Source organism: Streptomyces sp. NBC_01166 (assembly GCF_045039765.1).
Classification (GTDB): Bacteria; Actinomycetota; Actinomycetes; order Streptomycetales; family Streptomycetaceae; genus Streptomyces.
Genome location: NZ_CP108613.1, coordinates 4,330,282 through 4,443,229 on the forward strand (window position 1 = coordinate 4,330,282; position 112,948 = coordinate 4,443,229).

Consider the following 112,948-nt stretch of genomic DNA (forward strand, 5'->3'; position numbering starts at 1 on the left):
GTCTCTCTTACGAGATCAAGAAGAAGCCTGAGGGCATCTACTCGGTCATCGACCTGCAGGCCGAGCCTGCGGTCGTCAAGGAGCTCGACCGACAGATGAACCTGAACGAGTCGGTCCTCCGGACCAAGGTCCTCCGTCCCGAGACCCACTGAGCATCTAGCTCAGCGGTCATCGGGTTCGAGTAGCAAGCAGCCAGAAGCAATCCCCGCCGAGAGGTTCACCCATGGCAGGCGAGACCGTCATCACGGTCGTCGGCAATCTCGTCGACGACCCCGAGCTGCGCTTCACCCCGTCCGGTGCGGCGGTCGCGAAGTTCCGTGTCGCGTCCACTCCCCGCATCTTCGACCGTCAGACCAATGAGTGGAAGGACGGCGAAGGCCTGTTCCTCACCTGCTCGGTCTGGCGTCAGGCGGCGGAGAACGTCGCGGAGTCGCTTACGCGAGGCATGCGCGTCGTCGTGCAGGGCCGGCTGAAGCAGCGGTCCTACGAGGACCGTGAGGGCGTCAAGCGCACGGTCTACGAGCTGGACGTCGAGGAAGTCGGCCCCAGCCTGAAGAACGCCACGGCCAAGGTCACCAAGACCACTGGTCGCGGTGGCCAGGGCGGCGGCCAGGGTGGATACGGCGGCGGCCAGCAGGGTGGCGGCAACTGGGGCGGCGGTCCCGGTGGCGGTGGCCAGCAGGGCGGCGGCGGTGCTCCCGCCGACGACCCGTGGGCCACCAACGCACCGGCCGGCGGCCAGCAGGGCGGGGGCCAGCAGGGCGGCGGGGGCGGCTGGGGCGGAAGCTCCGGCGGCTCCGGCGGTTCCGGCGGCGGCTACTCGGACGAGCCGCCCTTCTAGGGCTGCTCGTACCCCACTTCTTGATCACACAGGAGAAACACAATGGCGAAGCCGCCTGTGCGCAAGCCTAAGAAGAAGGTCTGCGCGTTCTGCAAGGACAAGACCCAGTACGTGGACTACAAGGACACGAACATGCTGCGGAAGTTCATTTCCGACCGCGGCAAGATCCGTGCCCGCCGCGTCACCGGCAACTGCACGCAGCACCAGCGTGACGTCGCCACGGCAGTCAAGAACAGCCGTGAGATGGCGCTGCTGCCCTACACGTCCACCGCGCGATAAGGGAAGGGTGACCGAATCATGAAGATCATCCTCACCCACGAGGTCACTGGCCTCGGTGCTGCCGGCGACGTCGTGGACGTCAAGGACGGGTACGCCCGTAACTACCTGGTTCCGCGTGGCTTTGCCATTCGCTGGACCAAGGGTGGCGAGAAGGACGTGGCGCAGATCCGCCGCGCCCGCAAGATCCACGAGATCGCGACGATCGAGCAGGCCAACGAGATCAAGGCCAAGCTCGAGGCCGTGAAGGTCCGTCTGGCTGTTCGCTCCGGCGACGCCGGCCGCCTCTTCGGTTCCGTCACCCCGGCTGACATCGCCTCGGCGATCAAGTCCGCCGGTGGTCCGGACGTCGACAAGCGTCGCGTCGAGCTCGGCTCGCCGATCAAGACGCTCGGCGGACACCAGGTGTCCGTCCGTCTGCACCCCGAGGTTGCCGCGAAGCTCGGTATCGAGGTCGTTGCTGCCTAAGGGCAAGGCTCATCAGAGCTAGGTGAAGGGCCGCACCCCTGGGTGCGGCCCTTCGTCGTTTCACGTGAAACCGGGCTGGGGGGTCACGTGAAGGAGCGGTTTCACGTGAAACGGCACCACCCGGCTCCTGCTCAGGTGGACGCGGTTCAGCGCGTGGCTCCGGTCACGATCCAGCGGCCGGAACGCATACGCATCCACAGGGTCACCAGCCGGACGGCCATCATCAGCGTCATCGCCCCCCAGAGAGCGGTGAGGCCTCCTCCGAAGGTGGGGACGAGGAGTGCGGCAGGGGCGAAGACGGCCAGGGTCAGGACCATGGCCCAGGCGAGATAGCGGCCGTCCCCTGCTCCCATGAGTACGCCGTCGAGAACGAAGACCACCCCGGAGATCGGCTGGGAGAGAGCCACGACCAGCAGCGCCGGCAGCAGGGTGTCCTGTACGGATGTGTCGCCCGTGAACAGTGGGACGAAGAGCGGCCGGGCGAGCACGATGACCACCCCGAGGATGACCCCCGAGCCGATCCCCCACTGGACCATCCGGCGGCAGGCCTCGCGGGCGCCCTTGGCGTCGTCCGCCCCCAGATAGCGGCCGATGATGGCTTGCCCGGCGATGGCGATGGCGTCGAGCGCGAAGGCGGCAAGGCTCCAGAGAGACAGGATGATCTGGTGGGCAGCGGTATCCGTGTCACCGAGACGGGCGGCGACGGCGGTCGCGATCATCAGGACCGCCCTCAGCGAAAGCGTACGGATCAGAAGAGGTACGCCTGCCTGGGCGCTCGCTCGGATGCCCGCCGCGTCGGGCCGCAGCGATGCCCCGTGCCGACGCGCTCCACGGACCACGACGATCAGGTAGACGAGCGCCATGCCCACCTGGGCGATGACGGTGCCCCATGCGGATCCTGCGATGCCCAGCCCGGCCCCGTAGACGAGCCCGGCATTGAGAGCTCCATTGGCCGCGAATCCGCCGATGGCGACGTAGAGCGGTGTCCTGGTGTCCTGCAATCCGCGTAGGACACCTGTCGCCGCGAGCACCACGAGCATGGCGGGGATGCCGAGGCTGGAGATCCGCAGATAGGTGGTGGCGTACGGGGTCGCGGTGTCGGAGGCCCCGAAGATGTCGACCAGCCACGGAGCCAGTGGGAGGGTGACTGCAACGACAGCGGCACCGATCAGCAGGGCGAGCCAGATGCCGTCCATGCCCTGACGGATGGCGGAGGCCAGATCTCCCGCGCCGACCTGGCGGGCGACCGCGGCTGTGGTGGCGTAGGCGAGGAAGACGAAGACGCTCACCGCGGTCGTGAGAAGGGCAGCGGCGACCGCCAGGCCGGCCAGTTGAGGAGTGCCGAGATGGCCGACGATGGCGCTGTCGACCATGACGAAGAGGGGCTCGGCAACGAGCGCGCCGAAGGCCGGGACGGCGAGTGCGATGATCTCGCGGTCGTGCCGGCGGCGGGAGGGCGGCTGTGCCGTGTGCGCCTGGGTCATGGGGGTAAATCTAATCTTCCACAGGTAAGAGATGCAATGCAGCTGAGGCCCTTACTTTGGCCGGGTTTCCGGGTTCGCTGGAGGACCGTTTCCCGTGATCTTGAGCTGAGGGCCGAAGTTTTTCTCCCCCACAGCCGGTGGATTGAGAAATGGCAGGTCAGGGGCCTCTTTGGAGGGCGGGTATGAGTTTGTCCACAGTGCTGTCCCCTGGTCCGTGCACAGGATCGGACGGGTTCTCCACAGCATCTGGTGCGTCATCCACATGCCCTGTGGATAACCAGATTGGCTGACGGTGCGGACCGGCCTACCGTGGTGCGGCGCCCGCACTCCGTTCCGGCATGGAAATCCGCAGAACTTGACGCGCCGGAACCGGAGTCGGGCGTCTTGTTTGTCGGTGCTGTGCCGTAAGAAAGAGTGGCACGGCTAGGTCCGCGAAGCGGACGGGAGGAGGTGGCCCGGTGAGCATTCCCGAGCCTTTGGACGATCCCTGGGCCGATGTCGGTCCGAGTGACCGTCTGCCCGTTTCCCGTCAGCGCCGCGGAGAGGGCAAGGGGCGCGACGAGCAGCACGAGCGGGGCCGGGAGAGCGGCTGGGACGGCGGCTCGTCCGGCTTCGAGCGGGTGCCTCCGCAGGATCTCGACGCCGAGCAGTCCGTCCTCGGCGGCATGCTGCTCTCCAAGGACGCCATCGCGGACGTCGTGGAGATCATCAAGGGCCACGACTTCTACCGTCCTGCCCACGAGACCGTCTATACGGCGATCCTCGACCTCTATGCCAAGGGGGAGCCGGCCGACCCGATCACGGTGGCGGCCGAGCTGGTCAAGCGCGGCGAGATCACCAAGGTCGGCGGAGCCCCGTATCTGCACACGCTGGTCCAGTCCGTACCGACCGCGGCCAACGCGTCGTATTACGCGGAGATCGTCCACGAGCGGGCTGTGCTCCGGCGTCTCGTCGAGGCCGGCACCAAGATCACCCAGATGGGATACGCGGCCGACGGCGACGTCGACGAGATCGTCAACTCCGCGCAGGCCGAGATCTACGCCGTCACGGAGCAGCGCACCAGCGAGGACTACCTGCCGCTCGGCGACATCATGGAAGGTGCCCTCGACGAGATCGAGGCCATCGGTTCCCGCAGCGGCGAGATGACAGGTGTTCCGACCGGGTTCACCGATCTCGACTCCCTGACCAACGGCCTGCACCCCGGCCAGATGATCGTCATCGCCGCCCGCCCCGCCATGGGTAAGTCCACCCTCGCCCTGGACTTCGCCCGGGCCTGCTCGATCAAGAGCAACCTGCCGAGCGTGATCTTCTCCCTGGAGATGGGTCGCAACGAGATCGCGATGCGTCTGCTGTCCGCCGAGGCCCGGGTGGCGCTCCACCACATGCGCTCCGGGACGATGACCGACGAGGACTGGACGCGGCTCGCCCGTCGAATGCCGGACGTGTCGGCCGCGCCGCTCTACATCGACGATTCGCCGAACCTGTCGATGATGGAGATCCGTGCGAAGTGCCGTCGCCTCAAGCAGCGCAACGACCTCAAGCTCGTGGTCATCGACTACCTGCAGCTGATGCAGTCCGGTGGTGCCAAACGGGCGGAGAGCCGTCAGCAGGAGGTCTCGGACATGTCCCGAAACCTCAAGCTCCTCGCCAAGGAGCTGGAGCTTCCCGTCATCGCGCTGTCCCAGCTGAACCGTGGCCCCGAACAGCGCACGGACAAGAAGCCGATGGTCTCCGACCTGCGTGAATCCGGCTCCATCGAGCAGGACGCCGACATGGTGATCCTGCTGCACCGCGAGGACGCGTACGAGAAGGAGTCACCGCGCGCGGGCGAGGCGGACCTGATCGTGGCGAAGCACCGTAACGGCCCGACGGCGACGATCACCGTGGCCTTCCAGGGCCACTACTCCCGCTTCGTGGACATGGCCCAGACCTGACATTCCAGCTCACTCCGCAACGGGCAGGCACTCGGCGAGCAGGCCGACGATGTCGCGCCAGGCTCGCTGCGCGTGCTGCGGGTGGTATCCGACGCCGGGGAGCACGGTCTGGTCCACCGGCGGGTGGTGGAAGGCGTGCAGGGCGCCTCCGTAGACCACGAGCCGCCAGTCGACGCCCGCGGCCTGCATCTCGGCGGTGAAGGCGTCCCGTGGCGCAGGGGGCATGATCGGGTCCTCCGATCCGACCCCCGCCCACACGGGGCAACGGATGCGCGCCGCTTCGCCCGGGCGTCCAGTGGTCAGTGCGTTGACAGTCCCGATCGCGCGCAGGCCGACGCCGTCACGCCCGAGTTCCAGCGCGATGGCGCCCCCGGTGCCGTAGCCGACCGCGGCGATCCGGTCGGGGTCGGTCCGTGGCTCGGCGCGCAGCACATCGAGTGCCGCGTGGCCGATGCCCCGCATCCGGTCGGGATCGGCGAGCAGGGGAGTCACACGCGCCAGCATCTCCTGCGGGTCGGTGAACCAGCGCCCGCCGTGGAGGTCGAAGGCCAGCGCCACATAACCCAGTTCGGCGAGGGCGTCCGCCCGGCGGCGCTGGAAGTCGTTCAGGCCCGGACCCTCCGGACCGATCAGGACCGCGGGCCGACGGCCGGTACCGGCGGGGAGCGCGAGGTGCCCGATCATCGTCAGGCCGTCGGCGGGGTAGTGGACCGTGCGCGTGGTGACCGTCGTCATGAGACGGGACTGTAGTGACGGCCGAGCCCGGCCGGGCCGGGCTCAACCCCGGGCAGAACGGTGCGGGCCGGCCTTGGCCCCGGGCAGATCGGTGCCCGGGCCCGCACCCGGGAGAACGTCATGGGATGTCGAGCAGGACCTTCCCGACCACGCCCTGTTCGAGCGCTGCGTGGGCGTCGGCGGCGCGCTCCAGTGTGAAGCGGTGCAACGGCAGACCGGCCTCATCGCCCACGCGCAGCGCGCCCGCTGCCACGGCTGCCGCGACGTCGGTGAGCCCCTGCTGCTTCGCCGCTGCCGGCACGGTGTACACGAAGACGCTCTGCCAGCGCAGGTTCGCCGACAGCGAGGAGAGCACCGGTACGGACAGCCGCTCGTCCTCGCCGCCCGCGTAATAGGCCACCACGGCCCCCTGGGCGGCCACCGCGACATCGAGAGCGGAGTTGGTGCCCGGTGCGACCTCCACGACGATGTCGACGCCCTCGGGGGCGAAGGCCAGAATCTCCGCCGCCGCGTCCTGTGCGCGGTAGTCGACGACCAGGTGGGCACCGGCCGCGCGCGCCAGGGCGGCCTTGGCCGGACCACTCACCGTGGTGATCACACGCGCTCCGGCCCAGCGGGCGAGCTGGACGGCGGCGTTCCCGACAGCGCCGGCGCCTCCTGCCACCAGTACGGTCGTGTCCCGCAGGCTGCCGGGCGCGAGACTCCCCGGTCCGCCGTCGTGAACGGTCAGCGCACGGTGGGCGGTCAGCGCCGGGATACCCAGGGCCGCACCGAGCTCGAACGGGGCGTGGTCAGGCAGGGTGACAGCTTGCCGGTCGGGGACGAGCGTGTACTGCTGTGCCGTTCCCCAGGGCCGCCCCCACGCGGCCTCCCAGATCCACACCCGCTGCCCGACCCGCGACGGGTCGACCTGCGGGCCGACGGCGTCGATCACCCCGGCGCCGTCCTGGTGGGGCACCTGCTCCCTCATGCCCGGCGGCAGCTCGCGTCTGCGGCTGCGCCAGTCGGTGGGGTTGACACCCGAGACGTGCACACGGACGCGTACCTCGCCCGGGCCCGGTTCGGGAACCGGACGCTCGACGACTTGGAGGACCTCGGGCCCACCGGCAGCCGTCCGGATGACGGACTTCATCTCTCACCCATCCCTCGTTCGCCCCTCGGACGGCGACGCCCGGGAGAGCGTCGCTGCGCAGGCGATAACCCGCTGAACCTCCTCACGGAGCCGACTATTCCGGGCACTGCGTCGCGGTACTGGGCAGATGAAGCCTGCGCCGAGCGCTTACGGACGCTCGCGCCGTACCTGCACGAAAGGGCTCGGCACTGCGGGAAAGGCGCTTGCGCAGCCACCGTGCCTGAAGCACTCTCGGTGCCGTAGTCGTGCCCCGGACCGGGGGCCGTGGCCTTCCCACCACCAACCCGCCTGCGCGGAGAACGTGCGTGTCTTCGACAACGGGGTGCTCGTCAGGACGTACAGCCGCACACGCTGATCAGACGGTTCGCCCGTGGCGCCGCGGGACGGTCCCGGCGTCGGCCCGTCGGGCCAAATGGGTTCGTCAAGCTGATGAGGCGCGGGTCATGCTTGGGCATGACCTCTTCCGAAGCCCTGCTTCCCAGCACCCGGCGTGCCCTGCTGCACCGTGTCGCCACCGCACAGTCCGAAGGCCGGACCCCTTCCCTCGTCGCCGCGGTGCAGAAGGAGGGGGAGATCGCCTGGAGCGGCGCCCGTAGCTGTGTGGACGGCCACGAGCCCGATGGTGAAACGCAGTTCAGGATCGGTTCCATCACCAAGACGTTCACCGCTGTGCTGGTCATGCGCCTGCGCGACGAGGGGCTGCTGGATCTGGACGATCCCCTGGAGAAGCACCTGCCGGGCACGGACGTCGGGCACCTGACCGTCTTCCAACTGCTGGGCCACAGTGGGGGTCTGGCTGCAGAGACGCCGGCCCCGTGGTGGGAGAGGACCCCGGGCTCCACGCGGCCTGAGCTGGCGGATGTGCTCGGCGAGAGGCCGGTGATCCACCCGTCCGGCCACGGGCACCACTACTCCAACCCGGGTTACACGCTGCTCGGCTCGCTCGTGGAGAGGCTGCGCGGGGAGTCCTGGGCTGAGGCGCTGCACCGCGAGATTCTGGAACCGCTGGGGATGGACCGTACGACCCCGGAGGCGCATGCCCCGCATGCGGGCGGCTGGGCCGTCCACCCATGGGCCGATGTCATGATGCCCGAGCCGTCCGAGGACCTCGGACTGATGGCACCGGCCGGTCAGCTCTGGTCGACCACCACCGACCTGCTCCGCTTCGCGGCCTTCCTGGCTCAGGGTGACGACCGGGTGCTCCGTGCGTCCTCGGTCGCGGAGATGCGCGCTCCCGCCGCTCCGGCCGAAGCGGGTGACTGGGCCGGTACGTACGGTCTCGGTCTTCAGGCCGTACGGCGCGGGAACCGCACACTCCTCGGCCATTCGGGATCGCTCCCCGGCTTCCTGGCCACGCTGTGGTTCAGCGTCGAGGACGACGTGGCTGCCGTGGTGCTCTCGAACGCCACCTCGGGCCCCCTGACCGGTACGGTGGCCGCGGATCTCGTGCAGATCGTCGCGGACGCGGAGCCGAGGATCCCCGAGCCCTGGCGCCCGCTGCCCGAGGTCGACGAAGAGCTGCTGTCGCTGACGGGGCCCTGGTACTGGGGCACCCAGGTCCATGCCCTGAAGCTGCTCGCGGACCGGGGCCTGGAGTTTCAGCCGCTGCGGGGCGCCGGTCGCGCGGCCCGGTTCCGGGCACGCCCCGACGGGACCTGGACGGGCCTCAACGGCTACTACGCGGGGGAGACGCTCAGGGTCGTACGCGCCGATGACGGCTCGGTGGACCATCTCGACCTGGGGTCGTTCGTCTTCACCCGGGAACCGTACGAGCGGAGCGCGGAGATCCCCGGTGGGGTGGACGAGGGTGGCTGGCGAGGGCTCGTCCTCTGAGGGGCACGGGCCGGTGTTTCACGTGAAACACCCTTGGTGGCACGGAATCAGGCCGTCAGTTCGCGTTCCAGAGGTGTCCGGAAGCGCGGGGTGACCCGGGCGTCGCCCGCCCACGCCGACAGCCGGCCCGCCTCTGCCTCGATGAGCTGTGAAGCCTCCCGTCCCACGTCGGACAGCAGGCGCCACACCGGCTCGCCGTCCGCGCGCTGGGCCCAGCCGCCCACGATCCCGCCGTTCCACCACACCGTGGGGCCGATGTTGCCGGCACGGTCGAAGAGGACGGCTCGATGACCGGTGGGGAGGTGGAAGCCGCGGTCGGCCCAGCCCATGGCGCTCGGGTCCAGGCCGGGCAGCAGGGCCGCCCAGGGCTCAGGAGAAGGTTCGGTGGCGAGATCCCCGGGAGCGACCCAGCCGACTGCCCCGTTGTCGAGCTGGACCTCCTCGGCGCCGACGGCAGCCAGGGCCGCGCGCGTCTCACGGACGCCCCAGCCGGTCCACCACTTCAGATCGCCTTCGGTCGCGGGACCGTAGGAGAGGAGCCAGCGCCTGGCCACTTCCGCCCGGGCCTCGGCGGGATCCGAGGCGGGCCATGGCTCGGCCGCCGTCCAGCGGAATTGGCTGGAAGTCCACGAACCGCGCGGCCGGTCCCGCCGGATGCGCCCGTCGGCGGCCAGCACCCGGATCACCCGGGTGGCTATTCCCTGCACCGCCTCCTGCCTCGTCCCGGGGAAGAGGGTGATCTTCGTGCGCAGAGCCGGAACGGCCGCCGACAGCTCGCTCCCCGTGGCGTGGCCCCGAGCGGTCAGCGCGGCGAGCGTCTGGAGCTCGGTATCGGCAAGCCAACGCTCGTCCAGCCCCTGGCCGTCCTCGTGCAGGTGCTTGAGAAGCCGCCGTCGTTCCTTGACGGCCACGGCGCGTGCGCTCGACGCGTCGATGGCGGGTGCGGCCTCCGCGGACACGGTGAACAACGTGTTGCGCATGGAGAGCAGCCGCACCAGTGAGACGTCCTCGTAGAGCGCCCGCTCCACCGCCCCGACCCCGGGGTCGGTCAGCCGCGCGCAGATGGAGAGGAAGACCGTGGCGGCGTCGGTCGCATGCAGGGCGACGACGGCGTCCGCCACAGCGACGGCGGACGTGGCCCGCGCGGACGGGGCCAGCAGATGCCGCCGGCCGAGCCTGATCCTGCGCTGCTCGTCATCGATGCGGTGCACGTGATCTCCCTGCCGGCGGAGCTGTCCGGGACTCTGCGGTTCAGAGGGTGAGTTTGAAGCCCACGTGGCTCGCGGTGAAGCCGAGCCGCTCGTAGAAACGGTGGGCGTCCGTACGGGTGGCGTCCGAGGTCAGCTGCACCAACTGGCAGTCCTGACGCCTGGATTCATCGACGGCCCACTGGATCAACTGCGTGCCGAGGCCACTGCCGCGCTCGTCCGCGTGGACGCGGACGCCCTCGATGACGGAGCGGGTCGCACCACGCCGGGACAGCCCGGGGACGATCGTGAGCTGGAGGGTGCCCACGACGCGGCCCTGGCGCACGGCCACGGTCAGATGCTGGTTCGGGTCGTCGGCGAGCCGCCGGAACGCGGCGTGGTAGGGCGTGAGGTCGTCCGGCGACTCGCGCTGCGCACCCAGTGGGTCGTCGGCGAGCATGGCCACGATGGCGGGGATGTCCGCGAGTGCCGCGGGACGTATGTCGAGATCGCTCATGATCGGCAGACTACGCAAACCGGCCCGATCAGGCGGGGACCTTCAGTGCCTCGACCGTCCGGACCAGCGGGGCGAGCTCCGGGTTCTCGGCAGCCTCGTCGAGAGCGGCGCGGAGGGCGGTGTCGTTGGTCGGCCTCGCCTCGCTCAGCAGCGTGAGGCCCGCTTCGGTGACGTCCGTGTAGATGCCCCGCCGGTCTGTGTCGCAGAGGTAGCGGGTGAGGAGCCCCCGGTCCTCGAGACGGGTGACCAGCCGCGTGGTGGCGCTCTGGCTCAGCACCACGGCGTCCGCCACCTGCTTCATCTGCAGGTGTCCGCCGGTGCCGCTGTGCTGGCGGCTCAGTACGTCGAGCAGCGAGAACTCACGCGCGCTGAGGCTGTGGCGGGTCTGCAGCGCCCGTTCGATGCGGGCCTCGATCTTCCCGTGGAGCAGGGAGAGGGCGCACCAGCTCTGCGCGAGGGCCGTCAGTGCGGGATCTGTCGCTGTCATGGTCTCTCCTCCGTACGGGAGCTGCTTCCCTCAGCTGCTCCCCCCAGGATAGGGCACACACGCAATAGCCCGCGCTTGCAATTAAAGAGCGTCTGCAATTATTGTGGACGCTCGTAAGGCGCAGACGCAATCTTTCAGGAAGGTTCCACCCATGCCGCTCGCGCTCCTCGCCCTCGCCATCGGGGCATTCGGAATCGGCACCACCGAGTTCGTGATCATGGGGTTGCTTCCCGATGTCGCGGCGGACTTCCACGTCTCGATCCCGACCGCAGGCTTCCTGGTCACGGGCTACGCATTGGGCGTGGTCCTCGGGGCTCCGCTGATGACCGCTCTGGGCACCCGGGTGACCAGAAAGCGGATGCTGATGCTCCTGATGGGGCTCTTCGTCGTGGGGAACGTGGTGTCCGCACTCGCCCCGACCTTCGGTGCGATGCTCACCGGACGAGTGATCGCCTCACTCGCCCATGGCGCCTTCTTCGGTATCGGATCGGTCGTCGCGGCGGATCTGGTCGCCCCGGAGAAGAAGGCCGGTGCCATCGCCATGATGTTCACCGGGCTCACGGTCGCCAACGTCGTAGGCGTCCCGCTGGGGACCTTCATCGGTCAGACCCTCGACTGGCGCGTCACGTTCTTCGTCGTCGCGGGGCTCGGTGTCCTGGGCCTCCTCGGCGTGGCGAAGCTCGTTCCTGAGCAGCCGAAGCCCCAGGGGGTGCGGATCCGCCACGAACTGGCCGCGTTCCGCAATGTCCAGGTGCTGCTCGCCATGGCGATGACGGTCCTGGGCTTCGGCGGCGTCTTCGCGGCGATCACGTACATCACCCCGATGATGACGGAGACCGCCGGCTTCGCGACATCCTCCGTCACCTGGCTGCTCGTCCTCTTCGGGCTCGGCATGGTCGGCGGGAATCTGCTCGGCGGGAAGTTCGCCGACCGCCATCTGATGCCGATGCTGTACGTGTCGCTCGGTGCGCTGGCCGCGGTCCTGGCCCTGTTCACGCTGACCGCGCACAACAAGATCGCTGCCGCGGTGACGATCGTCCTCATCGGGGCTCTCGGCTTCGCCACCGTTCCGCCGCTCCAGAAGCGCGTTCTCGACCAGGCGGCCGGTGCGCCCACCCTGGCCTCCGCCGTCAACATCGGAGCCTTCAACCTCGGGAACGCGCTTTCGGCGTGGCTGGGCGGCATCGTGATCGCGGCCGGGTTCGGTTACACCGCGCCCAACTGGGTCGGCGCCGCCCTCGCAGCGGCCGCGCTGCTTCTGGCGGTGCTCTCCGGTGTGCTCGACCGGCGCCCGGTCACCCCCGGCCGGCAGGTTGCCGCGCATCCTGCTGAGCCTGCCGCAGCCGACGGCCCCGGCGAGTCGGTCCCCACGGCTTCAGTACCGATATCGCGGTGATGAAGAGGTACGTGGCCGTGGCCACCGAGGGTGCGATCACCAGATCGATGTCTGTTGCACCCCGGGCCGCGGCCTCGTTGATGCCCGGTCGGAGCGAGAACACCGACAACCCCGCGGTGATCAGAGTCAGCCAGAACTTCGTCCAGACCCAACGGTGCCTGGCCAGGCCCCACGGGGTGCCGAGCGCCAGCAGCAGACCACTGAAAAGGGACAGCAGGGCGACCGGCACGACGAGCCAGTCACCGAAGACCTTCATGGCGCGGGTGGCCGCCTGAGCCATCGCGGCGTCGTTGGTGAGGAACGCGGTGAGGCCGAGAGTCAGCAGCCCCACGGTGAGGCCCAGCCAGCTCACGGACACCGCTACGTGGGCGACGAGGATGCTGCGGCGCGCAGGACGCTTGAGTGGTTTCACGTGAAACACGGTGCCAAGCGCGGAGTGAACGGTCATCTGACAGCGGGAGTATCCCCGGCTACTGGCCTCGGCGTAGGCGGGAGTGTTCCGCCTACGCCGCACTTCCTCCCCACCCGGCTCAGCCCAGGTCGGGTGCGTGCATCGCCCGTACGCCTTCGATGTTGCCGTCCAGGTAGTGCCGCAGTGACAGGGGCACGAGGTGTACGGCCGCGATGCCGACGCGGCTGAAGGGCACCCGGACGATCTCGTACTCCCCGCATGGTTCGTCGATTTCCGGTCCATGGCGACGCGACGGGTCCATCGAGGCGAGTCGGCAGACGAAGAAGTGCTGCACCTTCACGCCTTTGACGCCGCCGCCGGCGATATGTTCGACGGTGTCCACGAAGCAGGGCACGACATCGAGGATCTTGGCGCCGAGCTCCTCGTCGACCTCGCGGTGCAGTGCGTCGACGACGGTGGCGTCCTCCGGCTCGACTCCGCCACCCGGCGTGAGCCAGTACGGATCGACACCGGGCTTGGTGCGCTTGATCAGGATGAGGTCATCGCCGTCGAGAAGGACGGCGCGTGCTGTGCGCTTGACCACCGGACGTTCGGTCATGGCAAGAGAGTGGCCCAGGAAACCCGATCTGAAACTCCTGTCAGCCGACCGGTCACCAGTCCACGGCAGCACGCACCAGCCACTCGTGCGCCCGTGCGATGTGCGGGAGGCCGAGTGTGCCGGTCCTCGCTATGAGGAAGTACGTGCGCAGCGGTGGAACCGGAGGGTCCAGCAGCGCCACGACCTCCCCCCGCTCCAGCGCGTCCTCGCACAGATAGCGCGGCAGTACGGCGAGGCCGGCGCCCGCTGCCGCGCACTCCAGGACCGCACGGAGGTCCGGCGCGATCACGGCGGCGGACGCTGCGGGGCGGCTGTCGAAGACCGTCGCCCAGTATCGGGAGACCAGGGGGAGGCTCTCGTGCACCTCGACCACCGGCAACTGCTCCAGAAGTACGGAGCCCTTGTGACGCAACGCGCCGGGGCCCAGGCGCCCTGCCCAGCGCGGCGCGGCGACCAGGACGTGCTCCTCGTCGCAGAGGGTGGTCGACGTCAGCAGTCCACCGCGCGGACGGGCGGTGGTGATGGCCAGATCATGGTGTCCGGCCGCCAGCCCTTCGAGGGCGTCCTCGGGGTTCGCGACGAAGGTGCTGCGCAGCGCGAGCCCCTGGGAGATCAGAGGGGTGAGGGCGGGCAGGGCCCGTACGGAGGTGAACTCCGGGGGGCCCGCCAGGTGCAGTGTGCGCGCCCCCGCCTCCGCGTCGAGCTCCACCTCGACGATGTCGACCAGGGCGTCCAGGTGAGGGGCGGCCCGGTGGGCCAGCTCGTCGCCGACGGTGGTCGGGGTCACCCCGCGGGCCCTGCGCAGGAAGAGCGGGCGGCCCAGCTGACGTTCCAGCGCGCGTATCTGCGAGGTGACGGCCGGCTGGGACAGGCCGAGCAGGGCGGCGGCCCGGGTGAACGAACCCGCCCGGTGCACCGTGACGAATGTGCGCAGCAGGGCCAGGTCCATGGTCCGCCCCTCCAGCCTCGCGCATACTGTGCCGTCCCTCACGACGGCCCCAACTATAAATATGTCGATAGGTTGCTGTCGCTACTGTGATTGGACACTGACGCACAGTCAACTAGCCTTGTCCAAGCGGTTCTCGGCGCAGGAACCGGGGTGGTCCGAGTCACGAGGGGGGAGGCTCGGACCACCCGTCCGGAGCAGGACCGGTCCGGTTGACGGGGACGCCCGACCCGGACCGGTCCTGCTGGGACCGAAGGGAAAGGTCAGCGCACGGAGGCGTCCAGCGCGCGTTCCACGTCCGCCAGCAGATCCTCGGGATCCTCGGCGCCGACCGAGAACCGGATGAAGCCTTCCGGAACCGTGTCCCCGCCCCAGCGGGCCCGGCGCTCGGCCGTGGAGCGTAGGCCGCCGAAGCTCGTCGCGTCGTCGACCAGGCGGAGCCCGGCCAGGAAGCGCTCCGCGGTGCCCTTGTCCGCCAGCACGAACGAGACCACGGAGCCGAAGCGCCGCATCTGCCGGACGGCGGTCGGGTACGAGGGGTCCCCGGGCAGCCCCGGGTACCGGAGCCCCGCCACGTCCGCCCGCTCGGACAGGGCCTCGGCCAGTGTCAGGGCGGTCGCGCACTGGCGGTCGGTCCGCAGCTGCAGCGTGGCCAGCGAACGGTGCGCGAGCCAGGCCTCCATGGGGCCGGGGATGGCGCCGACCACCTTGCGCCAGCGCCGCACGCCGGCCGCGAGTTCCGGGTCCAGGCAGCTCACATGGCCGAGCAGGATGTCCCCGTGCCCGGTCATGCCCTTGGTGTCACTGGCCACCGAGAAGTCCGCCCCGAGTTCGAGGGGACGCTGGCCGAGAGGGGTGGCCAGCGTGTTGTCGACCGCCACCAGAACACCCGCGGCGTGCGCGGCCTCCACCAGCCTGCGCACGTCACAGACGTCGAGGCCGGGGTTGGAGGGGGTCTCGATCCACAGCAGCTTCGCTCCGTCGAGCAGTTCCAGCTGGGCGTCGCCGCCGGTCGGTGCGGTCCGCACCTCGATGCCGTACGCCTCCAGCTGCTCCCGCACCAGGGGGAGCGCCTGATAGCCGTCGTTCGGCAGGACCACGACGTCCCCCGTACGCGCCTGGGACAGCAGCACGGACGAGATGGCGGCCATCCCGGAGGCGAAGACCGTGGTCTCGACCTGCTCCCCCGGCGCCTCCAGCTCGCCGATGGCGCGCTCCAGGTGGGTCCAGGTCGGATTCGTCTCCCGGCCGTAGGTGTAGGGGCCGACCGGCTCACCGGACAGATGGAAGTGCGCGGCGAAGACCGGACCGGGAAGCGTGGGCTCGTACTGCTCCGGTTCCGGCAGGCCGGCTCGTACGGCCCGCGTCCCGTCGCCCGTGGTGCTCATGTCACTACCTCATCTCTCCCCGGCGTCCACCGGTCCGTCCTGCACTGTGTCATCAAGGGGTGGATCAGTCCTCGTCGGGGAGCACCACGTTGAGCGCCCAGGACACGACCGAGATGATGAGCCCGCCCAGGACCGCGGTCCAGAAGCCTTCGACATGGAAGCTCACGTCGATGACGCCGGCCAGCCACGAGGTCAGCATCAGCATGAGGGCGTTGACCACCAGTGTGATCAGCCCGAGCGTCAGGATGAACAGGGGCAGGGTGAGCAGCTTCACCACCGGCTTGACGATGAAGTTCACCAGACCGAAGAGCAAGGCCACCACGATCAGGGTGAGCACCTTGCGCGCGGTGTTGTCCCCGGTCAGCGTGATGTCCTGGAGCAACCAGATGGCCACGGCCAGGGCACCCGCGTTGGCGATCGTCTTGACTACGAAATTCTTCATGTGTCTGATCGTGGCAGACATGATCTGTGGCGGGCACCGCCGGGACAGACCAGCACGGGTGCGAGGGGCGGACGGACGATGAAGGCATTCAGACTGGACGAGCTGGAGGCGGAACGTGCTGCCAACGACGGCGCTTATCTGCAGTTCATCCGGGAACGCAACATGTCCGTGGGCCTGTACGCCCTGGACGCCGGCGCCCTCGACCCCCAGCAGCCGCACAAACAGGACGAGGTCTACCTCGTCGTGAGCGGCCGCGCCGCGATCACGGTCGGTACGGAGACCACGCAGGTGGCGCGGGGGAGCGTCGTGTACGTACCTGCGGGCGCCGCTCACAAGTTCCACCACATCACCGAGGACCTCAGGGTGATGGTGATCTTCTCCCCGCCCGAGGGCTGACCCGGTTCTCCCGGGGCCCGGGCCCCTCACGTCCCGATGTTCCCTAGGGGATCACTCAGGGGACTTCAAGGGCTCCCGGGCGCCCGCCGGCCACCCTCGCGCCTCTAGCATCGAAGCAGGAACTCACAGAGACGAGGTAGCGGCGATGGCGGTGCGGGAGATTTTCGCGGGGATGCCCTGGTGGGTGAAGTGGGTCGCGGTGCCTCTCATCGCGATCGTCGTGTTCGGCGGGCTGATCGCCAGTGTGGTCGGGTTCGTCATCGGGCTGCTGTTCAAGGCGCTGGTATTCGTCGTCCTCGTGGGCGGCCTGATCTTCGTCGTGCGGAAGTTCATGTCCTCGTCCGAGCGCAGCGACTGGTAGAGCCGCGGCCGGGCGCCCGGTCACGCGGTGTTCCGGAGACCACGTGGCGGCAACGGAATCCGGCGATTAGCCCAGCTGAGCTAAGTCACGGTCGAAACCTCACTCGTGACTGAACGTACGGATACAGTGGCGTACCGCTGCCGCCAGCTGGGAAATGACGGTCCGTCACCATCCTGCCCAGTGGTTTGTGCGACGGTCCGGTCTCCGGACCCCAGGCTCGCGGCGGGCCCGTGGGGGCGGCCCCCGCGGGTGGGCTGAGAGCCCGTCACCATGCCTGGGGGTGACCTGTGACCACGGCATCGAGTACCGCTGTCCCGACGTTGATCGGTTCGGTTCAGCGGGCGTTGAGACTTATGGAGGCTGTGGGCACCCATCGGGACGGGGCGCCGGCCAAGCAGCTCGCCCGGGAGGCCGGGCTTCCCCTTCCCACCGCCTACCACCTGCTGCGGACCCTGACCCATGAGGGGTATCTCCGCAGGGAGAACGGTGTCTTCCTGTTCGGAGCCGCTGCCGCGCGTCTGGGCGGAGGCCCCGCGACGCCGCGTCCCGGCGTGATCGTCGAATCGCTCGCCCACTGGGCGGACGTCATCGGTGCCCCTGTGTACTGCGCCCTGTACAAGGATGGCGAGATCGAGATGGTCGCCGTGGCGGAGACGCCGGCCGTCCCCGCGGTGCACGAGTGGGCCTCGTTCCGCGAGACGGGCCATGCCCACGCCCTCGGACAGTGCATTCTCGGGCAGCTCGACGAGCGTGCGCGCGAGGATCATCTGGACCGGCACCCGGTCCGGCCGCTGACGCGTTACTCCGTAAGGGACCGTCAGGCGTTGCTGAACCGGCTGAGATCGATGAAACGTACGGAACCTGTCGTCGAACGGCAGGAGTACGCCGAGGGAACCGTCTGTGCGGCCATTCCGATCACTGTCGGTTCCGCCGTGGCGGCCATGGCTGTTTCTCTCCCCCTGCACCAAGAGGAACGGTTGCTCCCCGCAGTCGAACAACTACGCTGCGAAGTGACCACTCTCTTGCGCTCGTTCGTGTTCTCTATCAGTATCTGAAAAATCACTCCTTGTGATCTGCTATCGCGTGCACCACGATGGCGTCAATAGGGCCATGGGGGATCATTCCTGGCCAGTTTCATCTACTGCGGGGTTGAACGATGCGCGAGTCGGTTCAAGCAGAGGTCATGATGAGCTTCCTCGTCTCCGAGGAGCTCTCCTTCCGTATTCCGGTGGAGCTCCGGTACGAGGTCAGTGATCCGTATGCGATCCGGATGACCTTCCACCTGCCAGGTGACGCCCCCGTCACCTGGGCATTCGGCCGTGAGCTGCTGCTCGACGGCCTCAACAGCCCCAGTGGTGACGGCGATGTGCACATCGGCCCGACCGAGCCCGAAGGGCTGTCGGATGTACACATCCGCCTTCAGGTCGGCGCGGACCGTGCGCTCTTCAGAGCCGGCACGGCACCTCTTGTGGCATTTCTCGACCGGACGGACAAGCTGGTGCCGTTGGGGCAGGAGCACACGCTGGGTGACTTCGACGGCAATCTGGAAGAGGCGCTGGGCCGCATCCTCGCCAAGGAACAGAACGCCGGCTGAAGAAGGAAGATCCGGCTGATCACCGAGCACCGGTGGCCCGGGTCCATGCGTCCCGTGTCCCGGCTCACGCCTTGCGGCGTCGTCCCCTCCCGGTCCGTGCGGGTGCAGGAGCTCCGGCTTCCGCGCCGAGCCCCGTGCGGTCCGCGGAGACCACCAGGGCCGCGAGCACCGTCGTCACCGGCACCGAGGCGACCAGGCCGATCGATCCGATCAGCGTGCGGACGATCTCCTCGGCGACGAGCTCACTGTTGGCCACCGTGCCCACGCTGCTCTGTGCGATCGAGAACAGCAGCAGCAGGGGAAGCGCCGCGCCCGCGTATGCGAGTACGAGCGTGTTGACGACCGAGGCGATGTGGTCGCGCCCGATCCGGATACCCGCCCGGTAGAGCCGGCGCACGCCCATCGTCGGGTCCGCCTGGTGCAGCTCCCAGACCGCCGACGTCTGGGTCACAGTCACGTCGTCGAGCACACCGAGCGAGCCGATGATCACACCGGCGAGCAGCAGGCCGCTCATGTCGATGCCCGGGTACAGCCCATGGATCAGGCCGGTGTTGTCATCCGTGTTCCCGGACAGGCTGGCCCAGCCGATGAAGAGCGAGCCGAGCAGCCCGATCAGCAGCAGCGAGATGAGTGTTCCGATGACGGCCACGGAGGTGCGGGCCGTCAGTCCGTGGCAGGTGTAGAGGGCGATCAGCATGATGGCGCTGGCCCCGATCACCGCGACGACCAGGGGGTTCGATCCCTGCAGGATCGCCGGAAGGATGAACAGGGTCAGCACGGCGAAGGAGACCGCGAGAGCGACCAGGGCCATCAGACCGCGCAGCCTGCCCACCGCGACCACCACGAGGGCGAAGATCCCCGCGAGCAGCGCCATCGGGAACGAGCGGTCCACGTCGGTCACCGAGTACTGCAGGTCCCGGGGCGCGTCGGGTGCGTACGCGACGACCACGCCCTGGCCCTCGCGCAGTTGCCGGGGTGCGTCGGGCTGGACGACCTCGACGAACGTACGGCCCTCGTCCTTGCCGGTGGTCACCTCGACCGTGGCCTTCTTGCACTCCCCCGACTGCTCGTTGACGGCTTCGCGTCCCGACGCGGTGGAGGTGTCTCCGGTCGGCGGTACCTGTGAGGCGTTGACGTCCGCGCAGTCGACCGACACGACCTGGGTGACCTTCCCGTCCTGGGTCTGGCGGTCGAAGCCGACTCCCGTGCGCTCATGGGCGGGTGCTCCGCCGGGCCAGAAGGCAACGAGGCCGACCAGGACCGCAGTGGCGAAGGGGATCAGCACGGCCGCGATGACCTTGCGCAGATGCTTGGACACAGGTGCGGCGGGCCCGTGGCTGTGGGTGTGGCCGTGCGCATGATTCTGTGTGCTGCCTGATGCGGGGCCGTGGGGTTCGGGGGCGCTTCCGGGGGACGTCACCCGGCGATCATCCCAAGAACCGGGGAGGCCCTCTGGCCAGCACGCCAGAACGGAGGTTAGCGTGGAGGCACATTTGTACACGCGGGAGCTCGGAGCACCGGGCTGAGAGGGCGCTGACCTCCGTATATCCGTACGGGACACGCTGCGCCGACCGCCGAACCTGTTACCGGGTAATGCCGGCGTAGGGAGTAGGTCTCATGACCACAGCGGACGCACGCACGCCTGCCTCGAAGCAGAACGCCCAGAACGGTGAGGGCGACGAGGCCAGGAAGTCCATCGGCTGGCACAAGGGTTACGTCCAGGGCTCACGCCCGGATCTCCGGGTGCCGGTCCGTCAGGTGCACCTCACCAACGGCAAGGACGTGACGCTGTACGACACGTCCGGGCCGTACACCGACCCCACCACCGACACCGACGTACGCCGGGGGCTGGCCCCTCTCCGGGAGAACTGGATCATCGCCCGGGGAGACACCGAGGAGTATGCGGGACGGCCCGCGCGTCCCGAGGACGACGGACTGAAGCACACCGCGCCGAGGGGCGGTCTGCGCAACCTGGACGCGGTCTTCCCGGGCCGCCCGCGCCAGCCCCGCCGCAGCCGCGACGGCCGGCCCGTCACGCAGCTCGCGTACGCCCGCCGGGGCGAGATCACCCCGGAGATGGAGTACGTCGCGATCCGGGAGAACGTCGGACCCGAGGTGGTGCGCGAGGAGATCGCGGCGGGCCGGGCGGTCCTGCCGGCCAACGTCAACCACCCGGAGATCGAACCGATGATCATCGGCAAGCGCTTCCTGGTGAAGGTCAACGCCAACATCGGCAACTCCGCGGTCACCTCCTCGATCGAGGAGGAGGTGGACAAGATGACCTGGGCCACCAAGTGGGGCGCCGACACGGTCATGGACCTCTCCACCGGCCGCAACATCCACACCACCCGCGAGTGGGTCCTGCGCAACTCCCCCGTGCCGATCGGCACCGTCCCCCTCTATCAGGCACTCGAGAAGGTCGACGGCCGGGCCGAGGAGCTGACGTGGGAGATCTACAAGGACACCGTCATCGAGCAGGCTGAGCAGGGCGTCGACTACATGACGGTGCACGCCGGGGTGCGGCTGCCGTACGTTCCGTTGACGGCCCGCCGCAAGACCGGGATCGTCTCGCGCGGCGGTTCCATCATGGCCGCATGGTGCCTGGCACACCACAAGGAGTCGTTCCTGTACGAGCACTTCGAGGAGCTCTGCGAGATCCTCGCGGCGTACGACGTGACGTACTCGCTCGGTGACGGACTGCGTCCCGGCTCCATCGCCGACGCCAATGACGAGGCCCAGTTCGCCGAACTCCGGACGCTCGGCGAGCTCAACACCGTCGCCAAGCGGTTCGGCGTACAGACCATGATCGAGGGCCCGGGGCACGTCCCCATGCACAAGATCAAGGAGAACATCGACCTCCAGCAGGAGATCTGCGAGGAGGCGCCCTTCTACACGCTGGGCCCCCTCACCACGGACGTCGCACCGGCGTACGACCACATCACCTCGGGCATCGGCGCGGCGATGATCGCCTGGTGGGGGACGGCGATGCTCTGTTACGTCACGCCCAAGGAGCACCTGGGGCTGCCGAACCGTGACGACGTGAAGACCGGTGTCATCACGTACAAGATCGCCGCTCATGCGGCGGACCTGGCCAAGGGGCACCCCGGGGCGCAGGAGTGGGACGACGCCCTGTCGGACGCCCGGTTCGAGTTCCGCTGGGAGGACCAGTTCAACCTGGCGCTCGACCCCGACACCGCGCGGGAGTTCCACGACGAGACGCTGCCGGCCGAGCCCGCGAAGACGGCCCACTTCTGCTCGATGTGCGGGCCCAAGTTCTGCTCGATGAAGATCTCCCACGACATCCGGCGGGAGCACGGCGACGAACAGGCCGCGATCGAGGCGGGGATGGCGGAGAAGTCCAGGGAGTTCGCAGCGAGCGGCAACCGCGTGTACCTGCCGCTGGCGGACTGACCCGCTGACCGTGGCGGGGGCCCGACGAGCCCCTGCCACGGTCCGGTGGCGCACAGCCGCTGCCGGCCGTCCGGTTCTCACACCGTGGGCGGCTTCCTCCACACGGAGACGTGCGACCTGCTGGACGCCGTGAACGGCGCCTCGGTCCAGTCGGCCCACCGCTCGGACGGCTCCAGGCCCGCGAGCTCCGCCATCAGATCGAGTTCGGCGGGCCAGACGTAGCGGTGGGGCGAGAGGAACGTGGAGACCCGGCCGTCGGCGATCGAGTAGTGGTGCGAGACCACCTGCTGCTTCACCAGGTCGTACGTGTCGAAGCCGACGTGCCGCTCGCCGACGTGAATCGGGCGGGCGGTCTCGCCCGGTGGCAGACGCTGCAGTTCGGGGATGAACACCTCGGCCACGAAGCGGCCGCCCGGCTCCAGATGCTCGGCGGCGTTGCGGAAGCACGCGACCTGCTCGCTCTGGGAGAGCAGGCAGGTGAGGGCGTTGTAGACGACGTAGACCAGGCTGAAAGTGCCCGGAGCCCGGGCGGTGGTCATGTCTCCGGCGGTCACGGCGATGTCGCTGCCACCGCGCTTCCTGCCGAGCTCCCGTGCCATCGGTCCGGACTTCTCGATTCCCGCCACGCCGACACCCCGAGCACTCAGCGGAAGTGCGACCCGTCCGGTTCCCACGGCGAACTCCAGCGCGGCGCTGCGGCCCGCACGGCGTTCGAGGAAGTCGACCGTGGGGCCCAGGACTTCGGGCGTGTACATGTGGGCGGAGGACTCGTCGTAGCTCTGCGCTACCTGGGTGTTCCAGATGTCCGCATCCATGACCCCGAAGGCTGTCACGTGGCCCAGCCGACGGGCCATCGGATTTTCCCGGACCGGATCGATGGGCGGCGTAGGGCCGGACAAGAGGGGGCGTTCGTCTGATCGTCAGATTGCGGCGATAGAGCATGAAGAGTGCCCACAATGGCTGGTTCAGGCCGTTCGGCACCGTCCTGTCGCACCCCCGAGGAACTTTCGGCGTCAGTATGGACACAGCCGTGCTGCAGGTCGATGTAAGTTTCCGCGGCAGCCCGAACGGTGTTGACCGTTTCCTTATCTGTGCTTTACCTTCCGCTGTGCTTGGCCGAAATTGGTGTGCGCCCCGAACGGGGGCGCCAGGGGAGGGAAGCACAGTGAACTGGTACCTGGCTGTACTCAAGAACTACGCGGGCTTCGGCGGGCGTGCGCGCCGCAAGGAGTACTGGATGTTCGTACTCTTCAACTTCATCATCGCGGTCGTCCTGAGCCTGCTCGGCCTGGCCATCGACTCGCAGATTCCTTACATCATCTACCTGCTGGCCGTGATCATCCCGACGATAGCCGTCGTCGTGCGCCGCCTGCACGACACCGGCCGCTCCGGCTGGTGGATCCTGATCTCGTTCGTCCCGCTCGTCGGCGGCATCATCCTGCTCGTCTTCATGTGCCTCGAGGGTGTGCGCGAGGTGAACGAGTACGGCCCGAACCCGAAGCTCGCCCCGCAGGGGATCTGAGCTCCTCACCGGGTGTGATGCCTGCAGAGGCCGGAACGGCAGCACGCCGTTCCGGCCTCTGCCGTGCCGGGTCCCGCCGGATCACTCCGGCTGGTGCTCCGGGCCGCCGTAGTCGGGGCTGGTGAAGTCGGGGCTGGTGAAGGTGGGGCGCGGACCGGCCGAGGGGCCGTCCTCCGGTCCGGAGAAGTCCGGCCTGCTGTAGCCGATCTTCGGGATCCGGTTGGCCGAGCGGTGCGGTGTGCGCGAGGCGGGCCCCGCGGTCGGATCGGCCAGCGCGTCCCGGAGGAAGGGGAGGATTCCGCGTTCCAGCAGTGCGTGGCGCCATGCCTCCCGGGCACGCGCCACGTCCTCGGGCAGTTCCTCCTCCTCGTCCACGGCCGGCAGCGCGGTGGCGCCGTTGCGCAGGGCGGTGACGAGGAGACCCACCGCGGCGACGAGGATGGCCGCGGCTGCGACGGCGGCGAAGAACCACCCGGCGGCGACCATGGTTCCGGCGAAGGCCGGGGCGGGACTGAGCGCCTTCAGCGGGTAGCCGACGGCCAGGAATATGAGCGCGGCCGCACCCGCGAGGACCGGTGCCAGCACGGCGATCACCGCGAGGGTGCCGGCGCCCGTGGGGTCGGCCTCTTCCGTGGCGGGGCTGAGGACGGACGCCTGGGCGTCCGGGTCCCCGGGCCCGCGCAGCTCGCCGCGGACCTTCACGTAGTGGTCGTACTCGGTGGCCGCCGCCGCGGTGATCAGGGGCGTGGCGTTGAGCGCCATCGTCCGCAGCTGTTCCGGGTTGAGACGGTCGCCGATTCCGTCCAGATCCGGCCGTTCGTGAGCATGACGCAGCGCGTCGGCAAGGATCCGCTCGTACTCGGGGCGGTCCTCGGCCAGCAGGTGCGGAGCGCTTTTCATGTGCATCCCCCGATGCTCCGTAGGGCCTGACCGACCGTAAGGGCCGGGCGATCGGGCGGAAACGGAGGAGAGCCTGCGACTGGTACGCCGATGGTAGAGCGCCTACGGCACGGGGTGACAGGGTGTTTCCGGAAATTGGCCCAGTGGCTGACGGTGTCGGGTCGTCATGCGTCTTCCCCGACGACCGTCAGTCATGCAGGGGAAGTTGGACGACCAACAGCTTTCCGGCCATGGTCACCCCGCCGTCCATGGCGATGGCGAGCCCTTCCGCGTAGACGTGCGGGCCGTTCACCACGGGCCGTGCCACTTCCTCGCCCTCCTCCGTTCCGACCTCTCCGAGGAGATACGGAATGGGGCTGTGGCCATGGACGACGCGCTGCCCGCCGTACGTCGACATCAGTTCGCGAACGGCCTGGGCGCCGCCCTCGTCGCGGAAGGCGAACCGCTTGGTGAGTTTGCGGAAGAGGTCCCAGCACTCATCGGCGTCGTTCCGCGTGAGAATGGCGTGCACCGTGTCGTTGACGTCCTCGATGGTGGATCCGTAGTCGAGGTAGGCGGTCGTGTCGGAGTGCATCAGCAGATGCCCGTCCTCCTCGACCACCGCGTCGAGCCGGGACATCCACTGGAGGTGGACGTCCTGGAGCCGTTCCATGTCCGTCTTCTGGCCGCCGTTGAGCAGCCAGGCGGCCTGGAAGGTCGCCGTTCCGGCTCCGGAGTTCACCGGGGTGTCGCCGAACCTCTTCGCACCGAGCAGCAGCAGTTCGTGGTTGCCCATGAGCGCCTTGCAGTACCCGCCGGCGGCCGCGGCCTCCGCGGAGAGGCGCATGACGAGATCGATGACGCCGATGCCGTCCGGACCGCGGTCGGTGAAGTCGCCGAGGAACCAGAGCCTGGCGTGGCCCGCCGCCCACCGGCCGTCGGCGTCGACGAGGCCCTGCTCACGCAGGGCGGCCAAAAGCTCGTCCAGGTAGCCATGGACGTCCCCGACCACGTACAGCGGACCGCGGCCGGAGTCGGCGGCGGGCCGGGCCTCCGGCACGGTCTCCACCTGGACGGTGTCGCCACGGTTGATCACGGGAAGATCGCGCTCGGTGGGGGTGTACCCCTCCGGCGGTTCGTCGCCCACCATTGCGTTGCCGGGGTGCGGCAAGGGCGCGGGCATGGGCACCTGCGCATACGGCGGTACGCGGAAGTCACGCAACGTCGCTGTCCGCACCACGGGTTCCTGACCGGCCCCCTGAGTCATCGACCCCTCCACCACCGTCGCGCCTCCGTACACCTGACGGGCCCTGCCTGGTAGAGGTGGTCCGCGGTGTCGTGCGCCCATCATAGGAATGCGGATCGTGCTCTGTGACGCACCAGGGGTGTTGAATCCGTGCGAGCATCCGGTTCATCGGCCGTTTGGTCCGGATTAATCCGTTCAGTCCCCGGCAGGTGATCGCGGAGGGCTGACGGTGGTGCGCGGCGGACGTCGTTGCGAGGACGTCCGGACGATGAGCTCCGTCGGTATCACCTGCTCCACCGGGCCGTCGTGCTCGACCCCTTCGATGGCGTCGATGAGGAGCTGGACGACGGCCGTGCCGATCCTGCGGGGCTTCAGCGAGAGCGTGGTGATGGGGGGCTCGGTGGACGCGTACACCGTGGATTCGCTGCAGCAGACCAGCAGGAGGTCCTCAGGGACCCGCAGGCCGTAGCGGCGCGCGGCGGCCAGCAGATCGGTGCCGTTGGGGTCGAAGAGCCCGTAGACGGCGTCGGGGCGGTCGGGGCGGGCGAGGAGGCGGTCCGCGGCGACGGCGCCGGCGCAGGGGTCGTGGGCCGGGTAGGACTCGTAGACCGGATCCTGGCCGACCCGCTCGCACCAGTGCAGATAGGCAGTGGTGGAGAGCCGGGTGTACGTGTCGGTGGTGGTGCCGGTCAGCAGTCCGATGCGGCGGGCTCCCGCGGCCGCGAGGTGGTCCAGGAGGTCGAGGACGGCCGCCCGGTGGTCGTTGTCGACCCAGGCGGTGACCGGGAGCGTGCCTGCCGGGCGGCCGTCGGAGACGACGGGAAGCCCTTGGCGCACGAGTTCGGTGACCACCGGGTCCTGGTCGGAGGGGTCGATGACGACCGTGCCGTCGAGCGCGACGTTCGACCACACGTCGTGTCGGGAGGTGGCGGGGAGGATCACGAGGGCGTAGCCACGGGCGAGCGCGGCCGATGTGGCGGCTCTCGCCATCTCCGCGAAGTACGCGAATTCGGTGAAGGTGAAAGGTTCATCCCCGTACGTGGTCACGGTCAGGCCGATGAGCCCCGACTTGCCGGTACGGAGGGTTCGGGCAGCCGCTGACGGGCGGTAGCCCAGCCGTTCGGCGACCTCGCGGACATGGCGGCGGGTGGCATCCGGGAGCCTGCCCTTGCCGTTGAGAGCGTCGGACACGGTCGTGATGGAGACGCCGGCCGCCGCGGCTACATCCCGGATCCCCGCCCGTCCTTGCCGGCCGCTGCGCCGGGGCGTCTCTGTCCGGCTCACCTGGTGCTTCCCTGCTGCTGTCATGGCGAGCCGATAGTAGGGCTCCGGAGCCCGGTCAGGCCGGTCGCATATGCCCACGTTGACAGGCACGTTACTGCATGATCATTAAGGCGTAAATGCCTTGCAAAGCAAGGGCGTTGGCGCCTTCCGTATCGATGTGTCATGCATCGGTGCGCAGGAACCTGCTGAATGGTCCATGTCTCGAAGAGGTCTCAACTCACCTGTTCGAGGGATGCGCGCCACGGAGTGAGCGACCGGCGCGCGGCGTAATGTGCGGCGCTCCCCCCTCCCGGCGCCGGCCGGAGCGGCGCAAGGCAGGCGATTCCCGTCCGGGAGGGCGATTTCGGAGCCTGGCCGTTCGCACAGGTGCCCAATCCTCATAAGGTGAGCAGTATTGATGTGTACGGACGGTCGAGGAGGACCTGCGGTGAGCGAGACGAGCCCGAAGCTGCGCGCCGAGCTGGACGGCGTCCCTGCGTATGTACCGGGCAAGCCGGCGTCCGCGGAGGGGCCGGTTGCCTTCAAGCTGTCCTCCAACGAGAACCCGTACCCCCCGTTGCCCGGTGTGATGGAGTCGGTGCTCGCCGCGGCCGCGGACTTCAACAGGTATCCGGACATGGCCTGCACCGGCCTGATGAACGAGCTGGCCGACAGATTCGGTGTGCCGGTCTCCCACCTGGCCACCGGCACGGGCTCGGTCGGTGTCGCTCAGCAGCTGCTCCAGGCCACTTCGGGGCCGGGGGACGAGGTCATCTACGCCTGGCGCTCGTTCGAGGCCTACCCGATCATCACGCAGGTCAGCGGCGCGACGTCGGTCAAGGTGCCGCTGACCGACGGTGAGGTGCACGATCTCGACGCGATGGCCGACGCGGTCACCGACCGGACGCGGATGATCTTCGTCTGCAATCCGAACAACCCGACCGGCACGGTGGTGCGCCGGGCGGAGCTGGAGCGGTTCCTCGACCGTGTCCCGGACGATGTCCTGGTCGTGCTCGACGAGGCGTACAAGGAGTTCATCCGGGACGCCGATGTGCCGGACGGGATCGAGATCTACCGGGACCGGCCCAACGTCGCGGTGCTCCGCACCTTCTCCAAGGCGTACGGCCTCGCCGGTCTGCGGGTCGGTTTCGCGGTGGCGCACGAGCCCGTGGCGGCGGCCCTGCGCAAGACGGCCGTCCCGTTCGGTGTCAGCCAGGTCGCCCAGGACGCGGCGGTCGCCTCGCTGCGCGCCGAGGACGAGCTGCTGGGCAGGGTCGGATCGCTGGTCGGCGAGCGTGCCCGGGTGTACGAGGGGCTGGTGCGGCAGGGCTGGACCGTTCCGGAGTCGCAGGCCAACTTCGTCTGGCTGCGGCTCGGGGAGCGCACGCTCGAGTTCGCCGGGGTCTGCGAGCGGGCCGGTGTGGTCGTGCGGCCCTTCGCCGGTGAGGGAGTGCGGGTCACGATCGGCGAGGCCGAGGCCAATGACGTGTTCCTGAAGGTGGCGGAGTCCTTCGGCCGGGAGCTGTAGCGGCGCGGCTGCCGCCCGCCCCCCGGTGGCCCCGGACCTCGATCACCGAGGTCCGGGGCCACCTTTCTTCTGCAGGTCTAAGGCCCCCGGTGCACGGTCCGGGGGCCTGTCCGGTTCGGGCGGCTCGCGCCGGTCGGCCGGAAACCACCCCCCACCGGACGGCTTCGAATACAAGTGCGCCATAATTGCTTGTGAATGTGAACGCGTTCACAAGCGCATCCCGTTTCCTCCCGTGATCGGGTGGTTCGACGGGCAGCCTGGGGGCGTGATCGCGGCGACGTAAGGAGAAGAGTCGTGGACCTGGCTCTGGCACCAGAGACCCTGGCGCGCTGGCAGTTCGGCATCACCACCGTCTACCACTTCCTGTTCGTCCCCCTGACGATCTCTCTCGCCGCGCTCACCGCCGGCCTGCAGACCGCCTGGGTGCGCACGGACAACGAGAAGTACCTCAGGGCGACCAAGTTCTGGGGCAAGCTTTTCCTGATCAACATCGCCATGGGTGTGGTCACCGGCATCGTCCAGGAGTTCCAGTTCGGCATGAACTGGTCGGACTACTCGCGGTTCGTCGGCGACGTCTTCGGGGCTCCCCTCGCCTTCGAGGCGCTGATCGCGTTCTTCTTCGAGTCCACCTTCATCGGCCTGTGGATCTTCGGCTGGGACAAGCTGCCGAAGAAGATCCATCTCGCCTGTATATGGATGGTGTCCATCGGCACGATCCTCTCGACGTTCTTCATCCTGGCCGCCAACTCCTGGATGCAGCACCCGGTCGGTTACCGGATCAACGAGGAACGCGGGCGCGCGGAACTCACGGACTTCTGGCACGTGCTGACCCAGAACACGGCGCTCGCCCAGTTCTTCCACACGATCACCGCCGCGTTCCTGGTGGGCGGCGCCTTCATGGTCGGCATCGCCGCCTTCCACCTGGCGCGCAAGAAGCACATCCGGGTGATGCGGACGTCGCTGCGGCTCGGACTGGTCACCGTGGTGATCGCCGGCCTGCTGACCGCGGTCAGCGGTGACCTCCTCGGCAAGGTGATGTTCAAGCAGCAGCCCATGAAGATGGCAGCGGCCGAGGCGCTGTGGGAGGGCGAGGACGGGGCGCCCTTCTCGCTCTTCGCGGTCGGAGATGTCGCCGAGGGACACAACACCGTCGAGATCTCGATCCCGGGCGTGCTGTCCTTCCTCGCGGACGACACCTTCACCTCGTACATCCCCGGCATCAACGACATCAACAAGGCGGAGCAGGAGAAGTACGGCCCGGGCGACTACCGGCCCAACATCCCGGTCGCGTTCTGGAGCTTCCGCTGGATGATCGGCTTCGGCATGGCCTCCTTCAGCCTCGGGATCCTGGGGCTCTGGCTGACGCGGAAGAAGTTCATGCTGCCGGAGGCGCTGCGGACCGGTGAGGACGACGTACCGAATCTGGTCCTCTTCAGGAACAAGGTGCTGAGCCCGAAGCTCGCCAAGCTGTACTGGATCACAGCTCTCTGGACCATGCTCTTCCCCTTGATCGCCAATTCCTGGGGCTGGATCTTCACGGAGATGGGACGCCAGCCGTGGGTGGTGTACGGGGTGTTCCAGACCCGTGACGCGGTCTCCCCGGGCGTCTCGCAGGGGGAGATCCTCACCTCCATGATCGGCTTCACGGCGCTCTACGCGGTGCTCGCCGTCATCGAGGTCAAGCTCCTCCTGAAGTACGTCAAGGCCGGACCGCCCGAGCTCACCGAGGCCGACCTCAACCCGCCCACCCGGATCGGCGGCCACGACCAGGACGCCGACCGGCCGATGGCCTTCTCCTACTGAGATAAAGCGGAGCTGAGAGATGGAACTCCACGACGTCTGGTTCGTGCTCATCGCCGTCCTGTGGACCGGCTACTTCTTCCTGGAGGGATTCGACTTCGGTATCGGCGTCCTCACCAAGCTGCTGGCCAGGGACCGCAAGGAGCGTCGGGTCCTGATCAACACGATCGGGCCGGTCTGGGACGGGAACGAGGTGTGGCTGCTCAGCGCGGGCGGCGCGACCTTCGCGGCCTTCCCGGAGTGGTACGCCACCCTGTTCTCCGGTTTCTACCTCCCCCTGCTCCTCATCCTGCTCTGCCTGATCGTGCGCGGGGTGGCCTTCGAGTACCGGGCGAAGCGGCCCGAGGAGCGGTGGCAGACCAACTGGGAGCACGCGATCTTCTGGACCTCGCTGATCCCGGCCGTTCTCTGGGGCGTGGCTTTCGGGAACATCGTGCGCGGCGTGAAGATCGATGCCGACATGGAGTACGTCGGCAACCTCTGGGACCTGCTCAATCCGTACGCCATTCTCGGCGGGCTGGTCACGCTGTTCCTCTTCACCTTCCACGGCGCGGTGTTCGCGGCGCTCAAGACCGTCGGGGACATCAGGGAGCGGGCGCGCGGGCTCGCCCTCAAGCTGGGCCTGGCCACCGCGCTGCTCGCGCTGGGTTTCCTCGTGTGGACGCAGGCGGACAACGGCAACGGCTGGAGCCTGGCCGCGATGATCACCGCCGTGGTGTCGCTGGTCGTGGCCATCGGTGCCATCGCGGCGGGGCGCGAGGGCTGGTCCTTCGCCTTCTCCGGGGTGACCATCACGGCGGCGGTCGCCATGCTCTTCCTGACGCTCTTCCCGAACGTGATGCCGTCCTCGCTGAACGACGCCTGGAACCTGACGGTCACCAACGCCTCCTCCAGCCCGTACACCCTCAAGATCATGACCTGGTGCGCCGGTATCGCCACTCCGGTGGTGCTGCTGTACCAGGGCTGGACGTACTGGGTGTTCCGCAAGCGCATCGGTACGCACCACATCGCCGACGCGCACTGAACGAGCGAACGACATGAGCTCACTGGGGAGCTGTTTCACGTGAAACCGATCGACCCGCGTCTGCTCCGGTACGCCCGGGCCACCCGGTTCTTCCTGGCCGCCGTGGTGGCACTGGGCCTGGTCGGAGCCGCCCTGGTCATCGCCCAGGCGATGCTCGTCGCCGAAGTGGTGGTGGGCGGGTTCGAGGACGGGCTGACCGTCTCCGGGCTCCGCACGCCACTGCTCCTGCTCGCCGCTGTCGCGCTGGGGCGGGCGTTCGTGGCCTGGCTGACCGAACTGGCCGCTTACCGGGCGAGTTCGGCGGTCAAGTCCGAGCTGCGCGGCCGGCTCATGGAGCGCGCCTCCGGTCTGGGGCCGGAGTGGTTGAGCGGGCAGCGCACCGGGTCGCTGATCGCTCTGGCCACCCGGGGCGTCGACGCCCTGGACGACTACTTCTCGCGCTATCTTCCGCAGCTCGGCCTCGCGGTCGTCGTCCCGGTGGCCGTGCTGGCCCGGATCGTCACCGAGGACTGGGTCTCGGCGGCGATCATCGTGGTGACGCTGCCACTGATCCCGCTCTTCATGGTGCTGATCGGATGGGCCACCCAGTCCCGGATGGACCGCCAGTGGAGACTGCTGTCACGGCTCTCCGGTCACTTCCTCGATGTGGTTGCCGGGCTGCCCACGCTGAAGGTCTTCGGCCGGGCCAAGGCGCAGGCCGAATCGATCCGCAGCATCACCTCGCAGTACCGCCGGGCCACGCTGAAGACGCTCCGGATCGCGTTTCTCTCCTCCTTCGCCCTGGAGCTGCTGGCGACTCTCTCCGTGGCGCTGGTCGCGGTGACGATCGGGATGCGGCTGGTCCACGGAGAACTCGACCTCTACACGGGGCTGGTGGTTCTCATCCTGGCGCCGGAGGCCTATCTGCCGATCCGCCAGGTCGGTGCCCAGTACCACGCGGCCGCGGAAGGACTCTCGGCCGCGGAGGAGATCTTCGCCGTGCTGGAGACCGAGCCCGTGGCCGGCGGCAGCCAGGATGTACCTCCGTCCCTGCGGCTGGAGCTGGAGGGGGTGACCGTCCGGCACCAGGGCCGCGCCGAGCCCTCTCTGGATGCTGCTTCCCTCGTGGTCGAGCAGGGGGAGACCGTCGCGCTGGTCGGCCCCAGCGGGGTCGGCAAGTCCACACTCCTCAGCGTGGTGCTGGGATTCACGGCTCCCGACGAGGGGCGGGTCCGGGTCGGCGGAACCGATCTTTCGGCCCTCTCCCCCGAACGCTGGCGCGAGCAGATCGCCTGGGTGCCCCAGCACCCGCACCTCTTCGCCGGGACGATCGCGGAGAACGTACGCCTCGCCCGGCCGGACGCTGACGACGCGGCGGTCATGGCCGCGCTGCGGGCCGCAGGCGCGTATGAGTTCGTGGACGCGCTGCCGGCCGGTGCGGAGACGCCCCTCGGTGAGGACGGCTCCGGACTCTCCGCGGGGCAGCGCCAGCGGCTCGCGCTGGCGCGGGCCTTCCTCGCCGACCGGCCTCTGCTGCTGCTCGACGAGCCGACGGCGAGTCTGGACGGCGAGACGGAGGCGGGCATCGTCGACGCGGTGCGGAGGTTGGCGGTGGGACGAACGGTGCTGCTGGTCGTGCACCGGCCGGCTCTGCTCACGGTCGCCGACCGGGTGGTGACGCTGGAACCGGGGGAGTCCGGGGTGGAGCCGCAGGCTTCCGGCGTGCTCGCCGCCTCGGGCGGGCACGACGACGTCCAGCGCACTCCGGGCGGGCCGGACGGCGTCGAGCGGCTGGGCGCGGGGGAGCCGGCGCTGCTCAGGGACACCGCCCCCCGGACCGGGGGCCGCGTGCTGGCGCGGGTGCGGGAGGCCGCGGGTTCCCAGCACGGGAAGCTGGGGCTGGCACTGCTGCTGGGCAGCCTCGCCGTGGGGTCGTCGGTCGGCCTCATGGCAGTCTCGGGATGGCTGATCTCACGCGCCTCCGAGCAGCCCCCGGTGCTGTATCTGATGGTCGCGGTGACCGCTACCCGGGCCTTCGGCATGGGCCGGGCCGTCTTCCGGTACGCGGAGCGGCTGGTGTCGCACGACGCCGTGCTCAGGATGCTCGCCGAGCTCAGGGTGGCGGTGTACCGCGGGCTCGAACGCATCGCGCCCGCCGGTCTCCGGGCCACGCGGCGGGGTGACCTGCTGTCCCGGCTGGTCTCCGACGTGGACGCGTTGCAGGACTACTGGCTGCGCTGGCTGCTGCCCGCGGCGACCGCGCTGCTGGTCGGTACGGGGGCTGTCGCCTTCACCGGCTGGCTGCTGCCGGAGGCCGGGGCCGTGCTGGCCGCCGGGCTGCTCCTCGCGGGCGTGGGCGTCCCGTGGCTGAGCGGCGCGTGTGCTCGACGGGCCGAGCGCCAACTCGCGCCCGCCCGCGCCAAGCTGGCCGTCCGGGTCGCCGATCTCCTCGGCGGCACAGCCGAACTGGCCGTCGCGGGTGCGCTGCCCGCCCGCAGGGAGCAGGTGCGGGCGGCGGACGGCGTCCTGACGCGGATCGCCTCACGGGCGGCGGCCGCGACAGCGCTGGGCGGGGGGCTCTCCGCCCTGATCTGCGGGCTCACCGTGGTGGGCGCGGCGATTGTCGCGCTGCCCGCCGTGTGGGACGGCCGTCTGGCCGGGGTGGAACTGGCCGTCGTCGTCCTCACGCCCCTGGCGGCGTTCGAGGCCGTGACGGGACTTCCGCTCGCGGTGCAGTACCGCCAACGGGTCGAGCGGAGTGCGGAGCGGGTCTACGAGGTACTGGACGCTCCCGTCCCGGTCGAGGAGCCGGCGGACCCCGCCGAGGTGCCCGCCTCGCCCTTCCCGCTCGATGTACGAGGGCTGTCGGCCCGGTACGAGGGCGCGGAGCGCGATGCGCTGCACTCCGTCGACCTGACGCTCCACCCCGGCAAGCGGGTCGCCGTCGTGGGGCCGTCCGGTTCGGGAAAGACCACGCTCGCCCAGGTCCTGCTCCGCTTCCTGGACGCCCGGGAGGGGACGTATCGCCTCGGTGGCGTCGAGGCGTCCGCGCTGGACGGTGACACGGTCCGGACCTTCGTCGGACTGTGCGCCCAGGATGCCCACGTATTCGACAGCTCCATTCGCGAGAACCTGCGGCTCGCCCGCACGGACGCGACGGACGACCGGCTGCGGGAGGCTCTCGCAGCGGCTCGGCTGCTGGACTGGGCCGGGTCGCTGCCCGGCGGCCTCGACACGCTGGTCGGTGAACACGGGGCCCGGCTCTCGGGCGGCCAGCGTCAGCGGCTGGCGCTGGCCCGTGCGCTCCTCGCCGACTTCCCCGTACTCGTGCTCGACGAGCCCGCCGAGCATCTGGACCTGGCGACGGCGGATGCCCTGACCGCGGATCTGCTGGCTGCCACCGAAGGGCGTACGACCGTGCTGATCACCCATCGGCTGGCCGGGCTCGACGCGGTGGACGAGATCCTGGTGCTGGACGGGGGGCGGGTGGTTCAGCAGGGGACGTACGCCGTTCTGGCCGCGCAGGACGGCCCGCTGCGCCGGATGCTCGAACGCGAACAGGATTCGGTGCGCACGGAGCCGGAACGGCCGCGACCGCTTCCGGTACGGGTCTGAGGGCGGCGAGCGGGCTTCGGCACGGGTCTGAGGGCGGCGAGCGAGCTCCGGTACGGGGCGGAGGACGGCCGGCCGGCTCGGCTCCGACTTTCCGGACCAATCGGTGCTTACTAGGCTCAGGTCATGGCCGAGCAGGATCCGAATGACCCGCCGGGAGCCGCGTCGCAGACCACCGGCAGCCTGCGAGGGCTCTCCGCGGAGCTGACCGCTCGTGTGCCGCAGCTGCTGGAGGCGACGAGGTCCGTCGGCACGGGCCTCGAGCTCCACTCCACGCTGGAGCGCATCTGTGAGACCGCGGCCGAACTGGCCCATGCCCGCTACGCCGCCATCGGCGTCGTCGAAGGGCCGGGTGAAAGCCTCTGCGACTTCATCACCCACGGGGTGCCGGAGGAGGTCGCCCGGGCGATCGGCCGGCCGCCCGACGGGCATACCGGTCTGCTGGGCGCACTGATCGAGGAGGGCGTGCCGATTCGGCTGGAGGATCTGGAGAGGGACCCCCGCTTCGCCGGCTTCCCGGCCGCCCACCCGAAGATGCGCACGTTCCTCGGGGTCCCGATCCGGCTCCAGGGCAAGATCTTCGGCAACCTCTACGTGATGGAGAAGCGCGGCGGGGAGGCGTTCGGCGACGACGAACTGCACATGCTGCGCGTGCTGGCCACGGAGGCGGGCATCGCCATCGGCCACGCGCGGACGTACGACGCCGCCCGACAGCGCGAACAGTGGATCGACGGCTCGGTGGCCGTCACCACCGCCCTGCTCTCGGCCGGGGACGCCGACGAGGCACTCGCTGTCGTCGCCGAACAGGCGCGTCGCCTCGCCGATGCCGCGGCCGGCATCGTGCTGCTTCCGGCCGCGCAGGGAGGGCTGGAGATCGTCGCCGTCGCCGGGGACAAGCCGTCCGCCTCCCTCGGGGTGATCATCCCGCCGCAGAGCCCCGTGGTGGCGGCGCTCCTGCGGGGCGAGGAGGTGTTCCTGGACGATTCGGTGACCGACCCCCGCATGATGACCAGACTGGCCGACCGGTTCGGCCCGCACATGTTGCTCCCCCTGCGCAGCGGTGGGCGGGTGCTGGGGGCGCTCTCCATCCCACGGGTCCGGGGCGGCCGGCCCTTCACCCGTGCGGAGCGGACGCTGGCCACTCACTTCGCCGCGCAGGCCGCACTGGCCCTGAAGCTGTCCGAAGCCCAGCGGGACCGGGAGAGGCTGGCCGTCTACGAGAACCGGGACAGGATCGCCCGGGACCTCCATGACCTGGTGATCCAGCGCCTGTTCGCCACCGGGATCATGCTGGAGGGCGCTCAGCGGCGCTCGCCGGTCCCCGCGGTGCAGGCCGGCATCGGGCGGGCCGTGGACGAACTGGATGTGACCATCCAGGAGATCCGTACCGCTATCTTCGCGCTGCAGCAGGAACCCGCCGAGGCGCCGTCGGGCCTGCGGACCCGAGTGCTGCGGGAGATCAACATGGCCGCTGTGCCCCTGGGTTTCATGCCCTCGCACCGTTTTCTGGGCCCCGTCGACTCGCTGGTGGGGGAGCTCGCCGGCAAGAACCTCATCGCGGCTCTGCGGGAGGCGCTGTCCAACACCTTCCGCCATGCGCGGGCGTCGCGCGTCGAGGTGAGGGTGGACGCGACGGCGGTGCTGCCGGACGGGCGGGACGCGGTGCGGCTGACGGTCGCCGACGACGGGGTGGGGATCCCGGAAGGCGGCCGCCGCAGCGGTCTGCGCAATCTCGCGCGGCGCGCCGAGTCGCTGGGCGGCGCGAGCTGGTTCGGCCCGGGGACCGGGGAGGGCGACAGCGGCACGACGGTCACCTGGCAGGTCCCGCTCTGACAGCTGTCCCGGTCGCCCCGGTCGCCCCGGTCGCCCCGGTCGGCCTCGGTCGTCCCAGTCGTCCAGTTGTCCCTGCCGTCCCGGCCGACGGGCTCAGCGAGCGGCGAGGATCCGCTCGATGACGACCGCGACACCGTCCTCGTCGTTCGTGAGCGTCATACCGGACGCGGCGGCCACGGCGGCCGGGTGGGCGTTGCCCATGGCGAACGAGGCGCCGGCCCAGCTCAGCATCTCCACATCGTTCGGCATGTCCCCGAACGCGACCACCTCGGCCGGGGCGATACCGCGTTCGGCACAGCATGCGGCGAGCGTGGCGGCCTTGGAGACCCCCAGGCCGCTGATCTCCAGCAGCGCGGTAGGGCTGGACCGGGTGAACGACGCCCGCTCCCCCGCGAGTTCACGGGCCAGCGCGAGGAAGGCGTCCGGGGCCATCTCGGGGTGGTGGGCGAGGATCTTCAGGACCGGCGCACCGGTGCCCGGAACCTCCTCGTGGAGCAGCTTCTCCGCGATCGCGACCGTGGCACCCGGGTCCATGTGGAACGGGGGGTAGGCGGGCTCGTAGTGGATTCCGGTGGCCAGTTCGACGGCGAACGAGACCCCGGGGGCCGCCTCACGCAGGATGTCGACCACGGTCAGGGCGATCTCGCGGTCCAGCGGGTAGACCTTGATCAGCTTCCCCTCGTGGAGATCGGCGACTGCGGCCCCGTTTCCGCAGATGGCCATGCCGTGGCCCTGCACGTGCGGGCTGACGACGTCCATCCAGCGAGCCGGCCTTCCGGTGACGAAGAAGACCTCGATCCCCGCCTCTTCGGCGGCTGCCAGGGCGGCGGTCGTACGGTCCGACAAGGTCTTGTCGTCGCGTAGGAGAGTGCCGTCCAGATCGGTGGCGATCAGCCGGGTCACGGCAGGCAGAGGCGAGTCGGTAGCTGAGGTCACCCGCCTATTCTCCCGTACGGAGTCGCACGGGCGTGCAGAGGGGCGCACATCTGAGTGCGCGAGTCCTGGAACTGCGGAACATGACACAGGTATATGCCGACGGCTCACCGTGGGAACTCGCGCAGAGGGGGGACGGGAAGCCTCCCGCCTCTCCAGGGAGGCACTCGTGGGCAGAAGTAGGGTCGGGGCATGAGCCTGCGCCTGAGCACCGTGATCCTGCCCGTCGACCGCTGGCACGAGGGAGGCCGCGCCAAGTGGCAGAAGGCCGAGGAGCTCGGCTTCCACGCTGCCTACACCTACGACCACCTGTCCTGGCGCACCTTCCGCGACGGCCCGTGGTTCGGAGCTCTACCCACCCTCACCGCCGCCGCCACCGCGACCGGGCGGCTTCGCCTGGGCACCCTCGTCACATCGCCGAATTTCAGGCATCCGGTCACGCTCGCCAAGGAGCTGATCTCGCTCGACGACATCTCGGGCGGCCGGATCACGCTCGGCATCGGAGCAGGCGGCAACGGCTTCGACGCGACCGCCCTGGGGCAGGAGCCGTGGACGCCGAAGGAGCGGGCGGACCGGTTCGGGGAGTTCGTGCCACTGCTCGACCGGCTGCTCACCGAGGACGCCGTGAGCGAGCAGGGCACGCACTACTCCGCCGACGAGGCCCGCAACATCCCGGGCTGCGTCCAGCGCCCCCGGCTCCCTTTCGCCGTCGCCGCAACCGGCCCGCGCGGCCTGAAGCTTGCCGCGCGGCACGGGCAGGCGTGGGTGACCACGGGTGACCCGAAGCTGTATGAGGAGGGCACTCCGGAGCAGTCGGTGGAAGCCGTCCGCGGCCAGCTCGACAAGCTCGGCACGGCATGCGCCGGCATCGGCAGGGACGTGGCCGAGCTGGACAAGGTGCTGCTCACCGGGTTCACCCCGGACCGCAGCCGACCGCTGGAGTCTCTCGACGCCTTCGTCGACTTCGCCGGCCGCTACCAGGAGCTGGGCTTCACCGAGATCGTGCTCCACTGGCCGATCCCGGACTCGGACTTCGCCGCGGACATCGACGTCTTCGAGACGATCGCCACCGAGGGGCTGGGGCAATTGGCCTGATCGGCTCCGGAGCTGGATGGTGCGCGGGAGGCACGCTTGCCACGGGCGGGTGGCAGTGGTTGCCGGTCCCCGGGGCGGGGGCGACGCTGGAAGGAACCCGCAGTCGGCTTTGCCCGCGCGTATGCACGGCACCGGGTGCGGTTCGCCGGAAGGAATGAGTCGTCATGAGGATGCTGCTCACCGCGCAGATGGACACCGAGACCGCGAACCGCCCGTCTGAACCTCGGCGATCTGCGTGCGGGCCTCGGCGGCACGGAGCGCTGACCCGCGGACGCGTCATTCACGCAGGCGCAGGTAGGCAGGCGGTACGGAGTCGGTGAGCCAGACCCCGTTGGCGCTGACGTGGAAGAGATGGCCGGCGCGGTGCATGACGCCGGCGTCCACAGTGAGGACGACCGGGGTGCCGCGCCGGGCGCCGACACGGACCGCCGTCTCGCGGTCGGGCGAGAGATGGACATGGTGGCGGTTCATGGGCCGGAGTCCGTCGGTACGGATGGCGTCGAGCACCCGTGCCACGGTGCCGTGATAGAGGTACGCGGGTGGTTCTGCCGGGGGCAGGCCGAGGTCCACAGTGACGGAGTGGCCCTGGTTCGCGCGGATGCGATCGCCCTCCACGGTGAACCGCTGCTTGTCGTTGACCGCGACGACGTGGTCGAGGTCATCCCGGGTGATGGTGACACCGTGCTCGGCGCAGGCCCGCAGCAGCTCGTCCACGGCCACCCAGCCGTTCGGATCGAGGCTGATCCCGATCCGGTCCGGCTCATGCCGCAGATGCTTCGACAGGTACTTGGACACCTTGACGGTGCGTCGTTCGTCCATCCCGACAGAGTGCCCGCGCCACTTCTTCCGGCGCACCTCGATTTCACCCGGCGTTCGCAGCACTTATGGACGTGAACAGGTTTGATCCACAGCCAACTCGCGTTATCCACAGGGGTTTTGGCGATTCTGCGGACAAGTGACGCCCTATATAGGGTGTTTGGCCAACTTCGCTATGTGTTAGGTGTTTTGGTGGTGATCGTATGCTGATTGTCCGGTAACTGGCTCCCGTGGAAGGCCCTATGGCCAAGTGCCCAGGCCAGCACGGTTATTGGTGTTCGGCGGCAATGGCCCAGGCGTAACCGTGAGACTGTGACCGGGCGTTACGGCGCCCGATCCCCCAACAGACCGCCAGCATCACAAGGGTGGCTTCATCCGGGCAAGCCCTCGCAGCAGGCGAGGGCTGAACCGTGACAGCAGCCGTGCGCCGCGTGCCTCGGGCGTCACCGGCACCACGGCCCGGTTGTGCACCACGGCCCCGAGAATCGCCTGAGCCACCTTCTCCGCAGGGTAGTTGCGGATCGAGTACAGCCGGGCCGTCCGCTTCCGGAGCCGCGCCTCCTCGGCCTCGTCGGCTCCCACGAAGCGCGCGGTTCCGGTGATCCCGGTGTCCACGATTCCCGGACAGATGGCGCTGACCCCGATCGACCGCTCGGCCAGTTCGGCGCGCAGGCATTCGCTGAGCATCAGCACCGCAGCTTTGGACGTGCTGTACGCGGGCAGCGCGCGTGACGGCTGATAGGCCGCCGCCGAGGCGACGTTGACGATGTGGCCGCCCTGTCCTCGGTCGGCCATCTGCCTGCCGAAGATGCGGCAGCCGTGGATGACCCCCCACAGATTGACATCGAGGACCTTCCTCCAGTCCTCGCTCGTCGTGTCGAGGAAAGAACCCGACAGCCCGATGCCCGCGTTGTTCACCAGGACGTCCACGACGCCGAGTTCAGCCGCGACCTTCTCCGCGAGTTTCTCCATCGCCCGCTCGTCCCCGACATCCACCACCTCGGCCCAGGCGGCGGCTGCCCCGATCAGCAGGGCCCTCTCCGCCGTCCGTGCGACGCCTTCCGCGTCCCGGTCCACGGCCACCACCCGCGCCCCCGCCTCGGCGAAGGACAGCGCTGTGGCGCGCCCGATCCCCGAGGCGGCGCCCGTCACCAGGACCAACTGCCCGCCGAAGCGGTCGGCATGGGCGCCCGTCGCTGTCGGCCTCGGAGCGCCGAACCCGGCGGGAGCGTCCTGGCCGCCGGGCTCCCCGCCGGACTCCGCGCCGACGAAATCGCTGATCCAGGAGGCCAGCTGATCCGGCCTGGTGCGCGGCACCCAGTGCTTCGCCGGCAGGGTGCGCCGCACCAACCGGGGCACCCATGCGTCCAGTTCGTCGTAGAGCGACGGCGAGAGGAAGGCGTCCCCGGTCGGCGTGATCAGCTGCACCGGCACATGCGCGTACGCGTCCGGTCGTGGCCGGCGCAGGCGGGCCCGGATGTTGTCACGGTAGAGCCAGGCACCGTGCGCCGCGTCCCGGGGGAGCGACGCCGTCGGATAACCGTCCGCGGGCACCTTCTCCATCCGCTGCAGTATCCGCGGCCACTGCCTGCCCAGCGTCCCGCGCCAGGCCATCTCGGGCAGGACCGGTGTGTGCAGTGCGTACACGTACCAGGACTTGGCGCCCTGGCCGAGCAACTGCGCCACACCGCGAGGGCCGGGGTGGGACATCCGCCGCTTGATCCAGTGACCGAAGTGGTCGAGGGAGGGGCCGGACATCGACGTGAACGAGGCGATACGGCCCTTGGTCCGCTCCACCGTGGCGAATTCCCAGGACTGGACCGAACCCCAGTCGTGGCCGACGACATGGACCGGCAGGTCAGGGCTGACGGCATCCACGACAGCCAGGAAGTCGTCGGTCAGCTTCTCCAGCGTGAAGCCGCCGCGCAGCGGTTCGGGCGCCGTCGACCGGCCGTGGCCCCGCACGTCGTAGAGCACCACGTGCCATCGCTCCGCCAGGCGCCCCGCGACCTCGGACCAGACCTCCTTGCTGTCCGGATAGCCGTGCACCAGCACGATCGTCGGCAGCGCGGGATCGCCCAGCTCGGCCACACACAGCTCGATCCCGCCCGTACGCACCCAGCGCTCACGCGCGCCTCGCAGATCCACGCCGCCTCCTCGTCCAGTGCCGGCGTTGCGGTACGCGCCCGTAACGTGACACCGCTGAATGTGGCAACCGACGGACGGCCGCGTCAAGGGAAGCCCCGAACCTGTGGACAACACCGTGGGGACGACCCGGCCCGGGGGTCCTCGCGTACGGTGCCCCTACGGGTCCGTACGCCTCGAGTCTGACGCGGATCCAGCCGCCTGGTCTGACGACTCCTGTGGCGGGCGCCACTACGGTCGATGACGTGACTGTGATCGCAACCGAAAGCCTGAGCAAGCGGTTCCCGAGGGTGACCGCGCTTGACCGGCTCTCCTTGGACATCGGACCGGGTGTAACCGGCCTGGTGGGTTCCAACGGAGCCGGCAAGTCCACACTGATCAAGATCCTGCTGGGTCTGTCCCCCGCCACCGAAGGCCGGGCCGCGGTGCTCGGGCTCGACGTCGCCACCGAGGGCGCCGCCATCCGGGAGCGGGTCGGATACATGCCCGAGCACGACTGCCTGCCCCCCGACGTCTCGGCGACCGAGTTCGTCGTCCACATGGCGCGGATGTCCGGGTTGCCGCCCACCGCGGCACGCGAACGCACCGCGGACACCCTGCGCCACGTGGGGCTGTACGAGGAGCGCTACCGCCCCATCGGCGGCTACTCGACCGGTATGAAGCAGCGGGTGAAGCTGGCCCAAGCGCTGGTCCACGACCCGAAGCTGGTCCTCCTCGACGAGCCGACCAACGGCCTTGACCCCGTCGGCCGGGACGAGATGCTCGGTCTGATCCGCCGTGTCCACACCGACTTCGGCATCTCGGTGCTGGTGACCTCGCACCTCCTCGGAGAGCTCGAGAGGACCTGCGACCACGTCGTCGTCATCGACGGCGGCGCGCTGCTGCGCTCCAGCTCCACCAGCGACTTCACCCAGACGACCACGACCCTGGCCGTCGAGGTCACCGACAGCGACACCCACCCGGACGGTACGGACGCGCTGCGCCGCGCCCTCACCGGGGCCGGGATCAAGCTCGTCGGACACGACGGCCTCGACGCCGAAGGACTGCCGGGCGCAGGACACATCCTCCTGGTGGAGGCGACGGGCGAGGAGACGTACGACGTGGTCCGGGACAGCGTCGCCGGACTCGGGCTGGGTCTCATCCGGATGGAACAGCGGCGCCACCACATCGCCGAGGTCTTCCGCACCGAAGAGGCACCGCGGGCGGCCGTGGCCGCGACAGCGGGTGCCGGACAGCAGAAGGGGAGCGGTCGCGATGAGCACTGAGACCGGGACCGCGGCCGGGAGCGACACCTCCCGGATCCACAACATCGGATACCGCTCCTACGACGGCGCCCGGCTCGGCCGGGGCTATGCCCGACGTTCGCTGTACTCGCAGTCCCTGCGGGGCTCGTTCGGACTGGGCAGGTCCGCCAAGTCCAAGGTGCTGCCGATGCTTCTGTGCGGGGTGATGTGCCTGGTGGCTCTGATCCTTGTCGCGGTCGCCATCGCCACGCCCGGCATGACGAAACTCCCGATCAGGTACACGGACTTCGCCATCTACCTGCAGGCCGTGATCGGACTCTTCATCGCGTCCCAGGCGCCGCAGTCGGTGTCCAGGGACCTCCGCTTCAAGAGCGTGCCGCTGTACTTCTCACGGCCGATCGAACGCGTCGACTACGTGGTCGCCAAGTTCGCGGCCATGACGTCGGCCCTGCTGATCCTCACCGGTCTGCCCCTCGTCATCCTTTTCGTGGGCTCGCTGCTGGCCAAGTTCGACTTCGCCGACCAGGCCAAGGGATTCGGTCAGGGGATGGTCTCGGTGGCACTGCTCTCCGTGCTGTTCGCCGGGCTCGGACTCGTGGTCGCCGCGCTGACGCCGCGCAGGGGCTTCGGAGTCGCCGCCGTGATCGCCGTACTGACCATCACCTACGGTGCGGTCTCCACGGTCCAGGCGATCGCCTGGGAGACGGGTTCGGCCGGTGCCATCACCTGGCTCGGGCTGTTCTCGCCCATCACGCTGATCGGCGGGGTGCAGACCGCTTTCCTCGGGGCCTCCTCCGCCTTCCCCGGCGGCGAAGGGCCCGGAGCCGCCGCCGGTGTGGTCTACCTGATCGTTGTTCTCGCGCTCGTCGCCGGCTCGTACGCCGTACTGATGCGCCGCTACCGGAGGGTCGGCCTGTGACCACCATCGAGATCGACCACACCTCCCGCTGGTTCGGCAACGTGGTCGCCGTCAACGACGTGAGCATGACCGTGGGCCCCGGAGTCACCGGGCTGCTCGGGCCCAACGGAGCAGGAAAGTCCACGCTGATCAACATGATGGCCGGGTTCCTCGCGCCGTCGACCGGCACGGTCACGCTCGACGGCACACAGATCTGGCGCAACGAGGCGGTCTACAAGGCGATCGGGATCGTGCCGGAGCGGGAGGGCATGTACGACTTCCTGACCGGCCGCGAGTTCGTCGTCGCCAACGCCGAGCTGCACGGACTGGGCGACGCGGCCGCGCACAAGGCGCTGGCCACGGTCGAGATGGAGTACGCGCAGGACCGCAAGATCTCGACGTACAGCAAGGGCATGCGGCAGCGCGTGAAGATGGCGTCCGCGCTGGTCCACGACCCCTCGGTGCTGCTCCTCGACGAGCCGTTCAACGGCATGGACCCGCGCCAGCGGATGCAGCTCATGGAGCTGCTGCGCCGGATGGGGGCGGAGGGCCGCACGGTGCTCTTCTCCTCCCACATCCTCGAGGAGGTCGAGCAGCTCGCCTCGCACATCGAGGTGATCGTGGCCGGCCGCCACGCGGCGTCGGGCGACTTCCGGAAGATCCGCCGGCTGATGACGGACCGGCCGCACCGCTATCTCGTCCGGTCCAGTGACGACCGGGCACTCGCCGCCGCACTCATCGCGGACCCGTCGACGGCGGGGATCGAGGTCGACGTCACGGAGAAGGCCCTGCGCATCCAGGCGGTCGACTTCGGGCGGTTCACGACTCTGCTGCCGAAGGTCGCGCGCGAACACGGCATCCGGCTGCTCACCGTCTCCCCGTCCGACGAGTCCCTCGAATCGGTCTTTTCCTATCTCGTAGCGGCCTGAGTAGTGGCCTGAAAGGAGCTGTGAAGCGTCATGTACGACCCCACAGTCGCCCGGCTCACCTACCGGGCCCTGCTCGGCCGGCGCCGGGCCGCCATCCTGTTCGTCCTGCCGGTCCTGCTGGTGGCCATCGCCGTGGCGGTACGGGCGTTCGCCGGTGCCGATGACGGTGTGGCCTCCGGGGTGCTGGGCGGTTTCGCCATCGCCACGATGGTCCCCCTCATCGGTGTCATCGCGGGCACCGGTGCCATCGGGCCGGAGATCGACGACGGCTCGATCGTCTATCTGCTCGCCAAGCCGGTGAAGCGGCCCACGATCATCTTCACCAAACTCATCGTCGCCGTCGCCGTGACGATGCTGTTCTCGGCGCTGCCCACCTTCGTCGCGGGCCTGATCCTCAACGGCAACGGGGGGCAGATCGCCGTGGCCTACACGATCGCGGCGCTGGTCGCCTCGATCGCGTACAGCGCGCTCTTCCTGCTGCTCGGCACGGTCAGCCAGCACGCGGTCGTCTTCGGCCTGGTGTACGCGCTGGTGTGGGAGGCGCTCTTCGGCAGCCTCGTTCCGGGAGCCAGGACGCTCAGTGTGCAGCAGTGGTCCCTCTCGGTCGCCGAGAAGGTCGCAGGGGAGGGCGCGGTCACCTCGGACGTCGGCCTGCCGCTCGCGACCGTCCTGCTGGTCGGCGTGACGGTCGTGGCCACGTGGTACGCGGGTCAGAAGCTGCGGGCGCTGAAGCTCGCCGGCGAGGAGTGAGACCGGCTCCGCCGCGCACCCTCTGCAACCCCCGCCCACCGGGCGGGGGTTGTTCCGTGTGCGGGGCGGCCGGGTCGCGTGACTGTACGGTTTTCGGCTCGTTGTACAGAGTGCGTGGAGGCAACTGGAATCTGTGGCGTCGAGCTTTCGTGAATTCGGGGAATGCCGGCAGCGGTGAGGCAGCGCCCACCCGGCCGGTCATCGAGTGAGTGGCAACCGTGAGCGACCTCCGCCCTCACAGCCCGGGACAGGGCTCTCCTTGTCGTTCCCACGCACGAGAGGCACACCCATGCCCACGGAAGTAGCCTTGCTCGAATCCCAAGCCCTCCGGATCGAGCAGATGGGGCGCGTCGAAGTCCTCGACAAGGTCAAGAGCCTTGTCATGCTCCCGGATGGAATTCACCTTCGCACAGAGGAGGTGGCCCGGTACTTCGAAGTATCCACAACCTCGGTCAGGAGGCTGACCGACCGGCATCAGAAAGAGTTGGTCAGCAACGGCATGAAGGTGTTGCGGGGCGCTGAGCTGCACTCCTTCCATAGCGACATCGTGTCGCTATGGAAGGAGGAGGGTTCGGGAAGTTATCCACAGGCAGCGACCCAGCTCCGGCTCTACACCCGCAGGACCGTGCTCAACGTCGCCATGCTTCTTCGCGACAGCGACATCGCGCGCAGCGTCCGCACCCACCTGCTCGACGCGGAGGAGGACCTCAGGGCCTCCTACGTCTCGCTCGACCGGCGCGTCACCCGCATCGAGGGCTGCCTCGCCGGCGTGGGAAGCGCGCTCCAGGAGCTCGGTCCCGTGCTCGGCCGGATGTCGCAGCGGCTCGACTCCCTCGACCGGAAGCTCGATGTCACGCACCAGGTCGTCGGTGCGATCAGCCTCCGGCTCACCGATGTCTCGCAGGACGTCATCCGGCTCGATGCCCGCATGGACGAACTCACGCACCGGCTGAGGGATCTGGGCCGCCGCACGAGCGGCTGACGTACGTCCGGGGGCCACCGGAAAATGGTTGGCCCCCGGACACCGGTCTCCGGCACAGTGAGGGGGACGGCGCGGGAAGGCGCCGTTCATGAGGACCGGGAGAGGAGCGCGGCGATGACCAGGAGTCCGAGTCCGTCGTGTTCCCGACAGGGCGGTCCGCAGCCGGCACCGCGGTAGCTTCATCAGCTGCCCGGCGTCGCCCGCAGCAGGGCCCCCGGGTGGCCCCCGCTGCGCGTCGCGCGCGCGGCCACCCCCCGGAGGATTGGCCGAGTGGTAAGGCAGCGGCTTGCTAAGCCGTCGTCGGGGGCGTGACCCCCGCGCGCGTTCGATCCGCGCATCCTCCGCCGGAGACCGAAGACGAAGACCGGGGCCCGGAGCCCGAAGCCCGAAGAACAGCCCCGCCTACGCGCGCGTGGTCGTCCGGAGCAGCTCCTCCAGCACCACCGCGATGCCGTCGTGCTCGTTCGACGCGGTGATCTCGTGCGCCACGGCCTTCAGCTCGTCGTGCGCGTTGGCCATGGCCACGCCGTGCTGCGCCCAGCCGAACATGGGGATGTCGTTCGGCATGTCACCGAAAGCCACGGTGTCCGCCGCCTTGAGTCCCAGACGGCGGGCGGCGAGCGAGAGCCCGGTCGCCTTGCTCAGCCCCAGGGGCAGGATCTCCACGACCCCCGGGCCTGCCATGACGACGTTCACCAGGCTGCCGACGGCCTGCCGGGCGGCCTGCGCCAGCGCGTCGTCGTCGAGCTCGGGGTGCTGTATGTAGACCTTGTTCAGCGGAGCGGTCCACATCTCGGCGGGGTCGGTCATGAAGACGGCGGGCAGCGGCCCCTCCTGCACCTGATAGCCGGGCCCGACCAGCACCTCGCCCTCGAGTCCGTCACGGCTCGCCGCCAGCGCGAGCGGGCCGACCTCCGCCTCGATCTTGGACAGCGCGAGTCCGGCGAGCTGCCGGTCGAGGGTGAGGGAGGTCAGCAGCTTGTGCTCGCCCGCGTGGTAGACCTGCGCGCCCTGGCCGCACACCGCCAGGCCCTTGTAGCCCAGGTCGTCCAGGATGTGCCGGGTCCACGGCACCGCGCGTCCGGTGACGACGATGTGCGCGGCGCCGGCCGCGGTCACCGCGGCCAGCGCCTCCCGGGTGCGGTCGGAGACCGTGTGGTCGTCGCGCAGCAGGGTGCCGTCGAGATCGGTCGCTACGAGCTTGTACGCGAAGGTCACTTGGAGACCGGCTCCAGCAGCTCGCGCCCGCCCAGGTACGGACGGAGGACCTCCGGAACCCGCACCGAACCGTCGGGCAGCTGGTGGTTCTCCAGGAGCGCCACGATCGTGCGCGGTACGGCGCAGAGCGTGCCGTTCAGCGTGGCCAGCGGCTGGACCTTCTTCCCGTCGCGCATGCGGACGGAGAGCCGGCGTGCCTGGAAGCCGTCGCAGTTCGACGCGGACGTCAGCTCGCGGTACTTGCCCTGGGTCGGGATCCACGCCTCGCAGTCGAACTTCCGCGAGGCCGAGGACCCGAGGTCGCCGGTCGCGACGTCGATCACCTGGAACGGCAGCTCAAGACCGGTGAGCCACTGCTTCTCCCAGTCCAGGAGCCTGCGGTGCTCGGCCTCGGCGTCCGCCGGGTCGACGTACGAGAACATCTCGACCTTGTCGAACTGGTGGACGCGGAAGATGCCCCGGGTGTCCTTGCCGTACGTGCCCGCCTCACGGCGGAAGCAGGGCGAGAAGCCCGCGTACCGCAGCGGCAGCTTGTCGGCGTCGAGGATCTCGTCCATGTGGTACGCCGCGAGGGGGACCTCCGAAGTGCCGACCAGGTAGAAGTCGTCCTTCTCCAGGTGGTACACGTTCTCCGCGGCCTGGCCGAGGAAGCCCGTGCCCTCCATGGCCCGGGGGCGGACCAGCGCAGGGGTCAGCATGGGGACGAAGCCGGCCTCGGTGGCCTGGGCGATCGCCGCGTTGACCAGGGCCAGCTCGAGAAGCGCGCCGATGCCGGTCAGGTAGTAGAAGCGCGATCCGGACACCTTGGCGCCGCGCTCCATGTCGATGGCGCCCAGCGCCTCGCCGAGCTCCAGATGGTCCTTGGGCTCGAAGCCCTCCGCGCCGAAGTCACGGATCGTGCCGTGCGTCTCCAGGACGACGAAGTCCTCCTCGCCGCCGACCGGCACGTCCTCGTGGACGATGTTGCCGAGCTGCAGGAGCAGGCGCTTGGCCTCGGCGTCGGCCTCGTCCTGTGCGGCGTCGGCCGCCTTCACCTCGGACTTCAGCTGATCGGCCTTCTTGAGGAGCTCGGCACGCTCCTCAGGGGTGGCCTTGGGGATCAGCTTTCCGAGCGACTTCTGCTCGGAGCGGAGTTCGTCGAAGCGGATGCCGGACGACCTGCGCAGCTCGTCGGCGGAGAGCAGGGCGTCGACGAGCGCGACGTCCTCTCCACGGGCGCGCTGGGAGGCGCGAACACGGTCGGGGTCCTCACGGAGCAGGCGAAGGTCAATCACCCCTCAAGGCTACCGGTGCGGGGATCCACCGCTCGAACCGATATCGACGAGCGTGGCGCTTTGCCCGAATTGCCGGAATCGATAATCCTGGGGGAACCTCGGGTCGACAGCTGGGTGAAGATCGTCAGTAAAAGGGTCGCATTGCCACGAAAAGGGAACAAGGCGTCCTGTCGCTTGACGTATCACCGGTGCCCGGCTGGGGAGTTGAGGGCTCTGGATGGAGCGCGTTGTCCACAGGGCCCCGTCGATCCGATTAGTTATCCACAGGCTGTGAAGAAGATCTGTGGATGCCGGAAGGGATCGTTCCGAAAGCGGCATGACGGGACAGGGATCCGCAACTCAAACCTCACCTGCGCACTCATTCGGGTGGGTATTCCTCGTTCCAATGAGTTGATCAACGGAATTGGAGGGACACGGGGGGAGCTGTGACCTCATGGGGGATCCAGGGCACTGGGGCGATTTGTCGACCATGTCGTGCTGCGGTGTCGACTTGTCCCCAGGTCGAAGGTGTGGCCTGTGGATAACTTTGTGCGTGGAATGAAAATCTGCAGGTAGGACCGGCAGTGTTCGGGCCGGCCCCTTCCCACAGGCTTCAGACGCGGCCGTCCTGGCTGCGGGCCAGCCAGTCGGAGGCTTCGGTGAAGTCGGTGTCCGACGTCCCGATCCGCAAGGGACTGACCTCTTCGGGCGTCACCCCCGCGCGCGGATACGAACCCAGGAACCGGACCTTCGGGCAGATCCGCTTCAGCCCCATCAGTGCCTCGCCGACGCGCCGGTCCGCGATGTGCCCTTCGGCGTCCACGGCGAAGCAGTAGTTCCCGATGCCTTCCCCGGTGGGCCGGGACTGGATCAGCATCAGGTTGACGCCACGGACGGTGAACTCCTGGAGCAGTTCCAGGAGGGCGCCCGGACGGTCGTCGCCGAGCCAGATGACCACGGAGGTCTTGTCGGCCCCCGTGGGTGCGGAGGGCCTGGCGGGCCGCCCCACCAGGACGAAGCGGGTCTGGGCGTTCTCCGCGTCGTGGATCTCCGTGACCAGTGTTTCCAGCCCGTAGGTCGCCGCGGCGAACTCGCCGGCGAAGGCGGCGTCGTAGCGCCCCTCCTGGACCAGCCGCGCACCGTCGGCGTTCGAGGCCGCAGACTCCCACACCGCGTTCGGCAGATGGGCCGCCATCCAGTTGCGCACCTGCGGCTGTGCGGCCGGGTGGGCGCTGACGGTCTTGATGTCCGACAGCTTCGTCCCGGGGCGCACCAGCAGGGCGAACGTGATGGAGAGCAGCACTTCGCGGTAGATCATCAGCGGTTCGCCCGTGGTCAGCTGGTCGAGCGTCGTGGTGATGCCGCCCTCCACGGAGTTCTCGATGGGGACGAGTGCCGCCGCCGCCTCCCCGTTCCGCACAGCGTCCAGTGCCGCCGGCACCGAGACCATCGGGACGAGTTCGCGGGTGGCGGCTTCGGGGAGCGTACGGAGGGCCACCTCGGTGAAGGTGCCTTCGGGGCCGAGGTAGGCGTAGCGCGTGGCTGACATACGGTCACCCTAATGGGCCGCCGGACGGCGCCGTGCGCCTCGCGCCGGCGGGTGTACGGGGCCGTGGGCCCGGCCCCGGTGGACGGGCGTGAGGCCGTGCGGCCTCACGCCTCCAGCAGCCGCTGCCCCACGTACTCCCCCGACGCGGCGCCCCCGGGTACGGCGAAGAGGCCGCTCGCCTCGTGCCGGATGAACGGGGAGAGCGCGTCTCCCCGGTCGAGCTTGCGCTGGACCGGAATGAACCCCTTGAACGGATCGGCCTGCCAGCAGACGAAGAGCAGACCGGCGTCCGGGGTGCCGTCGTCGGAGATGCCGTCGTGGTACGAGAACGGGCGGCGCAGCATCGCGGCTCCCCCGTTCTTCTCGGGGGAGGAGATCCGGGCGTGTGCGTTGTCGGGAATCAGCAGCTTGCCGTCCGGCCCCGCCTTGTCCAGGTCCATCTCGGTCTCCTCCGAGCCGCCGCTGAGTGGGGCACCGTCCGCCTTGCGCCGCCCGATGACCTGTTCCTGCCGCTTGACCGTGAGCTCCTCCCAGTCGTCCAGGAGCATCCTGATCCGCCGGACGACGGCGTACGAACCGCCTGCCATCCAGGCGTACGCCGATGAGTCACCGGACGGCACGAAGATCCGCTTCTCGAAGTCGCTCTCGGCCGGTTTCGGGTTGTTGGTGCCGTCGACCTGGCCCATCAGATTGCGCGTGGTCATCGGGCGGTCCGTGGCGCCCGGGGTGCGGTTGAAGCCGTTCATCTGCCAGCGCACCCGGGCCGTCGGGCCGGCCTCCTTCTGAAGGGCGCGCAGCGCGTGGAAGGCGACGAGCCCGTCGTCGGCGCCGATCTGCACCCAGAGGTCGCCCTCCGACCGCTTGGCGTCGAGGTGGTCGGAGGAGAAGGCCGGCAGCGGATCCAGTGCGGCGGGCCGACGGTCGGTCAGGCCGGTGCGGGTGAAGAAGGTCCGCCCGAAACCGAAGGTGACGGTCAGGGAGGACGGCCCGGCATCCAGGGACACCCCGGTGTCGTGGACCCGGCCGTTGTCCGCCGGCTCTCCGGCCATCAGGCGTTGCGCCACCGCCGACCAGCGACGCATCAGGGCGGCTGCCTCCTTGCGCCCCGCGCCGGGTGTCAGATCGAAGGCGACCAGGTGCCCGCGGGCCTGAAGCGGAGTGGTGATCCCCGCTTGATGTTTCCCGTGAAACATCGCCTGGGTCGAGCCGACCGTGGTCAGCGGTGTCGGCGCATCCCCTCGCGTCGCCGCGTAGCCGCCCGCACCGCCCGCCGCACCCAGGACGAGGCCCGCCGCGCCGGCCGCGCCCGCGCCGCCGATCAGCCGGCGCCGCGAGACGACGCCCGTGCCACCGGAGCCGGATCCGTCGCGGCCCGTGCCACCGGAGCCGGATCCGTCGCGGCGGGCGGCGGGTGTGCCGTTCTCCGTGGGGTTGTCCTTCTTCTTGCTCACCCTGCTCAGCCGATCTTCACGTTCTTGTCGATGGTGGTCTGGTCGATGTCCGAGGTGCGCACCGTCACGGCGACCTTCCAGTCGCCCGCCATCGGGATCTGAACCCCGCTCGCGGTCCAGTGCCCCTCGGTGAGCCGGTCGGGGACGACCGGCAGCGGGCCGATGTCCTTGGACTCCAGGGTGAGGGCGAGCTTCACCTCGGGGACGTCCAGCGGGCGCCCGTCGGGCGCGTCGACCCAGAGGTGCACGCTGTTCGCACCGGTCCCGCCGGGCGAGATGTCCAGGCGGACCGTCCCCTTGCCGTTCCGGCCGCCGGTGTCGAAGGGCAGGCTCAGGTTCAGCTGCCCACCGGCGACCGGCGCCGGAGCCGTCGTGGTGTTGCCTCGCGCGGCCTCCTCCTCGGTGCGGCCGGGCTCGGTGGACGTGAGGATCGTCGTGACGACGAGCAGCACCACGGCGATGCCCGTCTCCACCATCACGGAACGCCGCAGCCCGGAGCGGTCCGGATCGGCGTCGCGGGCGCGCCTCTCCTTCGTCGCCGTCAGGGCGGCCCGCTGCCGGGAGAGCTGGGCGGCGCGCTCCGGATCGACCTCCTCGTCGGACGCGGCGACCGGTTCCGGGGATTCCGACGGAGCGGCCGCAGCGGTGTCGTCGGTGGCGGACACGGATCCGGTGCGCTCGGTCAGCCGCCCCGTCCAACGCCGCGATATCCATGCGACTCCGAGGAGCACGGCGACGAGGGCCACCTTCACGAGCAGCAGTTGCCCGTAGCGGGTGCCGGTCAGCGCGGACCACGATCCGACCTGGCGCCAGGACTGGTAGAGCCCCGTAGCGGCGAGCACGATCACGCTGCCGAACGCCACGCGCGAGAACCGGCGTACGGCGCTGCTCGTGATGTCCGGCGTCCGGTACAGGGCGACCAGCAGCGCGGTGAGTCCGCCCAGCCAGGCGGCGACGGCGAGGAGGTGCAGCACGTCGACCGGCATGGCGATGCCCGGCTGGATCCCCGTCGAGGCGTGCTCGGCCAGGGCCCACGTTCCGGCGATCCCGATGGCGATGACCGCGCCGCCCGTCGCGAGTCCGAAGGTGAGGTCCTGCTTCTCCTTCTCGTCCTCGCGCTTGGCGTACGCCCCGAAGAGGACGGCGATGAAGAGCGCGGAGGCGCCCAGGAGCAGCAGGCGGGAGACCAGCGCGGCCCCCGGCTTGGTGTCGAGGACGGCCTGGAGGCCGTCGAGGTCGAAGGCGTCCGAGAGCTTGCCGGAGCCGGTGTACGGACTGCGCAGGAGCAGCATGGCCAGGGTGGCCGCGGTGAGCGTGACCCAGCCGCGTACGACGAGCCGCTGCAGCGGACGCGCGCCCGCCCCGCGCTGCCAACAGGCGAGCACGAAGGCCGATCCGCCGGCGAGCAGGATGAATCCGGCGTACGCGGCGTAGCGTGCGATGCCGTAGAGCGCGCCCACGAGGCCGCCGCCGGCTCCGCTCGAGGGCAGCGCCACGGTGGTCTCCGAGGGGGCGCCGACGGAGAAGGTGAAGGCTCCCGAGACCGGATGGCTGTCCGCGGAGACGGCCTGCCAGGCCACGGTGTACGTGCCGTCGGGCAGACCGCTGTGGAGCTGGACGGCGTACCGCACGGCGCCGCCGCTCGTCAGATCACGGGGCGCGCCCTCGTCGGCGCGCTCACCGCTCGGGTCGAGGACCCGGATCGAGTCGTCGTCCATGGCGATCTGCTCGGAGAACGTGAGCGTGACCTCCTCGGGCGCGGTGGCGACCACCGCCCCGTCCTGCGGGTCGCTCCCCGTGAGAGCGGCGTGCGCGGACGCGGGGCTCGCGCCGGCCAGCACCAGGCCGAACAGCAGGCTGATCAGCATGGCGAGGAGCGCGGCCGCGGCGAGCGGCCGTCGTATCGGGGAGGGCCCGAGGCGCGGGGCGGTAGCCGTCATGGGGTGTCAGTACCTCACTGCTTCTTCGGGTTGTAGGTGGTCTCCCGCACGGGAATGTCGACCTTGATGGGATCGGCCTTCTCGAAGTGCAGTTCCACGGAGACCGTCTCTCCCCGCTTGGGCTGCTGCTTCAGCTCCGTGAACATGATGTGGTTCCCGCCGCGTTCGAGATCGAGCTCCCCGCCGGCGGGCACCTCGAACGACGTGACCATCCGCATCGTCCGGTTCTTCGTCTCGTGGATGGAGACGTGGTCCGAGAGGGAGCTCGTCACCGAGGTGAGCCGGTCGGTGGCGTCGCCGCTGTTCTTCACGAGGAGGAAACCGGCCGCCATGTCGCTGACGGGCTGTGGCATGAAGGCCCCGGTCACCTCCAGCCGCGGCACGCTGTCGGAGGAACACGCCGTCAGCGCGAGCCCGGTGGTGAGGGCCAGTGCGCCGGCGACGGCCGTGCGGCGGTTCACGGGGTCTCCCCCTTGACGAGCTCCGGGAGGTCCTCGGTGTAGTCCTCGGCCGTGGTGTCCTCGCTGTAGAGCACGTACCCCTTGTCGGTCTTCGGGGAGAACGCGATGACCTGGGCGCCGTGCATCGAGACGACCGTGCCGTCCTTCTCCTTCTTCGGCGGATCGATGCCGATGCCGATCTGCCGCGCTCCCGCCTGGATGGTCGGGAAGTCGCCGGTGAGACCGGTGAAGTCGGGGTCCTGAGCCTTGAGCCAGCTGCCCAGGGACGCCGGGGTGTCACGCTCGGGGTCCGTCGTGACGAAGACGACCTGGAGCTTGTCCTGTTCGGCCTTGGGCAGGGCCCGCTTGGCGATGGCGATGTTGCTCATGGTCAGCGGGCACACGTCGGGGCAGTTGGTGTAGCCGAAGTAGATGAGAGTCGGCTTGCCCTTGGTCTTCTCGCGCAGGTCGTACTTCTTGCCATGGGTGTCGGTGAGTACGAGGTCGGGCTTGGTGAACGGCTGGTCGAGCACGGTCGCGGGCTTGGACCCGGCCGAGGAGGAGACGTCGGCGACGGAGTTGTCCGCCGAGTCCCCTCCGCTGCCGCAGGCCGACAGGGTCAGTGCGGCCGCGGCGGCGAACGCCGCGGCCAGCACCGTCTTCTTGCTGTGCATGGAGAGCTGGTTCCTGATCTGTGAATACGGGTGGTGGGGCAGACGGGATCAGGCGCTGCGGCGGCGGCCGGCGAGGACGCCGAAGGCGACACCCGCGACGCCGACGACGATGCCGACGATGCCCAGGACGCGGGCGGTGCTGTCGGTGCCCGACGAGGACGCGTCGTCCGACGACGCGGTCGTCTCCTTCGCCTCCTCGGTCTCGCCGCTCTTGTCATCGGCGGCGGTGGCGCCGTGGGCGTCGGCCGCCGGGGCGGTCAGCGCGAGGACGGGAGCAGGGCTCTCGGGCTCTTCGCCGCCCTCGGTGGGCTCCTCGATCCAGCGGACGACTTCCTTGTTGCTGTACGTCTGGAGCGCCTTGAAGACGAGCTGGTCGGCGTCCTCGGGCAGCTGCCCGAGCGAGAGCGGGAACTGCTGGAAGTAGCCGGCCTCGATACCGCTGCCGTCCGCGGTCCAGGTGACCTTGGAGACCGCCTCGTTGATCTTCTTGCCGTGCACCTCGAGCGGCTTGGCCAGCTTGCTCTTGGTGACGTCGATCTTCCAGCCGGGCACCGGCTGCGGGCTGACGGAGGCCAGCGGGTGGTCCGTCGGGAAGTTGACCTCGAGCTTGACGGTGGAGGCGTCGTCGCGCTCGTTGGGGACCTTGAAGTTGACGGTGGCGTAGCCGCCCTTGGCAGCCTCGCCCTGGGGCTGCACGCTGACGTGGGCGGAGGCGGTGCCGGCGAGCAGCAGGACGGTGGACGCGGCGACGCCGCCGGCGAGGGCGATGCGGGAAACGTTCATGGCAGGGATCACTCCACAGGTCATGAGGAAAAGGTGGTCCGGCGCGCGGAGGCGCGACGGCATCACGACCACCTCTTCACCGGAGTTTCGGCCGAGGGGTCGCGTCAGGCTGCGTGTACGTATACGGGCGGCGGCCCGCGCCTGATCACCATGTGCTGCAGGGGGTCCCCGGTGGCCGGCGCGGGAGCGTCGACGGCGCTGCGGAGAGGGCGCGGCCCGGTCGTGGGCCGGCCCGGGAGTCCCGCACGCAGTGCGCGTACGAGTGCCATCGCCGCCCGCAGCGCGCGCAGCCTGGCCGCGGCCGCGAGCTGACGGCCGCCGTGCGCCGACAGCCTGGCCAGCCGGAAGAGAGCGATCTCGCCGCGGCGCAGCAGCCAGCCGGTGGCGAGTGCGGCGAGCAGGTGCCCCAGGAGCATGGGGAGGCTGGGCAGGCCGGACATCAGGGTGTCCAGGAGCGTCGGAGCGGCATCCGGCGCGGCTGCCGCTCCGGACGCCAGGTGTGTGTGCCCCTGGGCCACGGTCGCGGGGTCCAGCCCCGCGGTGGTCACGATGCGGTGGGCCTCACCGGCGCTCAGCTGAGCCGGCCCGGCGCCGCACACCAGCCCCGCGGCGAAGCGGATCAGCGAGTCGTCCCCGGACCCCGCCGCGGTGGCCGGCGCGTGCCGCCCGAGCCCGAAGACGATGTGCAGGGCGATCTGCCCGGCCGCGAGGGCGGCGGTGATCGAGAGAAGGGTCCGCTCACGTCCGGCGAGCGCCGTCGCGACGGCGAAGACTCCGGCGAAGCCTGCCAGCAGACTCCAGCCGGGCACGCCCACGCCTGCGGCGAAGCCGTGTCCGGCGGCTGCGAGCACGACGCAGACCGCGGTGAACACCGCGGTCCTCAAAAGCCGCATACCGGCTCCGACGCGTGCGACAGGCATAGACATGGCCGGGTCATCATCCCACTGAGCCCCCCGTCTCCGTACGGCAGGTCCGGAAGGTCGGCATCCGTCCCCATCAGGGAGTGATCAGGGGGTGTTGCACCTGTTCATGGGTGGTTCGAGGCCGCTCCGAGGCGGTGGTCCGGGCCGGGCATACACCGGGGGACGGAATTTCCGCATCCGCCGAATGAGCGCCGTGGTGGCCGATCCGTGCTTACGAAGCACCGATCGCGGCAATACGTATCGGTATGTCGAGCCGCAGCCAGGAGGCTGGAGCATGAGCATGTGGTGGTCACTCCATTTGCGGCGCGAAGCTGCGAGCGTTCCGCTCGCCCGTCGTTTCCTGCTCGGCACCATGGAGACCGCGGGGGTGGATCCCGACATCTCCTACGACCTCTCCGTCGCGCTCAGCGAAGCCTGTGCCAACGCCGTCGAGCACGGCGGCGGTCTACGGGACGCGGGTGAGGCCACGGACGCCGACCCGGCCTCCCTCGGTGGCGGGCAGCCCGGACGCGCCTGCGGGCAGTACCGGGTCACCGCGTATCTGGACGGCGAGAAGTGCCGTATCGAAGTCGCCGACTCGGGGCCCGGTTTCCCCTCACGGCGCACGCTTCGCACTGCCGCACAGCCGTCCGCCTCCCGGCCGGCAATGGACCCCTCGCACACGCGCACCGCGGTGCATCCTCCGGTCACGGCCGAGAGCGGGCGCGGGCTCTGCCTGATCGAGGAGCTCGCCGATCACGTCCACTTCGGCAACCGGCCGGGTCACGGCGCGGTGGTGAGCTTCGACAAGGTCCTGAAATGGCGGGAGGGCGCGCTGCTCATGGTGTCCTGAGCAGCGCGCCCTCCGTCGCACGGGACGCGGACCTCCGCGCCGGCCGGGTCAGCCCTTGAGCCGGGCCATCCACGCCTCGACCTCGTCGGACCGGCGCGGCAGCGTGGCGGACAGGTTCCGGTTGCCGTCCTCGGTCACGAGGATGTCGTCCTCGATCCGGACGCCGATCCCCCGGTACTCCTCGGGCACGGTCAGGTCGTCGGCCTGGAAGTACAGTCCGGGCTCGACCGTGAGGCAGACCCCGGGCTCCAGGGTGCCGTCGACGTACGCCTCCGTGCGCGCGACGGCGCAGTCGTGGACGTCCATGCCGAGCATGTGGCCCGTGCCGTGCAGCGTCCAGCGGCGCTGGAGGCCCAGCTCCAGGACCTTCTCCACGGACAGGTCGCCCAGCAGGCCCCACTCGACCAGCTTCTGTGCGAGGACCCGCTGAGCGGCGTCGTGGAAGTCGCGGAAGGAAGCGCCGGGCTTCACGGCCGCGATGCCCGCCTCCTGGGCCTCGTACACCGCGTCGTAGATCTTCCGCTGCAGCGGCGAGAACGTGCCGTTGATGGGCAGCGTGCGGGTCACGTCGGCGGTGTAGAGCTCGTCGGTCTCCACGCCCGCGTCGAGCAGCAGGAGCTCGCCGGAGCGGACCGCGCCGTCGTTGCGGACCCAGTGCAGCGTGGTGGCGTGGGGGCCTGCCGCGCAGATCGAGCCGTAACCGATGTCGTTGCCGTCGACGCGGGCGCGCAGGAAGAAGGTGCCCTCGATGTAGCGCTCGCTCGTCGCCTCGGCCTTGTCGAGGACCTTGACGACGTCCTCGAAGCCGCGCGCCGTGGCGTCGCAGGCCTTCTGCAGCTCGGCGATCTCGAAGGCGTCCTTGACCAGGCGGGCCTCGGAGAGGAAGACGCGGAGTTCTTCGTCGCGCTCCGCGGTGACCTTGTCGGTGAGGGCGGCTTCGATGCCCGCGTCGTGCCCGCGGACGTTGCGCACCGGGCCGGTGGCCTCCGCCAGCGCGGCCGGGAGCTCGCGGACGTCCTTCGCCGGGATGCCGAGCAGCTGCTCGGCCTCGGTGAGGGAGTTGCGGCGGCCGACCCAGAGCTCACCCTGGCCGTCGAGCCAGAACTCACCGTTCTCACGGTCGGAGCGGGGCAGCAGGTAGACCGTCGCCTCGTGCCCGCCCTCGGACGGTTCGAGTACCAGGACGCCGTCCTGGGTCAGGTCACCGGTGAGGTACGCGTACTCGGTGGAGGCGCGGAAGGCGTACTCGGTGTCGTTGGAGCGGGTCTTCAGGTTGCCCGCGGGAATGACGAGCCGCTCACCGGGGAAGCGCGCGGAGAGCGCGGCGCGGCGGACGGCGGTGTACGAGGCCTGGGCGATCGGCTCCAGGCCTTGCAGCTCCGTGTCGGCCCAGCCGGACTTCATGTTCTCGGCGAGCTCATCGGAAATGCCCGGGTACAGGCCGTTCTTCCGCTGCTTGATCGGCTCTGCTTCTGCTGTTTCCGGGGTCTCCGGGGCGAGCTCCTCAGACACGTTTTGTCCTCCTTGTACGACACTGGGCCCTCTCCATCGTACGGGCGTACGGAAGGGGGCCCAGTGCCGGAAGACCTCTTACACGTCCGGAGCTGCCCCCGGCGGTCCTCGGGGGTCCGGCGGCCGTGGTCTCAGTCGAAGCGCGCGGCCAGCAGGGCGACGTCCTCGGCGCCGTCGCTCCGGTCCGTGCCGCCGGGCAGGAGGGTCCGCAGGATGTGGTCCGCGACGGCTCCTGGATCCTGGCGCAGGACCTTCGGCACTCCGGCCGCCGCCGAGTGCAGCCGCGCGAACGCCCGGTCCCGGGTGTCGCCGGTGCGGCGCAGCAGCGCGTCGGTGTAGAACAGCACCGTTTCGCCGGCCCGGGGCGTGAATTCCACGCTGGGCGCCTCCCAGCAGGACAGCATGCCGAGAGGCGCGGAGAGGGTCGTCTCGACGAATTCGGTGCGCCGCTCACCGGTCACCAGCGGCGGGGTGTGCCCCGCGCCGGCGAACACGATCGCGCGCCGGTCGGGTTCGCAGTAGGCGTAGAGGGCGGTCGCCGCGGAGGCCGGTTCGGTCAGCCGCAGCAGCAGTTCGAGGTCGGAGAGCACGGCGACGGGGTCCTCGCCCTCCATCACGGCGTAGGCCCGCAGGCCGGCGCGGAGCCGGCCCATGGCGGCCAGGGAGGCAGGCCCGGAGCCACCGACCGAGCCGACGGCCAGGCCGAGGGCGTTGTCCGGGAGGGGCAGTGCGTCGTACCAGTCGCCGCCGCCCGCGGGTCCGGCCCGGCGGCGGGCGGCCAGCCGTACCCCGGGGACCCGGGGCAGCCTGCTGGGGAGGAGCTCCTCGGCGACGACCGCGGCATCCGCCCTGGTGCGTTCGAGTTCGAGGAGGCGGGCGAGGTGTTCCGCGGCGTAGCGGGCGTACACCCCGACGAGATGGCACTGGCGTTCCAGCGGTTCCGCCGGTTCGTCGTACAGCCAGACGGCCGCACCGAGCCGGCCGGCGGTCTCGGTGGAGAGGGGCTGTGCGTAGCTGGCGGCGTAGCCGAGCCGTGCGGCGACCTCGCGGCAGCGGGGGTCGAGGCCGGTGTCGCCGAGGATGTCGGGACTGGCCAGAGGGGCGTCGGTATCCGGGAGGCCGTCGAGGAAGCGGCCGTACGCGGTGGCGCTGCGGGGCACCGTCTCGATGTGTCCCAGGTCGGCGTGGGCGAGGCCGAGCCCGATCGTGCGGGACGGCCCGCGGCCGTCGGCGGGTTCGAGGACGAGGAGCCCCCGGCCTGCGCCGACGAGTGCCGCCCCGGCGGCCAGGAGCTCAGGGAGAGCGCTGTCCAGGGTGCTGGTCCCGGCCAGCCGTTCGGTGAGTTCGTGCAGCGTGGTGAGGTCGGAGACCCAGCCGGCGAGCCGGTCCTGGATGAAGGCTCCCGGCGCGGCGGGTACGTCTTCCATGGGCGCGGCAGTGTGCGTTGAAACGGGAACCATGGGATCGATTCCAGCCACTTTCGGAAGGTGGGGGGCGCTCATGGCAATCGGCTTTCCGACTGGTGCGTCTTGTCGAATAGCATCGCAAACCCCCATGTCGTTCTGCGCCGCTATCGGTGCAACCACATGTACACGCACCCACATCTACACGCACAACTGAGGTGATGTCCAGTATTGTCCTTACGGTATTTATGGTGTCCGTGAGGCAACCAACTTGGCCGAAAAATGCACCCCCGGGCGGTTTTTTGCGATCGACTGGGCGTGCTCGACAGGGAGAGCCCTCGGGGTGAAATGCCGGAGGGAGCGTCATCCCGGTCATGCGGGGTACGTAGTCGTGGGTGGCCGGGGGCAGTTGTGACCGCCCCGGAACCCGACAGCGAGCCCGGGCGTCCTTACAGGTGACGGCCGCCCGCCCACCGCCCCGAGCGGCGGGGTTGCACAAGGGACGGCACGCGCGATGCGCACGCCGACCGCGCGATGTTTTGACTGGACTCAGCTCGGTTCAACTCGGTTCGACTCGGCTCAGCTCCATTCTGTTCGGTTCCACTCTGCTCGGCTCAGCTCACGCTCGGCACCGACTGACCGTCCGTACCGCAGACCCGATGAGCAAGCACGCACAGCGAAGAGACGCACACGTGGTGTAACGAACACGTGGTGTGATGTGGACCTCGGCGTTCAACGGAAAGGAACGAGCGCTCATGCGCGAGATCCTCGGAAGGCGACGCAGGCACCGGCCCCGGCGCAAGGGAAGTTCCGCCCAGCTCGACGCGGCGCTGGCCTGTGCCACCGTCCGGAAGTGGCCCGTGCTCCCCGGCGCAGGGCTGGCGACGGGAGCCGTACGCGGTGAACGCGGCCGCGGCTGCGCCTGTCCCGATCCCGAGTGCGCCGTACCAGGCGCACACCCCTTCGACCCCGGCCTGCTCGCGGCGACCACCGACGCGCGCATGGTGCGCTGGTGGTGGACCAACCGGCCCACCGCGCCCGTCGTGCTGGCCACCGGTGGCCAGGCGCCCTGCGCGCTGAGCCTCCCGGCCGTCGCCGGCGCCCGGGCCCTGACCGCGCTCGACGGCATGGGGCTGCGACTCGGCCCCGTGGTGGCGACACCCACCAGGTGGTCGCTGCTGGTCGAGCCCTACACCCTGGAACGGCTCGGCGAACTGCTGCACGCCAAGGACCGGGTGCCCAGTTCCCTGCGGTTCCACGGGGAGGGCGGCTATCTCATCCTGCCCCCGTCCGAGGTGGGCACGGGGCAGGTGCGCTGGGAACGCGCACCGGAGGCGGGGGACACCGCGCCGTGGCTCCCGGATGTGGAATCCGTCCTGGACGCGCTCGTCGAGGCGAGCAACAGCGCTCCGGACGGCGGGAGCCGGCTCGCGTACTGAGCGGGCTGCGGTTGACCGACTGACGCGGGAACAGCGGGCGGCTCACTCGTTCAGGGAGTGGGGCCGCCCGGTTTCCATGGGGCCCGAGGGCCGGGCCGCACCAGGAAGATGTAATTGCATCCGGGTAAAAGCCGGTGCCCACAGGCTTTCTGGCGGTCTTTTCGCGGATTGCGGAAACGGTGCGCACGGTGGTGCCGGGGTGAAAGTTTCCCAGGAGCTGTGGGCTCTTTCCCGGTGCCCGGCGGCATCGTGGATTTTCTGTCCGAAAGCGAACGCCCGGTGTGCCAGGGGCCCTGGGGCGCGCGCCGCTCCGGCGCTGCGCCGGTCCCGGCCCCGTGCACGGGAGTTGACGGGCGCGGGCCTGTGGAGGGGCGGAGTCGCAGGGGGCGGGGTGCGGGTGGGGCCAGGCAGTCGCCGCAGGCTGCCGACGAGCCCGAGTGCTCCGGCGTGCGCCCCGGCCGTCCGGGCCTGGAAACGAAGACGCCCGGCCGCTGGCGACGGGGGATGCACCAGCGACCGGACTTCCAGAACCGTAACAAGAGATCTGCCGTTAGCAAATTCGATCTCGCCTATTCGGACACCGATTTACCGACGGGTACGGGGGAGTTGTGACGGGAGTCACCGTCACGCCCCCGCTCTCGTCACTGTCAGCTGAGCGTCACTTGGCGGTTCGTGAGCCCCCCGCGTGCGCGGCGCTCGTCGGCCGTCAGCGGAGCGTCCGAGGCGAGCGCCCCGGCGAGCCGCTCCGCGAACTGTGCCGCGGGCTTCTCGCACTCCTCGGCCCCCATCGCGCTCGGCAGGTCCCAGACCGGGACCATGAGCCCGTGCGCACGGAACGAGCCCACCAGACGGGTCTCTTCGCCGAGCGAGGAGGTGCCCGCCGCGTGCAGCCGGGCGAGGGCGTCGAGGAGCTGCTCCTCGGGGTGCGGCATGACCCAGCGCAGGTGGTTCTTGTCCGGCGTCTCGCACCAGTAGGCCGCGTCCACGCCGGAGAGCCGGGTGGTGGGGATGGCGGCCGCGTTGGCACGCTCCAGCGATGCCGACACCTCCGGCGTGGCGTTCTCGGCGTCCGGGACCCAGAATTCGAAGCCGGAGTGCACGACCGGCTCGAACGCGGCGTCGGGGTCGAGGACGTCCTGCAGGCGCGGGCCGTCGGCAGGCACCCGGCGGGCGGTGACCGGCGAACCGGGCTCGGCCTCCAGCGCACGCTGCAGAGTGTCCGCGAGATCGCGGCTGAGGTCGCCGGACGAGGTGTCGTTCTGCAGGGCGAGGAGGACGGAGCCGTCGTCGCGGCGCAGCGCCGGCCAGGCCATCGGCAGCACGGTCGCGAGCGACACGGACGGCACGCCCTCGGGGAGCCCGCCCTTCAGCGTCAGCTCGACGGTGGCGGCGGGGACCAGCTCGCGCAGAGCGATCCAGTCGCACTCGCCGGAGATTCCCTCGAAGGGGCGCTGGACCAGCTCGGTCACGGCGTGGGCGGCGGCGCGTCCGTGACACGCCTTGTAACGGCGGCCCGAACCGCACGGGCAGGGCTCACGAGCCCCTACGACCGGGATTTCACCGTCCTTGAGCTGCGGCTTCCCGGCCTTGGACTGAGGGCGCTTCTTGGCCATGGTGGGCGTTCTCCCGATTGCGACAGTGCGGTCTCGGGCGCGAGCCTAGCCGTCCCTGTGACGGCCGGGGCACACCCGCCGTGGCACCCTCGCGGCCTGTCCCACCGTGCCGCGCGCCGAACCGCTCTCAGCCTGCGTCGTCGAAGGCTTTGAGAGCGTCGGCGAGTTCCAGTCCGTCCAGCGAGCCGAATCCACTCATCGCGCTCAGTCCGTCCAGTCCGTTCGGACCGGACCGTTCGCGGCGTGCGGACCTCCCGGGGCCCGGAGCCGCCGTCGTGAAGCCGCTCGTGCCGGGGCCCGCGGAGACGAGGGCCCAGACGGTGACCTCGCCGACCGTGTCGTCCCGTACGCCCCACTCCTGGGCGAGGGCGCTGATGATGTTGAGCCCGCGCCCACCGCGCGCGGTGACCGACGGTGTCGCCGGGACCGGCCTGGTCGGCCCGCCGCCGTCCGTGACCTCGACGGTCAGGTCGCCCGTCCTCTCCACGCGCCACGCGGCGCGGATGTCGCCGTCACCCACCTCCGAGTGCTGCCCCAGCGGCCTGCCGTGCCGGCAGGCGTTGCTGAGGAGTTCGGAAAGGATCAGTACGGCGTCGTCGACCACGGTGTCCGAGACCCCGTTGCTGCGCAGCTGCTCGCGCATACAGCGCCTCGCCTGCCCCACGCCCGCAGGGCCATGGGGTACGGCCATGCTCGACGACGCGGGCACTTCCTGTGCCACCACAAACGCCACCCCCGAGACCTCCTTTGCCCCCACGCCACGGATTGGATGCCCCCCTGGCATGCGCCGGAAACCGGCCAAAGCCCTGTCAGTGATGCACTCGTAACGATCGATTGCGGAGCGAATGCGCCGGTGCACCCCCGGTAACTGATGTTAAGAGCGGCCAAGTTGCGAAAGAACCTGTTTCGGGCGGTTCGTGATGATTGCCTCCACCCCCAGGCGTACGCAGAGCTCGACGTCCTCCGGCTCGTTCACGGTCCACACGTGCACCTGGTGCCCCGCCCTGTGCAGCCGTTCGATGTACCCGGGGTGATTGCGTACGATCCGCATCCCCGGGCCGGCGATCCGGGCTCCGGCGGGGAGCCGCCCGTCGCGCAGCCTCGGTGAGACGAACTGCATCAGGAAGACGGTGGGCAGCGTGGGGGCCGCGGCCCGGATGCGGTACAGGGACCGCGCGGAGAAGCTCATGACGCGTACCGGGGACGGCCCGTCGGCCGGCGGAGCGTCCAGACCGAACCGCTTCAGCAGGTGGAGCAGCCGCTCCTCGACCTGTCCGGCCCAGCGCGTGGGGTGTTTGGTCTCGATGGCCAGCTGGAGCGGACGGCCGCCCGCGCGGACGTCGTGGGCCAGCTCGAGGAGGCGTTCCAGGGTGAGTACGGACGTGAGCTCACCCGGCACCGGGTCCCAGTCCGGGGATTCCTCGTGGTCCTTCCAGGAGCCGAAGTCGAGGGCGGCGAGATCGGCCAGTTCCAGGGCGGAGACGGCACCCCGACCGTTCGACGTGCGGTTCACCCTGCGGTCGTGCACACAGACGAGCTGCCCGTCCGCGGTGAGACGGACATCGCACTCCAGGGCGTCCGCACCGTCCTCGACGGCCTTCCGGTACGCGGCCAGGGTGTGCTCAGGGGCGTCGTCCGAGGCGCCGCGGTGCGCGATGACCTGGATGGGAGGCTGTGGTGAGGGTAGGCGTGCGTGGGTCACCGCGTCATGGTGTCACCGAGACGCGTCAGGTGCTGACACCTTGTTGTGTAGGACCGTTTTGCCTGATGTAAAGATTGGTGTGCGGATGCACAGGTCCTGCTTACAGTGGCCTGACGTGCTGTGGGAAAAGCTGACTGCAGACACGTGCACAGCGGATCTCTTGCCGAATGCCGAGTGGAACCGAGGAGTAAAGAGCTGTGAGCACCGAGAACGAGGGCAACGAGGGCAACGCGGTTCCGTCCGTACCGTCTGTTCCGTCCGCACCTCCCGTGCCGGCTGCCGCTCCTGAGGGCACCCCGCAGGGCGGTCCGCCCGCCCCGGAGGCCCCGCCCGCCGCGCCTTCGGACGCGCCGACGGCCCATATTCCGGCCGCGACGCACCAGGGAGGCGCCGAGCCGCCCGCCGCCGGACACGAGCAGCACCCGTACGCGCCGCCGTCACCGCAGCAGCCTCCGGCCGGCTCGGCCGCCTGGCCGCCGCCCCCTCCCGCCATCCCCTCGTACGCCGACGGCGGCAGCCCTCCGGCCTGGGGAGCCCCGGAGACCTCTGAGCCCGAGCGCCCGCGCAAGCGCCGTGCGAGCGGCCTGGTCGCCGCCGTGGCGGTGGCCGCACTGGTCGCCGGCGGCGTCGGCGGAGCCCTCGGCTACTGGGCCGCGGACAGCAGCGACTCCAGCTCCTCCTCCGGCTCGACCACGGTCGCCGCCTCCAACAGTCCGAAGGACTTCAAGCGCGACGCGGGGACGGTCGCGGGTGTCGCGGCGGGCGCGCTGCCCAGTGTGGTCACCATCGACGCCCAGTCCGGCGACGGCGAGGGCGGCACGGGCACCGGCTTCGTGTACGACAAGGAGGGCCACATCCTCACGAACAACCACGTGGTGGCCTCCGCGGCGGACAGCGGCCAGCTGACCGCGACGTTCTCCAACGGCAAGAAGTACGACGCCGAGGTCGTCGGCCGGGCCCAGGGCTACGACGTGGCCGTGCTCAAGCTGAAGAACGCCCCGGACGGACTGACCCCGCTCGCCCTGGGAGACTCCGACAAGGTCGCGGTGGGCGATTCCACCATCGCGATCGGCGCCCCCTTCGGCCTCTCCAACACGGTCACCACGGGCATCATCAGCGCGAAGAACCGTCCGGTCGCCTCCGGTGACGGCTCCAGCAACAAGAACTCGTACATGAGCGCCCTTCAGACGGACGCCTCGATCAACCCGGGCAACTCGGGCGGGCCGCTCCTGGACGCGGGTGGCGCGGTCATCGGCATCAACTCCGCCATCCAGTCCACCAGCGGCGGCGGGGTCGGCCAGTCCCAGGCGGGCTCCATCGGCCTCGGCTTCGCCATCCCGGTCAACCAGGCCAAGAACGTCGCCGAACAGCTGATCAGGACGGGCCAGCCCGTCTACCCGGTGATCGGCGCGACGGTGACGATGGAGGAGAAGACCGGCGGCGCCGTCATCTCGGACGAGGGCGCGGGCGGCACCCCCGCCGTCACCCCGGACGGCCCGGCGGCCCAGGCCGGTCTGAAGGCCGGCGATGTGATCACCAAGTTCAACGACACGGCGGTCGAGAGCGGCCCGACGCTGATCGGGGAGATCTGGACCCACAAGCCGGGCGACAAGGTCACGCTCACCTACAAGCGCGACGGCAAGACGTCCACGGCCGAACTCACCCTGGGCGAGCGCAAGGGCGACAGCTGACCGGCTAGGCTGTTCCACGCATCGAGCCGGCTCCGGGCCACCGGGACCGGTGACGACGCGGGGTGGGTTGCCCGAGCGGCCTAAGGGAACGGTCTTGAAAACCGTCGTGGCGCGAGTCACCGTGGGTTCAAATCCCACACCCACCGCAGGTGAGAGGCCCCTGGCCGGGTAATCGGCCGGGGGCCTCCGTCATGTCCGGGCGGTGCAAGGCGTCGGCCGTGTCCGTTCTCTGGTCCCGGGCCCGGCAGGCAGGCGTCCATGGCAGCCCTCCGGATCTCCTGGACGCACGTCACGTGGTCGATGTACGTGCTGAGCTTCGCTCGTCCCAGCGCGTGGTCATCTCCCTGCGGAATCTGGCCCGTTCGGCGACAGCCGTCGCCAAGTAGGGCGTCAGGGCGCCGTCCAGGGTGAAGATCCGGGCGGCCATGATTGACAACGTACCGTCAGGAACTCCGCCTAGGGGTGGTCAGGCGGGCGGCCGAGGCGATCGCGGCGCGGGCCTCCTGTTCGGTGAGGCCGGTGCCGATCGCCGCGTCGGTGAGGGCGTCCGCGAGGTCGTCGCCGAAGCCGTGTTCGTACGCCCGGCAGGCCGCCCAGAACAGCCGGGTGTTGCGCTGGCCCTCGTGCGCGGCGCGTACGAACTGGACCAGGCCCTGCCCCTGCCGGCCGGGCGAGGTCCGGCCGGGGGTGTGGTGCGGGCGCGGCGGGGGTGTGAGCAGGCGCAGGAGGGCGCGGGGGCAGGGGGCGGGTGCGAGGTGGGCCGTGCCGGGGGCGAGCCGGTATCTGCCGTGGGTCGTGACCGAGCCCGGGCCGACCAGGTAGCCGCCCGCTCCGCGTACGTCGATGCCCGGAGCGAGGCGGCCGGCGGAGTTGGGCACGGAGACGCCGGAGGGGCCCGTCAGCCAGAGGTGCCGGCCGCCGCTGGGCGTGAGCACGGTGACGGTGGCCGGGATGGTGAACAGGTGCTGGAGGGCCAGCTGCTGGAGCGCGGCGACGGAGTCGTTGCCGTGGGCGGTGTCGATGTCGAGGTCGATGCCGATGAGCCGGTGCGGCGCCCGTCCGCAGGCGATGCCGTAGCCGGTGGCCCTGGGCGCCGCGGCGAAGAGTGCGCGCACGGCGACGGGGTCGGTGGTGGCGTCGTGCACCCCGTGTCCGGGCAGCCCGCAGGCGCCCCGGCAGCGCACGGGAGGGTCCTCCTCGCGGTGCGGTGAGCGCAGGGCGGGGAGCTTGGTGGCGGACAGCGGGAAGACGGGTAGCCCGCGCTCGGCGGCGGAGAGCGCGTGGGCCAGGGCCAGGGTGGCGGTCTGCCGGTCAGTGGTGGCCATGGAGCCATTTTCGTACAAGCGTTCGAAGAAGGGAAGAGGGATGGGTCCGTTCGGGCGGATCGCCTCTCCTCGTGCGGGAGGTTTACCGGGTGTTCCTCATACGTGCGGGGGAATCGCGCGGCATGGGTGGTTCGCCGGGGACGTGGTGGGCAGTTCTGCTCCCGCGACGTCGTGAGCAGCACCGAGGCGGTCGGCCAACCGCTTCGGAACCAGCCGTATCAAGCAGCGTTCCCGGTTCCTGGAGGAATTGACATGGCACGTATCCGTACCGCTCGCGCCCTCGCCGCCGTCGCCGCCCTGCCTCTCGCCGCCGCTCTGTTCGGAGGGGTGGCGGTGGCCGACAACGGCGCGTTCGCGACCGACGGATCGAACGCGGGGGTGGCGACCGTCGGGAACGGAGGCGTCGGCGGGAACAACTCCGGTAATTCGTCCACGTCCCAGCAGCAGGCCGTCGGCGCCAATGCCTCCAACCACAGCAACACGGTGCAGGTCAGCCAATCGCCCTTCGCCTACATCGACCAGTCCACGTACAACGTCTATGTGACCTTCACGCCGCTCTGGGTGAACTGACCGAGGGCCCGTGCGGTGGCGTCGCCGCCGCTGCCGCACGGGCCGCCTCCGTACGGGCGGAGGGCGGGCCCGGGGGTGAGGACCCTGACGCGGGTGGTCCCGCCCTCCACCTTCAGGAGGTGGAGCCCGTCCGGGCCCTACAACCTGAGGCGGACGTGGCTTCGGGACCTGGGGCCGATCCCCTGGACCGTGCCCGCTCCTAGCGTGGAGATATGACCACGCCAGTCTGCACCGGGGCCTCCAGGGCGGTCGCCGCCTCCGCCGGACACCGCCGCTATCCGTCGTTCTCGTCGTACGTGCGGGCCAGGGGCCCCGTGCTGCTGCGCACCGCACGCTCCCTCACCGCGAACCCGAGCGACGCCGAGGACCTGCTGCAGACCGCCCTCACCAAGACGTATGTCGCCTGGGAGCGGATCGAGGACCACCGGGCCCTCGACGGGTACGTCCGCCGGGCCCTGGTGAACACCCGGACCTCGCAGTGGCGCAAGCGCAAGGTCGACGAGTTCGCCTGCGAGGAGCTGCCCGAGAAGGAGGCCGCGCCCGCGCCGGACCCCGCCGAGCAGCAGTCGCTGCACGACGCGATGTGGCGGGCGGTGCTCAAGCTGCCGGACCGCCAGCGCGCCATGGTCGTGCTGAGGTACTACGAGGACCTCAGTGAGGTCCAGACCGCCGATGTGCTCGGCGTGTCCGTCGGTACGGTCAAGAGCGCCGTGTCGCGGGCGCTCAGGAAGCTCCGTGAGGATCCGGAGCTCAGCCCCGTCCGCTGACCGAGAGGCCCGCGCCGCTGACTGAAGGACCCGGTCCGCTGACCGAGGGACCCGCGCCGGTGACCGCGCCCTTCGTGCAGGCCCCCGCGCAGCCCGTTTCCGCGGGCCGACACCGATTCGTACTCCCGGAAGTAGTGACATACCGCGTGGTATGTGAGCAGAATCAGCGCACCCTTACCACCGCGTAGCGCCCACCGGGAGGACGCCGTGCTGAGCACCATGCAGGACGTACCGCTGACTGTGACCCGCATCCTGACCCACGGGATGACCATCCACGGGAAGTCGCAGGTGACGACCTGGACCGGCGACCCGGAGCCGCACCGGCGGAGTTTCGCCGAGATCGGCAGGCGTGCCGCGCAGCTGGCACACGCCCTCCGTGACGAGTTGGGTGTCGACGGCGACCAGCGCGTCGCGACCCTGATGTGGAACAACGCCGAGCATGTCGAGGCGTATCTGGCGATCCCCTCGATGGGCGCCGTGCTGCACACGCTCAACCTGCGGCTCCCCGCCGAGCAGCTGATCTGGGTCGTCGAGCACGCCGACGACAAGGTGGTCCTGGTCAACGGTTCGCTGCTGCCGCTGCTCGCACCGCTGCTCCCCCACCTGCCCTCCGTCGAGCACGTGGTGGTGTCCGGACCCGGCGACCGCTCCGTGCTCGACGGTGCCACGCCCCGGGTGCACGAGTACGAGGAGCTGATCGCCGGCCGGCCGGCCTCCTACGACTGGCCCGAGCTCGACGAACGCCAGGCCGCCGCCATGTGCTACACCTCCGGCACCACGGGGGACCCGAAGGGCGTCGTCTACTCCCACCGCTCGATCTACCTGCACTCCATGCAGATCAACATGGCCGAGTCGATGGGGCTGACCGACAAGGACACGACGCTGGTCGTCGTGCCGCAGTTCCACGTGAACGCCTGGGGGTTGCCGCACGCGACGTTCATGACCGGTGTCAACATGCTCATGCCCGACCGCTTCCTGCAGCCGGCTCCGCTCGCCGAGATGATCGAGCAGGAGCGGCCCTCGCACGCGGCGGCCGTCCCCACCATCTGGCAGGGGCTGCTGGCCGAGGTCACCGCCAAGCCGCGCGACCTCTCCTCCATGGCCCGCGTCACCATCGGCGGCGCCGCGTGTCCGCCTTCCCTGATGGAGGCGTACGACAAGCTCGGCGTCCGCCTCTGCCACGCCTGGGGCATGACGGAGACCTCGCCGCTCGGGACCATGTCCAACCCGCCCGCCGGTCTGACCGACGAGCAGGAGTGGCCGTACCGCATCACCCAGGGCCGGTTCCCGGCCGGAGTCGAGGCGCGGCTGACCGGCCCCGGAGGGGAACACCTGCCGTGGGACGGGGAGTCCGCGGGTGAGCTGGAGGTCCGCGGCCCCTGGATCGCCGCCGCGTACTACGGCGGCGCGGACGGCGGGGAACTGCGTCCCGAGGACAAGTTCAGCGAGGACGGCTGGCTGAAGACCGGCGACGTCGGCGTGATCAGCGACGAGGGCTACCTCACGCTGACCGACCGGGCCAAGGACGTCATCAAGTCCGGCGGCGAGTGGATCTCCAGCGTCGACCTGGAGAACGCGATCATGGCGCACCCGGATGTGGCCGAGGCCGCGGTCGTCGCCGTCCCCGACGAGAAGTGGGGCGAGCGCCCCCTCGCGACCGTCGTCCTCAAGGAGGGCGCCACCGTCGACTACGCGGAGCTCAGGACCTTCCTCGCCCAGTCCGTCGCCAAGTGGCAGCTGCCCGAGCGCTGGACGATCGTCCCGGCGGTGCCGAAGACGAGCGTGGGCAAGTTCGACAAGAAGGTGATCCGCAGGCAGTACGCGGACGGCGAGCTGGACATCACGCAGCTCTGAGCCGGGCCTGCCGGCCGGAACACGGCGTACGACGAGGGCGGTACGGGCAGATCCGTACCGCCCTCGTCGTACGCGCCCGGTGACCCGCGGGCGTCAGTTCGTCCCTATCTTCGCCAGCAGATCCACGATCCTGGACTGCACCTCGTCGCTGGTGGAGCGCTCGGCGAGGAACAGCACCGTCTCGCCGGAGGCGAGCCGCGGCAGGTCCGCCTCCTCCATCCCGGCCGAGGTGTAGACGACCAGCGGGGTGTGGTTCAGCGAGCCGTTCGCGCGGAGCCAGTCGATGATCCCGGCGCGCCGGCGGCGTACCTGCATCAGGTCCATCACGACCAGGTTCGGCCGCATCCGGGTGGCGATGTCGACGGCCTCGCTGTCGCCCGACGCCCGGGCGACCTGCATGCCGCGCCGCTCCAGCGTCTCCGTCAGCGCCAGCGCGATCTCCTCGTGCTCCTCGATCACCAGGACCCTCGGCGGATGCTGGTCGCTGTCGCGCGGGGCCAGCGCCTTGAGGAGTACGGCCGGGTCGGCGCCGTACGCCGCTTCCCTGGTCGCCTGCCCCAGACCGGCCGTCACCAGCACCGGGACCTCCGCCGCGACAGCCGCCTGACGCAGCGACTGCAGCGCCGTACGGGTGATCGGACCGGTCAGCGGGTCGACGAACAGCGCGGCGGGGAACGCCGCGATCTGGGCATCCACCTCCTCGCGGGAGTGCACGATCACCGGACGGTAGCCGCGGTCGCTGAGGGCCTGCTGGGTGGAGACGTCCGGGGCGGGCCAGACGAGCAGCCGCCGCGGGTTGTCGAGCGGCTCCGGGGGCAGTTCGTCGTCGACGGGCTGCGGCTGCGGGCGGTTCGCCACCTCGACGGCGCCCCCGGGGCCGTCCAGCGGCTCCGGACCCTCGGCACCCGCGTCGGGGGCCCCTATCGCGTACGAGCGCCCCTCGGACGCCGGTGTGGACAGCAGCCGGCCGGAGCCGGAGCCCTGCACGGTGCTCCCCTGCGCGCCGCCGGGCTGCGGCGGTACGGGGGCCGGGGCGGGCTGCGGCGGTACGGGAGCCACGGCGGGCGGGGCAGGCCGCTCCGCCTCCGGCGGGGCGGCGAGCTTACGGCGCCGCCCGGCCCCGCCGAGCGTCTGGTTCTGCTGGTGCGCGAGGTGCTGCGCGAAGGGCACGCCCTGACCCAGCGTCCGCACGCTGAAGGCACGGCCCTGGGTCGAGTCCGAGGATCCCGGCATGGGCGCCTCGGCGGGCAGCGGCTGGCGCCGCGCGTCCGGTACGGGGGCCGGCGCGTCGCCGTCGGCCGGATGCGGCTCCGGCTCGGGCGCGGGTTCCGGCGCGGGGCCGGCCGGGGCGGCGACGGTGCCCGTGGTGTGGGTGGTGCTGCCGGGGCCCGCCCAGGGCTCGTCCCCGTCCGGGTTCACGTCGTCCTCGGGCGCCGACGCGACCGGACCCTGGGCCGAGGCGCTCTGCGCCCAGTCGGGCTGGGGAGGAACGGCGGGCAGCGGCTGCCCGGGCACGGGATGGCCCGGCCGGGCCTGCGTCTCCGGCGCCTCGGAGGGCCGTGCCCTCCGGCGGCCGGACGGCACGGGGTGCGGCTGCGGCGGGGTGTGGTCCGCGTCCGGGGTGTTCCGTACGGCGTCGTGGCGCTCGGGCAGCGGACCCTCACCGGCGGCCGGGAGCGGCTGAGCATCCGCCGGGACCGGCTGCGCACCGGACGGCACCGGCTGCGCACCGGACGGCACCGCTTGCGGGGCGGGCGAGGCCGGGGCGGCGGAAGGCGGTGCCACGACCGGCGAGCCCGGAGCCACCGGCGGGATACGGTCCGCAGCGGCGGGCGGCAGGGCGAACGCGGTACGCGGCCCCGAGGGTTCGGCGGCGGCGGCGCGTTCCTGCGCGGCGGCGAGAGCACGGCGGGCCCGTCGCCCTCCCGGCTGCTGCGCCGGCTGTTCCGGCCGCGGCTGGTCCTGCTGTGCGGGGGCCTCGGGCGAGGCGAGTGCGGGCAGCGCGGCCCGGCCGCCGCCCTGGCGCCCGGAGGCGTTCTGCGGCACGCCCTGGGGCGGCACCGTCTGCCCGCGCTGCGGGCGGCCGCCACCGCCCTGCGCGCCCTCGGCCGCGGTGACCACGGACCCCTCCGAGGGGGCGGAGGCCGCCGCGGGCAGCGCCAGCGCCTGCCGGGGCTCCCCACCCGTCTCCGCGGGGCTGGGACGGCCGCGCCTGCGACCGGAGCCCTCGTTCCGCTGAGGCGGGGTCATGTCCTGTTCCTGCTGCTGCTCCTGCGGGGCCGGGGACTCACGGCGGGCCCTGCGCCGGCCGGTCGGCTCCGCGGCCGCGGTGTCACCGGACTCCGCACCGGCCGGACCCGCGTCCACGGGGCTGTCCAGGAACGCGTCCGTCGACGCCCTGCGCGCCCGGCGCCGACCGCCCTGCGGGGCGGGCTCCGGGGCAGGTTCCGGTACGGCGGCCACCTCGGGCACCGGGAGCGGCTCGGGCACGACGGTCCCGGCACCCGTGCCGAGCGGCACCTCGAGGACGTACGCGCTGCCGCTCATCCCGGCCATCTCGTGCGTCTGGAGCACACCCCCGTGCGCGCGCACGATCCCGCGCACGATCGGCACGTGCACCGGGTCTCCCCCGGCGAACGGCCCGCGCACCTCGATCCGTACGACGTCACCGCGCTGCGCCGCGGCCACGACGACGGTCGAGTCGACGTAGCCGCCGCCCGGCACCGGCCGGGCCTTGCCGGTCGAGTCGACACCGGCCACGTCGGCGACGAGATGGGCGAGCGCCGTGATCAGCCGGCCCGCGTCGACCTCGGCCTCGATCGGCGGGGCGTGCACCGCGAACTGGGCGCGTCCGGGACCGATCAGCTCGACGGCGCCGTCGATGCCCGCGGTCACCACGGCGTCGAGCAGCACCGTCTGCTTGACGAGCTCCTCGGCACCTGTGTCCAGACGCTGATAACTCAGCACGTTGTCGACGAGCGTCGTCATGCGCGCATAGCCCGCGGCGAGGTGGTGCAGGATCTGGTTGGCCTCGGGCCAGAGCTGACCGGCCGGGTCCGCGGCGAGGGCCGAGAGCTCGCCGCGCAGCTCCTCCAGGGGACCCCGCAGGGACTCGCCCAGCACGGCGGTCAGCTGGGTGTGCCGCGCTTCGAGCCCGGTGAGACGCTCCGCCTGCTCCTCCAGCTCGGAGGCGTACCGCTCGGTCCGGTCGGCCGACTCCGCCGCGTGCCGTTCGGTGAGCTCGGCGATCTCGGCCCGGTGGCTCTCGGTGAGCTCGGCGATCTCGGCCGCGTGCCGGTCGGTCAGCCCGGAGACCTCGTCGGTGTGCTGCTGCGACAGTTCCTCGTAGGGCCTGCGGTCGGTGAACGTCATCACGGCGCCGACCAACTGGTCCCCGTCGCGCACGGGGGCGGTCGTCAGATCCACCGGGACCTGGCCGCCGCTCTTGGACCAGAGCACCTGCCCGCGTACGCGGTGCTTGCGACCGGACCGCAGGGTGTCGGCGAGCGGCGACTCCTCGTACGGGAACGGGACGCCCTCCACGCGCGAGTGCAGGATCAGCGGGTGGAGCTCCTTGCCGCCGAGGTCGCTGGCGCGGAAGCCGAGGATCTGGGCGGCGGCGGGGTTGACCAGGACGACCCGGCCGTCCGTGTCCGTGCCGACGACGCCCTCGGAGGCGGCCCGCAGGATCATCTCGGTCTGGCGCTGCGAACGCGCCAGCTCGGCCTCGGTGTCGACCGTGCCGGAGAGGTCCCGCACGACGAGCATGAGGAGCTCGTCGCCGGTGTAGCTGGAGTGGATGTCGTTGTAGCCGGCCTGGCCGCTGTCCAGGGAGGCACTGGTGACCTCGACCGGGTACTCGGTGCCGTCGGTCCGGCGCGCGGTCATCCGCGTCGGCTTGGTCCTGCCCTGCTCGTCCGCAGCGTCCGGCCTGCGCATCGACCCCGGGATCAGCCTGGAGTCGAACTCCGGAAGCAGATCGAGCAGTCCGCGGCCCACGAGCGCGGTGCCCGGGGTCTCGAACATTTCGAGGGCGATGGTGTTGGCGTTGACGACCGTGCCGTTGCAGTTGACGAGCAGGAGCCCGTCCGGGAGGGCGTCGAGTATGGCTGCGAGGCGAGCAGCGCCTCGGGATGGCCTGCTGCTCACGAGACGCTTCCTCCCTGAATACCGCACCTTGCCGACAGCGGGCCCCATCCTGCCCCTCGGGCCTCAGGCTGTCACTGGAGGAGTCTAAAGGCAGGGAGCGCATGGCGGGCGGCGGATGAGGGGGAGCTCTCACCAAGGTTCTGTGCACACGGTGTACGCCGGTGGCCCTGGGTGTGACGGCGAGCGCCCCCTCTGACGTGCTCCTATGTGTTCCGGTGTGCGCCTGGAGACTGCCCGGAACGCCCCTGGAACCCGGTCTGCAAGGCATCCGGGGCGGCCTGCGCGCGCCCCGGTGTGCGCCGTCCGGCCCGGCCGAAGTCCCCGGCGCACGCCCCGCCGAACCGGCTACCTCGCGGAGGGGAGCACCGGCACGAGGTTGTTCCAGCGCGAGATCTCGCAGCCGTTGGCCCGGCTGAAGCGCGCGTCGACGTCCTCGCCCTGCCAGGTGCCCTGCACGCGGGCGGCGGCCGGCCCGCCGGCCTGCTGGGTGCACATGGCGTTGCGGTCCGTGGCGACGAAGGGGTTGTCCCCCGACTCGGCGGCCTCGTCCAGCAGGTCGCAGGCACGCTGCGCCTCCGGGTGGCTGCCGCCCGCCGGGCCGCACTCCAGCTCGAAGACTCCGTCGGCAGCCGGGTTGCCGGACTCCGAGACGGTCACGGTGAGCCGGGTCTCCGTGTCCTGCGCCGTCGGCCAGTCTCCCTGGAGCACGGGGAGCGGGGGCAGCGGTACAAGGGGGGACACCGCGGTGGCGGCGGGCGCCGCGGCGGACAGCACGGCGAGGGACGCGACGGCGGTGAGGGTGAGACGGCGCAGCATGCGGGGCTCCTGTTGTTCTGGCGCGCCCAGGAGCGCGCCGGCCTGCTCCGGTACGCGCGCCGGGTGGAGGCGCGGGCCGGGCACACGGGGGTGACGGACGGAGGGCGGAGCCCTCGTCCTCTCTAACGCTCCTCACGCCCGCACGTTGCGCAACTCATGGGGGGCCGACCGGAACAGCCGCACGCACTCGAACACCCGACCGGTCGCGCGGCGGAGCCCCTGGCTCGGGCCCGCGGCGGGAACACCGGACCGGCACACCCGCCGCAGGGCGCTTTGCCTCGCCGCCCACCTGCCTAGTACCGTGGGCGGCGATTGGTGACAGCGCGCTCGACTGTGTCATCATCTGCACGCACCACTCGCGTTCGCGCGAGGTGTGCTGGAGGCGTCGCCTAGTCCGGTCTATGGCGCCGCACTGCTAATGCGGTTTGGGTCTTAAAGCCCATCGAGGGTTCAAATCCCTCCGCCTCCGCAGGAACCCGAAGCCCCACGCCCCCAGGCGTGGGGCTTCGGTCGTATCCGGCCCCGGACGGCCGCGGAAACGTGCCTGAGAACCGTGTTTCCGCAGATCAGGGGCGGTATGGCTAATGGATTTCGCGTCACGGCGCAGGTCATGTAATGTTGTTCTCGCAACGCCGACAGGGCAGAAAAGCCCGGGAGGCGGGACCGAGGCTCAGGCCGAGGACAAGCACTCGTAGCTTAACGGATAGAGCATCTGACTACGGATCAGAAGGTTGCAGGTTCGAATCCTGCCGAGTGCACAGCAGGCGAGAGGCCCTCAGGAGAAATCCTGAGGGCCTCTCGCGTTGCCCGTACAGCAGCGAACTCCTCAGCGCAGTTGCTCGGCCAGTCCGACGATGACGCCTTCCGGGCCGCGGACGTAACAGAGCAGATAGCTGTCCTCGAACCGGGCGATCTCGCCGACGAGTTCGGCGCCGTGGGGGCGCAGACGGGCAAGGGTGTCCTCGAGGTCGTCGACGGCGAACATGACGCGGTGCGTACCCAGAATGTTGTGCGGCTTGTTGCGCGGTTCGGTGCTGATCGCCGCGGGGCTGCGGTACTTCGACAGCTCGAGCCGACTGTGGCCGTCCGGGGTCCGGACCATCGCGATGTCACAGTGGACGCCATCGAGTCCGGTGCACCGGTCGGCGACGGGGCCCTGGACCTCCGCCCTCCCCTCCAGCTCCATACCGAGTTCCACGAAGAACGCGATGGCGGCGTCCATGTCCTCGACGACGATGCCGACGTTGTCCATCCGCTGAATGGCCATGCTGGTTTCTCCTGCTTCCTCGTGCGGCGGGTGCTTGCCGCTGATGTCCCTGGGACGGAGCCGGAGGCGCGATCTCGACATCCGCGGACCGCCCGGCAGCGAAGTACAGCAACCACAGCAACTGCCCCCGCTCGGCAATGGTCACCATGGGCCCGACGTCGGCCGGTACGAACGGGGCCCTTCGACATCGGCGGGTGACATCAGCCCGCCCGGAACCCCGCTCAGGAGTCCCAGGCGCGGGGCCGGTTCAGCGCTTCCCACTCCGGGCGGAGCAGTGAGAACACGGCCAGGTCGAGGCGGCGGCCGCGGTGGAGGCAGGCGGCACGGCTGGTGCCTTCGCGTACGAAGCCTGACCTGGCGAGGACGGCGAGCGCGGGGGCGTTGCCGGTGTGGGTCTCCGCCGTGAGGCGGTACAGGGGGAGTTCGCCGAATGCCAGGTCGACCAGGGCGTCGAGCGCGTGGGTGCCGTGGCCGCGCCCGCGATGCTCAGGGGCCAGCATCAGCTCGACCTCCGCCGTGCCGTTGACGATGTTCTGGCCGCTCAGCGCGGTGTGGCCGACAGGGGTGCCGTCAGGGAGCAGGACGAGGAAGTCGTCGCGGTCGTCGTCGTCGCCGTCGCGCTCGATGCGCTCGCGCATCGCGGTGACGGAGCGCGGCCAGATGCCGATCTCGTAGGCGATCACGGGGTCGGATCGCCACCCGTGCAGGAGCTCGGCGTCGTCCGTGTCGACCGCGGAGAGCGCGACCCGCCCGGCGCGCCATGAAGGCTCCCTCGCGGCCTCCGCGCCGTGCTGGTCGCTCGCGGTCCCGGTGTCTTCGGCCATGGGCGGATGTTATGGGTGCCTCCGGGCCGGGGCCACCGGATTTCTCCGCCCGGCGGGCCGGTGGCGCGGCCCGGTCGCGCGAGGCGACGGGCTCGCCTCGCGGATCAGGCCGCGCCTCACCCCGAGAGTCGCGAGTCCGGCCGGGTCAGGCCGATTCCGTGACGGGCTCCGCTGCCCGTGCCCGGTTCCGCACCACGGGGCGGCGCCGGGTCGGCAGTCCGAGGGTCGGGTTGGCGACGCCCCAGGCCGCGCCCTTGCAGACCAGCTCCTTGTAGAGCGCGGCGAGCCGGCCGGTCAGGGCCGCCCGGACCGCCCTGTCGTCGGCGGTGACGTACTGGATCAGGCCTTCCCTGCGGCCCAGGGAGATGCACTGGTTGAAGTAGCGGAGCGGCGTGTTCGGGAGCTTGCCGCCGGTCAGGCCCGCCGCGATGGAGTCGGCGGCCTGCCATGCGGTGGGGATGCCCGAGGCGCACGACATCCGCAGCGGGTTGTCGCCGGGGCCCTTCACCAGGGCCGCGTCCCCGATGGCGTACACGTCCGGGTGCGAGACCGAGCGCATGGCTCCGTCGACCACGATCCGGCCCGTGTCGGAGACCTCGAGGGTGGTGGCCTTCGCGATCGGGTGGACCGCGAAGCCCGCGGTCCACACGGTGACCGCGGCCGGGACGGACGTGCCGTCGGCGGTGGTGACGCGGTCGGCCTCCACACCGGTGACGGCGGTGTGCTCGTGCACCGTGATGCGGAGCTTGTCGAAGACCTTCCGCAGGTGCTGGCGGCCCTTGGGCGAGAGGGTGTCGCCGAGCCCGCCCCGGGCGGCGAGCGCGACGTCGAGGTCCGGGCGGGCCTCGGCGATCTCGGTCGCGGCCTCCAGGCCGGTGAGGCCGCCTCCGATGACGACCACGGGCTGTCCGGCGTCCAGGCCGGCCAGGCGCTCGCGCAGCCGGAGCGCCCCGGGTCGGCCCGCGATCTCGTGGGCGTGCTCGGCGGTGCCGGGGACGCCTTGGGCGTTCCAGCCGCTGCCGAGGGCGTACACGAGGCTGTCGTACTCCAGCTCCTCGGCGCCGTTCGCGTCGACGACGGCCACTGTCCCCCGGTCGGCGTCGACACCGGTGATCTTCGCGAGCCTCAGCTCGACGCCGGTGCCCGCGAACATCTGGCTGAAGGGCCGGGGCCTGAGCTCCTGGCCGACCGCCAGCTGGTGCATCCGGACGCGCTCGACGAAGTCGGGCTCGGCGGTGACGAGGGTGATGGCGACGTCCTCTCGGCGCAGTCGCCTGGCGAGGCGGCCGGCGGCGACGGCTCCGGTGTATCCGGCTCCGAGAACGATGATGCGGTGCTTCATGTCCCTGCTCCTGTCTCGCGCGGGTCTGCCCCTTGAACCGGGCAGCCCGCCGTTTCCTGACAGGAACCCGGTGTGAAGCAGGTCACACCGGGATCAGTAGAGGTTGAGCAGGGGTTCTCCGTGGTCGGAGGCCGCCCACCGCCGGGTCGCGCGTTCGAGCTTGTCGGGGTTGGCCTGGGCGCGGATCGCCGCGATGCCCTCGGAGGTGATCTCCAGGCACATGACGCCGATGACCCGGCCGTCGACGACCGCCACGAGGGCGGGGCCGTTGTTGGCCGTCGTGACGTAGACCCCGGGCGAGCCGCCGGCCATGGCGCGCTTGGCCTTGCCGGGCTTGAAGAGGCCCCGCAGGAACTTCGCGACCGCGACGGCGCCCTCGAACGGCCTGGTGCGGGCCGGGACCTTCCCGCCGCCGTCGCCGATCGAGACGGCGTCGGCGGTGAGCAGCCGCACGAGCGGCTCGGTACGGCCGCTGGTGGCGGCCTCGATGAACTCTTCGACGATCCGCCGGGCGGCGGCCTCGTCGACCTCGCTGCGGGCCTTGCCCTCCGCGACGTGCTTCCTGGCGCGGTGGAGGATCTGCTGGGCGGCGGACTCGGTGATGTCGAGGATCTCCGCGATCTTCCGGTGCGGGTAGCCGAAGGCCTCCCGCAGCACGTACACCACCCGCTCGTTGGGGGAGAGGCGCTCCATGAGGGCGAGGACGGCGTACGAGACGGACTCGCGCTGCTCGGCGGTGTCGGCGGGGCCGAGCATCGGGTCCCCCGGGAGCAGCGGCTCCGGCAGCCACTGGCCGACGTAGGTCTCGCGCCGGGCGCGGGCCGAGGTGAGCTGGTTGAGGCACAGGTTGGTGAGGACCTTCGTCAGCCAGGCCTCGGGGACCTCGATGCGGTCCGTGTCGGCGGCCTGCCAGCGCAGGAACGTGTCCTGCACGGCGTCCTCGGCGTCGCTCGCGGAGCCGAGGAGGCGGTAGGCGATGGCTTCGAGCCGGGGCATGAAGGCCTCGAACCGGTCCACGTCGTCCACGGTCAGAGCCATGGCTCGGATCCTAGCCGTCTCGCTCGCCGTTACGTCGGCGGAGTACGGCAACGGTGTCAGCGTGCGTACGAGCCGAGGCCGATCAGGCAATAGACGTATTCGTTGAGGGTCGCCCCGTTGAGGGTGTAGCGGTACGAGAACGCGTACTGAGTGGCGGAGTTGGCGTCGCACCTGCTCATGTCCGACGTGAACGGGATGGTCCGGATCACCTGGTAGTGGGCGTCGGAGGCCGAGCAGGAGACCTCGTCCACGCCGCTCACCTCCTGCGCGGTCCTGGAATCAGGCAGTGTGCCGTTGAGGCAGGTGCCGTTCTCGTACGGGTCGGGGGCCTCGGTCTCCGTGTCGTACGGGTCCTCGGTGAACGGGTTCTCGGTGGAGGCGTCCTCCGCGTCCTCGGTCTCCTCCACGTCCTCGGTGGTCTCCTCGGCGGAAGGCTCCTCGGTGTACGGGTCGGTCTCCTCGGTCGTGGCCTCCGCATACGGGTCCTCGGTGTAGGGCTCGTAGGACGAGGAGCCGGCCGAGGGGAGGGAGGGCGTGGTGTCGTCGTCGAGCCCGGTGGCCAGGACCACCGCGCATGCGATCACGGCGGCGATCCCGAGCAGCCCCAGCCGGGCCCCGGCGTTCGCCGGGCCGCGCCTGGTGACCTGGATGCGCAGGAGCACGTCCTGGTTGCCGACCTGGGCGCGGACGAGGTCGCCGTCCTCGGCCGGAGGGATGCGGATCCGGGCGGCGCCGCTCGGCAGGGGGACGGTGACGACGGCGCCGTCGGCGGCCTGCCTCGGCGTGAGCGAGAGCGGTATCTCCGGTAAGGGCACGGGGTCAGTGTGGACCCCCGGAGCCCCGACTGGAGATTTTCTCTAGAAAATTACTCTAGAAATACTCACGTCGATGAGAGCGGCTGCCGGGCGTGACGGCACGGCCTCCGCAGGGAAGCCCGGTCCGTTAGGGTCTCCCGGTCGACGCCGCTGTCCCAAGGAGACCGACATGGCCCCACGCCAGGCCTTCCGCGCGTCCGTCCACACCCTGGGCGCGGGTGGAGAGGGCGCGGCATGAGCGGATGGCGGTGCACCGGCCTGCGCTGGCCCCACGGCGAGCCCGTGCTCGGCTGGGCGCGGAGCGACGGGTCCGGGCGGGGGCGGGAGAGCGTCCTGGCGTACGGGAAGGAGCTCGCGTTCCGGGCCGAGGGGGAGCGGCACTGCGTGGGGGCGCGCGGCAACCCGTGTCCGGTCGGGGCCGTGGTGCCCGTACGGAGCACGGGGGCGCGGTGTGCGGAGTGCGCACGGCTGGACCGGGCGCACTCGGTGGCCGCCGACACGATCGCCGACGACCCGCGCACGTACCGCGTCTATCTGGCCTGGTTCGGGCCGGGCATGGTCAAGGTCGGGATCACGGGGGAGTCGCGGGACGCCGCACGGCTGCGGGAGCAGGGGGCGGTGGTGTTCAGCTGGCTGGGGCGCGGGCCGCTGATGGCCGCCCGGCGGACGGAGGAGCTGCTGCGCTCGGCGCTCGGGGTGCCCGACCGGATCCCGTACGCGCGCAAGCGTGCGGTACGGGGCGAGCTGCCGGGGGCGGCGGAACGGGCCGCCGAGATCGAGGAGCTGTACGGGCGGGCCGCCGCCCTGGAGGGCGCCGACTGGCCGGAGGCGCTGGAGCGGCTGCCGTTCGTGGCCGTCGACCATGCCGGGGCGTTCGGGCTCGACGGCGCGGGGGCGGCGGCGCGCGTGGTGACCGGGCTGGTGGACGGCGGGGTGGTGGCCGGCCGGCTGGTGGCCGCGGCCGGACCCGATCTGCACCTGGAGACCGTGGACGAGGGGATCGTCGTGCTGGACACGCGGCTCGTCACCGGCTGGGACCTGGTGGGCGCCGACGCGCGGACGGGTAACGGTGTGCCGACCGTCGCCCTGGGGGGCGGTGGCGTGCAGGACGGGCTGTTCTGAGATCGTCGCCGGAGATCGTTCCCGATGGCGTATCGAGGCGGGTGGGGCGGATGAGCGGCGACGACCGTGACCGTGAGGATGTCGTGCGGTTCTGGCAGCGGCTCGGGCTGCCCGGGATCATCGACGTCCACACGCACTTCATGCCGGAGCGGGTGCTCAGCAAGGTGTGGGCCTACTTCGACTCGGCGGGCCCGCTGACCGGGATGGAGTGGCCGATCACCTACCGGCGGGACGAGGACGAACGCCTCGCGCTGCTGCGCTCGTTCGGCGTGCTCCGGTTCACGTCGATGCTCTACCCGCACAAGGCCGGCATGGCGTCCTGGCTGAACGGCTGGGCGGCGGACTTCGCCGCGCGGGTACCGGACTGTCTGCACACCGCCACGTTCTTCCCGGAGGAGAGCGCGGGGACCTATGTGCGCGATGCGGTCGAGGCGGGGGCGCGCGTCTTCAAGTCGCACCTCCAGGTCGGGGCCTACGATCCGAACGATCCGCTGCTGGAGCCCGTGTGGGGGCTGCTGGCCGAGGCCGGGATCCCGGTGGTGACGCACTGCGGTTCCGGGCCGGCGCCCGGCGCGTACACGGGCCCCGGACCGATCGGCCGTCTGCTCTGCCGCCACCCCCGGCTGAAGCTGGTGGTGGCGCACATGGGGATGCCCGAGTACGCGGAGTTCCTGGCGCTGGCGGCGGCGTACCCCGGGGTGCGGCTCGACACGACCATGGCGTTCACGGACTTCACCGAGGACTTCACGCCGTTCCCGCCCTCGGAGCGCGGGCGCCTCGCCGATCTGGGGGACCGGATCCTGCTCGGCACGGACTTCCCGAACATCCCGTACCCGTACGCCCACCAGCTGCACGCCCTGGAGCGCCTGGGACTGGGCGACGCCTGGCTGCGGGCTGTCTGCCACGGGAACGCGAGCGAGCTGTTCCGGTAGACCGGGGCGGGTTTCTCAGGAAATTCACAGGCAGGCGAAAGGCCTCTCTCACGGCCGTCCCACAGGCTTCAGCCATGACGACGACCTCGCCCCAGGGGCGTACAGAACTGCTCAGGCCCGACCGCAATCCCATCCGCGTACTGGTCGTGGACGACGAGGCTCCGCTCGCCGAGCTGCTCTCGATGGCCCTGCGTTACGAGGGGTGGGAGGTGCGCAGCGCCGGGGACGGTGCGGGGGCCGTCCGTACGGCGCGCGACTTCCGCCCCGACGCGGTGATCCTCGATGTGATGCTCCCCGACATGGACGGCTTGGCGGTGCTCGGCCGGCTGCGGCGCGAACTCTCCGACGTGCCCGTGCTGTTCCTGACCGCGCGGGACTCGGTGGAGGACCGGATCGCGGGGCTCACGGCGGGAGGTGACGACTACGTCACCAAGCCGTTCAGCCTGGAGGAGGTCGTGGCGCGGCTGCGCGGGCTGATCCGCCGCTCCGGTACGGCCTCGGCCCGCAGTGATTCGACGCTCGTCGTGGGTGACCTGGTGCTGGACGAGGACAGCCATGAGGTGAGCCGGGGCGACGACTCGATCCATCTCACGGCGACCGAGTTCGAGCTGCTGCGCTTCCTGATGCGCAATCCGCGCCGGGTGCTGAGCAAGGCGCAGATCCTCGACCGGGTCTGGAACTACGACTTCGGCGGCCAGGCCAACGTCGTCGAGCTGTACATCTCCTACCTGCGCAAGAAGATCGACGCGGGGCGCACCCCGATGATCCACACCCGGCGCGGGGCGGGATACCTCATCAAGCCGGGTGACTGACTCCGTGAGCGGGAAGGGCACGCGCCGCCCCTGGACGCTCCGCACCCGTCTCGTCGTGTACGCGGTGACGCTCATCGCGGTGGTCGCCGCCGTGATCGGTTCGGTCACCGCGATCGCCTTCCAGAGCTACATGGCCGGGAAGCTGGACGGCCAGTTGCGCGACATCGCCAGAGTGGCCCAGCAGCCTCCGCCGGGCAGCGGCAAGATCGCACCGGGTGGTCCCAAGAGCGACGAGGAGCCGCTGGCCTTCATCGGCAGGGGCACCCCCGACACGTTCGGCGCCGTCGTCTCCGGCGGTTCCGTCACCGCCTCGAAGGTGATCAAGGGGCCGGACGCCCGGGAGAGCGCCGAGGAGCTGACCGACGCGCAGCGGGACGCCCTCGAAGCCGCCGACGTGGCCCCGGACGGCGAAGCCCATGACGTCGAGCTTCCGGGGCTGGGCGGCTACCGCGTGCAGGTCGTCCCGTCGGGCTCCGGCGCGTCCGTAGTGGTAGGCATTCCCACGGCCGAGGTGGACAAGGCCGTCAACACCCTGATCGTCGTCGAGGTCTGTGTCACCTGTGCCGGGCTCATCGCCGCCGGCATCGCCGGTACCGCGATGGTCGGTGTCGCCCTGCGCCCGCTGCGCAGGGTGGCCGCCACGGCGACCCGGGTCTCCGAACTCCCTCTGCACAGTGGCGAGGTCGCCCTCCTCGAACGGGTGCCGGACGCCGAGGCCGATCCGCGCACCGAGGTGGGTCAGGTCGGCGCCGCCCTCAACAGAATGCTGGGGCACGTCGGTTCGGCCCTGGAGGCCCGGCAGAAGAGCGAGACGCGGGTACGTCAGTTCGTCGCGGACGCCAGTCACGAGCTGCGCACACCGCTCGCCTCGATCCGCGGGTACGCCGAACTGACGCGCCGCGGGCGGGAGAACACCGGACCCGACACCCGGCATGCCCTGGGGCGGATCGAGTCCGAGGCGGAACGGATGACGGGCATGGTCGAGGACCTGCTGCTCCTGGCACGTCTCGACGCCGGCCGGCCGCTCTCGTACGAGAGCACCGATCTCTCGCCGCTCGTCATCGACGCGGTGAGCGACGCCCGCGTCGCGGACCGGGCCCCCGACGGCTCCTCCGGAGCCACCCACCACTGGCGGCTCGACCTGCCGGAGGTGCCGGCGACGGTGTCGGCGGACCCGACGAGGATCCAGCAGGTGCTGGTCAATCTGCTCGCGAACGCGCGCACGCACACCCCGCCGGGGACCACGGTCACGGTCCGCCTTCGGCAGGCGCGCGGGGAGCTGCCCTGGGTGACCCTGGAGGTCCAGGACAACGGGCCCGGCATCCCCGCCGAGTTGCAGCCGCATGTCTTCGAACGGTTCGCGCGCGGAGACGCCTCGCGCTCCCGGCACGCCGGGTCGACGGGTCTCGGCCTCGCCATCGTGCAGGCCGTCGTCGCCGCGCACGGCGGGCTGGCCGAGGTGCGGTCGGTGCCGGGCAACACGGTGTTCGCGGTCCATCTGCCGGCCGACGCGGTGTACGGGGGAGGCACGGACAGCCCCGCCCATGTCTCCGCGCCCCGGCCGGAGAGTTTCGGCCACGAGGCTGTGACCTGGGAAAACGGAACGCTCGGTGCCCCCGTGACGTACTCACAGACGGACCACAGGCTCACCACACGGATGTGACAGCGTGGTTGGCGAGTGTCTGTGTCATGCGAACCGACACTCCTTGGAGCACCCTGCCGGCCCGGGAACATCTCCTGGCCGCAGCGGTCGGCGCTCCCGTACTCGACGTAGTGATCCCCGTGTACAACGAGGAGAAGGACCTCGAAACGTGCGTGCTGCGCCTCCACGACCATCTGGCGCGGACGTTCCCCTACGGATTCCGGATCACCGTGGCGGACAACGCGAGCACCGACCGTACGCCCGAGGTGGCGGCCCGGCTCGCGGCCCTCATCCCCGAGGTGCGGTCGTACCGGCTGGAGGAGAAGGGCCGGGGCCGGGCGCTGCGGACCGTCTGGTCCCACTCGGACTCCCCTGTCCTCGCCTACATGGACGTCGACCTCTCGACCGACCTCAACGCCCTGCTGCCGCTGGTCGCCCCGCTGATCTCCGGCCACTCCGACCTGGCCATCGGCTCGCGCCTCGCCCGCAGTTCGCGGGTGGTGCGGGGATCGAAGCGTGAGTTCATCTCGCGGGCCTACAACCTCATCCTGCGCTCCTCGCTGGCCGCCAGGTTCAGCGACGCCCAGTGCGGCTTCAAGGCCATACGGCGCGAGGTCGCGCAGCGGCTGCTGCCGATGGTCGAGGACACCGGATGGTTCTTCGACACGGAGATGCTGGTCCTCGCCGAGCGGGCCGGGCTGCGCATCCACGAGGTGCCGGTCGACTGGGTCGACGACCCGGACTCCACCGTGCACATCGTCAGGACCGCGACCGACGACCTCAAGGGGGTCTGGCGGGTGGGCCGGGCCCTGGCCACCGGGGCGCTGCCGCTCGACCGCCTGGCGCGGCCCTTCGGGGACGACCCGCGCGACCGGGCCGTGCCCGGGGTGCCGCGCGGACTCGCCAGGCAGCTGGTCGGGTTCTGCGTCGTGGGTGCACTCTCCACCCTGGTCTACCTCGTCCTGTACTCCCTCTTCCGGCTGGGCGTCGGCCCGCAGTTCGCCAACGCGGCGGCCCTCCTGGTGTCCGCCGTGGCCAACACGGCGGCGAACCGGAGGCTCACCTTCGGCGTGCGCGGCCGGGGCGGAGCCGTGCGCCACCAGGCGCAGGGACTCGTCGTCTTCGCGATCGGGCTCGCCCTCACCAGCGGATCGCTCGCCGCCCTCGGGACGGCGTCCGGATCGGCGTCGCACGGCACGGAACTCGCCGTGCTGATCGCGGCCAACCTCGCGGCAACGGTGCTGCGGTTTCTGCTCTTCCGTGCCTGGGTCTTCCCCGACCGGCGCACCGACCACCAGGACGCCCGCCAGGGTGCCGCACACGAACTGAGGAACGCCCGATGACCGCCGCCACCCACTCCGATCGCCTCCAGGCCCCGCCCGACACCCCAGGGGCGCCCGCGCACGCCGCGGGCAGGAGGGTGCCGCTGTCGCGGCGCATCCGCCGGGGCAGGCCCGAGGACCCGCGCTGGGCGAGGCCCGCCTTCCTCGGAGTGCTGCTGGTCGTCGCGCTCGCGTACCTGTGGAATCTGAGCGCCTCCGGCTACGCCAACTCCTTCTACTCCGCGGCCGTGCAGGCCGGCAGCCAGAGCTGGAAGGCCTTCTTCTTCGGCTCGCTGGACTCGGCGAACGCGATCACCGTCGACAAGCCCCCGGCCACGCTCTGGCCGATGGCCCTCTCGGTCCGGATCTTCGGCCTGAGCTCCTGGGCGATCCTCGCGCCCCAGGTGCTGATGGCCGTCGCCACCGCCGGTGTCCTCTACGGGGCCGTGCGCCGCCGCTTCAGCGCCGCGGCCGGGCTGATCACCATGGTGGTCTTCGCGCTGACGCCGGTCGCCGCGCTGATGTTCCGCTTCAACAATCCGGACGCGCTGCTCGCGCTCCTGATGACCGTCACCGTCTACTGCGTGCTGCGCGCGATGGAGGGCGGCCGGACGAAGTGGCTGGTCTGGGCGGGCGTCGCGGTGGGTCTCGCGTTCCTGTCGAAGACGCTGCAGGCCTTCCTGATCCTGCCGCCGCTCGCCGTGCTGTACGCGGTGTTCGCGCCGGTCTCCGTCCGGAAGCGGTTCGGCCAGCTCGGCCTGGCGGCACTGGCGATGATCGTGTCCGGCGGCTGGTGGGTGGCGATCGTCGAGCTGTGGCCCGCCTCGTCGCGCCCGTACATCGGCGGTTCGCAGAACAACTCCTTCCTGGAACTCACCTTCGGCTACAACGGACTCGGCCGTATCAACGGCGAGGAGACCGGCAGCGTCGGCGGTGGCGGCGGTGGCGGACAGGGCGGCGGCTGGGGCGAGACCGGCATCGGCCGCATGTTCAACTCCGAGATCGGCGGCCAGATCTCCTGGCTGCTGCCCGCCGCGCTGATCCTGCTGGTGGCGGGCATCTGCCTGACCTGGCGGGCGAAGCGGACCGACACGGCCCGTGCGGCGTTCCTCGCCTGGGGCGGTTCGCTGCTGATGACGGCCTTCGTCTTCAGCTTCATGGCCGGCATCTTCCACCAGTACTACACGGTCGCCCTGGCGCCCTACATCGCGGCGCTGGTCGGCATGGGCGCCACGGTCCTCTGGGAGGAGCGGAGCAAGTGGTGGGCGGGCGCCGCGCTCGGCGTGACCGTCGCGGCGACGGCCGTCTGGGCGTATGTCCTGCTGGGGCGTACCCCGGACTACTTCCCCTGGCTGCGCTGGGCGGTCCTGACCGGTGGTCTCGTGGGCGCCGTGGGGCTGCTGTTCGCCGCACGGCTGGGCCGGACGCTCGTGCTGGGCGTCGCGGGTCTGGGTCTGGCGGCGTCGCTGGCCGGGCCGACGGCGTACACGATCAGCACGCTCGGCACAGGGCACCAGGGCTCGATCGTCACGGCGGGTCCCTCGGGCGCGAGCATGGGCGGCCCCGGTGGCGGCCGGGGCGGCGGTCCCGGTGGCGGCGAGGGCGGCGGCATGCAGCCCCCCGGCCAGGGCACACAGCCGGGCGGCCAGGCACAGGGCAACGCGCAGGGCGGACAGGCTCCCGGCAACGCGCCGGCCGGCGGCATGCCCGGCGGCGCCCCCGGCCAGGGCCAGCAGGGCCAGGCTCCCGGCGGTCAGCAGGGCGGGATGCCCGGCGGCGGCACGGGCGAAGGCGGCGCGGGCGGCGGAGGAGGCATGGGCGGTCTGCTCAACGGCGCCTCCGTCGACTCCGAGGCCAAGACGCTCCTGAAGCAGAACGCGGACGCCTACACCTGGACCGCCGCGGCCATCGGTTCGCAGAACGCCGCGAGCTACCAGCTCGCCACCGGTGACCCGGTGATGGCGATCGGCGGCTTCAACGGCAGCGACCCGTCCCCGACGCTTGCCCAGTTCAAGAAGTACGTGGAGGACGGCAAGATCCACTACTTGATCTCGGGCGGCACGGGCGGCGGCGGCGAGGGCGCCTCCTCCCAGATCACGACGTGGGTGGAGGAGAACTTCAAGGAGGTCACCGCGGGAAGCGCGACCTTCTACGACCTCACCCAGCCGAAGAGCTGAGACCCCGGTAGCAGGGCGGTGGCCCCGGAGCACAGGCTCCGGGGCAACCGCCCTGTGGCGTCCCCGGTGCGGATCCGGAGGCCGTACGCATATGTGTTGTACGCCGTAGAGGCAATGCCATACGGTGTACAGGAGCACCTCCCATACACCGTACGAGTGCACCGGAACCAGGAGCCCGCATGACGGCGACCACCGCCGAGCAGAACGACCTCACCCCCCGCAGCGGCCACGCGCGGCGTTGGGTGATCCTCGGGGTCATCTGCCTCGCCCAGCTCACGGTGCTGCTCGACAACACCGTCCTGAACGTCGCGATCCCCTCGCTCACCTCGGATCTGCACGCCTCCACCGCCGATGTGCAGTGGATGATCAACGCCTACGCGCTCGTCCAGTCGGGGCTCGTCCTCACCGCGGGCAGCGCCGCCGACCGATACGGCCGGAAGAAGATGCTGGTCGCCGGGCTCGCGCTGTTCGGCGTCGGTTCGCTGGCCGCAGGGCTCGCGCAGTCCTCCGGACAACTGATCGCCGCCCGCGCGGGGATGGGTGTCGGAGGCGCGCTGCTGATGACGACCACCCTCGCCGTCGTGGTGCAGATCTTCGACGACACCGAGCGCGTCAAGGCCATCGGCATCTGGTCCACCGTGAGCTCGCTGGGCTTCGCCGCCGGTCCGCTGATCGGCGGGGCGATGCTCGACCACTTCTGGTGGGGCGCGATCTTCCTGATCAACATCCCCGTGGCGGTCATCGGCCTCGTCGCGGTCGTCCGGCTCGTCCCCGAGTCGAGGAACCCCCACGGCGACCGCCCGGACCTGGTCGGGGCGCTGCTCTCCACCCTCGGCATGGCCTCCGTCGTGTACGCGATCATCTCCGGCCCCGAGCACGGCTGGGGCTCCGGCCCGGTCCTGCTGACGGCCTTCGCCGGGGCAGCCGTCCTCACCGGATTCGTCCTGTGGGAGCTCCACGTCCCGTACCCGATGCTGGACATGCGCTTCTTCCGCAACCAGAGGTTCACCGGCGCGGTCGCGGGTGCGATCCTCGTCGCCTTCGGGATGACGGGTTCACTCTTCCTGCTGACCCAGCACCTGCAGTTCGTCCTCGGCTACGAGCCGCTGGAGGCCGGAGTGCGGACGGCTCCGCTCGCCCTCACCGTCGTCGCGCTCAACCTCACGGGGCTCGGCGCCCGGCTCGTGGGGAAGCTGGGCACGCCCGCCGTCATCGCCGCCGGGATGAGCCTGCTGGCCGCCGGGCTCGGGGCGATCGCCCTGCTGGGCGGGCGGGACTACGGCGGCATGCTGCTCGGCCTGATCGTCATGGGGGCGGGCGTCGCGCTCGCCATGCCCGCGATGGCCAACGCGATCATGAGCGCCATCCCGCCGGAGAAGGCGGGCGTGGGCGCCGGGGTGAACGGCACGCTCGCCGAGTTCGGCAACGGGCTCGGGGTCGCCGTGCTCGGAGCCGTGCTCAACTCCCGGTTCGCCGCGCTCGTACCGGGTGTCGCCGGGGCCGCCTCACTGCCCGCGGCGCTCGCCGCAGCCGGCGGGGCGGCGGACCGCGAGCGGATCACGGACGCCTTCGCCTCGGGCCTGGAGACCAGCCAACTGGTCGGAGCGGCGGCGGTCCTGGCCGGTGGTCTGCTGGCCGCGGTCCTGCTGAGGCGGGCGGAGCGCAGGGAGGCCGACTGAGAACCCCAGGTGACGGGCATAGCATCGGACGGGGGCGCCGGTACGCAGGAGAGCCACCGCGAGACGAGGAGTGTGCGCCATGGGGTCCGCGGCAGACCGTGTGAGGAACCCTGCCAGGGTCAGTGTGTGGCTGGACCGGCGGACACCGTCGCGCACCCGTAAGGCGGATCAGCCGGCCGGCCTCGACCGGGACAGGATCACGGCGGCGAGCGTCCGGCTGCTGGACGCCGACGGACTCGCGAAGTTCTCCATGCGGCGCCTCGCCGCCGAGCTCGACGTCACGGCGATGTCCCTCTACTGGTACGTCGACACCAAGGACGACCTGCTGGAACTCGCCCTGGACACCGTCTTCGGCGAGATCCCGGCCACGGCGGAGGACATCGACTGGCGCGACCGCCTGCGTGAACTGGCCACCAGCTACCGGAAGATGTTCGTCCGGCACCCCTGGGTGTCGGCCCTCATCGGCAGCTTCCTGAACATCGGCCCGCACTCGATGCTGTTCTCGTACGCCGTCCAGGACGTCGTCCGGGCGACCGGGCTGCCCCTGGAGCGACAGACGGGCGCGATGGCGGCCGTCTTCCAGTTCGTCTACGGATTCGGCACCACCGAGGGCCACTTCGTGCAGCGCACGGTGGAGGCCGGGCTCACTCAGGACGAGTACTTCGAGCGGGCGATGGGAACGATCCGCGCGGACCCGGAGATCCACCAGGCCATGCGGCCCTCGGAGAACCTCATGGACGCGCGTGGCGGGGCGACGGTGGAGGAGATGCGCGAGCGGGACTTCACGTTCGCGCTGGACCTCCTGATCGCGGGCATCGAGGCGACGTGCGAACGGGCGGCGCGCCGGCCGTAGGACGAGCCCGGCCTTCAGTAGCCGCGGCGGGTGTCCACGGCCAGGGCCGGTGTGAGCCCCTCGGTGACCGCCTGCCAGCAGGACTCGAAGTCGGCGACGACGTCCTCGTCGGCCGTGATGCCGGCCGAGTGCGACGTGATCACGGTGCGCGGCAGCCGCCAGGCGCGGTCGCCGGGCGCCGCGGGCTCGTCGGGCAGCACGTCGAGCACGGCGCGGCGGACCGTCCCGCCGTGCAGCGCGGCCTCCAGCGCCGCCATGTCCACCGTCGCGCCCCGGCCGACGTTGACGAAGGTGGCGCCCCGCATCGCGGTGAATCTGGCGGCGTCGAAGAAGCGCTCCGTGTCACCGGTCAGGGGCAGGGCGGACACCACCCACCTTGCCTCCGCCAGCGCCGCCGTCTCCTCCTCCGAGCCGGCCAGGACCACCCGGTCGAAGCCCGCGGGCGCGGCGCGGGGAGTGCGGCCCACGCCCACCGTGTGTACGGAGCAGGCGCGCAGCAGGCCGGCGACGGCGGAGCCGATGCGACCGGTGCCGTGGACGACGGCGGTCCGTCCGGCAGCGAGCTCGGACGGGAGGCGGCGCCACTCGGACCGGGAGTGCTGCGCGGTGTGCTCCGGGACGGACTGGCACTCGGCGAGGATCCAGGCCAGCGTGTACTGGGCGATCCGCTCGCCCATCCGTCCCACCGTCCGCGTCAGCAGGGCCCCTTCGGGCCAGGGCCCGGCGGCGAGCAACGCGTCCGTACCCGCGTTGACGCTGTGGAACCACAACAGGCCGGCGACCCGCAGCGCGTCGGGCAGCACGTCCCCCACGTACACGAAGGGGACGTCGGGCGCGGTGGCGTACACCGGTACGGCCGGCCGGCCGGTGATCCGTTCCAGCTCACGGACCACGGCCGGTCCGACGGACGGGGAGGTCAGCAGCCGGGCCCGCGCGAGCGGGTCCGGGTGGGGCGGGGTCATCGGTCAGCCGCCGCCGGCCAGGTGGGCGGGGAAGCCGCCGGTGGCGACCGGACTCCAGCGCTCCGGAGTGATCCGGATGATGGACTTCCCCTGCTTGATCATCGCCGCCCGGTACTCGTCCCAGTCCGGGTGCTCGCCGGAGATGTTGCGGAAGTACTCGACGAGGGGCTCGACCGAATCCGGTGAGTCGATCACCTCGGCCGAGCCGTCGACCTGGACCCAGGGTCCGTTCCACTCGTCCGACAGGACGATCACGCTGACCCGCTCGTCCCGCTTGGCGTTCCGGGTCTTGGCCCGTTCGGGGTAGGTCGAGACGACGATCCGCCCCGCGTCGTCCACCCCGCAGGTGAGCGGGGAGCCCTGGGGGCGGCCGTCGGACCGGGTGGTCAGCAGGATCGCCCGGTGCCGGGGCCGCACGAAGTCCAGCAGTTCCCCGAGCTCCACGGCGGTGTTGGTCGCGATGTTGGGTGCCATACGGCCAACCCTAGGGCCTTCGGACCGCCTTATCCCGGGAGGGAGTCGCCCTGGACCGCCTGGATGTCGAGTTCCACGCGCAGGGTCGTGCCGATCGCGGAGATGCCCGCCTGCAGCACCTGGTTGTAGTTCATGGCGAAGTCGTCGCGGCGCAGCTCGGCCGTGGCGTGGAAGGCCGCCCGCACCCCGCCCCACGGGTCGGGCCCGGTGCCCAGGTAGCTGAGGTCGAGGTCCACGTCCCGCGCGATGCCGTGCATGGTGAGCAGGCCGTGCACCGTCCAGCGGTCGGGGCCGGCCGGGGTCAGCGCACGGGAGCGGTAGGTGAGCTCCGGGAACGTCTCCACGTCCAGGAAGTCCGCCGAGCGCAGGTGCTTGTCCCGCATGGCGTTGCCGGTGTCGATGCTGGTGGAGGCGATGAAGGCCTCCACCCGGGAGTTCTGGACGTTCTCGGTGATCTCGATACGGCCGCCGAATTCGGTGAACCGGCCGTGCACGCTGGAGATCCCCAGGTGCTGTGCGACGGCGGCCACCGACGAGTGCACCGGGTCCAGCGACCAGATGCCCGGAGGCGGCAGTTCCACACCGCCCTGCCGGGCCAGCACCACGGTTCCGGCCTCGACGCGGCCGCTGGCCGTGACGAGCGCGGTGGACGCGGCGGGGGCGTAACCCACCGCCGTGACGATCACCGTGTACGCGCCGGCCTGGAGGAGATCGTCGGTGCGGACGGCCCCGTTCTCGTCGGCGGCCGCGCGGAGCACCTGGGTGCCCGTCATGTCGGTCACCGTCACGACCGCGTGCTGGACCGCCCAGCCGTCCCGCGTACGTACCTGTGCGCGAAGTCCCATCCCGTGTTCTCTCCTTGCTCAAATCACTCGTGAAGCAGCGACTTAGACCGACCGGCACATGCGTGCGGTCTCAATAAGCCGGGCCCCGGGGCGGGATCGGCAGGCCGTCCCCTGCCTGCCGTTCCCGCCACGGGGCCCATTTCCACCGGCGGCCACAGCCTCTCCGCTCGAAGTGCTGTCCCGCCAGGGGTCTTTGCGGATCTTTCCTTCTTACTCGCCCGGGTGGGCGAGCTCGATGTCGTGACCGTCGACTCCGCTGCCGCTCACGGTCAGCGAGCCCGCCACCGGCGGGTAGCCGGTCGCGATCACGGAATACTCACCGGCGTCCAGGTCGGTGAAGGCGTACACGCCGTCCTCCCCGGTCGTCGAGGTGGCGACCACGTTGCCGGCCGCGTCGACCAGCGTGACCCGGGCGTCGTTCAGCGGTGCCCGGCGGGAGCCGGCCTTGACGACACCCCGCACCAGCGCGCCGGACCGCAGGGCCACGTCGACCCGGGTGACACCCTGGCCGCCGACCTCCACCGGCAGGGCCAGCGGACGGAAGCCCGCGGCCGTGACCGCTACGGTCACCGAGCCGGGGATCAGGTCACCGAAGGTGAACTCACCCGCGTCGCCCGAGACGCCCGTGGCCAGCACGTCGCCGCGCACGTCGGTGACGACGACCATGGCACCGTCGACCGGGGTGCCGCCCTCGGCGGTCCGCACGGTCCCGGAGAGACCGCTCGTACCGGCGAGCAGGATGTCGTAGGCCAGCGGCTCCTCGCCGACGACCACGGTGGACGCCTGCGGCTGGAAGCCGTCGGCGGACGCGATCAGGACGTACGAGCCGGAGCCCGGAGCGTCCAGGACGTAGCCGCCGTCGGCCTGGGCGACGGAGCGCCCCAGCTGCCGGCCGCCCAGCGAGATCAGTGTGACCGCGGCACGGGCCACGGGTGCGCCCTCGGCGCCCCGCACCACACCGCGTACGGGCGTTCCCTGAATGGTCAGCTCCTTCGTGGCAGCCGTCTCCTCCAGAACGGCGACCGAGGTGACCCCGGCCGTTCCCTCGGCGATCAGCGCGGTGTCGGCGGTGGGCGCCTCGACGGACTCCGTCGCGGCGGCCCCGTCGGCGGGGGTGTCGTTGCCCGCCCTGGTCTTCAGGGCGACCTCCTTGATGAAGAGGGTCAGGAGGAAGGCGACCAGCGCGGCGGGCGCGGCGAACAGGAAGACGTCGGCGACACCGTGGCCGTAGGCGACCTCCATGACCGTACGGAGCGGGGCGGGGAGCGCGTCCAGGTCGGGGATGCCCCCGCCGCCGGTTCCGCCGTGGCCCAGTGCGGCACCCTCGGGGCCGAGGTCGGCGAGGCCGTCCTTGACGTAGTGGGTGACGCGGTTGCCCAGGACGGCACCCAGCGCCGAGACGCCGATCGCACCACCGAGGGAACGGAAGAACGTCACGACGGAGCTGGCCGCGCCCAGGTCGGCCGGGGCCACCTGGTTCTGCGTGGCGAGCACCAGGTTCTGCATCATCATGCCGATGCCGAGACCCATGACGAACATGAAGATCGCGATCTGCCAGTACTCGGTGTCGTACCGGATGGTGCCCAGCAGCCCGAGACCCGCGGTGAGCAGGAAGCCACCGGTGACCAGCCAGGCCTTCCAGCGGCCGGTCTTGGTGATGATCTGGCCCGACAGGGTCGAGGAGAGGAAGAGCCCGGCGATCATCGGGATCGTCATGACACCGGACATCGTCGGCGACTTGTCCCGCGCCAGCTGGAAGTACTGGCTGAAGAAGACGGTGCCGGCGAACATCCCGATACCGACGAACAGCGAGGCCGCGGAGGCCAGCGTGATGGTGCGGTTACGGAAGAGGCGCAGCGGGATGATCGGCTCGCGGGCCTTGGACTCGATGAACAGGAACAGCGCGCCGAGGACGACGGTGCCGCCCAGCATCGTCCAGGTCTGCCAGGAGATCCAGTCGTACTTGTCGCCCGCGAAGGTCACCCAGAGCAGCAGCAGCGAGACGGCGGCGCTGATGAAGAACGCGCCGGACCAGTCGATCTTGACGCCCTCGCGCTTGACCACGGGGAGCTTCAGGGTCTTCTGGAGCACGATCAGGGCGATGACCGCGAACGGCACACCCACGTAGAAGCACCAGCGCCAGCCCATCCAGCTGGTGTCGGTGATGACACCGCCGAGGAGCGGGCCGCCGACGGTGGCGACGGCGAAGACCGCGCCGAGGTAGCCGCTGTAACGCCCGCGCTCGCGCGGGGAGATCATCGCGGCCATCACGATCTGGGCGAGGGCGGAGAGACCGCCGACGCCGATGCCCTGCACCACACGGCAGGTGATGAGCATGCCGCTGCTGGTCGAGAGACCGGCGACTATGGAGCCGCCCACGTAGATGAGCAGGGCGATCTGGACCAGCAGCTTCTTGCTGAACAGGTCCGCGAGCTTGCCCCACAGCGGGGTGGTGGCCGTCATGGCCAGCAGCGAGGCCGTCACGACCCAGGTGTAGGCGCTCTGGCCGCCGCCGAGGTCGGAAATGATCTCGGGCAGGGCGTTGGAGACGACCGTCGACGACAGAATCGCGACGAACATGCCGAGCAGCAGCCCGGTCAGCGCTTCCATGATCTGCCGGTGTGTCATCGGCGTGCCAGCGGGGGCTTCGGGAGCCCCGTGCTTGGCGTGGCCGCCCCGCACACCGGGTGGTGTGGTCGTAGCCATTAAATTCCTTCTCTTTGCTTCTGTTACACGGGTGTACGGGTGTGTGAGTCGTCGGAGTGCCCGGCGCGGCAGTCGCCGCTGTGCCTTCCGGGGGCACACCCTCCGGAGCCGCGGCAGGAGAAGCTGTCGCGCAGCCGGGACAACAACGTGTTGAGCTGACCGACCTCTTCGTCGGACCAGTCGACGAGGTTGTGGGCGAACATCTCGGTTGTCCGCCGGCCCAGCTCGTCGATCAGTTCGTAGCCCGCGGGGGTCAGCCGCAGGATGCGGGACCGCTTGTCCGCCGGGTCCGGGGACCGTTCGACCCAGCCGTTCTCCACCGTGTGAGTCACATGTCGGCTGGTCACCGACATGTTCACGGCCAGGAGCTCGGCAAGCCGGGAGATCCGCATCTCGCCGTACTGGGACAGCAGTGTCAGCACGGCGGCCGCGCCACCGGGACACTCTGCGGGCAGGATGCGGGCGACGCCCCGCTTGACGGCTCCGACGGCGCTGAGCTGCCGGGCCAGTTCTTCGTACTGGCTCCGTGCTGCCACCGGCCCTCCAGGCGTCTTGCGGGAACATCTTGTTGCTTAGGGCAACGATAGAAGCAGTTGGTTGCCGCAGGCAAACGAAATGGACCTTGCAGAAGTAAAGGAACGCAAAAGGCTGCGTAGGGGCCCGGTCAAGCGTGCAGCGCAGAGGGGGTGGGTCCCGCCGGATGTGTTCCTCGTCACTGCCCCGGGGCCGGGAGGGGGGCGCGTGGAGGCGGTGCGGAGCGCTCCGGCGGACGGGTGAAGAGGCCGTGTGCGCGGAGGAAGGGCATCGGCCCCTGTGGACCCGGGGGTTGGGCGGAAGGCTCGCGTTCGCTAGTGTCCTGGGCCATGGCACACAACCCCCACGCCCCGCAGCCGGGCCCCGAGGGCACTCACGACCCGGCGGGCAGCACGCAGATGTTCCGCGCCTTCGTCGACGAGGGCGAGCCGCAGCGCAGGCAGCAGCCCGCCGCGACCTCGTCCGGTTCGAAGACCGGGGTGATCGTGGCCGTCGTCGCGGTCATCGTCGTCCTCGGCGCGGTCGCCTGGCTCGCGCTCGGCTGACCACCGCCCCGTCCCCTTCACGGCCGGCCCGTCGCCCTCCGGGGCCCGTGGACCGGCCAGGCGCCCACGTGAGCGTGTACGCCGTCCTTCCGCACCGCTCCCGCACCGCACGTCGGCGCGGGAGCGGTCTGCGTCGGGCGCGGCCCGGAGCGTCCGTGGGTTCCGTGCGGCGCGGGAAGCCCGGACACGGCGAGGCCGCCGGGGCGGCGTGCGTGGTGCCCCGGCGGCCGGCGAGCCGCTCCGTACGGACCCGTCAGGGGTCAGTCGGAGATGAGCCCCTCCCTGAGCTGGGTGAGCGTCCGGGTCAGCAGCCGGGAGACGTGCATCTGCGAGATGCCGACCTCCTCGCCGATCTGCGACTGGGTCATGTTGGCGAAGAAGCGCAGCATGATGATCTGCCGCTCGCGAGGGGCGAGCTTGGCCAGCAGCGGCTTCAGGGACTCGCGGTACTCGACACCCTCCAGCGCCGCGTCCTCGTATCCGAGGCGGTCCGCCAGCGAGCCCTCGCCGCCGTCGTCCTCGGGTGACGGGGAGTCCAGGGAGGAGGCTGTGTAGGCGTTGCCCACGGCCAGGCCGTCGACCACGTCCTCCTCGGAGACCCCGAGCGCCTTGGCCAGCTCCGGCACCGTCGGCGAGCGGTCGAGCTTCTGGGCGAGCTCGTCGCTGGTCTTGGTGAGGGCGAGCCGCAGCTCCTGGAGCCGGCGCGGCACCCGCACCGACCACGAGGTGTCGCGGAAGAAGCGCTTGATCTCCCCCACGACGGTCGGCATCGCGAACGTGGGGAATTCCACGCCCCGTTCGCAGTCGAAGCGGTCGATCGCCTTGATCAGGCCGATCGTCCCGACCTGGACGATGTCCTCCATGGGTTCGTTACGGCTCCGGAACCGCGCCGCCGCGTACCGCACGAGCGGGAGGTTGAGCTCGATGAGTGTGTCCCGCACATAGGCCCGCTCAGGGCTGTCCGTTCCGTCGGGGCCCGGGGCGGGACCCAGCGCGGCTAGCCGCAGGAACAGGGAGCGGGACAGGGTGCGGGTGTCGATGGCTTCCGGCGAGCTGGTGAGCACGGCTGGTGCCGGCACGCTCTTCGTGAGCGTGAGCACCTTCGAGCTGCCCTGTTCTGCGGACATGCCACCCCCTTGAGGTCGCGGACGGTCGCGGTGGCCACGACCATCGGAGGAACGCAGCCTCCACCTGAATACCGGAGGTAGGGCTGCGGCAAACGCGGTTCCAGCAGAATGTCACATGTCGGCAACACGCTGTAGTGACATGTCGACAAGTCAGCGCCGAAACTGCGCAGGAAACAGGGGGTGTGCGGCTTTTAAGCCCCCGGATGCGGCCCTCCAGGGGTCTACCCGTTCCGGTTACGCTTCGATCCTGTTTGCGGATCGCAGTCGGGCGAAACTTCTGGCCAGAAGCCTTGACACATGCATCTGGGAGACGCCCAGTTCGGCGCTGATCTGCGACTGCGTCAGGTTGTTGTAGTAGCGCAGCAGCAGGATCCGTTGTTCGCGCTCGGGCAGCTGTACGAGCAGATGCCGGACCAGATCGCGGTGTTCGACCCCGGCCAGCGCCGGGTCCTCGTAGCCGAGGCGGTCCAGGAGACCGGGCAGCCCGTCACCTTCCTGGGCGGCCTCCAGCGAGGTCGCGTGGTAGGAGCGGCCCGCCTCGATGCAGGCGAGGACCTCCTCCTCGGAGATCTTCAGGCGCTCGGCGATCTCGGCGGTGGTCGGTGAGCGGCCGTGAGCGGTCGTCAGGTCCTCCGTCGCGCCGGTGACCTGGACCCAGAGCTCGTGCAGCCGCCGGGGCACGTGCACGGTCCGCACGTTGTCCCTGAAGTAGCGCTTGATCTCGCCGACCACGGTGGGCATGGCGAATGTGGGGAACTGGACGCCGCGTTCCGGGTCGAAGCGGTCGATGGCGTTGATCAGGCCGATGGTGCCGACCTGGACGACGTCCTCCATCGGCTCGTTGCGGCTGCGGAAGCGGGCCGCCGCGTAGCGCACGAGAGGCAGGTTCGCCTCGATCAGCGCGGTGCGCACCCTGTGGTGCTCCGGGGTGCCGGGTTCGAGGTCCTTGAGTCGCCCGAACAGCACCTGGGTCAGCGCCCTGGTGTCCGCGCCCCGGGTTCTCGCCGGTGCGGTGGGGTCGGGGGTCTCGGTCTGGATGTCGTCCGTCTGGACGTTCTGGGGCGGGACTTGAGGCGCTGTACTGGCCGGCACGGTGTCGCCACCCCTTTGCGGTCAACTACGGTCAACTCATCCGTCAAAAGCGGTCATAGCATCACAAGACATGTCCACTGTGTGCAAGCACCGCATAGTGTCGTGTTGAGGGCGTTTTGGTTTAAACATGCCGAAAAGCCCCTCTCCTATAGGGGAGGGGCCGGCGGGACCGGAGATCCGAAAGGGTCAGAAGGGGTAGTCGGCGATCACCCAAGTGGCGAAAGCGCGCCACTGGCCGGCTGCGGCCTGGTGCTCGGGGTGCTCGACGTACCGCTTGAGCGCGTCCTCGTCGGCGACCGCCGAATTGATGGCGAAGTCGTACGCGATCGGCCGGTCGGTGATGTTCCAGGCGCACTCCCAGAACTGCAGCTCGGGGATCTTCCCGCCGAGCTCCCGGAAGGCCTCCGCGCCCGCGACGACCCGCGGGTCGTCCCGCTCGACGCCGTCGTTCAGCTTGAACAGGACCAGGTGGCGGATCATGGTGGATCTCCTACTTCACGAGCTCGGACATGAAGTCTCCGACGCCCTGCGCGGCGCTCGAAACACCCTCGAACCCTATTTGAACGAGGTCGGCGCTCCGCTCGGGAGAGGTGATGATCGTGTACAGCACGAAGACCACAATCATGTAGAGCGCGATCTTCCTCGCTTGCACCACAGCCCCGCCCCTCCCCTTCGATCACCTGTGCAGTCGCGTGATTCTAGCCGCACGTCCGGGCGAATCCGCTGGCCGTTTCCGATCACTGATGTGGCTTTTAGGGTCGAAGGACCCGTCGATTCGGGCCCTTTGTCGGCGGGCGCGGCTTACGCCAGGGAGGAGGATGGGGTGTGGGCCCGCAGCACCTGCAGGAATGCGCGGGCCGAGGAACGGGACCTCCACGAGGTCCCCACCGCGTGACTTCCCCCCGACCGCGGCGAGGGCCTACGGTCCCCGTTCTCACCGGGGGAAGCGGCTTGTCCCCCCGATGCCGCTTCCCCCGACCTGACGCCCGAAGGGCCCGGCGCATCGCGCCGGGCCCTTCGTGTCGTCCGTCCGTGCGGGTCAGTCCTTCTTCAGACCGACCGGGCCGGGGGCGGCGTCCTGGACCCCGGAGTCCGCACCGTCCCGGGGAGCCGGGACGGGGACCGCGGTGGCCGCGGCGGCCTCCTCGGCGGCGAGGCGTTCCATGCCGCTCGTCGTCTTGAGGGGCTTCTCCTTGATGAAGAGGACGGAGAGCAGGGCGAGGAAGGCGAACGGGGTGGCGATGAGGAAGAGGTCACCGGTCGCGACGCCGTACGCGTGCTCGACGATCTGCTTGATCGGCTCGGGCAGCGTGGTCATGTCGGGCACGGCGCTGCTGTGGCCGCCGCCGGTCGTGGGGAGCCCGCTGTCCGCGAGGCCCTTGCTCATCTCGCTGGCCACCCGGTTGGCGAGGATCGCGCCGAGCACACTGGTGCCGATGGTGCCGCCGAGGCTGCGGAAGAAGGACAGCACGGAGGTCGCGGCGCCCAGTTCGTGCGCCGGCACGTCGTTCTGCGCGGCGAGCACGAGGTTCTGCATCAGCATGCCGACGCCGATTCCCATGAGCGCCATGTAGAGGCTGAGCAGGCCGAAGTGCGTGTCGGCGTCGATGGTCGAGAGCAGTCCGAGTCCGGCCATCATGACGACGGAGCCCGAGACGAGGTAGATCTTCCACTTGCCGGTCGCGGAGATGATCTGTCCGGCGACGGTCGAGGAGACCAGCAGACCACCGATCATCGGGAGGCTCATGAGCCCGGCCACGGTCGGGGACTTGCCCAGCGAGATCTGGAAGTACTGGGACAGGAAGACGGTCCCGGCGAACATCGCGACACCGACGAAGAAGCTCGCCAGGGTCGTGAGCGACACCGTGCGGTTGCGGAAGATGTCCAGCGGGATGATCGGCTCCGCGGCCCTCTGCTCGACGAAGACCGCCGCCACCAGGAGCACCACACCGGTGGCCACCAGTGCGGCCGTCTGCCAGGACGCCCAGTCGAAGCTGTTGCCCGCGAGGGACGTCCAGATCAGCAGCGCGCAGACGCCGGCCACGATCAGGAAGGCGCCCAGCCAGTCGATGCGGACCTTGCGGCGTACGGTCGGCAGCTTCAGGGTGCGCTGGAGCAGAACGATCCCGGCCAGTGCGAACGGCACACCGATGAAGAAGCACCAGCGCCAGCCGAGCCACGAGGTGTCCACGAGGACACCACCGATCAGCGGACCCGCGACCGTGCCCACGGCGAAGACCGCGCCGAAGATGCCCGCGTACTTGCCGAGCCGGCGCGGCGGGATGACGGCGGCCATGACGATCTGGGCCAGTGCCGTCAGACCACCGGCGCCGATGCCCTGGATGACGCGGCTGATGATCAGGGTGACGACGTCCTGCGAGAAGCCGGCCACCAGGGAGCCGACCACGAACAGGCCGAGCGAGAGCTGGAGCAGCAGCTTCTGGTTGAACAGGTCGGCGAGCTTGCCCCACAGCGGCACGGTGGCCGTCATGGCGAGCAGCTCGGAGGTCACGACCCAGGTGTACGAGGACTGGCTCGCGCCGAGGTCGGCGATGATCCGCGGCAGGGCGTTGGCGACGACCGTGCCCGCGAGGATGGCGACGAACATGCCCGCCATCAGGCCGGACATCGCCTGCAGTATCTGCTTGTTGGACATGGAGGTGGGCGCCTGCTCCGACGCCTCGGTTGCGGTCACGGTGTCCTTCTTCGGTACTTGAGCAGAACAGGTCGGTGGTGTGCGGGACTTCGGCCGCGCGGCGGGCGGGCTAGGCCGAGGGCCGCGGGAGGCCCTGCGCCAGCTGGGCGAAGACGTCCTGGAAGATCTCCGCGAGTACGGTCTCGCCGGGGTGGTCGCACCAGTGCTCGATGGCGACCCGCAGGGCGGTCTGGGTGACGGCTGCGAGGAGCCGGGGGAAGACGGCGGTCCCGGGCGGCCCGTCCGTGCCGTCACGGGTGGCGTCGAGCCATTCCCCGATGGCGACGGCGAGTGCCTTCTCCTCCGCCACGTGGGCCTTCAGACCGCGGTGGATGAGGTGGGGCGACCGCTGGAGCACCTTGGACTGGAGGGCCCACAGCTCCTGGCGGGCTTCGAACCCGTCGAGTTCGGCGACGAGGGCGTCGCGTACGACGTCGAGCGGGGGCCGTTCGGCGGGGGCGCGGCGCACGGACTCCCTGATGCGCTCGCCCACCTCGTCGTCGACCAGGACGAACGCGTCGTCGTGGCTGGGGAAGTAGTTGAAGAACGTCCTGGGGGAGACGCCGGCGGCCTCGCTGATGGCCTCGACGGTGACGTTCTCGACGCCGTGCTCCGCGGCGAGCCGCACGGCCGCCTCGGCGATGGCCCTGCGTGTGGCCTGCTTCTTGCGTTCCCGTAGCCCGGGCCCGGATGTGGTCTTCGGCACAACGTGCATAGTAGGCAAAGATGCACATCCTGCAAAATTATTTGCGAATCCCCGGGCCGGCCGGGGTGGCCGAGCGGTGGAGCGGTTTCATCGACGCCACCTCGACCGGCTACTGGTACCTCACGGGCGACGAGGCCGCCGCCTGCGACCAGGCCGCGGAGTGCTCCCTCGATGAGCTGAAGGACGCTCTCGGCGACGGCGGCGCGCGGGAGCGACCATCTGCACGGCCGCGGTGGGAAAGGGACGCGACCACATGTGGATCGGCGCGGTCGACGGCCTCCGCATCAACCAGAACGTCTATGACTTCGAGACCGACGGAGTCGGGACACGACGGGCCGGCTGACGCGGCCGACCGGCACGGAACGCAGTGAAGGGACCGACCCGTCCGGGTCGGTCCCTTCATCATCTGCGGTAGCGGAGGGATTTGAACCCTCGGTGAGTTTCCCCACACTCGCTTTCGAGGCGAGCTCCTTCGGCCGCTCGGACACGCTACCGAGAGAGAGCTTAGACCATGCCGGGGCCTGGTTCGAAATCCGATTCCCGGACGACGGGCCGGAGCGCCCGGGAGGCGGCCTCAGCGCGCCCGGAAGAACGTCGTCAGCAGGTCCGCGCAGCGGTCCTCCAGGACGCCGTGGATCACCTCGGGGCGGTGGTTGAGCCTGCGGTCGCGTACGACGTCCCAGAGCGAACCCGCGGCACCGGCCTTCTCGTCCCGCGCCCCGTAGACCACCCGGGCGATCCGGGACTGGACGAGCGCGCCGGCGCACATCGTGCAGGGCTCCAGGGTGACGACCAGCGTGCAGCCGGTCAGCCGCCAGGAGCCGAGAGCGGCGGCGCCCCGGCGCAGGGCGAGCACCTCGGCGTGCGCCGTCGGGTCGCCGACGGCCTCGCGCTCGTTGTGGCCGGCGGCGAGCAGAGCGCCGTCCGGACCCAGGAGAACGGCGCCGACCGGCACATCGCCGGCCGACGCCGCCTGCGCGGCCTCGTCCAGGGCTTGGCGCATGGATGCCTGCCACGGGTCCCTCACGGGATCGGGGGGAGGCGGTGAGGAGGGGGTGGGTGGTGGTGCGTTCACCCGCGGACCCTAACGGACGGCCTCCATGACGTCGGCCGCTCCCAGCGCGTCGGCGATCTCCGCCAGCGCGTCGGTGCGCAGGGTCAGCAGATCCTTCTCGGACAGGCCCAGGTCGGCGAGGATCCCGAGATCGCCGAGCGGCCCCACCGGTACGGCGTCGGGGTCCTCCTGATCCAGGTCGGGTTCGGTGACGGCGCTGCCGGCGCCGTCGGCGTCGGACAGGGGGTCATCCGGCTCGCCGTCCTCCGTTCCGTCGAGGTCGACGAGCTCCTCGAGTGCGGCGATCTCGTCCTCGGCCCCCGGTTCGCGGCCGAGCAGTTCATCGGTGAGCAGGATCTCCCCGTACGAGGAGCGGGCGGCGGCGGACGCGTCCGAGATGTAGATACGGGGGTCCTCCTCACCGTCCACCCGGACGACGCCGAACCAGGCGTCCTCCTGCTCGATGTAGACGAGGACCGTGTCCTCGTCCACCGAGGCCTCATGGGCCAGATCCGTCAGGTCGGACAGGGTTTCCACATCGTCGAGCTCTGTATCGCTCGCTTCCCACCCGTCTTCGGTGCGCGCGAGCAGTGCGGCGAAGTACACCGTGACTCTCCCACTGGTCATAGGTGAATCGGTCCGACGGGAGGGCAGACGGTCATCCGGCTGCTCTGGGCCCCGCCCAATCGGCATCGTGGCAGAAACGAGCGCGATGCGAGACCTCTTCGACCGTTGCGTCGGCCATCAGTTCTTCCGGGTGCGCGTCCGCCGGCGCTGCTTCTGTGACTCCTCCGGGGGCGGTCCGGCTGCTCCGGCGACCGTCCTCACCAGCGGAACGTACGCATCCGCATCTGTTGGCGCATACGGGCCGCACGGGCGCGGCGCGGCTGGACCCGGTCGCGGAGCTGCTTCGCCTCGTGGAGCTCGCGGAGGAACTGCGCCCTGCGCCTCCGGCGTGCCGCGTCACTCTCCTGCGCGTCCGGCGCGTTCTCCCGCGCGTCGGGCAGGTCGCGCGCGTCGCGTCCGGCCTGCCGCTGATTCCGCTGCTCCCCGTCGGTCAATCGACACACCACCCCAAGCCTGGGTCCGTATGCCCCCACCTTCCCCCCGAACAGGTGCTTGATGCCAGCGTGGACCGGCGGGGAGCCCGTCCGGGGCCCGGTTACTGTTGACGGCATGCGGATCCACGTCGTCGACCACCCGCTGGTGGCGCACAAACTCACCACGCTGCGCGACAAGCGCACCGACTCCCCGACCTTCCGGCGGCTCGCCGACGAGCTGGTCACCCTCCTCGCGTACGAGGCCACCAGGGATGTGCGGACCGAGCAGGTCGACATCGAAACCCCGGTGACGCCCACGACCGGTGTGAAGCTGTCGCATCCGCGCCCCCTGGTAGTCCCGATCCTGCGCGCCGGTCTCGGCATGCTGGACGGCATGGTGCGGCTGCTCCCGACGGCCGAGGTCGGCTTCCTGGGCATGATCCGCAACGAGGAGACGCTCCAGGCGGAGACGTACGCCACGCGGATGCCCGAGGACCTCTCCGGCCGTCAGGTCTATGTCCTGGACCCGATGCTGGCCACCGGCGGCACGCTCGTCGCGGCCATCCGGGAGCTCATCAAGCGCGGCGCGGACGATGTCACCGCCGTCGTGCTGCTCGCGGCGCCCGAGGGCGTCGAGGTGATGGAGCGCGAGCTGGCGGGCACGCCGGTCACCGTGGTCACGGCCTCGGTCGACGAGCGGCTCAACGAGCACGGCTACATCGTGCCCGGCCTCGGGGACGCCGGGGACCGGATGTACGGCACCGCCGGCTGACCCGGTCGGTCCCGTCGGCGGGTCCGGGCCCGGCAGGGCCCGGACGCCTCAGCAGGAGGACGGCGCCGGGGACGGCGCGGTGGTGAGGGCCGTGAGGGCCGTCGCCGCCGCTGCGGGCGTGCTGAACGCCTTGAACTTCGTACCGATGATCAGATCGATGTCCGCCGTCTTGCGGGTGTCGGTCTTCTGCGCGGCCCCCGGCAGCTGTGTGGCGAGCACGGGGAACGAGTCGTTCATGGCCTTCGGGCCGCCGAGCAGCATTCCGGTGCCGGGCACCTTCTTGTCGTACGCGGCCGGTGCGTTGTCCACCTTGCCGATGGCGAAGCCGCGCTTCTTGAGCTCGTCGGCGGCGGCCTTGGCCAGTCCGCTGCGGGGCGTCGCGTTGTAGATGTTGACCTTGATGGCGGCCGGCTTCGGGAGCACCTTCGCCGGCGTCGAGGCGCTCGGGGAGGGGCAGGCCTTCGGCTTGCCGGCCGCGTTGGCCTGTCCGTCGCCGCCGGTGAAGACGTCGATGACCTGGAGCGTGCCCCAGCCGGCGAGACCGAGGGCCACCACGGCGGCGGTCACGGAAAGGACCAGCTTGCGGCGATGGCGGGGGCGGCGCATGCGGGGGTAGGTGTTACCCGTGATGCGGTACTTTCCGCCCATGCCGGGAGGGGTCAGCATGCTCATGGGCGCAGCGTAGTGCGACCTGGTGATGATGCCTACTAAACGATCAACCTATGGCACCCGTATGAGCATAAAAGCACCCGAAAGGCCCGAAATGCGCCATGGGTGGGAGTGGCGGGCTCAGCCCATTTCGAGCACGCGTGCGTGGAGCACCTGGCGCTGCTGCAGAGCGGCGCGCACGGCACGGTGCAGCCCGTCCTCGAGATAGAGGTCGCCCTGCCATTTCACGACGTGGGCGAACAGGTCGCCGTAGAACGTGGAGTCCTCGGCGAGCAGGGTCTCGAGGTCCAGCTGGCCCTTGGTGGTCACCAGCTGGTCCAGGCGGACCGGACGCGGCGCGACATCCGCCCACTGTCGGGTGCTTTCCCGGCCGTGGTCGGGATATGGCCGCCCATTTCCGATGCGCTTGAAGATCACACGGAAAGCCTACCGGGCAAGGGGCTCCGGGCGCAGCCAGGGAACACGACTGTAATGCCGGTCAAAACGGCATGAAGCCGCTTTAATCGGCGCACCGTCTGTGATGTGTTTGGGAGCGTGCCCCGGTGGCCGGGCGGTGACGGCCCGGTGACGCACCGGGGGTGCGGGTACGCGGCGCGTGCTATCCGGTGACGCCGTGGGCGTGCCCCTCGCGCAGGCCGCCGCCGCCGCGCTCCTCGCCGGTGGCGGACGCGGCCGGGGCCGGGCGGCCCAGGGAGCTCAGATCGTGGGCGTAGGTGCCGACCGCGTGGGCGATCACATCGATGTTGGTGTCGAAGTGCTCCATGTCGATGTTTCCCAGGTCGTCGCAGGCCGCGTGGTAGCAGGGGTCGTACGCGACGCCGGCCGTCCCGCCGTACGTCTCGGCCTGGGCGGCCGTCTTGATGCCCTCCGCGCCCGTGTCCGTACCGCCGGACGGGATGCCGACCTCGATGAACGGCCCGTAGTCGGAGCGCCCGCTGAAGTCCGTGCCGGTGTGCGGCTTGCCCTCGCTGTCCAGGAACGCGTTGATGTCGCGTTCCAACTGGGCGGACCCCTCGGGGCCCGGGCCCTGGCCAACCCCGTCGGAGTCGTCGCCGTCGAAGACGAACTGCGCGCCGTTCGGCGAGGCGATCATGTCGAAGTTGAGGTAGAGCGCGATCTTCTCGCGTTGCGCCTCGGAGAGCTTCGCGACGTACGCCTCCGAGCCCAGCAGGCCGTTCTCCTCCGCCGACCACCAGGCGAACCGCACCTTGTTGGCGGGCGCCCGGTGGGACTCCGCCAGCGCCAGGGCGACTTCGAGGAGTCCCGCCGATCCGGACGCGTTGTCGTTGATGCCGGGGCCGTCGGTGACGGAGTCGAGGTGTGCGCCGAGCATGACCGTCTTCGCGGCGTTCCCGCCGGGGGTCTCGGCGACGACGTTGCGGGTGACGCGGTCCTCCCGGAACTCGCGGATCTCCAGGGAGACCTTCACCTCGCCCTTCGCCACCTCCGCGACCAGCTTCTTCCCCTCGTCCTGGGTGATTCCGCCGGTAGGGATCTTCCCCGCCTCCGCACCGCCCAGGGTGCCGGAGAGGGCGCCTTCGGTGTTGTTGTAGATCACCGCGCCGTCCGCGCCCGCCACCGCTGCGGCCGCCTGCTTCTCCGCGAAGGAGCAGCCGCCCCGCTCGATGAGGGCGATCTTCCCGTTGAAGCCGCCCGACGCGTAGTCGGCCGCCTCGCAGCCGGTGGTGGCGTCGGTGGGGACGGCGGCGAGGGCGGCCGTGATGCCGCCCTCCTCGGTGGATGCGGTGTACGTCATCGCCCTGACGGAGACGTCACGCGGCGTGGGGGAGACCACGGAGAGCTTCTCGGCGAGCGTCTCGGTGTAGACGAAGTCGAACGCCTGGTAGCCGACCTCGTAACCGGCCTTCCGGAGCAGCTGGTGGACGTAGGCGGCGGAGGCGTCGTAACCGGGTGAGCCGGCCGCGCGGTGGCCGCCCGACGACTCGGCCACGGCCTGGAAGCGCTCCAGGTGGCGGTACGCGTCGTCGGCGGACGCGTCCCGGACCAGCCGCCTCGAGAGCTCCGCGGCGTCGTCGGCCGGGTCCTGCGACGCGGACGCGGCGGCCGGTGACGCGTGACCGTGGTCCGGTGACGCGGCGAGGAGAAGCGGTGTGGCCAGGGCGGCCACGGCCGCCATGGCTCTGCGACGTGTGGTGCGCACTGGAGTCCTTCCGGTGGGGACGGTCGGGGGGTGGGCTTCCGCGGTCACCTGGTCCGGCCCGCCCTGGCCGCCGCCTTCGCCTGCTGCTTGAACGCCCGCACCTCGGCGAGTGAGTCGGGGCCGGTGATGTCGGCCACCGAACGGTGCGAGCCCTCCTCGCCGTACGCCCCGGCGGCCTCCCGCCAGCCGGTCGGACGTACGTCGAACTGCTTGCCCAGCAGCGCCAGGAAGATCTGCGCCTTCTGGGTGCCGAACCCGGGCAGCGCGTTGAGCCGTTTCAGCAGCTCGGCCCCGGTGGCGGCATCCTCCCAGACCGCTTCCGCCCGTCCGTCGTACTCGGTCACCAGGTACTGGCAGAGCTGCTGGACCCGCTTGGCCATGGAGCCCGGATAACGGTGCAGCGCCGGTTTCGTCGTGAACAGCTCGGTGAAGGCGTCCGGGTCGTACGCGGCGATCTTCCGGGCGTCCAGATCGTCCGACCCCATGCGCTGTGCCAGCGTGAACGGGCCGGTGAACGCCCATTCCATCGGTACCTGCTGGTCCAGCAGCATGCCGACGAGGGCGGCCAGCGGACTGCGGCCCAGCAGCTCGTCCGCGTCGGGTTCCTGGGCGATCCGCACGGTCCGGGCCTTGCCGTTGTCGCTCTTGGTCATGTATTCGATGATCGCGAGAGTGACCGGGATCGGCGACTCGGTGCGTGACCGCGCCGGTGCCTCGGCTATCCGGCGCTCCCGCCGGCCGGGGGCAGCAGCCGGGCCGCGCGGAGGCGCAGATAGCGGGCCTCGGGTGCGCTGAGCGTGCGGTCGGCCGCCCTCAGATAGGCGGGGCGTGCCGCCTCCGGGTCCCCGGCCCTCTCCAGCAGGTGCGCCCGTACGGCGTCCAGCCGGTGGTGGCCCGCCAGCCGGTCCTCCAGGGCGGCCAGAGCCTCCAGACCGGCCCGGGGCCCCCTGACCATGGCGAGAGCCACCGCCCGGCTGAGCTCCGCCATCGGGTCGGGGGCGCCCTGCACGAGGAGGTCGTACAGGGCGAGGATCTGCGGCCAGTCGGTGTCCTCGGCCCGGGCCGCCTCGTCGTGCAGCGCCGCGATCGCGGCCTGCAGCTGGTACGCCCCGGCCGGGGCCTGGGACAGGGCCTCCTCCACCAGGGCGGTGCCCTCGCCGATGGCCGCTCCGTCCCACCGGGTGCGGTCCTGCTCGTCGAGCGGGATCAGCTCACCCTGCGGCCCGCTGCGGGCGGCGCTGCGGGCCTCGGTGAGCAGCATCAGGGCCAGCAGTCCGGTCACCCGTCCGTCGCGGGGCAGCAGCCCGCGGACGGCACGGGTCAGCCGGATCGCCTCCCTGGCCAGGTCGGGGCGGTGGAGCTCGCGGCCGGACGTCGCGGTGTACCCCTCGTTGAAGATCAGGTAGAGCACCTGGAGCACGGCGGCCAGGCGGAGGTCGTGGTCGGCGGGGCCCGGCTGCCGGAACGGCACCCCCCGCACCTTCTGCTTGGCCCGGCTGATCCTCTGGGCCATCGTCGCCTCGGGCACCAGATGGGCCCGGGCGATCTCGGCCGTGGTCAGGCCGCCCACGGCGCGCAGGGTCAGGGCGATCTGGGCGGCGGGGGAGAGCTCGGGGTGGCAGCAGAGGAAGAGCAGGGTGAGGGTGTCGTCGGCGGCCGGAGCGCGGCTCTCCCCCGGCGGCGGCGCCGTGAACGCGTCGCGGGGAGTGAGCGCGGCGGCCCTCTCCTCACGCCGCTGCCGCGCGGAGTCGGCCCGCAGCTGGTCCGTCAGCCGCCGCGACGCGATCCTGATCAGCCAGCCGCGCGGATTGTCGGGCAGCCCGTGGGCCGGCCACTGCTGGGAGGCGGCGAGCATCGCTTCCTGCACAGCGTCCTCCGCCGTGTCGAAGTGGCCGTAGCGGCGTACGAGCGCGCCGAGGACCTGCGGCGCGTGGTGGGGCAGCAGGTTCTCGACGCCGGTCGGCCTTTCGTTCACACGGCTCCCGCCCGGAGCGCGGGCGTCCTGGTCAGGAAGCGCCCGGGTCCCCGCCTTCGTCGATGGGACGGATCAGCACCGGGTAGACGGGCGCGCCCTCCGGCTGCGGACACTCCTGGATGCGCGCGGCGATCTCGGTGACCCTTTCCAGACTCGCGCAGTCGAGCACCCAGTACCCGGCGAGCTGCTCCTTGGTCTCCCCGTAGGGGCCGTCCGTGATCACCGGCCGGCCGTCCACGCCCGGCAGCACCGAGCGGGTCCTGGCGGGTTCCGTCAGGCCCTGGCCGTCGACCATCTCGCCGGACTCGGCCAGGTCGTTGTTGAGGTTTCCCATGAAGGCGAACATCGCCTGCACGTCCTCCTTGTTCCAGGCCGGGCTCCCGGCCGACGGCTTGCCGTTCATGGCCTCGTAGTCGGCCTGCGAACCCTGAACCATCACGAGGTACTTCATGGTGTCGCTCCTCGGCTCCTCGGTCGCCGCCCCTTGTGGGCAACTCTCACAGGGGACGTCGGAGCCGGCGACCGGTTCTCGACACCACGCGGGAGGTTTTCCGGAATCACTCCGCCGCGCGGGTCCGGAAGCCGCCCCCGTAGAGTTCGGCTGCGTCGTCCCACCAACCCCGAGGTACCGGCTGTGTCACCCGTGTCACCCCCGCCCGCCGTCCCGGCGCCCGCGTCCGCCGTGAGCGTCGTGGGGATCGGCGCCGACGGCTGGGCAGGCCTCCCGGAGAGTGCCCGCGCGGTGCTCCTGGACGCGGAGGTCCTGATCGGCGGCGAGCGCCAACTGGGTCTGCTCCCGCCGGAATGCCGGGGCCGCCGGGTGCCCTGGCCGTCGCCTCTGCGGCCCGCCGTGCGGGGTCTGCTCGCCGCGCACACGGGGAGCAGGACAGCCGTCCTCGCCAGCGGCGACCCCATGTTCTACGGCATCGGCCGGGCCCTCACCGAGGAGCTGGGCGCCGGGGCGCTCCGGGTGCTGCCGCACCCGTCCTCCGTGTCGTACGCCTGCGCCCGGCTCGGGTGGCCGGTGGAGGACACCGAGACCGTCACCCTCGTCGGCCGCCCCGCGGCCCGGCTGGCCAGTGCGCTGTACGACGGGCGCCGGCTGCTGGTGCTCTCGGCGGACGCGGCCACGCCCGCCGCCGTGGCCGCCCTGTTGCGGGACCACGGCTTCGGGCCCAGCCGGATGCGGGTCCTCGAACAGCTCGGCTCACCCGCCGAGGACTGTCTGGACGGCATCGCCGGCACCTGGGAACACCCCTCCGGGGACCCGCTCAACGTCATCGCGGTGGAATGCCGGAGGGCCCCGGACGCCCTGCGCCTCGGCGCCGTACCCGGGCTCCCCGACGAGGCGTACGAGCACGACGGCCAGCTCACCAAGCGCCATGTCCGGGCGGCCACCCTCGGCGTACTCGCGCCCGCCCCCGGTGAGCTCCTGTGGGACATCGGCGGCGGCTCGGGGTCGATCGCGGCGGAGTGGATGCGGACCCATCCGTCCTGCCGTGCGGTCACCGTGGAACGCGACCCGGTCCGGGCGGGGCGCATCGCC

General features: G+C 70.6%; 103 protein-coding genes, 5 tRNA genes and 1 riboswitch (2 of these 109 running past the window's edge). Of the genes, 45 read left to right on the top strand and 63 right to left on the bottom strand.

The annotated features are described in order from the left end of the window. The 4 genes from rpsF to rplI form a co-directional block, all read left to right on the top strand. Positions 1 to 152, top strand: the 3' portion of a protein-coding gene (gene rpsF / locus OG379_RS19830) for a 30S ribosomal protein S6 (protein WP_006604399.1). The gene continues 139 nt to the left of window position 1, outside the view; only the last 152 of its 291 coding nucleotides appear in the window; its start codon lies off the left edge, out of view; the stop codon is at positions 150 to 152. 71 nt (positions 153 to 223) lie between these two features. After that, the gene (locus tag OG379_RS19835) at positions 224 to 841 is read left to right on the top strand and encodes a single-stranded DNA-binding protein (protein ID WP_375147162.1); all 618 of its coding nucleotides are present in this window, start codon (positions 224 to 226) and stop codon (positions 839 to 841) included. A gap of 42 nt (positions 842 to 883) precedes the next feature. Continuing rightward, entirely contained in the window at positions 884 to 1,120 is a 237-nt protein-coding gene (gene rpsR, locus OG379_RS19840; RefSeq protein ID WP_003967857.1) for a 30S ribosomal protein S18, read from the top strand. 18 nt (positions 1,121 to 1,138) lie between these two features. Continuing rightward, a complete protein-coding gene (gene rplI, locus OG379_RS19845) occupies positions 1,139 to 1,585 on the top strand; it encodes a 50S ribosomal protein L9 (protein WP_014155197.1) in 447 nt (148 codons plus the stop codon). Between the two features lie 146 nt (positions 1,586 to 1,731). On the opposite strand, the gene OG379_RS19850 is transcribed toward rplI, so the two are convergent. Then, on the bottom strand, positions 1,732 to 3,069 hold the full coding sequence (locus OG379_RS19850; protein ID WP_405664538.1) for an MATE family efflux transporter: 1,338 nt from the start codon (positions 3,067 to 3,069) through the stop codon (positions 1,732 to 1,734). A gap of 476 nt (positions 3,070 to 3,545) precedes the next feature. Here OG379_RS19850 and dnaB point away from each other — a divergent pair, with 476 nt between their 5' ends. Next, positions 3,546 to 5,003 carry a replicative DNA helicase gene (gene dnaB / locus OG379_RS19855; protein ID WP_181011555.1) on the top strand — a complete coding sequence of 486 codons (1,458 nt, stop codon included), beginning with the start codon at positions 3,546 to 3,548 and terminating at the stop codon, positions 5,001 to 5,003. A 9-nt stretch (positions 5,004 to 5,012) separates the two neighbouring features. Here dnaB and OG379_RS19860 read toward each other — a convergent pair whose 3' ends face one another. Together OG379_RS19860 and OG379_RS19865 are read right to left on the bottom strand one after the other, a co-directional pair. Further along, positions 5,013 to 5,738, bottom strand: coding sequence for a dienelactone hydrolase family protein (locus tag OG379_RS19860; protein WP_405664540.1), 726 nt, complete (start codon positions 5,736 to 5,738; stop codon positions 5,013 to 5,015). A 118-nt stretch (positions 5,739 to 5,856) separates the two neighbouring features. Next, positions 5,857 to 6,870 carry an NADPH:quinone reductase gene (locus OG379_RS19865; protein WP_405664542.1) on the bottom strand — a complete coding sequence of 338 codons (1,014 nt, stop codon included), beginning with the start codon at positions 6,868 to 6,870 and terminating at the stop codon, positions 5,857 to 5,859. 453 nt (positions 6,871 to 7,323) lie between these two features. Here OG379_RS19865 and OG379_RS19870 point away from each other — a divergent pair, with 453 nt between their 5' ends. Further along, positions 7,324 to 8,703, top strand: coding sequence for a serine hydrolase domain-containing protein (locus OG379_RS19870; RefSeq protein ID WP_405664544.1), 1,380 nt, complete (start codon positions 7,324 to 7,326; stop codon positions 8,701 to 8,703). 47 nt (positions 8,704 to 8,750) lie between these two features. Here OG379_RS19870 and OG379_RS19875 read toward each other — a convergent pair whose 3' ends face one another. Genes OG379_RS19875 through OG379_RS19885 form a run of 3 tightly spaced genes read right to left on the bottom strand, consistent with a single transcriptional unit; the run spans position 8,751 to position 10,894 of the window. Next, positions 8,751 to 9,914, bottom strand: coding sequence for a winged helix DNA-binding domain-containing protein (locus tag OG379_RS19875; protein ID WP_405664546.1), 1,164 nt, complete (start codon positions 9,912 to 9,914; stop codon positions 8,751 to 8,753). Between the two features lie 40 nt (positions 9,915 to 9,954). Continuing rightward, on the bottom strand, positions 9,955 to 10,407 hold the full coding sequence (locus OG379_RS19880) for a GNAT family N-acetyltransferase (protein WP_393763692.1): 453 nt from the start codon (positions 10,405 to 10,407) through the stop codon (positions 9,955 to 9,957). Positions 10,408 to 10,435: 28 nt separating this feature from the next. Next, on the bottom strand, positions 10,436 to 10,894 hold the full coding sequence (locus tag OG379_RS19885; RefSeq protein WP_393763694.1) for a MarR family winged helix-turn-helix transcriptional regulator: 459 nt from the start codon (positions 10,892 to 10,894) through the stop codon (positions 10,436 to 10,438). A gap of 151 nt (positions 10,895 to 11,045) precedes the next feature. Here OG379_RS19885 and OG379_RS19890 point away from each other — a divergent pair, with 151 nt between their 5' ends. Continuing rightward, positions 11,046 to 12,290: an MFS transporter gene (locus tag OG379_RS19890; RefSeq protein ID WP_405664549.1), complete on the top strand. Its 1,245-nt coding sequence runs from the start codon at positions 11,046 to 11,048 to the stop codon at positions 12,288 to 12,290. Here OG379_RS19890 and OG379_RS19895 read toward each other — a convergent pair. From OG379_RS19895 to OG379_RS19915, 5 genes are all read right to left on the bottom strand, one after another. Next, positions 12,190 to 12,702 (bottom strand): DUF2269 domain-containing protein, encoded by a 513-nt coding sequence (locus OG379_RS19895; protein ID WP_405664551.1) that lies wholly within the window; start codon positions 12,700 to 12,702, stop codon positions 12,190 to 12,192. The genes OG379_RS19890 and OG379_RS19895 overlap by 101 nt on opposite strands. 118 nt (positions 12,703 to 12,820) lie before the next feature. After that, the gene (locus tag OG379_RS19900) at positions 12,821 to 13,300 is read right to left on the bottom strand and encodes an NUDIX domain-containing protein (protein WP_405664553.1); all 480 of its coding nucleotides are present in this window, start codon (positions 13,298 to 13,300) and stop codon (positions 12,821 to 12,823) included. Positions 13,301 to 13,352: 52 nt separating this feature from the next. Further along, a complete protein-coding gene (locus OG379_RS19905) occupies positions 13,353 to 14,249 on the bottom strand; it encodes a LysR family transcriptional regulator (RefSeq protein WP_405664555.1) in 897 nt (298 codons plus the stop codon). A gap of 260 nt (positions 14,250 to 14,509) precedes the next feature. Then, positions 14,510 to 15,634 carry a cystathionine gamma-lyase gene (locus tag OG379_RS19910; RefSeq protein WP_405664556.1) on the bottom strand — a complete coding sequence of 375 codons (1,125 nt, stop codon included), beginning with the start codon at positions 15,632 to 15,634 and terminating at the stop codon, positions 14,510 to 14,512. 64 nt (positions 15,635 to 15,698) lie between these two features. Further along, positions 15,699 to 16,076, bottom strand: coding sequence for a phage holin family protein (locus OG379_RS19915; protein ID WP_405664557.1), 378 nt, complete (start codon positions 16,074 to 16,076; stop codon positions 15,699 to 15,701). A 78-nt stretch (positions 16,077 to 16,154) separates the two neighbouring features. On the opposite strand from OG379_RS19915, the gene OG379_RS19920 reads away from it, so the two are divergent. The 4 genes from OG379_RS19920 (at position 16,155) to OG379_RS19935 (ending at position 18,427) form a co-directional block, all read left to right on the top strand. Continuing rightward, positions 16,155 to 16,472, top strand: a complete 318-nt coding sequence (locus tag OG379_RS19920) for a cupin domain-containing protein (RefSeq protein WP_362927564.1) — start codon at positions 16,155 to 16,157, stop codon at positions 16,470 to 16,472. Positions 16,473 to 16,623: 151 nt separating this feature from the next. Continuing rightward, the gene (locus OG379_RS19925) at positions 16,624 to 16,833 is read left to right on the top strand and encodes a DUF5326 family protein (protein WP_099173639.1); all 210 of its coding nucleotides are present in this window, start codon (positions 16,624 to 16,626) and stop codon (positions 16,831 to 16,833) included. A 287-nt stretch (positions 16,834 to 17,120) separates the two neighbouring features. Then, entirely contained in the window at positions 17,121 to 17,888 is a 768-nt protein-coding gene (locus OG379_RS19930; protein ID WP_393763709.1) for an IclR family transcriptional regulator, read from the top strand. A gap of 101 nt (positions 17,889 to 17,989) precedes the next feature. Continuing rightward, the gene (locus OG379_RS19935) at positions 17,990 to 18,427 is read left to right on the top strand and encodes an SsgA family sporulation/cell division regulator (protein WP_073750747.1); all 438 of its coding nucleotides are present in this window, start codon (positions 17,990 to 17,992) and stop codon (positions 18,425 to 18,427) included. Positions 18,428 to 18,491: 64 nt separating this feature from the next. On the opposite strand, the gene OG379_RS19940 is transcribed toward OG379_RS19935, so the two are convergent. Beyond that, the gene (locus tag OG379_RS19940; RefSeq protein WP_405664558.1) at positions 18,492 to 19,847 is read right to left on the bottom strand and encodes a YibE/F family protein; all 1,356 of its coding nucleotides are present in this window, start codon (positions 19,845 to 19,847) and stop codon (positions 18,492 to 18,494) included. 71 nt (positions 19,848 to 19,918) lie between these two features. Further along, a riboswitch (TPP riboswitch) is annotated at positions 19,919 to 20,052 on the top strand. Between OG379_RS19940 and thiC the strand changes: the two genes are divergently transcribed. Beyond that, complete coding sequence (thiC, locus tag OG379_RS19945; protein WP_405664559.1) at positions 20,045 to 21,838, top strand: phosphomethylpyrimidine synthase ThiC; 1,794 nt, start codon at positions 20,045 to 20,047, stop codon at positions 21,836 to 21,838. Its footprint overlaps the riboswitch before it by 8 nt. Before the next feature lie 77 nt (positions 21,839 to 21,915). On the opposite strand, the gene OG379_RS19950 is transcribed toward thiC, so the two are convergent. After that, on the bottom strand, positions 21,916 to 22,653 hold the full coding sequence (locus tag OG379_RS19950) for a methyltransferase domain-containing protein (RefSeq protein ID WP_405664560.1): 738 nt from the start codon (positions 22,651 to 22,653) through the stop codon (positions 21,916 to 21,918). Between the two features lie 350 nt (positions 22,654 to 23,003). Between OG379_RS19950 and OG379_RS19955 the strand changes: the two genes are divergently transcribed. Continuing rightward, complete coding sequence (locus OG379_RS19955) at positions 23,004 to 23,360, top strand: DUF805 domain-containing protein (protein ID WP_401523358.1); 357 nt, start codon at positions 23,004 to 23,006, stop codon at positions 23,358 to 23,360. 81 nt (positions 23,361 to 23,441) lie between these two features. On the opposite strand, the gene OG379_RS19960 is transcribed toward OG379_RS19955, so the two are convergent. The 3 genes from OG379_RS19960 to OG379_RS19970 form a co-directional block, all read right to left on the bottom strand. Continuing rightward, on the bottom strand, positions 23,442 to 24,266 hold the full coding sequence (locus OG379_RS19960) for a hypothetical protein (protein ID WP_393763720.1): 825 nt from the start codon (positions 24,264 to 24,266) through the stop codon (positions 23,442 to 23,444). Positions 24,267 to 24,447: 181 nt separating this feature from the next. Next, positions 24,448 to 25,506 carry a metallophosphoesterase gene (locus tag OG379_RS19965; RefSeq protein ID WP_393763721.1) on the bottom strand — a complete coding sequence of 353 codons (1,059 nt, stop codon included), beginning with the start codon at positions 25,504 to 25,506 and terminating at the stop codon, positions 24,448 to 24,450. 174 nt (positions 25,507 to 25,680) lie between these two features. Beyond that, a complete protein-coding gene (locus OG379_RS19970; RefSeq protein WP_329230827.1) occupies positions 25,681 to 26,793 on the bottom strand; it encodes a LacI family DNA-binding transcriptional regulator in 1,113 nt (370 codons plus the stop codon). Between the two features lie 403 nt (positions 26,794 to 27,196). Between OG379_RS19970 and hisC the strand changes: the two genes are divergently transcribed. The 5 genes from hisC to OG379_RS19995 all read left to right on the top strand — a co-directional run bounded on the left by hisC (position 27,197) and on the right by OG379_RS19995 (position 36,524). Further along, the gene (gene hisC / locus OG379_RS19975) at positions 27,197 to 28,276 is read left to right on the top strand and encodes a histidinol-phosphate transaminase (RefSeq protein ID WP_362927572.1); all 1,080 of its coding nucleotides are present in this window, start codon (positions 27,197 to 27,199) and stop codon (positions 28,274 to 28,276) included. A 294-nt stretch (positions 28,277 to 28,570) separates the two neighbouring features. Beyond that, positions 28,571 to 30,079, top strand: a complete 1,509-nt coding sequence (locus OG379_RS19980) for a cytochrome ubiquinol oxidase subunit I (RefSeq protein WP_405664561.1) — start codon at positions 28,571 to 28,573, stop codon at positions 30,077 to 30,079. 19 nt (positions 30,080 to 30,098) lie between these two features. Beyond that, positions 30,099 to 31,100, top strand: a complete 1,002-nt coding sequence (gene cydB / locus OG379_RS19985) for a cytochrome d ubiquinol oxidase subunit II (RefSeq protein ID WP_405664562.1) — start codon at positions 30,099 to 30,101, stop codon at positions 31,098 to 31,100. A 39-nt stretch (positions 31,101 to 31,139) separates the two neighbouring features. After that, positions 31,140 to 34,694: a thiol reductant ABC exporter subunit CydD gene (cydD, locus tag OG379_RS19990; RefSeq protein WP_405664563.1), complete on the top strand. Its 3,555-nt coding sequence runs from the start codon at positions 31,140 to 31,142 to the stop codon at positions 34,692 to 34,694. A 123-nt stretch (positions 34,695 to 34,817) separates the two neighbouring features. Next, complete coding sequence (locus OG379_RS19995; protein ID WP_405664564.1) at positions 34,818 to 36,524, top strand: GAF domain-containing protein; 1,707 nt, start codon at positions 34,818 to 34,820, stop codon at positions 36,522 to 36,524. A 93-nt stretch (positions 36,525 to 36,617) separates the two neighbouring features. Here OG379_RS19995 and OG379_RS20000 read toward each other — a convergent pair whose 3' ends face one another. Then, positions 36,618 to 37,460 carry a Cof-type HAD-IIB family hydrolase gene (locus OG379_RS20000; RefSeq protein ID WP_405664565.1) on the bottom strand — a complete coding sequence of 281 codons (843 nt, stop codon included), beginning with the start codon at positions 37,458 to 37,460 and terminating at the stop codon, positions 36,618 to 36,620. Positions 37,461 to 37,649: 189 nt separating this feature from the next. On the opposite strand from OG379_RS20000, the gene OG379_RS20005 reads away from it, so the two are divergent. Continuing rightward, positions 37,650 to 38,552 (top strand): LLM class flavin-dependent oxidoreductase, encoded by a 903-nt coding sequence (locus tag OG379_RS20005; protein WP_405664566.1) that lies wholly within the window; start codon positions 37,650 to 37,652, stop codon positions 38,550 to 38,552. Between the two features lie 276 nt (positions 38,553 to 38,828). Here the strand turns inward: OG379_RS20005 and OG379_RS20010 are convergent, their stop codons facing one another. Together OG379_RS20010 and OG379_RS20015 are read right to left on the bottom strand one after the other, a co-directional pair. Beyond that, on the bottom strand, positions 38,829 to 39,371 hold the full coding sequence (locus OG379_RS20010) for an RNA 2'-phosphotransferase (RefSeq protein WP_405664567.1): 543 nt from the start codon (positions 39,369 to 39,371) through the stop codon (positions 38,829 to 38,831). A gap of 354 nt (positions 39,372 to 39,725) precedes the next feature. Further along, a complete protein-coding gene (locus tag OG379_RS20015; RefSeq protein ID WP_405664568.1) occupies positions 39,726 to 41,516 on the bottom strand; it encodes an SDR family oxidoreductase in 1,791 nt (596 codons plus the stop codon). Positions 41,517 to 41,764: 248 nt separating this feature from the next. On the opposite strand from OG379_RS20015, the gene OG379_RS20020 reads away from it, so the two are divergent. From OG379_RS20020 to OG379_RS20045, 6 genes are all read left to right on the top strand, one after another. Next, complete coding sequence (locus OG379_RS20020; protein WP_393763809.1) at positions 41,765 to 42,778, top strand: ABC transporter ATP-binding protein; 1,014 nt, start codon at positions 41,765 to 41,767, stop codon at positions 42,776 to 42,778. Then, positions 42,768 to 43,676 carry an ABC transporter permease gene (locus OG379_RS20025; protein ID WP_405664569.1) on the top strand — a complete coding sequence of 303 codons (909 nt, stop codon included), beginning with the start codon at positions 42,768 to 42,770 and terminating at the stop codon, positions 43,674 to 43,676. The genes OG379_RS20020 and OG379_RS20025 overlap by 11 nt, the downstream gene beginning before the upstream one ends. Continuing rightward, positions 43,673 to 44,584, top strand: a complete 912-nt coding sequence (locus OG379_RS20030) for an ABC transporter ATP-binding protein (protein WP_403993588.1) — start codon at positions 43,673 to 43,675, stop codon at positions 44,582 to 44,584. The genes OG379_RS20025 and OG379_RS20030 overlap by 4 nt, the downstream gene beginning before the upstream one ends. A gap of 30 nt (positions 44,585 to 44,614) precedes the next feature. Beyond that, positions 44,615 to 45,334, top strand: coding sequence for an ABC transporter permease (locus OG379_RS20035; protein ID WP_405664570.1), 720 nt, complete (start codon positions 44,615 to 44,617; stop codon positions 45,332 to 45,334). A 289-nt stretch (positions 45,335 to 45,623) separates the two neighbouring features. Further along, the gene (locus tag OG379_RS20040; RefSeq protein ID WP_405664571.1) at positions 45,624 to 46,316 is read left to right on the top strand and encodes a hypothetical protein; all 693 of its coding nucleotides are present in this window, start codon (positions 45,624 to 45,626) and stop codon (positions 46,314 to 46,316) included. A 256-nt stretch (positions 46,317 to 46,572) separates the two neighbouring features. Further along, a tRNA-Ser gene (locus OG379_RS20045) sits at positions 46,573 to 46,660 on the top strand. Between the two features lie 58 nt (positions 46,661 to 46,718). Here OG379_RS20045 and OG379_RS20050 read toward each other — a convergent pair. The 9 genes from OG379_RS20050 to OG379_RS20090 all read right to left on the bottom strand — a co-directional run bounded on the left by OG379_RS20050 (position 46,719) and on the right by OG379_RS20090 (position 56,550). Then, positions 46,719 to 47,534, bottom strand: a complete 816-nt coding sequence (locus tag OG379_RS20050) for an HAD family hydrolase (protein ID WP_405664572.1) — start codon at positions 47,532 to 47,534, stop codon at positions 46,719 to 46,721. Then, on the bottom strand, positions 47,531 to 48,808 hold the full coding sequence (gene serS, locus OG379_RS20055; RefSeq protein WP_405664573.1) for a serine--tRNA ligase: 1,278 nt from the start codon (positions 48,806 to 48,808) through the stop codon (positions 47,531 to 47,533). The genes OG379_RS20050 and serS overlap by 4 nt, the downstream gene beginning before the upstream one ends. A gap of 592 nt (positions 48,809 to 49,400) precedes the next feature. Continuing rightward, positions 49,401 to 50,336: a prephenate dehydratase gene (pheA, locus tag OG379_RS20060; protein ID WP_393763751.1), complete on the bottom strand. Its 936-nt coding sequence runs from the start codon at positions 50,334 to 50,336 to the stop codon at positions 49,401 to 49,403. Positions 50,337 to 50,440: 104 nt separating this feature from the next. After that, complete coding sequence (gene efeB / locus OG379_RS20065) at positions 50,441 to 51,787, bottom strand: iron uptake transporter deferrochelatase/peroxidase subunit (RefSeq protein ID WP_405664574.1); 1,347 nt, start codon at positions 51,785 to 51,787, stop codon at positions 50,441 to 50,443. Positions 51,788 to 51,792: 5 nt separating this feature from the next. Next, positions 51,793 to 53,727 (bottom strand): copper resistance CopC/CopD family protein, encoded by a 1,935-nt coding sequence (locus tag OG379_RS20070; protein WP_405664575.1) that lies wholly within the window; start codon positions 53,725 to 53,727, stop codon positions 51,793 to 51,795. A 14-nt stretch (positions 53,728 to 53,741) separates the two neighbouring features. Then, positions 53,742 to 54,188 carry a copper chaperone PCu(A)C gene (locus OG379_RS20075; protein WP_362930758.1) on the bottom strand — a complete coding sequence of 149 codons (447 nt, stop codon included), beginning with the start codon at positions 54,186 to 54,188 and terminating at the stop codon, positions 53,742 to 53,744. Then, complete coding sequence (locus OG379_RS20080; protein ID WP_362930756.1) at positions 54,185 to 54,841, bottom strand: SCO family protein; 657 nt, start codon at positions 54,839 to 54,841, stop codon at positions 54,185 to 54,187. The genes OG379_RS20075 and OG379_RS20080 overlap by 4 nt, the downstream gene beginning before the upstream one ends. Positions 54,842 to 54,889: 48 nt before the next feature. Next, entirely contained in the window at positions 54,890 to 55,624 is a 735-nt protein-coding gene (locus tag OG379_RS20085) for a YcnI family protein (RefSeq protein WP_405664576.1), read from the bottom strand. A 104-nt stretch (positions 55,625 to 55,728) separates the two neighbouring features. After that, positions 55,729 to 56,550, bottom strand: coding sequence for a hypothetical protein (locus OG379_RS20090; protein WP_405664577.1), 822 nt, complete (start codon positions 56,548 to 56,550; stop codon positions 55,729 to 55,731). Positions 56,551 to 56,821: 271 nt separating this feature from the next. Between OG379_RS20090 and OG379_RS20095 the strand changes: the two genes are divergently transcribed. After that, positions 56,822 to 57,379, top strand: a complete 558-nt coding sequence (locus tag OG379_RS20095; RefSeq protein ID WP_405664578.1) for an ATP-binding protein — start codon at positions 56,822 to 56,824, stop codon at positions 57,377 to 57,379. Positions 57,380 to 57,427: 48 nt separating this feature from the next. Here OG379_RS20095 and OG379_RS20100 read toward each other — a convergent pair whose 3' ends face one another. Together OG379_RS20100 and OG379_RS20105 are read right to left on the bottom strand one after the other, a co-directional pair. Continuing rightward, a complete protein-coding gene (locus tag OG379_RS20100; protein ID WP_405664579.1) occupies positions 57,428 to 58,891 on the bottom strand; it encodes an aminopeptidase P family protein in 1,464 nt (487 codons plus the stop codon). Between the two features lie 131 nt (positions 58,892 to 59,022). After that, positions 59,023 to 60,447, bottom strand: a complete 1,425-nt coding sequence (locus OG379_RS20105; protein WP_405664580.1) for a PP2C family protein-serine/threonine phosphatase — start codon at positions 60,445 to 60,447, stop codon at positions 59,023 to 59,025. A 602-nt stretch (positions 60,448 to 61,049) separates the two neighbouring features. Between OG379_RS20105 and OG379_RS20110 the strand changes: the two genes are divergently transcribed. Then, positions 61,050 to 61,733 carry a bifunctional DNA primase/polymerase gene (locus OG379_RS20110; protein ID WP_393763766.1) on the top strand — a complete coding sequence of 228 codons (684 nt, stop codon included), beginning with the start codon at positions 61,050 to 61,052 and terminating at the stop codon, positions 61,731 to 61,733. 647 nt (positions 61,734 to 62,380) lie between these two features. On the opposite strand, the gene OG379_RS20115 is transcribed toward OG379_RS20110, so the two are convergent. The 3 genes from OG379_RS20115 to OG379_RS20125 all read right to left on the bottom strand — a co-directional run bounded on the left by OG379_RS20115 (position 62,381) and on the right by OG379_RS20125 (position 65,048). Next, complete coding sequence (locus tag OG379_RS20115; protein ID WP_393763768.1) at positions 62,381 to 63,346, bottom strand: DUF5926 family protein; 966 nt, start codon at positions 63,344 to 63,346, stop codon at positions 62,381 to 62,383. Positions 63,347 to 63,473: 127 nt separating this feature from the next. Then, positions 63,474 to 63,989: an ATP-binding protein gene (locus OG379_RS20120; protein WP_405664581.1), complete on the bottom strand. Its 516-nt coding sequence runs from the start codon at positions 63,987 to 63,989 to the stop codon at positions 63,474 to 63,476. Positions 63,990 to 64,220: 231 nt separating this feature from the next. Continuing rightward, on the bottom strand, positions 64,221 to 65,048 hold the full coding sequence (locus OG379_RS20125; protein ID WP_405664582.1) for a glycerophosphodiester phosphodiesterase: 828 nt from the start codon (positions 65,046 to 65,048) through the stop codon (positions 64,221 to 64,223). A gap of 197 nt (positions 65,049 to 65,245) precedes the next feature. Between OG379_RS20125 and OG379_RS20130 the strand changes: the two genes are divergently transcribed. Beyond that, a complete protein-coding gene (locus OG379_RS20130) occupies positions 65,246 to 66,739 on the top strand; it encodes a S1C family serine protease (protein ID WP_405664583.1) in 1,494 nt (497 codons plus the stop codon). A gap of 61 nt (positions 66,740 to 66,800) precedes the next feature. Further along, positions 66,801 to 66,885 (top strand) — tRNA-Ser (locus OG379_RS20135). Between the two features lie 143 nt (positions 66,886 to 67,028). Here OG379_RS20135 and OG379_RS20140 read toward each other — a convergent pair. Then, on the bottom strand, positions 67,029 to 67,166 hold the full coding sequence (locus OG379_RS20140) for a hypothetical protein (RefSeq protein WP_405664584.1): 138 nt from the start codon (positions 67,164 to 67,166) through the stop codon (positions 67,029 to 67,031). A gap of 16 nt (positions 67,167 to 67,182) precedes the next feature. Beyond that, entirely contained in the window at positions 67,183 to 68,064 is an 882-nt protein-coding gene (locus tag OG379_RS20145) for a bifunctional DNA primase/polymerase (protein WP_405664585.1), read from the bottom strand. A 252-nt stretch (positions 68,065 to 68,316) separates the two neighbouring features. Here OG379_RS20145 and OG379_RS20150 point away from each other — a divergent pair, with 252 nt between their 5' ends. The 3 genes from OG379_RS20150 to OG379_RS20160 all read left to right on the top strand — a co-directional run bounded on the left by OG379_RS20150 (position 68,317) and on the right by OG379_RS20160 (position 71,255). Beyond that, on the top strand, positions 68,317 to 68,634 hold the full coding sequence (locus OG379_RS20150) for a hypothetical protein (protein WP_393766186.1): 318 nt from the start codon (positions 68,317 to 68,319) through the stop codon (positions 68,632 to 68,634). Positions 68,635 to 68,846: 212 nt separating this feature from the next. Then, complete coding sequence (locus OG379_RS20155; RefSeq protein WP_405664586.1) at positions 68,847 to 69,401, top strand: SigE family RNA polymerase sigma factor; 555 nt, start codon at positions 68,847 to 68,849, stop codon at positions 69,399 to 69,401. Between the two features lie 207 nt (positions 69,402 to 69,608). Continuing rightward, the gene (locus OG379_RS20160) at positions 69,609 to 71,255 is read left to right on the top strand and encodes a long-chain fatty acid--CoA ligase (RefSeq protein WP_405664587.1); all 1,647 of its coding nucleotides are present in this window, start codon (positions 69,609 to 69,611) and stop codon (positions 71,253 to 71,255) included. A gap of 93 nt (positions 71,256 to 71,348) precedes the next feature. On the opposite strand, the gene OG379_RS20165 is transcribed toward OG379_RS20160, so the two are convergent. Then, positions 71,349 to 75,404: a PAS domain-containing protein gene (locus OG379_RS20165; protein WP_405664588.1), complete on the bottom strand. Its 4,056-nt coding sequence runs from the start codon at positions 75,402 to 75,404 to the stop codon at positions 71,349 to 71,351. 345 nt (positions 75,405 to 75,749) lie between these two features. Next, entirely contained in the window at positions 75,750 to 76,220 is a 471-nt protein-coding gene (locus OG379_RS20170) for an SSI family serine proteinase inhibitor (protein ID WP_393766182.1), read from the bottom strand. Between the two features lie 378 nt (positions 76,221 to 76,598). Here OG379_RS20170 and OG379_RS20175 point away from each other — a divergent pair. Beyond that, positions 76,599 to 76,689: transfer RNA gene (locus OG379_RS20175), tRNA-Ser, on the top strand. A gap of 216 nt (positions 76,690 to 76,905) precedes the next feature. Beyond that, positions 76,906 to 76,978 (top strand) — tRNA-Arg (locus tag OG379_RS20180). Positions 76,979 to 77,046: 68 nt separating this feature from the next. On the opposite strand, the gene OG379_RS20185 is transcribed toward OG379_RS20180, so the two are convergent. The 5 genes from OG379_RS20185 to OG379_RS20205 all read right to left on the bottom strand — a co-directional run bounded on the left by OG379_RS20185 (position 77,047) and on the right by OG379_RS20205 (position 81,506). Further along, a complete protein-coding gene (locus OG379_RS20185; protein WP_405664589.1) occupies positions 77,047 to 77,487 on the bottom strand; it encodes a VOC family protein in 441 nt (146 codons plus the stop codon). 221 nt (positions 77,488 to 77,708) lie between these two features. Continuing rightward, the gene (locus OG379_RS20190; RefSeq protein ID WP_405664590.1) at positions 77,709 to 78,311 is read right to left on the bottom strand and encodes a GNAT family N-acetyltransferase; all 603 of its coding nucleotides are present in this window, start codon (positions 78,309 to 78,311) and stop codon (positions 77,709 to 77,711) included. Between the two features lie 145 nt (positions 78,312 to 78,456). Continuing rightward, complete coding sequence (locus OG379_RS20195; RefSeq protein ID WP_405664591.1) at positions 78,457 to 79,653, bottom strand: NAD(P)/FAD-dependent oxidoreductase; 1,197 nt, start codon at positions 79,651 to 79,653, stop codon at positions 78,457 to 78,459. Between the two features lie 93 nt (positions 79,654 to 79,746). Further along, entirely contained in the window at positions 79,747 to 80,691 is a 945-nt protein-coding gene (locus OG379_RS20200; protein ID WP_405664592.1) for an RNA polymerase sigma-70 factor, read from the bottom strand. Between the two features lie 56 nt (positions 80,692 to 80,747). Next, positions 80,748 to 81,506: a hypothetical protein gene (locus OG379_RS20205; protein ID WP_405664593.1), complete on the bottom strand. Its 759-nt coding sequence runs from the start codon at positions 81,504 to 81,506 to the stop codon at positions 80,748 to 80,750. Positions 81,507 to 81,740: 234 nt separating this feature from the next. On the opposite strand from OG379_RS20205, the gene OG379_RS20210 reads away from it, so the two are divergent. The 8 genes from OG379_RS20210 to OG379_RS20245 all read left to right on the top strand — a co-directional run bounded on the left by OG379_RS20210 (position 81,741) and on the right by OG379_RS20245 (position 92,045). Beyond that, entirely contained in the window at positions 81,741 to 82,628 is an 888-nt protein-coding gene (locus tag OG379_RS20210; protein ID WP_405664594.1) for a DUF2797 domain-containing protein, read from the top strand. Between the two features lie 50 nt (positions 82,629 to 82,678). After that, a complete protein-coding gene (locus OG379_RS20215; RefSeq protein ID WP_405664595.1) occupies positions 82,679 to 83,560 on the top strand; it encodes an amidohydrolase family protein in 882 nt (293 codons plus the stop codon). A gap of 74 nt (positions 83,561 to 83,634) precedes the next feature. Then, positions 83,635 to 84,372: a response regulator transcription factor gene (locus tag OG379_RS20220; protein WP_405664596.1), complete on the top strand. Its 738-nt coding sequence runs from the start codon at positions 83,635 to 83,637 to the stop codon at positions 84,370 to 84,372. Continuing rightward, positions 84,365 to 86,035: a sensor histidine kinase gene (locus OG379_RS20225; RefSeq protein WP_405664597.1), complete on the top strand. Its 1,671-nt coding sequence runs from the start codon at positions 84,365 to 84,367 to the stop codon at positions 86,033 to 86,035. Before OG379_RS20220 ends, OG379_RS20225 begins: the two co-directional genes overlap by 8 nt. Before the next feature lie 26 nt (positions 86,036 to 86,061). Next, positions 86,062 to 87,357 (top strand): glycosyltransferase, encoded by a 1,296-nt coding sequence (locus OG379_RS20230; protein WP_393766173.1) that lies wholly within the window; start codon positions 86,062 to 86,064, stop codon positions 87,355 to 87,357. Continuing rightward, positions 87,354 to 89,513 carry an ArnT family glycosyltransferase gene (locus OG379_RS20235; RefSeq protein WP_405664598.1) on the top strand — a complete coding sequence of 720 codons (2,160 nt, stop codon included), beginning with the start codon at positions 87,354 to 87,356 and terminating at the stop codon, positions 89,511 to 89,513. Before OG379_RS20230 ends, OG379_RS20235 begins: the two co-directional genes overlap by 4 nt. Positions 89,514 to 89,692: 179 nt before the next feature. Continuing rightward, positions 89,693 to 91,192: an MFS transporter gene (locus OG379_RS20240; RefSeq protein ID WP_405664599.1), complete on the top strand. Its 1,500-nt coding sequence runs from the start codon at positions 89,693 to 89,695 to the stop codon at positions 91,190 to 91,192. Between the two features lie 79 nt (positions 91,193 to 91,271). Then, positions 91,272 to 92,045 (top strand): TetR/AcrR family transcriptional regulator, encoded by a 774-nt coding sequence (locus OG379_RS20245; RefSeq protein ID WP_405664600.1) that lies wholly within the window; start codon positions 91,272 to 91,274, stop codon positions 92,043 to 92,045. A 14-nt stretch (positions 92,046 to 92,059) separates the two neighbouring features. Here the strand turns inward: OG379_RS20245 and OG379_RS20250 are convergent, their stop codons facing one another. The 5 genes from OG379_RS20250 to OG379_RS20270 form a co-directional block, all read right to left on the bottom strand. Continuing rightward, positions 92,060 to 93,007, bottom strand: coding sequence for an NAD(P)-dependent oxidoreductase (locus OG379_RS20250; RefSeq protein WP_405664601.1), 948 nt, complete (start codon positions 93,005 to 93,007; stop codon positions 92,060 to 92,062). Positions 93,008 to 93,010: 3 nt separating this feature from the next. Further along, entirely contained in the window at positions 93,011 to 93,481 is a 471-nt protein-coding gene (locus OG379_RS20255) for a PPOX class F420-dependent oxidoreductase (RefSeq protein WP_405664602.1), read from the bottom strand. Between the two features lie 29 nt (positions 93,482 to 93,510). Beyond that, the gene (locus OG379_RS20260) at positions 93,511 to 94,326 is read right to left on the bottom strand and encodes a YceI family protein (RefSeq protein WP_405664603.1); all 816 of its coding nucleotides are present in this window, start codon (positions 94,324 to 94,326) and stop codon (positions 93,511 to 93,513) included. A gap of 210 nt (positions 94,327 to 94,536) precedes the next feature. Continuing rightward, positions 94,537 to 97,032, bottom strand: coding sequence for an MFS transporter (locus OG379_RS20265; RefSeq protein WP_405664604.1), 2,496 nt, complete (start codon positions 97,030 to 97,032; stop codon positions 94,537 to 94,539). Between the two features lie 23 nt (positions 97,033 to 97,055). Continuing rightward, on the bottom strand, positions 97,056 to 97,568 hold the full coding sequence (locus OG379_RS20270) for a MarR family winged helix-turn-helix transcriptional regulator (protein ID WP_405664605.1): 513 nt from the start codon (positions 97,566 to 97,568) through the stop codon (positions 97,056 to 97,058). A 327-nt stretch (positions 97,569 to 97,895) separates the two neighbouring features. Here OG379_RS20270 and OG379_RS20275 point away from each other — a divergent pair, with 327 nt between their 5' ends. Then, the gene (locus OG379_RS20275; protein WP_124277992.1) at positions 97,896 to 98,111 is read left to right on the top strand and encodes a hypothetical protein; all 216 of its coding nucleotides are present in this window, start codon (positions 97,896 to 97,898) and stop codon (positions 98,109 to 98,111) included. Between the two features lie 260 nt (positions 98,112 to 98,371). Here OG379_RS20275 and OG379_RS20280 read toward each other — a convergent pair whose 3' ends face one another. The 10 genes from OG379_RS20280 to OG379_RS20325 all read right to left on the bottom strand — a co-directional run bounded on the left by OG379_RS20280 (position 98,372) and on the right by OG379_RS20325 (position 105,846). Beyond that, entirely contained in the window at positions 98,372 to 99,238 is an 867-nt protein-coding gene (locus tag OG379_RS20280) for an RNA polymerase sigma factor SigF (protein ID WP_405664606.1), read from the bottom strand. Positions 99,239 to 99,472: 234 nt separating this feature from the next. Further along, positions 99,473 to 100,330 (bottom strand): RNA polymerase sigma factor SigF, encoded by an 858-nt coding sequence (locus OG379_RS20285; protein ID WP_393766164.1) that lies wholly within the window; start codon positions 100,328 to 100,330, stop codon positions 99,473 to 99,475. A gap of 186 nt (positions 100,331 to 100,516) precedes the next feature. Beyond that, positions 100,517 to 100,810, bottom strand: coding sequence for a Dabb family protein (locus tag OG379_RS20290; protein WP_104787561.1), 294 nt, complete (start codon positions 100,808 to 100,810; stop codon positions 100,517 to 100,519). Between the two features lie 10 nt (positions 100,811 to 100,820). Beyond that, positions 100,821 to 100,985: a hypothetical protein gene (locus OG379_RS20295; RefSeq protein ID WP_014155101.1), complete on the bottom strand. Its 165-nt coding sequence runs from the start codon at positions 100,983 to 100,985 to the stop codon at positions 100,821 to 100,823. A gap of 384 nt (positions 100,986 to 101,369) precedes the next feature. Continuing rightward, a complete protein-coding gene (locus tag OG379_RS20300) occupies positions 101,370 to 102,986 on the bottom strand; it encodes an MDR family MFS transporter (protein WP_393766193.1) in 1,617 nt (538 codons plus the stop codon). A gap of 109 nt (positions 102,987 to 103,095) precedes the next feature. Further along, positions 103,096 to 103,740, bottom strand: a complete 645-nt coding sequence (locus tag OG379_RS20305) for a TetR family transcriptional regulator (RefSeq protein WP_405664607.1) — start codon at positions 103,738 to 103,740, stop codon at positions 103,096 to 103,098. A gap of 400 nt (positions 103,741 to 104,140) precedes the next feature. Beyond that, positions 104,141 to 104,225 (bottom strand) — tRNA-Ser (locus OG379_RS20310). An 80-nt stretch (positions 104,226 to 104,305) separates the two neighbouring features. Further along, entirely contained in the window at positions 104,306 to 104,734 is a 429-nt protein-coding gene (gene tadA / locus OG379_RS20315) for a tRNA adenosine(34) deaminase TadA (RefSeq protein WP_405664608.1), read from the bottom strand. 81 nt (positions 104,735 to 104,815) lie between these two features. Further along, a complete protein-coding gene (locus OG379_RS20320; RefSeq protein WP_405668584.1) occupies positions 104,816 to 105,391 on the bottom strand; it encodes a hypothetical protein in 576 nt (191 codons plus the stop codon). Positions 105,392 to 105,609: 218 nt separating this feature from the next. Further along, positions 105,610 to 105,846, bottom strand: a complete 237-nt coding sequence (locus OG379_RS20325; RefSeq protein ID WP_393766160.1) for a hypothetical protein — start codon at positions 105,844 to 105,846, stop codon at positions 105,610 to 105,612. Positions 105,847 to 105,961: 115 nt separating this feature from the next. On the opposite strand from OG379_RS20325, the gene upp reads away from it, so the two are divergent. Further along, positions 105,962 to 106,597, top strand: a complete 636-nt coding sequence (gene upp, locus OG379_RS20330) for a uracil phosphoribosyltransferase (protein ID WP_325748007.1) — start codon at positions 105,962 to 105,964, stop codon at positions 106,595 to 106,597. 48 nt (positions 106,598 to 106,645) lie between these two features. Here upp and OG379_RS20335 read toward each other — a convergent pair whose 3' ends face one another. The 6 genes from OG379_RS20335 to OG379_RS20360 form a co-directional block, all read right to left on the bottom strand. Beyond that, positions 106,646 to 107,245 (bottom strand): LytR C-terminal domain-containing protein, encoded by a 600-nt coding sequence (locus OG379_RS20335; protein ID WP_405668585.1) that lies wholly within the window; start codon positions 107,243 to 107,245, stop codon positions 106,646 to 106,648. A 141-nt stretch (positions 107,246 to 107,386) separates the two neighbouring features. Then, complete coding sequence (locus tag OG379_RS20340) at positions 107,387 to 107,683, bottom strand: type II toxin-antitoxin system VapB family antitoxin (protein ID WP_014155093.1); 297 nt, start codon at positions 107,681 to 107,683, stop codon at positions 107,387 to 107,389. 181 nt (positions 107,684 to 107,864) lie between these two features. Next, positions 107,865 to 109,403, bottom strand: a complete 1,539-nt coding sequence (locus OG379_RS20345) for a M28 family metallopeptidase (RefSeq protein WP_405668586.1) — start codon at positions 109,401 to 109,403, stop codon at positions 107,865 to 107,867. Positions 109,404 to 109,471: 68 nt separating this feature from the next. Then, positions 109,472 to 110,080, bottom strand: coding sequence for an HhH-GPD-type base excision DNA repair protein (locus OG379_RS20350; RefSeq protein WP_405664609.1), 609 nt, complete (start codon positions 110,078 to 110,080; stop codon positions 109,472 to 109,474). Positions 110,081 to 110,145: 65 nt separating this feature from the next. Further along, positions 110,146 to 111,402: an RNA polymerase sigma factor gene (locus tag OG379_RS20355; protein WP_405664610.1), complete on the bottom strand. Its 1,257-nt coding sequence runs from the start codon at positions 111,400 to 111,402 to the stop codon at positions 110,146 to 110,148. 31 nt (positions 111,403 to 111,433) lie between these two features. Then, a complete protein-coding gene (locus tag OG379_RS20360) occupies positions 111,434 to 111,853 on the bottom strand; it encodes a YciI family protein (RefSeq protein ID WP_405664611.1) in 420 nt (139 codons plus the stop codon). Positions 111,854 to 112,036: 183 nt separating this feature from the next. Between OG379_RS20360 and cbiE the strand changes: the two genes are divergently transcribed. Further along, positions 112,037 to 112,948: the 5' portion of a precorrin-6y C5,15-methyltransferase (decarboxylating) subunit CbiE gene (gene cbiE, locus OG379_RS20365; RefSeq protein WP_405664612.1), read on the top strand. Its footprint extends 360 nt past the window's final position; the window shows 912 of its 1,272 coding nt (coding positions 1–912); the start codon lies at positions 112,037 to 112,039; its stop codon lies beyond the right edge, outside the window.

What these genes read in the sequence shown, in the direction of transcription:
- OG379_RS20185 (WP_405664589.1), bottom strand. Translation starts at nt 77,487, where the DNA reads ATGGCCATTCAGCGGATGGACAACGTCGGCATCGTCGTCGAGGACATG.
- OG379_RS20120 (WP_405664581.1), bottom strand. Translation starts at nt 63,989, where the DNA reads ATGCGCGAGCAGCTGCGCAGCAACGGGGTCTCGGACACCGTGGTCGAC.
- OG379_RS19850 (WP_405664538.1), bottom strand. Translation starts at nt 3,069, where the DNA reads ATGACCCAGGCGCACACGGCACAGCCGCCCTCCCGCCGCCGGCACGAC.
- OG379_RS20035 (WP_405664570.1), top strand. Translation starts at nt 44,615, where the DNA reads ATGTACGACCCCACAGTCGCCCGGCTCACCTACCGGGCCCTGCTCGGC.
- OG379_RS19905 (WP_405664555.1), bottom strand. Translation starts at nt 14,249, where the DNA reads ATGGACCTGGCCCTGCTGCGCACATTCGTCACGGTGCACCGGGCGGGT.
- OG379_RS20170 (WP_393766182.1), bottom strand. Translation starts at nt 76,220, where the DNA reads ATGCTGCGCCGTCTCACCCTCACCGCCGTCGCGTCCCTCGCCGTGCTG.
- OG379_RS19860 (WP_405664540.1), bottom strand. Translation starts at nt 5,738, where the DNA reads ATGACGACGGTCACCACGCGCACGGTCCACTACCCCGCCGACGGCCTG.
- OG379_RS20070 (WP_405664575.1), bottom strand. Translation starts at nt 53,727, where the DNA reads ATGACGGCTACCGCCCCGCGCCTCGGGCCCTCCCCGATACGACGGCCG.
- OG379_RS19950 (WP_405664560.1), bottom strand. Translation starts at nt 22,653, where the DNA reads ATGGATGCGGACATCTGGAACACCCAGGTAGCGCAGAGCTACGACGAG.
- OG379_RS20115 (WP_393763768.1), bottom strand. Translation starts at nt 63,346, where the DNA reads ATGGCCAAGAAGCGCCCTCAGTCCAAGGCCGGGAAGCCGCAGCTCAAG.
- OG379_RS19835 (WP_375147162.1), top strand. Translation starts at nt 224, where the DNA reads ATGGCAGGCGAGACCGTCATCACGGTCGTCGGCAATCTCGTCGACGAC.
- OG379_RS20005 (WP_405664566.1), top strand. Translation starts at nt 37,650, where the DNA reads ATGAGCCTGCGCCTGAGCACCGTGATCCTGCCCGTCGACCGCTGGCAC.
- OG379_RS20210 (WP_405664594.1), top strand. Translation starts at nt 81,741, where the DNA reads ATGAGCGGATGGCGGTGCACCGGCCTGCGCTGGCCCCACGGCGAGCCC.
- thiC (WP_405664559.1), top strand. Translation starts at nt 20,045, where the DNA reads ATGACCACAGCGGACGCACGCACGCCTGCCTCGAAGCAGAACGCCCAG.
- OG379_RS20145 (WP_405664585.1), bottom strand. Translation starts at nt 68,064, where the DNA reads ATGGCCACCACTGACCGGCAGACCGCCACCCTGGCCCTGGCCCACGCG.
- OG379_RS20105 (WP_405664580.1), bottom strand. Translation starts at nt 60,447, where the DNA reads ATGGGGGTTTGCGATGCTATTCGACAAGACGCACCAGTCGGAAAGCCG.
- OG379_RS20090 (WP_405664577.1), bottom strand. Translation starts at nt 56,550, where the DNA reads ATGTCTATGCCTGTCGCACGCGTCGGAGCCGGTATGCGGCTTTTGAGG.
- OG379_RS20280 (WP_405664606.1), bottom strand. Translation starts at nt 99,238, where the DNA reads ATGTCCGCAGAACAGGGCAGCTCGAAGGTGCTCACGCTCACGAAGAGC.
- OG379_RS20010 (WP_405664567.1), bottom strand. Translation starts at nt 39,371, where the DNA reads ATGGACGAACGACGCACCGTCAAGGTGTCCAAGTACCTGTCGAAGCAT.
- OG379_RS19880 (WP_393763692.1), bottom strand. Translation starts at nt 10,407, where the DNA reads ATGAGCGATCTCGACATACGTCCCGCGGCACTCGCGGACATCCCCGCC.
- OG379_RS19965 (WP_393763721.1), bottom strand. Translation starts at nt 25,506, where the DNA reads ATGACTCAGGGGGCCGGTCAGGAACCCGTGGTGCGGACAGCGACGTTG.
- OG379_RS20230 (WP_393766173.1), top strand. Translation starts at nt 86,062, where the DNA reads ATGCGAACCGACACTCCTTGGAGCACCCTGCCGGCCCGGGAACATCTC.
- rpsR (WP_003967857.1), top strand. Translation starts at nt 884, where the DNA reads ATGGCGAAGCCGCCTGTGCGCAAGCCTAAGAAGAAGGTCTGCGCGTTC.
- OG379_RS20300 (WP_393766193.1), bottom strand. Translation starts at nt 102,986, where the DNA reads ATGTCCAACAAGCAGATACTGCAGGCGATGTCCGGCCTGATGGCGGGC.
- OG379_RS20275 (WP_124277992.1), top strand. Translation starts at nt 97,896, where the DNA reads ATGGCACACAACCCCCACGCCCCGCAGCCGGGCCCCGAGGGCACTCAC.
- OG379_RS19900 (WP_405664553.1), bottom strand. Translation starts at nt 13,300, where the DNA reads ATGACCGAACGTCCGGTGGTCAAGCGCACAGCACGCGCCGTCCTTCTC.
- OG379_RS20195 (WP_405664591.1), bottom strand. Translation starts at nt 79,653, where the DNA reads ATGAAGCACCGCATCATCGTTCTCGGAGCCGGATACACCGGAGCCGTC.
- OG379_RS19995 (WP_405664564.1), top strand. Translation starts at nt 34,818, where the DNA reads ATGGCCGAGCAGGATCCGAATGACCCGCCGGGAGCCGCGTCGCAGACC.
- OG379_RS19920 (WP_362927564.1), top strand. Translation starts at nt 16,155, where the DNA reads ATGAAGGCATTCAGACTGGACGAGCTGGAGGCGGAACGTGCTGCCAAC.
- OG379_RS19890 (WP_405664549.1), top strand. Translation starts at nt 11,046, where the DNA reads ATGCCGCTCGCGCTCCTCGCCCTCGCCATCGGGGCATTCGGAATCGGC.
- OG379_RS20025 (WP_405664569.1), top strand. Translation starts at nt 42,768, where the DNA reads ATGAGCACTGAGACCGGGACCGCGGCCGGGAGCGACACCTCCCGGATC.
- OG379_RS20150 (WP_393766186.1), top strand. Translation starts at nt 68,317, where the DNA reads ATGGCACGTATCCGTACCGCTCGCGCCCTCGCCGCCGTCGCCGCCCTG.
- OG379_RS20155 (WP_405664586.1), top strand. Translation starts at nt 68,847, where the DNA reads ATGACCACGCCAGTCTGCACCGGGGCCTCCAGGGCGGTCGCCGCCTCC.
- OG379_RS20335 (WP_405668585.1), bottom strand. Translation starts at nt 107,245, where the DNA reads ATGGGCGGAAAGTACCGCATCACGGGTAACACCTACCCCCGCATGCGC.
- OG379_RS20200 (WP_405664592.1), bottom strand. Translation starts at nt 80,691, where the DNA reads ATGGCTCTGACCGTGGACGACGTGGACCGGTTCGAGGCCTTCATGCCC.
- OG379_RS20085 (WP_405664576.1), bottom strand. Translation starts at nt 55,624, where the DNA reads ATGAACGTTTCCCGCATCGCCCTCGCCGGCGGCGTCGCCGCGTCCACC.
- OG379_RS20250 (WP_405664601.1), bottom strand. Translation starts at nt 93,007, where the DNA reads ATGACCCCGCCCCACCCGGACCCGCTCGCGCGGGCCCGGCTGCTGACC.
- OG379_RS19870 (WP_405664544.1), top strand. Translation starts at nt 7,324, where the DNA reads ATGACCTCTTCCGAAGCCCTGCTTCCCAGCACCCGGCGTGCCCTGCTG.
- cydB (WP_405664562.1), top strand. Translation starts at nt 30,099, where the DNA reads ATGGAACTCCACGACGTCTGGTTCGTGCTCATCGCCGTCCTGTGGACC.
- OG379_RS20080 (WP_362930756.1), bottom strand. Translation starts at nt 54,841, where the DNA reads ATGCACAGCAAGAAGACGGTGCTGGCCGCGGCGTTCGCCGCCGCGGCC.
- OG379_RS20245 (WP_405664600.1), top strand. Translation starts at nt 91,272, where the DNA reads ATGGGGTCCGCGGCAGACCGTGTGAGGAACCCTGCCAGGGTCAGTGTG.
- OG379_RS20220 (WP_405664596.1), top strand. Translation starts at nt 83,635, where the DNA reads ATGACGACGACCTCGCCCCAGGGGCGTACAGAACTGCTCAGGCCCGAC.
- OG379_RS20255 (WP_405664602.1), bottom strand. Translation starts at nt 93,481, where the DNA reads ATGGCACCCAACATCGCGACCAACACCGCCGTGGAGCTCGGGGAACTG.
- OG379_RS20290 (WP_104787561.1), bottom strand. Translation starts at nt 100,810, where the DNA reads ATGATCCGCCACCTGGTCCTGTTCAAGCTGAACGACGGCGTCGAGCGG.
- OG379_RS20305 (WP_405664607.1), bottom strand. Translation starts at nt 103,740, where the DNA reads ATGCACGTTGTGCCGAAGACCACATCCGGGCCCGGGCTACGGGAACGC.
- OG379_RS20040 (WP_405664571.1), top strand. Translation starts at nt 45,624, where the DNA reads ATGCCCACGGAAGTAGCCTTGCTCGAATCCCAAGCCCTCCGGATCGAG.
- OG379_RS20140 (WP_405664584.1), bottom strand. Translation starts at nt 67,166, where the DNA reads ATGGCCGCCCGGATCTTCACCCTGGACGGCGCCCTGACGCCCTACTTG.
- OG379_RS20360 (WP_405664611.1), bottom strand. Translation starts at nt 111,853, where the DNA reads ATGAAGTACCTCGTGATGGTTCAGGGTTCGCAGGCCGACTACGAGGCC.
- OG379_RS19935 (WP_073750747.1), top strand. Translation starts at nt 17,990, where the DNA reads ATGCGCGAGTCGGTTCAAGCAGAGGTCATGATGAGCTTCCTCGTCTCC.
- OG379_RS19885 (WP_393763694.1), bottom strand. Translation starts at nt 10,894, where the DNA reads ATGACAGCGACAGATCCCGCACTGACGGCCCTCGCGCAGAGCTGGTGC.
- rplI (WP_014155197.1), top strand. Translation starts at nt 1,139, where the DNA reads ATGAAGATCATCCTCACCCACGAGGTCACTGGCCTCGGTGCTGCCGGC.
- OG379_RS20265 (WP_405664604.1), bottom strand. Translation starts at nt 97,032, where the DNA reads ATGGCTACGACCACACCACCCGGTGTGCGGGGCGGCCACGCCAAGCAC.
- OG379_RS20095 (WP_405664578.1), top strand. Translation starts at nt 56,822, where the DNA reads ATGAGCATGTGGTGGTCACTCCATTTGCGGCGCGAAGCTGCGAGCGTT.
- OG379_RS20190 (WP_405664590.1), bottom strand. Translation starts at nt 78,311, where the DNA reads ATGGCCGAAGACACCGGGACCGCGAGCGACCAGCACGGCGCGGAGGCC.
- pheA (WP_393763751.1), bottom strand. Translation starts at nt 50,336, where the DNA reads ATGTCAGCCACGCGCTACGCCTACCTCGGCCCCGAAGGCACCTTCACC.
- OG379_RS19910 (WP_405664556.1), bottom strand. Translation starts at nt 15,634, where the DNA reads ATGAGCACCACGGGCGACGGGACGCGGGCCGTACGAGCCGGCCTGCCG.
- OG379_RS20110 (WP_393763766.1), top strand. Translation starts at nt 61,050, where the DNA reads ATGCGCGAGATCCTCGGAAGGCGACGCAGGCACCGGCCCCGGCGCAAG.
- OG379_RS19865 (WP_405664542.1), bottom strand. Translation starts at nt 6,870, where the DNA reads ATGAAGTCCGTCATCCGGACGGCTGCCGGTGGGCCCGAGGTCCTCCAA.
- OG379_RS19970 (WP_329230827.1), bottom strand. Translation starts at nt 26,793, where the DNA reads ATGACAGCAGCAGGGAAGCACCAGGTGAGCCGGACAGAGACGCCCCGG.
- OG379_RS20235 (WP_405664598.1), top strand. Translation starts at nt 87,354, where the DNA reads ATGACCGCCGCCACCCACTCCGATCGCCTCCAGGCCCCGCCCGACACC.
- tadA (WP_405664608.1), bottom strand. Translation starts at nt 104,734, where the DNA reads ATGCGCCAAGCCCTGGACGAGGCCGCGCAGGCGGCGTCGGCCGGCGAT.
- OG379_RS20350 (WP_405664609.1), bottom strand. Translation starts at nt 110,080, where the DNA reads ATGACCAAGAGCGACAACGGCAAGGCCCGGACCGTGCGGATCGCCCAG.
- OG379_RS20260 (WP_405664603.1), bottom strand. Translation starts at nt 94,326, where the DNA reads ATGGGACTTCGCGCACAGGTACGTACGCGGGACGGCTGGGCGGTCCAG.
- OG379_RS20215 (WP_405664595.1), top strand. Translation starts at nt 82,679, where the DNA reads ATGAGCGGCGACGACCGTGACCGTGAGGATGTCGTGCGGTTCTGGCAG.
- OG379_RS19915 (WP_405664557.1), bottom strand. Translation starts at nt 16,076, where the DNA reads ATGAAGAATTTCGTAGTCAAGACGATCGCCAACGCGGGTGCCCTGGCC.
- OG379_RS19960 (WP_393763720.1), bottom strand. Translation starts at nt 24,266, where the DNA reads ATGCACATGAAAAGCGCTCCGCACCTGCTGGCCGAGGACCGCCCCGAG.
- OG379_RS20345 (WP_405668586.1), bottom strand. Translation starts at nt 109,403, where the DNA reads ATGGCGGCCGTGGCCGCCCTGGCCACACCGCTTCTCCTCGCCGCGTCA.
- upp (WP_325748007.1), top strand. Translation starts at nt 105,962, where the DNA reads ATGCGGATCCACGTCGTCGACCACCCGCTGGTGGCGCACAAACTCACC.
- OG379_RS20240 (WP_405664599.1), top strand. Translation starts at nt 89,693, where the DNA reads ATGACGGCGACCACCGCCGAGCAGAACGACCTCACCCCCCGCAGCGGC.